107 protein-coding genes and 2 pseudogenes (2 of these 109 cut by a window edge) are annotated in these 115,343 nt (G+C 51.3%); 51 read left to right on the top strand and 58 right to left on the bottom strand.

What is annotated here, in order from left to right:
- Positions 1-1,725, bottom strand: partial view of a polyribonucleotide nucleotidyltransferase gene (gene pnp, locus L2Y54_RS17010; RefSeq protein ID WP_236497814.1) — the 5' portion only. 369 nt of this gene lie to the left of the window's left edge; only the first 1,725 of its 2,094 coding nucleotides appear in the window; the start codon lies at positions 1,723-1,725; its stop codon lies beyond the left edge, outside the window.
- A 192-nt stretch (positions 1,726-1,917) separates the two neighbouring features.
- Positions 1,918-2,187 carry a 30S ribosomal protein S15 gene (rpsO, locus tag L2Y54_RS17015; RefSeq protein WP_236497815.1) on the bottom strand — a complete coding sequence of 90 codons (270 nt, stop codon included), beginning with the start codon at positions 2,185-2,187 and terminating at the stop codon, positions 1,918-1,920.
- Between the two features lie 105 nt (positions 2,188-2,292).
- On the opposite strand from rpsO, the gene L2Y54_RS17020 reads away from it, so the two are divergent.
- Positions 2,293-3,048: a GNAT family N-acetyltransferase gene (locus tag L2Y54_RS17020; RefSeq protein ID WP_236497816.1), complete on the top strand. Its 756-nt coding sequence runs from the start codon at positions 2,293-2,295 to the stop codon at positions 3,046-3,048.
- 42 nt (positions 3,049-3,090) lie between these two features.
- A complete protein-coding gene (locus tag L2Y54_RS17025; RefSeq protein WP_236497817.1) occupies positions 3,091-3,558 on the top strand; it encodes a c-type cytochrome in 468 nt (155 codons plus the stop codon).
- Between the two features lie 65 nt (positions 3,559-3,623).
- On the opposite strand, the gene L2Y54_RS17030 is transcribed toward L2Y54_RS17025, so the two are convergent.
- The 11 genes from L2Y54_RS17030 to L2Y54_RS17080 form a co-directional block, all read right to left on the bottom strand.
- A complete protein-coding gene (locus L2Y54_RS17030; RefSeq protein ID WP_236497818.1) occupies positions 3,624-4,754 on the bottom strand; it encodes a YeeE/YedE family protein in 1,131 nt (376 codons plus the stop codon).
- Between the two features lie 124 nt (positions 4,755-4,878).
- The gene (locus tag L2Y54_RS17035) at positions 4,879-5,556 is read right to left on the bottom strand and encodes a cytochrome b/b6 domain-containing protein (RefSeq protein WP_236497819.1); all 678 of its coding nucleotides are present in this window, start codon (positions 5,554-5,556) and stop codon (positions 4,879-4,881) included.
- Positions 5,556-6,359: a 4-hydroxy-tetrahydrodipicolinate reductase gene (dapB, locus tag L2Y54_RS17040; protein WP_236497820.1), complete on the bottom strand. Its 804-nt coding sequence runs from the start codon at positions 6,357-6,359 to the stop codon at positions 5,556-5,558. The genes L2Y54_RS17035 and dapB overlap by 1 nt, the downstream gene beginning before the upstream one ends.
- Positions 6,359-7,522 carry a molecular chaperone DnaJ gene (gene dnaJ / locus L2Y54_RS17045; protein WP_236497821.1) on the bottom strand — a complete coding sequence of 388 codons (1,164 nt, stop codon included), beginning with the start codon at positions 7,520-7,522 and terminating at the stop codon, positions 6,359-6,361. The genes dapB and dnaJ overlap by 1 nt, the downstream gene beginning before the upstream one ends.
- Positions 7,523-7,603: 81 nt before the next feature.
- The gene (gene dnaK, locus L2Y54_RS17050; RefSeq protein ID WP_236497822.1) at positions 7,604-9,520 is read right to left on the bottom strand and encodes a molecular chaperone DnaK; all 1,917 of its coding nucleotides are present in this window, start codon (positions 9,518-9,520) and stop codon (positions 7,604-7,606) included.
- 110 nt (positions 9,521-9,630) lie between these two features.
- Positions 9,631-10,179 carry a nucleotide exchange factor GrpE gene (gene grpE, locus L2Y54_RS17055; RefSeq protein WP_236497823.1) on the bottom strand — a complete coding sequence of 183 codons (549 nt, stop codon included), beginning with the start codon at positions 10,177-10,179 and terminating at the stop codon, positions 9,631-9,633.
- 106 nt (positions 10,180-10,285) lie between these two features.
- Positions 10,286-11,161 (bottom strand): thioredoxin, encoded by an 876-nt coding sequence (gene trxA / locus L2Y54_RS17060; RefSeq protein ID WP_236497824.1) that lies wholly within the window; start codon positions 11,159-11,161, stop codon positions 10,286-10,288.
- A 6-nt stretch (positions 11,162-11,167) separates the two neighbouring features.
- A complete protein-coding gene (locus tag L2Y54_RS17065; RefSeq protein ID WP_236497825.1) occupies positions 11,168-12,814 on the bottom strand; it encodes a DUF945 family protein in 1,647 nt (548 codons plus the stop codon).
- Between the two features lie 59 nt (positions 12,815-12,873).
- A complete protein-coding gene (gene murJ / locus L2Y54_RS17070; RefSeq protein ID WP_236497826.1) occupies positions 12,874-14,430 on the bottom strand; it encodes a murein biosynthesis integral membrane protein MurJ in 1,557 nt (518 codons plus the stop codon).
- A gap of 83 nt (positions 14,431-14,513) precedes the next feature.
- Positions 14,514-15,344: an SGNH hydrolase domain-containing protein gene (locus L2Y54_RS17075; RefSeq protein WP_236497827.1), complete on the bottom strand. Its 831-nt coding sequence runs from the start codon at positions 15,342-15,344 to the stop codon at positions 14,514-14,516.
- A gap of 64 nt (positions 15,345-15,408) precedes the next feature.
- Positions 15,409-16,035 (bottom strand): TRADD-N-associated membrane domain-containing protein, encoded by a 627-nt coding sequence (locus L2Y54_RS17080; RefSeq protein WP_236497828.1) that lies wholly within the window; start codon positions 16,033-16,035, stop codon positions 15,409-15,411.
- Between the two features lie 58 nt (positions 16,036-16,093).
- Between L2Y54_RS17080 and L2Y54_RS17085 the strand changes: the two genes are divergently transcribed.
- Positions 16,094-16,873 carry an ATP-binding cassette domain-containing protein gene (locus L2Y54_RS17085; protein WP_236497829.1) on the top strand — a complete coding sequence of 260 codons (780 nt, stop codon included), beginning with the start codon at positions 16,094-16,096 and terminating at the stop codon, positions 16,871-16,873.
- Positions 16,874-16,938: 65 nt separating this feature from the next.
- Complete coding sequence (locus L2Y54_RS17090) at positions 16,939-17,715, top strand: hypothetical protein (protein WP_236497830.1); 777 nt, start codon at positions 16,939-16,941, stop codon at positions 17,713-17,715.
- A 2-nt stretch (positions 17,716-17,717) separates the two neighbouring features.
- On the opposite strand, the gene L2Y54_RS17095 is transcribed toward L2Y54_RS17090, so the two are convergent.
- The 5 genes and pseudogenes from L2Y54_RS17095 to L2Y54_RS17115 all read right to left on the bottom strand — a co-directional run bounded on the left by L2Y54_RS17095 (position 17,718) and on the right by L2Y54_RS17115 (position 24,246).
- Complete coding sequence (locus L2Y54_RS17095) at positions 17,718-19,274, bottom strand: methyltransferase regulatory domain-containing protein (protein WP_236497831.1); 1,557 nt, start codon at positions 19,272-19,274, stop codon at positions 17,718-17,720.
- Positions 19,275-19,302: 28 nt separating this feature from the next.
- Positions 19,303-19,791 carry a hypothetical protein gene (locus L2Y54_RS17100; protein ID WP_236497832.1) on the bottom strand — a complete coding sequence of 163 codons (489 nt, stop codon included), beginning with the start codon at positions 19,789-19,791 and terminating at the stop codon, positions 19,303-19,305.
- Positions 19,792-19,884: 93 nt separating this feature from the next.
- Complete coding sequence (locus L2Y54_RS17105; RefSeq protein ID WP_236497833.1) at positions 19,885-21,255, bottom strand: leucyl aminopeptidase family protein; 1,371 nt, start codon at positions 21,253-21,255, stop codon at positions 19,885-19,887.
- Positions 21,256-21,550: 295 nt separating this feature from the next.
- Positions 21,551-22,590 (bottom strand): annotated as a pseudogene (locus L2Y54_RS17110) (IS5 family transposase).
- A 54-nt stretch (positions 22,591-22,644) separates the two neighbouring features.
- Entirely contained in the window at positions 22,645-24,246 is a 1,602-nt protein-coding gene (locus tag L2Y54_RS17115; protein ID WP_236497834.1) for a hypothetical protein, read from the bottom strand.
- 161 nt (positions 24,247-24,407) lie between these two features.
- Between L2Y54_RS17115 and ndk the strand changes: the two genes are divergently transcribed.
- From ndk to bamB, 7 genes are read left to right on the top strand one after another with little or no spacing between them, the layout of a single operon-like run.
- Positions 24,408-24,839, top strand: coding sequence for a nucleoside-diphosphate kinase (gene ndk, locus L2Y54_RS17120; protein ID WP_236497835.1), 432 nt, complete (start codon positions 24,408-24,410; stop codon positions 24,837-24,839).
- A gap of 48 nt (positions 24,840-24,887) precedes the next feature.
- Positions 24,888-26,003 carry a dual-specificity RNA methyltransferase RlmN gene (gene rlmN / locus L2Y54_RS17125; protein ID WP_236497836.1) on the top strand — a complete coding sequence of 372 codons (1,116 nt, stop codon included), beginning with the start codon at positions 24,888-24,890 and terminating at the stop codon, positions 26,001-26,003.
- Between the two features lie 8 nt (positions 26,004-26,011).
- Positions 26,012-26,743 carry a type IV pilus biogenesis/stability protein PilW gene (gene pilW / locus L2Y54_RS17130; RefSeq protein WP_236497837.1) on the top strand — a complete coding sequence of 244 codons (732 nt, stop codon included), beginning with the start codon at positions 26,012-26,014 and terminating at the stop codon, positions 26,741-26,743.
- Positions 26,744-26,759: 16 nt separating this feature from the next.
- Positions 26,760-27,920, top strand: a complete 1,161-nt coding sequence (locus tag L2Y54_RS17135) for a helix-turn-helix domain-containing protein (protein WP_236497838.1) — start codon at positions 26,760-26,762, stop codon at positions 27,918-27,920.
- Between the two features lie 2 nt (positions 27,921-27,922).
- Entirely contained in the window at positions 27,923-29,203 is a 1,281-nt protein-coding gene (gene hisS / locus L2Y54_RS17140; protein WP_236497839.1) for a histidine--tRNA ligase, read from the top strand.
- A 35-nt stretch (positions 29,204-29,238) separates the two neighbouring features.
- Positions 29,239-29,865 carry a YfgM family protein gene (locus L2Y54_RS17145; protein WP_236497840.1) on the top strand — a complete coding sequence of 209 codons (627 nt, stop codon included), beginning with the start codon at positions 29,239-29,241 and terminating at the stop codon, positions 29,863-29,865.
- A gap of 10 nt (positions 29,866-29,875) precedes the next feature.
- Positions 29,876-31,036 carry an outer membrane protein assembly factor BamB gene (gene bamB, locus L2Y54_RS17150; protein ID WP_236497841.1) on the top strand — a complete coding sequence of 387 codons (1,161 nt, stop codon included), beginning with the start codon at positions 29,876-29,878 and terminating at the stop codon, positions 31,034-31,036.
- Position 31,037: 1 nt separating this feature from the next.
- On the opposite strand, the gene L2Y54_RS17155 is transcribed toward bamB, so the two are convergent.
- From L2Y54_RS17155 to aceE, 4 genes are all read right to left on the bottom strand, one after another.
- Complete coding sequence (locus tag L2Y54_RS17155; RefSeq protein WP_236497842.1) at positions 31,038-32,240, bottom strand: iron-containing alcohol dehydrogenase; 1,203 nt, start codon at positions 32,238-32,240, stop codon at positions 31,038-31,040.
- A gap of 200 nt (positions 32,241-32,440) precedes the next feature.
- The gene (lpdA, locus tag L2Y54_RS17160) at positions 32,441-34,207 is read right to left on the bottom strand and encodes a dihydrolipoyl dehydrogenase (RefSeq protein WP_236497843.1); all 1,767 of its coding nucleotides are present in this window, start codon (positions 34,205-34,207) and stop codon (positions 32,441-32,443) included.
- Positions 34,204-35,553 carry a dihydrolipoyllysine-residue acetyltransferase gene (gene aceF / locus L2Y54_RS17165; RefSeq protein ID WP_236497844.1) on the bottom strand — a complete coding sequence of 450 codons (1,350 nt, stop codon included), beginning with the start codon at positions 35,551-35,553 and terminating at the stop codon, positions 34,204-34,206. The genes lpdA and aceF overlap by 4 nt, the downstream gene beginning before the upstream one ends.
- Positions 35,554-35,564: 11 nt before the next feature.
- Positions 35,565-38,222 (bottom strand): pyruvate dehydrogenase (acetyl-transferring), homodimeric type, encoded by a 2,658-nt coding sequence (aceE, locus tag L2Y54_RS17170; RefSeq protein WP_236497845.1) that lies wholly within the window; start codon positions 38,220-38,222, stop codon positions 35,565-35,567.
- A gap of 208 nt (positions 38,223-38,430) precedes the next feature.
- Here aceE and rnt point away from each other — a divergent pair, with 208 nt between their 5' ends.
- Entirely contained in the window at positions 38,431-39,072 is a 642-nt protein-coding gene (gene rnt, locus L2Y54_RS17175; protein WP_236497846.1) for a ribonuclease T, read from the top strand.
- Positions 39,073-39,180: 108 nt separating this feature from the next.
- Here rnt and L2Y54_RS17180 read toward each other — a convergent pair whose 3' ends face one another.
- The 6 genes from L2Y54_RS17180 to potA all read right to left on the bottom strand — a co-directional run bounded on the left by L2Y54_RS17180 (position 39,181) and on the right by potA (position 45,905).
- Positions 39,181-40,212, bottom strand: coding sequence for an extracellular solute-binding protein (locus L2Y54_RS17180; RefSeq protein ID WP_236497847.1), 1,032 nt, complete (start codon positions 40,210-40,212; stop codon positions 39,181-39,183).
- Position 40,213: 1 nt separating this feature from the next.
- On the bottom strand, positions 40,214-40,978 hold the full coding sequence (gene potC, locus L2Y54_RS17185; protein ID WP_236497848.1) for a spermidine/putrescine ABC transporter permease PotC: 765 nt from the start codon (positions 40,976-40,978) through the stop codon (positions 40,214-40,216).
- Entirely contained in the window at positions 40,975-41,406 is a 432-nt protein-coding gene (locus L2Y54_RS17190; protein WP_236497849.1) for an endonuclease domain-containing protein, read from the bottom strand. The genes potC and L2Y54_RS17190 overlap by 4 nt, the downstream gene beginning before the upstream one ends.
- A 205-nt stretch (positions 41,407-41,611) precedes the next feature.
- A complete protein-coding gene (locus tag L2Y54_RS17195) occupies positions 41,612-43,840 on the bottom strand; it encodes a GmrSD restriction endonuclease domain-containing protein (protein ID WP_236497850.1) in 2,229 nt (742 codons plus the stop codon).
- A 92-nt stretch (positions 43,841-43,932) separates the two neighbouring features.
- A complete protein-coding gene (gene potB, locus L2Y54_RS17200) occupies positions 43,933-44,799 on the bottom strand; it encodes a spermidine/putrescine ABC transporter permease PotB (RefSeq protein WP_236497851.1) in 867 nt (288 codons plus the stop codon).
- A complete protein-coding gene (gene potA / locus L2Y54_RS17205; RefSeq protein WP_311196204.1) occupies positions 44,796-45,905 on the bottom strand; it encodes a spermidine/putrescine ABC transporter ATP-binding protein PotA in 1,110 nt (369 codons plus the stop codon). The genes potB and potA overlap by 4 nt, the downstream gene beginning before the upstream one ends.
- A 121-nt stretch (positions 45,906-46,026) precedes the next feature.
- Between potA and L2Y54_RS17210 the strand changes: the two genes are divergently transcribed.
- Complete coding sequence (locus L2Y54_RS17210) at positions 46,027-47,547, top strand: GTPase (protein WP_236497852.1); 1,521 nt, start codon at positions 46,027-46,029, stop codon at positions 47,545-47,547.
- Complete coding sequence (locus L2Y54_RS17215; RefSeq protein ID WP_236497853.1) at positions 47,480-48,892, top strand: GTP-binding protein; 1,413 nt, start codon at positions 47,480-47,482, stop codon at positions 48,890-48,892. Before L2Y54_RS17210 ends, L2Y54_RS17215 begins: the two co-directional genes overlap by 68 nt.
- Before the next feature lie 53 nt (positions 48,893-48,945).
- Here L2Y54_RS17215 and L2Y54_RS17220 read toward each other — a convergent pair whose 3' ends face one another.
- The 6 genes from L2Y54_RS17220 to rluD all read right to left on the bottom strand — a co-directional run bounded on the left by L2Y54_RS17220 (position 48,946) and on the right by rluD (position 54,186).
- Positions 48,946-49,629, bottom strand: coding sequence for a polysaccharide biosynthesis/export family protein (locus L2Y54_RS17220; RefSeq protein WP_236497854.1), 684 nt, complete (start codon positions 49,627-49,629; stop codon positions 48,946-48,948).
- A 193-nt stretch (positions 49,630-49,822) separates the two neighbouring features.
- Positions 49,823-50,848 (bottom strand): UDP-glucose 4-epimerase GalE, encoded by a 1,026-nt coding sequence (galE, locus tag L2Y54_RS17225; RefSeq protein WP_236502059.1) that lies wholly within the window; start codon positions 50,846-50,848, stop codon positions 49,823-49,825.
- Between the two features lie 75 nt (positions 50,849-50,923).
- On the bottom strand, positions 50,924-51,379 hold the full coding sequence (locus L2Y54_RS17230; RefSeq protein WP_236497855.1) for a ComEA family DNA-binding protein: 456 nt from the start codon (positions 51,377-51,379) through the stop codon (positions 50,924-50,926).
- A gap of 114 nt (positions 51,380-51,493) precedes the next feature.
- Complete coding sequence (locus L2Y54_RS17235) at positions 51,494-52,462, bottom strand: ABC transporter ATP-binding protein (protein WP_422664550.1); 969 nt, start codon at positions 52,460-52,462, stop codon at positions 51,494-51,496.
- Between the two features lie 6 nt (positions 52,463-52,468).
- On the bottom strand, positions 52,469-53,233 hold the full coding sequence (gene pgeF, locus L2Y54_RS17240) for a peptidoglycan editing factor PgeF (protein WP_236497857.1): 765 nt from the start codon (positions 53,231-53,233) through the stop codon (positions 52,469-52,471).
- Complete coding sequence (rluD, locus tag L2Y54_RS17245; RefSeq protein WP_236497858.1) at positions 53,230-54,186, bottom strand: 23S rRNA pseudouridine(1911/1915/1917) synthase RluD; 957 nt, start codon at positions 54,184-54,186, stop codon at positions 53,230-53,232. Before rluD ends, pgeF begins: the two co-directional genes overlap by 4 nt.
- Before the next feature lie 63 nt (positions 54,187-54,249).
- Here rluD and L2Y54_RS17250 point away from each other — a divergent pair, with 63 nt between their 5' ends.
- From L2Y54_RS17250 to L2Y54_RS17275, 6 genes are all read left to right on the top strand, one after another.
- Positions 54,250-55,047: an outer membrane protein assembly factor BamD gene (locus L2Y54_RS17250; protein WP_236497859.1), complete on the top strand. Its 798-nt coding sequence runs from the start codon at positions 54,250-54,252 to the stop codon at positions 55,045-55,047.
- A 103-nt stretch (positions 55,048-55,150) separates the two neighbouring features.
- Positions 55,151-55,774, top strand: a complete 624-nt coding sequence (locus L2Y54_RS17255) for an outer membrane beta-barrel protein (protein WP_236497860.1) — start codon at positions 55,151-55,153, stop codon at positions 55,772-55,774.
- A 39-nt stretch (positions 55,775-55,813) separates the two neighbouring features.
- A complete protein-coding gene (locus L2Y54_RS17260; protein WP_236497862.1) occupies positions 55,814-56,506 on the top strand; it encodes an outer membrane beta-barrel protein in 693 nt (230 codons plus the stop codon).
- Between the two features lie 15 nt (positions 56,507-56,521).
- A complete protein-coding gene (locus L2Y54_RS17265; protein WP_236497863.1) occupies positions 56,522-57,136 on the top strand; it encodes an outer membrane beta-barrel protein in 615 nt (204 codons plus the stop codon).
- A 97-nt stretch (positions 57,137-57,233) separates the two neighbouring features.
- Positions 57,234-57,932: a ribulose-phosphate 3-epimerase gene (gene rpe / locus L2Y54_RS17270; RefSeq protein WP_236497864.1), complete on the top strand. Its 699-nt coding sequence runs from the start codon at positions 57,234-57,236 to the stop codon at positions 57,930-57,932.
- Between the two features lie 75 nt (positions 57,933-58,007).
- On the top strand, positions 58,008-58,679 hold the full coding sequence (locus L2Y54_RS17275; protein WP_236497865.1) for a phosphoglycolate phosphatase: 672 nt from the start codon (positions 58,008-58,010) through the stop codon (positions 58,677-58,679).
- Between the two features lie 60 nt (positions 58,680-58,739).
- On the opposite strand, the gene lysS is transcribed toward L2Y54_RS17275, so the two are convergent.
- Both lysS and prfB read right to left on the bottom strand, forming a co-directional pair.
- On the bottom strand, positions 58,740-60,245 hold the full coding sequence (lysS, locus tag L2Y54_RS17280; protein WP_236497866.1) for a lysine--tRNA ligase: 1,506 nt from the start codon (positions 60,243-60,245) through the stop codon (positions 58,740-58,742).
- A 2-nt stretch (positions 60,246-60,247) separates the two neighbouring features.
- A protein-coding gene (prfB, locus tag L2Y54_RS17285) for a peptide chain release factor 2 (RefSeq protein WP_236497867.1) occupies positions 60,248-61,343 on the bottom strand; the annotation gives its coding sequence in 2 pieces (ribosomal slippage) (positions 60,248-61,270 and positions 61,272-61,343; 1,095 coding nt in all).
- A gap of 163 nt (positions 61,344-61,506) precedes the next feature.
- Between prfB and L2Y54_RS17290 the strand changes: the two genes are divergently transcribed.
- Positions 61,507-62,592, top strand: coding sequence for an efflux RND transporter periplasmic adaptor subunit (locus L2Y54_RS17290; RefSeq protein WP_236497868.1), 1,086 nt, complete (start codon positions 61,507-61,509; stop codon positions 62,590-62,592).
- Positions 62,589-65,684, top strand: coding sequence for an efflux RND transporter permease subunit (locus tag L2Y54_RS17295; RefSeq protein WP_236497869.1), 3,096 nt, complete (start codon positions 62,589-62,591; stop codon positions 65,682-65,684). The genes L2Y54_RS17290 and L2Y54_RS17295 overlap by 4 nt, the downstream gene beginning before the upstream one ends.
- On the opposite strand, the gene L2Y54_RS17300 is transcribed toward L2Y54_RS17295, so the two are convergent.
- Positions 65,676-66,014, bottom strand: a complete 339-nt coding sequence (locus tag L2Y54_RS17300) for a hypothetical protein (protein WP_236497870.1) — start codon at positions 66,012-66,014, stop codon at positions 65,676-65,678. The genes L2Y54_RS17295 and L2Y54_RS17300 overlap by 9 nt on opposite strands.
- Positions 66,015-66,029: 15 nt before the next feature.
- Positions 66,030-66,464, bottom strand: coding sequence for a thioredoxin TrxC (gene trxC, locus L2Y54_RS17305; RefSeq protein WP_236497871.1), 435 nt, complete (start codon positions 66,462-66,464; stop codon positions 66,030-66,032).
- Between the two features lie 169 nt (positions 66,465-66,633).
- On the opposite strand from trxC, the gene L2Y54_RS17310 reads away from it, so the two are divergent.
- Positions 66,634-67,083: a c-type cytochrome gene (locus L2Y54_RS17310; RefSeq protein WP_236497873.1), complete on the top strand. Its 450-nt coding sequence runs from the start codon at positions 66,634-66,636 to the stop codon at positions 67,081-67,083.
- Positions 67,084-67,128: 45 nt separating this feature from the next.
- On the opposite strand, the gene L2Y54_RS17315 is transcribed toward L2Y54_RS17310, so the two are convergent.
- From L2Y54_RS17315 to L2Y54_RS17325, 3 genes are all read right to left on the bottom strand, one after another.
- The gene (locus L2Y54_RS17315; RefSeq protein ID WP_236497875.1) at positions 67,129-67,539 is read right to left on the bottom strand and encodes a type II toxin-antitoxin system VapC family toxin; all 411 of its coding nucleotides are present in this window, start codon (positions 67,537-67,539) and stop codon (positions 67,129-67,131) included.
- Positions 67,520-67,771 carry a DUF6290 family protein gene (locus tag L2Y54_RS17320; protein ID WP_236497876.1) on the bottom strand — a complete coding sequence of 84 codons (252 nt, stop codon included), beginning with the start codon at positions 67,769-67,771 and terminating at the stop codon, positions 67,520-67,522. Before L2Y54_RS17320 ends, L2Y54_RS17315 begins: the two co-directional genes overlap by 20 nt.
- 61 nt (positions 67,772-67,832) lie before the next feature.
- The gene (locus L2Y54_RS17325; RefSeq protein ID WP_236497877.1) at positions 67,833-69,425 is read right to left on the bottom strand and encodes a peptide chain release factor 3; all 1,593 of its coding nucleotides are present in this window, start codon (positions 69,423-69,425) and stop codon (positions 67,833-67,835) included.
- 197 nt (positions 69,426-69,622) lie between these two features.
- Here L2Y54_RS17325 and L2Y54_RS17330 point away from each other — a divergent pair, with 197 nt between their 5' ends.
- Together L2Y54_RS17330 and L2Y54_RS17335 are read left to right on the top strand one after the other, a co-directional pair.
- Entirely contained in the window at positions 69,623-69,967 is a 345-nt protein-coding gene (locus L2Y54_RS17330) for a YkvA family protein (protein WP_236497878.1), read from the top strand.
- An 82-nt stretch (positions 69,968-70,049) separates the two neighbouring features.
- Positions 70,050-70,565: a lecithin retinol acyltransferase family protein gene (locus L2Y54_RS17335; RefSeq protein WP_236497879.1), complete on the top strand. Its 516-nt coding sequence runs from the start codon at positions 70,050-70,052 to the stop codon at positions 70,563-70,565.
- A gap of 31 nt (positions 70,566-70,596) precedes the next feature.
- On the opposite strand, the gene L2Y54_RS17340 is transcribed toward L2Y54_RS17335, so the two are convergent.
- The 6 genes from L2Y54_RS17340 to L2Y54_RS17365 form a co-directional block, all read right to left on the bottom strand.
- On the bottom strand, positions 70,597-70,794 hold the full coding sequence (locus tag L2Y54_RS17340) for a hypothetical protein (RefSeq protein ID WP_236497880.1): 198 nt from the start codon (positions 70,792-70,794) through the stop codon (positions 70,597-70,599).
- Entirely contained in the window at positions 70,794-72,518 is a 1,725-nt protein-coding gene (locus L2Y54_RS17345; RefSeq protein ID WP_236497881.1) for a transglycosylase SLT domain-containing protein, read from the bottom strand. The genes L2Y54_RS17340 and L2Y54_RS17345 overlap by 1 nt, the downstream gene beginning before the upstream one ends.
- Positions 72,519-72,645: 127 nt before the next feature.
- Entirely contained in the window at positions 72,646-73,461 is an 816-nt protein-coding gene (locus tag L2Y54_RS17350; protein WP_236497882.1) for a ferritin-like domain-containing protein, read from the bottom strand.
- Positions 73,425-74,591 (bottom strand): glycerate kinase type-2 family protein, encoded by a 1,167-nt coding sequence (locus L2Y54_RS17355; RefSeq protein ID WP_236497883.1) that lies wholly within the window; start codon positions 74,589-74,591, stop codon positions 73,425-73,427. Before L2Y54_RS17355 ends, L2Y54_RS17350 begins: the two co-directional genes overlap by 37 nt.
- A complete protein-coding gene (locus tag L2Y54_RS17360; RefSeq protein ID WP_236497884.1) occupies positions 74,588-75,190 on the bottom strand; it encodes a hypothetical protein in 603 nt (200 codons plus the stop codon). Before L2Y54_RS17360 ends, L2Y54_RS17355 begins: the two co-directional genes overlap by 4 nt.
- Positions 75,190-77,679: a penicillin-binding protein 1A gene (locus L2Y54_RS17365; RefSeq protein WP_236497885.1), complete on the bottom strand. Its 2,490-nt coding sequence runs from the start codon at positions 77,677-77,679 to the stop codon at positions 75,190-75,192. Before L2Y54_RS17365 ends, L2Y54_RS17360 begins: the two co-directional genes overlap by 1 nt.
- A gap of 245 nt (positions 77,680-77,924) precedes the next feature.
- Between L2Y54_RS17365 and L2Y54_RS17370 the strand changes: the two genes are divergently transcribed.
- Genes L2Y54_RS17370 through aroB form a run of 7 tightly spaced genes read left to right on the top strand, consistent with a single transcriptional unit; the run spans position 77,925 to position 84,928 of the window.
- A complete protein-coding gene (locus L2Y54_RS17370; protein WP_236497886.1) occupies positions 77,925-78,977 on the top strand; it encodes a pilus assembly protein PilM in 1,053 nt (350 codons plus the stop codon).
- Positions 78,977-79,600, top strand: coding sequence for a PilN domain-containing protein (locus L2Y54_RS17375; RefSeq protein ID WP_236497887.1), 624 nt, complete (start codon positions 78,977-78,979; stop codon positions 79,598-79,600). Before L2Y54_RS17370 ends, L2Y54_RS17375 begins: the two co-directional genes overlap by 1 nt.
- Positions 79,597-80,241 carry a type IV pilus inner membrane component PilO gene (locus L2Y54_RS17380; RefSeq protein ID WP_236497888.1) on the top strand — a complete coding sequence of 215 codons (645 nt, stop codon included), beginning with the start codon at positions 79,597-79,599 and terminating at the stop codon, positions 80,239-80,241. Before L2Y54_RS17375 ends, L2Y54_RS17380 begins: the two co-directional genes overlap by 4 nt.
- Positions 80,238-80,795 carry a pilus assembly protein PilP gene (locus L2Y54_RS17385; protein ID WP_236497889.1) on the top strand — a complete coding sequence of 186 codons (558 nt, stop codon included), beginning with the start codon at positions 80,238-80,240 and terminating at the stop codon, positions 80,793-80,795. The genes L2Y54_RS17380 and L2Y54_RS17385 overlap by 4 nt, the downstream gene beginning before the upstream one ends.
- Positions 80,796-80,815: 20 nt before the next feature.
- Positions 80,816-83,275 carry a type IV pilus secretin PilQ gene (locus L2Y54_RS17390; protein ID WP_236497890.1) on the top strand — a complete coding sequence of 820 codons (2,460 nt, stop codon included), beginning with the start codon at positions 80,816-80,818 and terminating at the stop codon, positions 83,273-83,275.
- A gap of 53 nt (positions 83,276-83,328) precedes the next feature.
- On the top strand, positions 83,329-83,871 hold the full coding sequence (locus L2Y54_RS17395; protein WP_236497891.1) for a shikimate kinase: 543 nt from the start codon (positions 83,329-83,331) through the stop codon (positions 83,869-83,871).
- Positions 83,852-84,928 (top strand): 3-dehydroquinate synthase, encoded by a 1,077-nt coding sequence (aroB, locus tag L2Y54_RS17400; protein ID WP_236497892.1) that lies wholly within the window; start codon positions 83,852-83,854, stop codon positions 84,926-84,928. Before L2Y54_RS17395 ends, aroB begins: the two co-directional genes overlap by 20 nt.
- A gap of 49 nt (positions 84,929-84,977) precedes the next feature.
- On the opposite strand, the gene L2Y54_RS17405 is transcribed toward aroB, so the two are convergent.
- From L2Y54_RS17405 to L2Y54_RS17430, 6 genes are all read right to left on the bottom strand, one after another.
- Positions 84,978-86,294 carry a DUF3131 domain-containing protein gene (locus tag L2Y54_RS17405; protein WP_236497893.1) on the bottom strand — a complete coding sequence of 439 codons (1,317 nt, stop codon included), beginning with the start codon at positions 86,292-86,294 and terminating at the stop codon, positions 84,978-84,980.
- A gap of 79 nt (positions 86,295-86,373) precedes the next feature.
- Positions 86,374-88,248 carry a glycosyltransferase family 2 protein gene (locus L2Y54_RS17410; RefSeq protein WP_236497894.1) on the bottom strand — a complete coding sequence of 625 codons (1,875 nt, stop codon included), beginning with the start codon at positions 88,246-88,248 and terminating at the stop codon, positions 86,374-86,376.
- A 14-nt stretch (positions 88,249-88,262) separates the two neighbouring features.
- Positions 88,263-90,410 carry a glycoside hydrolase family 2 protein gene (locus L2Y54_RS17415; protein WP_236497895.1) on the bottom strand — a complete coding sequence of 716 codons (2,148 nt, stop codon included), beginning with the start codon at positions 90,408-90,410 and terminating at the stop codon, positions 88,263-88,265.
- Position 90,411: 1 nt separating this feature from the next.
- The gene (locus L2Y54_RS17420) at positions 90,412-90,843 is read right to left on the bottom strand and encodes an ATP-binding protein (RefSeq protein WP_236502060.1); all 432 of its coding nucleotides are present in this window, start codon (positions 90,841-90,843) and stop codon (positions 90,412-90,414) included.
- A complete protein-coding gene (locus L2Y54_RS17425; protein WP_236497896.1) occupies positions 90,843-92,033 on the bottom strand; it encodes a nucleotidyltransferase family protein in 1,191 nt (396 codons plus the stop codon). The genes L2Y54_RS17420 and L2Y54_RS17425 overlap by 1 nt, the downstream gene beginning before the upstream one ends.
- 35 nt (positions 92,034-92,068) lie before the next feature.
- A complete protein-coding gene (locus L2Y54_RS17430; RefSeq protein ID WP_236497897.1) occupies positions 92,069-92,407 on the bottom strand; it encodes an STAS domain-containing protein in 339 nt (112 codons plus the stop codon).
- Between the two features lie 211 nt (positions 92,408-92,618).
- Between L2Y54_RS17430 and L2Y54_RS17435 the strand changes: the two genes are divergently transcribed.
- Together L2Y54_RS17435 and L2Y54_RS17440 are read left to right on the top strand one after the other, a co-directional pair.
- Complete coding sequence (locus L2Y54_RS17435) at positions 92,619-93,767, top strand: FIST signal transduction protein (RefSeq protein ID WP_236497898.1); 1,149 nt, start codon at positions 92,619-92,621, stop codon at positions 93,765-93,767.
- Complete coding sequence (locus L2Y54_RS17440; protein WP_236497899.1) at positions 93,764-95,431, top strand: response regulator; 1,668 nt, start codon at positions 93,764-93,766, stop codon at positions 95,429-95,431. The genes L2Y54_RS17435 and L2Y54_RS17440 overlap by 4 nt, the downstream gene beginning before the upstream one ends.
- On the opposite strand, the gene L2Y54_RS17445 is transcribed toward L2Y54_RS17440, so the two are convergent.
- Positions 95,390-96,607, bottom strand: coding sequence for a PP2C family protein-serine/threonine phosphatase (locus L2Y54_RS17445; protein WP_236497901.1), 1,218 nt, complete (start codon positions 96,605-96,607; stop codon positions 95,390-95,392). The two genes, L2Y54_RS17440 and L2Y54_RS17445, sit on opposite strands and share 42 nt — an antisense overlap.
- Before the next feature lie 163 nt (positions 96,608-96,770).
- Here L2Y54_RS17445 and L2Y54_RS17450 point away from each other — a divergent pair, with 163 nt between their 5' ends.
- From L2Y54_RS17450 to L2Y54_RS17480, 7 genes and pseudogenes are all read left to right on the top strand, one after another.
- Positions 96,771-97,121, top strand: coding sequence for an Hpt domain-containing protein (locus tag L2Y54_RS17450; protein WP_236497902.1), 351 nt, complete (start codon positions 96,771-96,773; stop codon positions 97,119-97,121).
- 48 nt (positions 97,122-97,169) lie between these two features.
- Positions 97,170-97,718 carry a heme NO-binding domain-containing protein gene (locus L2Y54_RS17455; RefSeq protein ID WP_236497903.1) on the top strand — a complete coding sequence of 183 codons (549 nt, stop codon included), beginning with the start codon at positions 97,170-97,172 and terminating at the stop codon, positions 97,716-97,718.
- The gene (locus tag L2Y54_RS17460; RefSeq protein ID WP_236497904.1) at positions 97,718-99,463 is read left to right on the top strand and encodes a response regulator; all 1,746 of its coding nucleotides are present in this window, start codon (positions 97,718-97,720) and stop codon (positions 99,461-99,463) included. Before L2Y54_RS17455 ends, L2Y54_RS17460 begins: the two co-directional genes overlap by 1 nt.
- Before the next feature lie 40 nt (positions 99,464-99,503).
- Positions 99,504-100,031 (top strand): hypothetical protein, encoded by a 528-nt coding sequence (locus tag L2Y54_RS17465; RefSeq protein ID WP_236497905.1) that lies wholly within the window; start codon positions 99,504-99,506, stop codon positions 100,029-100,031.
- Positions 100,018-101,475 (top strand): DUF3131 domain-containing protein, encoded by a 1,458-nt coding sequence (locus L2Y54_RS17470; protein WP_236497906.1) that lies wholly within the window; start codon positions 100,018-100,020, stop codon positions 101,473-101,475. Before L2Y54_RS17465 ends, L2Y54_RS17470 begins: the two co-directional genes overlap by 14 nt.
- Positions 101,456-103,267 (top strand): DUF3131 domain-containing protein, encoded by a 1,812-nt coding sequence (locus tag L2Y54_RS17475; protein WP_236497907.1) that lies wholly within the window; start codon positions 101,456-101,458, stop codon positions 103,265-103,267. Before L2Y54_RS17470 ends, L2Y54_RS17475 begins: the two co-directional genes overlap by 20 nt.
- A 276-nt stretch (positions 103,268-103,543) precedes the next feature.
- Positions 103,544-104,411, top strand: a pseudogene (locus L2Y54_RS17480) (IS982 family transposase).
- A 232-nt stretch (positions 104,412-104,643) separates the two neighbouring features.
- On the opposite strand, the gene L2Y54_RS17485 reads toward L2Y54_RS17480, so the two are convergent.
- Positions 104,644-105,018, bottom strand: coding sequence for a hypothetical protein (locus tag L2Y54_RS17485; protein WP_236497908.1), 375 nt, complete (start codon positions 105,016-105,018; stop codon positions 104,644-104,646).
- 36 nt (positions 105,019-105,054) lie between these two features.
- A complete protein-coding gene (locus tag L2Y54_RS17490; protein WP_236497909.1) occupies positions 105,055-105,756 on the bottom strand; it encodes a hypothetical protein in 702 nt (233 codons plus the stop codon).
- Positions 105,757-105,887: 131 nt separating this feature from the next.
- On the opposite strand from L2Y54_RS17490, the gene L2Y54_RS17495 reads away from it, so the two are divergent.
- Entirely contained in the window at positions 105,888-106,172 is a 285-nt protein-coding gene (locus L2Y54_RS17495) for a BrnT family toxin (RefSeq protein ID WP_236497910.1), read from the top strand.
- Positions 106,169-106,426: a BrnA antitoxin family protein gene (locus L2Y54_RS17500; RefSeq protein WP_236497911.1), complete on the top strand. Its 258-nt coding sequence runs from the start codon at positions 106,169-106,171 to the stop codon at positions 106,424-106,426. Before L2Y54_RS17495 ends, L2Y54_RS17500 begins: the two co-directional genes overlap by 4 nt.
- A gap of 4 nt (positions 106,427-106,430) precedes the next feature.
- Here L2Y54_RS17500 and L2Y54_RS17505 read toward each other — a convergent pair whose 3' ends face one another.
- Positions 106,431-106,760: a XisI protein gene (locus L2Y54_RS17505; protein ID WP_236497912.1), complete on the bottom strand. Its 330-nt coding sequence runs from the start codon at positions 106,758-106,760 to the stop codon at positions 106,431-106,433.
- 49 nt (positions 106,761-106,809) lie between these two features.
- Between L2Y54_RS17505 and L2Y54_RS17510 the strand changes: the two genes are divergently transcribed.
- From L2Y54_RS17510 to L2Y54_RS17520, 3 genes are all read left to right on the top strand, one after another.
- The gene (locus L2Y54_RS17510; RefSeq protein ID WP_236497913.1) at positions 106,810-107,142 is read left to right on the top strand and encodes a type II toxin-antitoxin system prevent-host-death family antitoxin; all 333 of its coding nucleotides are present in this window, start codon (positions 106,810-106,812) and stop codon (positions 107,140-107,142) included.
- Positions 107,139-107,639, top strand: coding sequence for a PIN domain-containing protein (locus L2Y54_RS17515; protein ID WP_236497915.1), 501 nt, complete (start codon positions 107,139-107,141; stop codon positions 107,637-107,639). Before L2Y54_RS17510 ends, L2Y54_RS17515 begins: the two co-directional genes overlap by 4 nt.
- A 145-nt stretch (positions 107,640-107,784) precedes the next feature.
- Positions 107,785-108,039 carry a type II toxin-antitoxin system Phd/YefM family antitoxin gene (locus L2Y54_RS17520; protein ID WP_236497917.1) on the top strand — a complete coding sequence of 85 codons (255 nt, stop codon included), beginning with the start codon at positions 107,785-107,787 and terminating at the stop codon, positions 108,037-108,039.
- 78 nt (positions 108,040-108,117) lie between these two features.
- Here the strand turns inward: L2Y54_RS17520 and L2Y54_RS17525 are convergent, their stop codons facing one another.
- On the bottom strand, positions 108,118-109,476 hold the full coding sequence (locus L2Y54_RS17525) for a DUF3131 domain-containing protein (protein ID WP_236497918.1): 1,359 nt from the start codon (positions 109,474-109,476) through the stop codon (positions 108,118-108,120).
- A gap of 125 nt (positions 109,477-109,601) precedes the next feature.
- Between L2Y54_RS17525 and L2Y54_RS17530 the strand changes: the two genes are divergently transcribed.
- From L2Y54_RS17530 to L2Y54_RS17550, 5 genes are all read left to right on the top strand, one after another.
- Positions 109,602-110,744: an OmpA family protein gene (locus L2Y54_RS17530; RefSeq protein WP_236497920.1), complete on the top strand. Its 1,143-nt coding sequence runs from the start codon at positions 109,602-109,604 to the stop codon at positions 110,742-110,744.
- Between the two features lie 137 nt (positions 110,745-110,881).
- Positions 110,882-112,390, top strand: coding sequence for an ArnT family glycosyltransferase (locus L2Y54_RS17535; protein ID WP_236497922.1), 1,509 nt, complete (start codon positions 110,882-110,884; stop codon positions 112,388-112,390).
- A gap of 5 nt (positions 112,391-112,395) precedes the next feature.
- Positions 112,396-114,918, top strand: coding sequence for a TIM-barrel domain-containing protein (locus L2Y54_RS17540; protein ID WP_236497924.1), 2,523 nt, complete (start codon positions 112,396-112,398; stop codon positions 114,916-114,918).
- A complete protein-coding gene (locus tag L2Y54_RS17545) occupies positions 114,918-115,283 on the top strand; it encodes a DMT family transporter (protein ID WP_202718581.1) in 366 nt (121 codons plus the stop codon). The genes L2Y54_RS17540 and L2Y54_RS17545 overlap by 1 nt, the downstream gene beginning before the upstream one ends.
- Positions 115,280-115,343, top strand: the 5' end (the start) of a protein-coding gene (locus tag L2Y54_RS17550) for a DMT family transporter (protein ID WP_236497925.1). 335 nt of this gene lie beyond the right edge of the window; 64 of the gene's 399 nt are visible here — the first part of the coding sequence; the start codon lies at positions 115,280-115,282; its stop codon lies beyond the right edge, outside the window. Before L2Y54_RS17545 ends, L2Y54_RS17550 begins: the two co-directional genes overlap by 4 nt.

The raw sequence follows: 115,343 nt of genomic DNA on the forward strand, positions 1-115,343 counted from the left end.
TTCACCACCTTTACCGATAACTTCGCGGATTTTGTCCGGGTTGATTTTCATGGTGACATAACGTGGCGCGTATTCGGACACTTCATCACGCGGTGCTTCCAGACCTTTTGCCATTTCACCCAAGATGTACAAACGACCCGCTTTGGCTTGTACCAACGCTTGTTGCATAATTTCTTTGGTAATACCGGTGATCTTGATGTCCATTTGCAGCGCAGTGATGCCGTCAGAAGAACCCGCTACTTTAAAGTCCATATCGCCGAGGTGATCTTCGTCACCGAGGATGTCAGACAATACCGCGAAACGCTCGCCTTCCTTGATCAAACCCATTGCGATACCCGCAACCGGCGCTTTTAACGGTACGCCCGCGTCCATCATCGCCAAGGAACTGCCGCACACGCTCGCCATTGAGCTAGAGCCGTTGGATTCCGTGATTTCAGATACGCAACGGATGGTGTAAGGGAAATCGTCAGTGCTTGGCACCATCGCTTTCACGCCGCGCTTTGCCAAACGTCCGTGACCGATTTCACGACGCTTAGGAGAGCCGAAACGCCCAGTTTCACCGACGCTGTACGGCGGGAAGTTGTAGTTAAACAGGAAGTTATCTTTGTATTCGCCGGTAATCGCATCAATTACCTGTGCATCGCGCTCAGTACCCAGTGTGGTGACAACCAATGCCTGTGTTTCGCCACGGGTGAACAGTGCAGAGCCGTGAGTACGTGGCAATACACCGACGCGCACGGTAATTTTACGCACCGCATCCAGTGCACGACCGTCGATACGTGGCTTGCCATCGAGGATACTGCCACGCACGACTTTTTTCTCAGCGTTTTTGAATTCGCCTTTGATTTCGTCAGCGCTGAAGCCTGTTTCGCCTTCTTTCGCTGCCAGCTTTTCAACCAAGGCATTTTGCACTTCATGGATGCGGCCATAACGCGCTTGCTTGTCAGCAATCTGGAAGGCTTCAACCAAATCAGCCGAGCAAGCCACTTCTACCGCGTCTGCCAACGCTGTGTTGGCTACCGGTGCAGACCAATCCCATGCAGGGGTTGCAACTTCTGCTGCCAATTCTTTGATGGCAGTAATAGCAACTTGCATTTGTTCGTGACCGAACATCACCGCGCCCAACATAACTTCTTCACTGAGTTCTTTTGCTTCAGATTCAACCATCAGCACTGCACAGTCAGTACCCGCAATCACCAGATCCAAATCCGACGTGAGCAAGTCTTCTTTGGAAGGGTTCAGTAAATAGCCGCCGTCACGGTAGCCCACGCGAGCTGCACCGATAGGACCTTGGAATGGCATACCGGAAAGTGCCATTACCGCTGAAGCACCCAGCAATGCTGGAATGTCCGCACTGACGGATGGGTTCATGGAAACCACGGTAGCAATCAATTGCACTTCGTGCGTGAAACCTTCCGGGAACAGTGGGCGCAATGGGCGGTCGATCAAACGTGCAACCAGCGTTTCTTCTTCGGTAGCACGCGCTTCACGCTTGAAGAAACCACCGGGAATGCGACCGGCTGCGTAGAACTTTTCCTGATAATCAACCGTCATCGGGAAAAAGTCGCGCCCCGGAACGGTTTCTTTGCTGCCAACCACTGTAACCAACACGCTGGTGTCGTCCATCGTGATCATGACGGCTGCGGTGGCTTGTTTGGCGATTTCGCCCGTTTCGATAGTGACGGTGTTATTGCCGTATTGGAAAGTCTTGGTAATTTTTGCCATGACGTTGGATGTTCCTTTAAGAAATTTTATTAAGCGAGAGGGGTCACGGGCAGGCTGTTGAAAAAGATTCGGAAGTCAACGTGATACAAACCTTTATCAACAACCTTCCTGCGTGACGAACGATAGTAAACGATCAATCCTTACATAACAAAACACCGCACAAAGGCGGTGTTTTGGAGTGGTTGCCCCGACTTAGCGGCGCAGACCCAAGCTGGAAATCAACGCTTGATAGCGGTTCAGATCCTTACGCTTCAGATAGTCCAGCAGCTTACGGCGCTGGCTGACCATTGACAACAATCCGCGACGGGAATGATGGTCATGCTTATGGGTTGCAAAATGGTCCGTCAGATGCTGAATCCGCGCTGTTAACAACGCAACTTGCACTTCCGGGGACCCGGTATCTGTGTCTGATTGGCGGTATTGTGCAACAACACTCGCCTTAACTTCTGCACTCAGAGACATATTCGCCTAGGCTCCAGATTAATGGTTGGTAAAAAGGCGCAGATTATACACATGAAGGCAAATGTAGTATAGTTCTGCCTAACATTAAAATAATTATCGGCTAGTATGATGCACGTCCAACATTACCATTATGGTATTCCCATACAAAAATACTATTTTGCACACACGACCCAACCCACATGGCGTGATGTCTTGCTGCCCACCGCGTATATGGATTGTTATGCGGCAGACAAACCAGCGCTATTTTTCACTGAATACCGGCATACACTGCTCACTGATTTAACGGTGGATGAGACGGTTATTTTCCAGAATTTTTCCAAAGATGCCCGCAATCAAATTCGGCGTTGCGAACAGGAACAGTGTTTTAGCCTTAATCTCGATACTGCACTGACCGACTTTATTCCTCTTTACAATGCCTTTGCCACAGCACGCGGCTTATCTTTATTTACTGACCAAGATGCCAGCGCTATCGGCAGTGACAATTACCGTATTTTCAGTGTTGAGCATGAAGGTCGTCCGGTTATTTGCCATTTTTACCTGCTATCCCCGCAACAGCGTGCCACCAATCTGCTGATTTCAGCCAGCTCCCAAGCCTACAACCACGACCCTGATATGCGGCGTTCAATGGGGTTTGCCAACCGTTGCCTGCACTGGCAAGGAATGCGGCATTTCAAAGCGGCTGGATTCCACACTTACGATTGGGGTGGCTATACCCTGAATACCACCGACCCGGTGATGCAGGGCATTAACCGTTTCAAACGCACTTTCAATGGGCAACTCACGCCGATTTACAATTACTACTCACCTTTTTACGCTTTTATTGAAAAGCTACGCAATACCCTGCGAAAATTACGGTCTTAGGCATAACGATGTATACCCTCACTAACATTCAGGAGCTAACAGATGAATATGTTTACCAAAACCTTAGCTATCGCCGTCGCCGCCATGAGCGTTGCCGCTATTTCCACCGTCACTGCTGATGAGCAAAAATCACCGGAAGAAGCCGCGATTGACTACCGCAAAGCCGGTTTCACCATGATCAAGCACCATTTCGGCCCAATGGGTGCAATGGTTAAAGGCGAAAAAGAGTTCAATGCCGAAGAGTTTGCAAAAAATGCTGAAGCGGTAGCCGCATTAAGCAAATTCCCCATGAATGGCTTCATCCCCGGCAGCGACATGGGCGAAACCGAAGCGAAAGACAATATCTGGGCAAACATGGATGATTTCAAAAAGAAAATGGAAACCTTCCAAGTAGAAGCAGCATCACTGGCTGAAATTGCGAAAGGCGGTGATATGGCGGCAATCAAGCCACAATTTGGCAAGGTTGGTGAGTCTTGCAAGGCTTGCCACAAGGAATATAAGAAAGATTAAGGGGAATTTCCCCACCACTAACCCTTCCCCCGCAAGGGGTGAAGGGTGCTAATACCATGCATTTATCAGTTTATGCGAACCATGCCGGGGGCTTTAGCATATTCAGGCAAGTTTTTAGCAGATTGCCGTGTGGCTTCCGCTGCTGCTTTGAGTTCATCGGCTTTGCGATCCACGATCCAATCCATGACACCCGCGCCAATCCACATGCTAAACAATGCAACCCATGCGGTAATGACCAAGATAACCCCGCCAGTGACACCTGCACCCACGGCACAACCACCCGCCAGCATCCCACCAAACCCCATGAATGCCGCACCGATAAAGAAGCGCGTAAAGCCACTGTCTTGCGTAAACTGCTGCCATTTAAACTCATGTGTCACCAATGCAGCCAGCAAGGAACCCAGAAATACACCCGGTACCAGACCAACATTGAAACTGAGCGACAAATAAGGCTGATTAATCAAACCCATCAAGGTATCCGCAGAAGGACCAGTGAAACTAACACTCTGCACCTGCACAATGTCGAAAGAGCTGCTGGCTTGCCAACTCGTCAACAACCACCCCAAAGCTACGGATAAGCCTGTGACCACTGCGGCAATGCTCCACCACTTACTCACGTAATGACGCTTAGCCAACCACAATCCGCCCGCCAAGAATGCCGCTCCCAACATAATCCCACCGTAAGGCGGCAACCATCCGGCAAAACTGCGCGAACTTCCGTCTACCAACCACCAAGAAGACATTTTTTCGCGTAAGGGTGATAAGCCGCCAGTCAATGACGCTTGTGCCACAATCGTCACTACCAGCCCCGCCACCATCGTGCGCATATTACCGGTCGCCGACAACACCAGCAAACGGCTAGCACAACCGCCCGCCAACACCATGCCGCCACCGAACAGCAAGCCACCGATAATGGCACCCGACATAGACCCCGCATTATTCAACTGCCGAATTTGCCCAGTATCAATTGCCCCTGTTGTAATAAAGTACTGAGTCGCCACCATCGCTGCACCAAACGCCAGCAACCAAATCGCAAACTTTTTACCTGTCTGACCACGCCAGAATTCCACACACGCAGCACGCAAACAGAAGCGGCTTTGCTGGGCAAAAATACCAAAGATAAGTCCGACTACCCCACCAATAACGGCGGAAATTTCTTCGGTACTCAAATACGCTGCTAGGATTTCGTAATTCATCTCACTCTCCCTTCACCGCGAGGAGGTCACGCTGAAGTTATGCCATAATTAATAGAGAGCATGATAGTTAAGTATATTATGAATTGCTAATGATCTATGTCAAAAAAATGCATTATGCTTGCAATCAACCTGACAGAAAAGCGATCCCATACGTGACACCCGCGTAGACAAGCGCAAACACCAATACACCCAACCAAGCAGGCTTAAATGCCAGCGGCTTAGGGAGAGATTGTTGCGCTGGCCAGTCCGCTTTACCCACAACCATTGCCTTAATCAGGTTCGTGCGCTTATAAAAACGGTAAAATAAGATGGCAACGATATGCAACCCTGCCAATAACAAGATGATATTAAAGTTAAAATGATGAACAGATGTCAGTAATTCCGCCGTACCGCCCGACACCAAACCTATCAATGGACCTTCGGTCATAATATCATCGGTAGCAAATAAACCCGTCGTTGCTTGCGTCAATACTGCCAGCAGCAATGCCATCACCATCCACGCCCCCAGCGGATTATGCCCGGCATGAAACGCCGTTGCCCTGCTCCGTAACTCACGCAAATGTACCCAAGCCTGTGCAGGCGACTTCAGAAATTGCCGAAACCGTGCAGTATCACTGCCGATAAAACCCCAAACGAACCGAAACAGCACCAACGCCAGCAGAAAAATGCCGCTGCGCTCGTGCCACACCATCCAGTTACCGCCTGTTTCTGCACAAAACCACGAGAAACCAATGCCAATCACCAGCATCCAATGGAACAAACGTGTCGGCAAATCCCAGAGTTTCACAGGGTTCGTTTGCATCACTTCAGCCCTAACACATCCTGCATATCAAACAAGCCAGACTGCTTGTCATTGAGCCAACCAGCAGCACGTACCGCACCTTTTGCAAACGTCATCCGGCTAGAAGCTTTATGGGTAATTTCCACCCGCTCACCCACATCAGCAAACAGCACCGTGTGATCACCCACCACATCACCGGCTCGCACCGTCGCAAATCCGATCGTTTGGCGTTCACGTTCGCCGGTCACGCCTTCGCGTCCGTAAACCGCGCATTCTTTCAAATCACGTCCCAGTGCATTCGCCACCACTTCGCCCATGCGTAATGCCGTGCCGGAAGGCGCATCGACTTTATGGCGATGGTGTGCTTCCATAATTTCAATATCGACTGTATCGCCCAGCACCCGCGCTGCCATATCCAGCAGTTTCAAGCACAAATTAACCCCCACGCTCATATTGGGGGCAAACACCACTGCTGTTTGCTCAGCAGCTTTGGCGATAACCGCTTTGCCATTGTCATCAAAACCCGTCGTGCCAATGACAATTTTTTTGCCTTTGGCAACACACCAGTTCAGATGCAGCAAACACGGCTCTGGGCGGGTAAAGTCGATCAATACATCGAAATCGTTCACCGCATCATCCAGTGTTGGAGCAATGATCACGCCATTTTTGCCAATGCCAGCGACTTCACCCGCATCCGCACCAATCAGCGAACTGGCGGGTTGTTCGGTAGCAACGCTCAGCTCCAAGCCTTCAGTTTGCGCACAGGCTTCGATCAACGCCTTGCCCATACGCCCGCCCGCGCCCACAATGGCAATCTTCGTCATTATTTATCACCTTCAAACAAGTCTTTGACGAAACCCTTGGCTTTATCCAACCAGCCGTGTTCTTGCGGGCTGTGTTTTTTACCGCCATGCACAAAGGTAGCATCCAATTCTTCCAACAACTCACGTTGCCTCTTGGTCAAGTTCACCGGGGTTTCGACCACCACACGGCAAATCAAATCACCGACAGCCGCACTGCGCACCGATTTCACGCCCTTATTACGCAAGCGGAACTGTTTGCCGGTTTGCGTTTCCGCCGGAACCTTAAGGCTGACGCGATTACCGTCTAACGTCGGCACTTCAAATTCGCCACCAATGGCAGCGGTGGTAAAGCGAATCGGTACTTCGCAATGCAGATTATCACCATCGCGTTGGAATAAGTCGTGAGTTTTGACAAAGACTTGTACGTACAAATCACCAGCTGGCCCACCGTTGACACCGGCTTCGCCCTCGCCTGCCAAACGTACCCGATCACCATTATCCACCCCGGCAGGAATCCGTACTGACAGGGTTTTCTGCTTTTCTTTACGCCCTTGACCGTGACAGTCAGGGCAAGGGTCTGCAATGATTTTGCCTTTGCCGTGACAATGCGGGCAAGTCTGCTGGATAGCGAAGAAACCTTGCTGAATCCGTACCTGACCACTGCCATGACAGGTCGGGCAGGTTTGCGGATGCGTACCCGGTTTCGCTCCACTGCCATTACAAGTGTCACAATTTTGCAAGGAAGGCACACGAATATCGGTAGTGGTGCCGAATACGGCTTCTTCCAAGGTTAATTCAAGGTTGTATTGCAGGTCGCTGCCACGGTAAGCACGGTTGGCACCACCACCGCCTCTGCCGCCGCGTCCGCCCCCGAAGATGTCGCCGAAAATATCCTCGAACACATCGCCGAAACCACCCTGAGCACCGCCGCGCCCACCGCCGCCAAAACCACCGGACTGATCCACGCCCGCATGACCAAACTGATCATAAGCGGCCCGCTTTTGTGGGTCGTTCAGCACTTCGTAAGCTTCTTTGGCTTCTTTGAATTTGGCTTCTGATTCGGCATTGTCAGGATTGCGGTCGGGATGATGCTTCATCGCCAAGCGCCGAAATGCCTTTTTCAAGTCATCTTCGCTGACATTCTTTTGTACACCAAGGACTTCGTAATAATCCCGCTTGGACATAAATTCGATCCCCACTTAAACGAAATCAGGCACAGCAAGACATTCCTGCTGCGCCTGTGTATTTAGAAGATGGCTAGTGTATTACTTCTTGCCATCGACTTCTTCAAATTCAGCATCAACGATGTCGTCATCGCCCGCTTTGCCACCCGCTTGTTGAGCGCCTGCACCCGGTGCGCCACCTTCTGCGCCACCCGCCATTTGCTGCATCAACTTGCCAGAAGCCTCCATCAACGCTTCGGACTTGCGCTCAATCACGTCTTTGTTGTCGCCTTTGACAGCATCACGCAATTCACTGATCAGGGATTCGATATTAGCACGCTCAGCACCCGGTACTTTTTCACCGTATTCTTTCAGTGACTTTTCCGTGCCGTGAATCATACTGTCGGCTTGGTTACGCGCATCCACCAGTTCGCGCTGCTTGCGGTCTTCTTCCGCGTGCGCTTCCGCATCTTTCACCATTTGCTCAACTTCTGCGTCAGACAAGCCGGAAGAAGCTTTGATGACGATGGTTTGCTGCTTGCCAGTCGCTTTGTCTTTCGCGCCAACGTTGAGGATACCATTAGCGTCAATATCAAAAGTCACTTCGATTTGTGGCATACCGCGTGGTGCTGGCGGAATGTCTTGCAGGTCGAAACGGCCCAGTGACTTGTTGTCACGCGCCATTTCACGTTCACCTTGCAATACATGCACGGTAACAGCGGTTTGGTTGTCATCTGCTGTGGAGAACACTTGTGATGCCTTGGTAGGGATGGTGGTGTTCTTTTGGATCAGCTTGGTCAGGACACCGCCAAGGGTTTCAATACCCAATGACAGTGGCGTAACGTCCAACAACAGGATGTCCTTAACGCCGCCGCCCAATACGCCGCCTTGAATCGCTGCACCAACGGCAACCGCTTCATCAGGGTTCACGTCTTTGCGTGGCTCTTTGCCGAAGAAGTTTTTCACCGCTTCTTGGACTTTAGGCATACGGGTTTGACCGCCAACCATGATGACATCATTGATTTGTGCGGCTGACAAACCGGCGTCTTTCAGGGCAATTTTGCACGGAGCCATCGTGCGCTCGATCAAATCGTCTACCAAAGATTCCAGCTTGGCACGACTCACCTTAATATTTAAGTGCTTCGGACCAGTCGCATCAGCGGTAATGTACGGCAAGTTCACATCAGACTGCTGGCTGGTGGACAGCTCGATTTTGGCTTTTTCTGCCGCATCTTTCAGACGTTGCATCGCCAGTGCATCGCCTTTGAGGTCAATGCCGCTGGTTTTGCGGAATTCGTCTGCCAGATAGTCGATCAGGCGCATATCGAAGTCTTCACCACCGAGGAAGGTGTCACCGTTGGTGGACAGTACTTCAAACTGCATTTCGCCATCAACGTCAGCAATTTCGATGATGGATACGTCGAATGTACCACCACCCAAGTCGTAGACCGCGATTTTGCTGTCACCTTTGGATTTATCCATCCCGTAAGCCAATGCCGCAGCAGTAGGCTCATTGATAATACGCTTAACTTCCAAACCGGCAATTCTGCCCGCGTCTTTAGTCGCTTGACGTTGTGAATCGTTGAAATAAGCCGGAACGGTAATGACCGCTTCAGTCACGGGTTCACCGAGATAATCTTCCGCAGTCTTTTTCATTTTCATCAATACGCGGGCAGAAATTTCCGGCGGTGCCATTTTCTTACCGCGCACATCTACCCAGGCATCGCCATTATCGGCTTTGATGATTTTGTAGGGTACGAGTTTAATGTCTTTTTGCACCGCATCTTCTTGGAAACGGCGACCAATCAAACGCTTGATGGCGTACAAGGTGTTTTCAGGGTTGGTAACAGCTTGGCGCTTGGCGGTTTGCCCGACCAACACTTCGTCGTCCATGAACGCGATAATCGACGGCGTGGTGCGGTCGCCTTCCGCATTTTCGATAACCCGTGGTTTGTCACCATCCATAACCGCTACGCAAGAGTTGGTGGTGCCAAGGTCAATACCAATAATTTTTCCCATAATCTTATCTCCAGAATTCTTTTCTTAAGGTTTTCACGATTGGCTTGTTTATGTGGGGTTATCTGCCCGTTTTCAAGAGCCAAGGTGATAGAATTTTTACTTTTGCAAACTTACTTTTTACAAACCATAACCATTGCAGGGCGTACTACCCGCCCATTCAGCAAGTAACCCTTTTGCATGACCAGTGACAGGGTGTTGTTGTCGAAGTCGGGGTGAGGCTGCATCGACATGGCTTGATGATGTTCAGGGTTGAAGGTATCACCCGGTTTGCCAACGGAAGTAATGTTGAATTTTTCCATGACGGTTTCAAACTGCTTGAGGGTAAGCGCCATGCCTTCGCGGATTTGCTCAATATCGCCCTGCGCCTGCATCCCCATTTCCAAACTGTCGATCACCGGAATGATGGATTCTAGGAACTTTTGGGCAGCGTATTTATGCGCATCTTCAATTTGTTTTTCCGAACGGCGGCGTTGATTTGCCAGTTCTGCTTGCGCCCGCAGCAATTGTTCGTAGTTATCAGCAGCTTCAGCTTTGGCTTTATCGAGTTCGGTTTGCAAGGCATCGGTATCTAATGGCTCAATATCCATCACTTCAACCACAGCGTCTTCCATACCGTTTGTCGCTGCGTCTTGCAGGTTATTGTCTTTGGGATCATTCATTGTGCTACTCCACGGCGATAAAAATCATTTCGCCGTGGAAAGTAGGGTTTAGTTTGGGAATTTCAAGGGCGACACCCGAAAAATGCCAGCAATACGGCAAGAAATATCAGTACAACAACGCAAATAACTTATTGCGATATTTTTTAACCAATGGATTCGCGCTGCCGATCAGTTCAAACGTATTGAACAGACCTTGCTTGCCAGCACCATCCTGAAACTTGCTGTCTTTTTTATGCACGGTGAAATACAGCTCCAGACCAGCTTCAATCTCATCCATCGCAATACGGATTTTGGCCAATTCCAACATGGTGGCAAGGTCGTCGGGGTTTGCGGCTAATTGCTGTTCGAGTGCCGACGTATCCACACCAACCACTTGCGCCTGCAACTTGGCACGTTTCACATCCGCCAACAGTTGGCTGAGAATCTGGTTGTCGATCGCATCCGGCGGAATGCCTTGCAACAACACTTCGGCTTCGTCAGCACGTTCTTGCTGAATCAGCATTCCGGCAAGTTCCACCACGGCTTCGTAGAAATCCGGCTCGTGCTGTACCACTTGTTCCATCAATTGGGTCGCGCCCGGCAAATCACCGTTGTTGTACATTTCCAGCGCTTGCTGACGGTACGGCTCGGTCTTGCGGGTGCGATGACGGTCAATCAGTTTGCGGATTTCGGCTTCTGGCTGTACCCCCGTGAATTCATCCACAATCCTGCCATCCTTGATGACTTTAACCGTTGGTATACTGCGCACGCCAAACTGGGCTGCCAATTGTTGTTGCTGGTCACTGTTGACCTTCACCAACAAAAAGCCACCTTGGTATTCATTCACCAACTTGGTCAAAATCGGCATCAGCATTTTGCATGGTTGACACCAATCCGCCCAGAAATCTACCAAGATGGGAACTTGGTAGGAACTTTCCATGATTTGCTGGAAATTCTGCGGGGTTGCTTCAAAAATGTAGGGGGAAGTTGCATTTTCCGCCATTATCCTTTACTCCTTGTTATCATCTGCCTTAGCTGCTGGGTCAGTCGCTGGCGCTTCCCCGGCTCCCATTTGCTCCTGCATTTGCTGCAATTGTTTCATAATCTCGATGGTTTCTTTCGGAACATCATCACTTTCTTCCAGTAACTGGATGATTTCCGGGGTCAAGCCTTCTGCTTCGATTTTTTTCATCAAATCTTCGGGAATCCCCATATTCGGGTCGCCGCCCTCTTCCATCATGCCCTGATCCATGCCCGGCGGTGCCAGCATATTGACAAAATCAGCAAAACTCATCTGCTGACCATTCAGGGTAACATTTTCGCCCGCCAGCTCGATGGCACTGGTAATTTTCTCGCCTTCCAACTTCAGCAAACCCTGCTCACTGAGTGGCGTCAGCATCATCTCAGAACCGGGTGGCAGCAAAGCTTTATCCGCATCCAATGTCATCTTGCCCTTCATCAGGGTTGCCCACTCATTGGGGCCATAACTGGCAAGCGCCATCATATCGGGGGCTGTTTTACCCGTGTAGGTCAGATCCACATCGGCATTCAGCTTACCTTTGGGGCTTTCAGCCAAGAGCGTGGTATGCAAACGGCTTTTGTCGGTTTTCAGCACTTTAGCAAACAAGGTTTCAACAACTTTGCCGGTGGTATCGGTCAATTGCGTCATCAATTCCTGTTGTTTTTGCTGACCCTCAGGGGTTTCCATTGCTTCGGCACTCCACAGCATCTGGTTCTGGACGCTTTGCAATTCGGCTTGTAACTTGCCTAGTTCTTGCACGCCCGCCACATCCAGACCACTGACATCGAGTTTGAAATCAAGCTTGCTGAGCGTATCGTCTGCGCCCTGAATATTGGTCGCTTGCATGGCGACTTTACCCGCCAGTTCATTGTCGGTAATGCCGCTATCGCTCTGCATCGCTAGGTCGAAGCTGACGGGTACGGTTGTCTCTTCCGCTAAAATGCTCACGCCCGGCATTTTGAGATCAAACGTGCCCAAAGCTTGCCCGCCGATCATACCGGTCATGTCACCCTCTAATTGCATGGAAGGCAGGGTGAATTGCGCCGTGGCATCTTTAATTTCAATTTTGCCCGCTTGCATGGAAATCTTACCCGTCATATCCGGCGCAGAAGTACCGGACAGGGTTATGCTATCCATCTGCGCGGTTGTGCCATCCTGATCCACTTGCAACGGATTCGTGGTGAAGTTGTAAACCGTATTACCGCCAAAACCAATCACCGTATGACCTTCCAACGGTGCTTTGCCCGCAAATGCTGTGGTTAACCATTCACGCTGCTCAGCATCCAACGCTGCCATATCCAATTGAGTGTGAATTCGTGCCGTGCCAAACTGCACCGGGCTGCCGCCGCCAAGGAATACCGGACCATTGCTAATTTCATTAACGAATTGAATTTCACCCAAATCACTCAACGGTGGCAAATCCATCGTCAACTTGGTAATCGCAGTAGCACCCAAGGCGCTTTTTTCGTAGCTGACCAGCTCTTGTTTAATGCCACTTTGTGCAGAGGCTTGATTTTGTTGCTCGATAAACTGTTTCAACGTGGTTTCAGTCTGCTGACCGATGTACCAGCTTGTACCGCCCCAAGCAACCAGCAAAACGACTGGAACGGACAGCAGTGTAACTAATTTTTTCATTATAGATTCCTATAGGATGTATTCTGACACTGGTGCGCAGTGTAACAGAGAAAAAAGTTTCAGCGCCCCAACATTTGCCTAAACGGCATTCCCAATAGTCGCAGCGCCATAAAATAACTGGTTAATGCCAGCACCATCAGACCTGTTAACCAGCCAATTCGTGCCCATGTGGAAGCCGTTTGCCACCAAGCATCCGCCGGAGATACCAGCCAAACCAGTGCCGTCATCACCACTGAAGCCACCCCGATTTTCAGCAAAAAGCCCATCCAGCCTTTGCTAGGTTGAAAAATCTGCTGCTTACGCAAGTGATAAAACAACAGCCCCGCATTCACATAGCCCGCCAATGCAGTTGCCAAGGCCAACCCGGCGTGCGCCCCTTCGATGCCCGAAAAGTACCAAGGCAACACAATCAAGACATTCAGTGCCATATTCGCCCCGATCGCGATCATGCCGATTTTAACGGGCGTTTTGGTATCCTGACGCGAATAAAAACCGGGTGCTAATACTTTAACCAGAATAAAGCCGCTTAAGCCAACCGCATACGTCATCAGGCTCAAGGATGACATTTGCACATCACGCCAGGCAAATTCACCGTGCATCATTACCGTCGCCAAAATTGGCTTTGCCAACAAAACCAAGCCCAACGTAGCAGGCAGTGAAATCAACACTCCCAGACGTAACGCCCAATCCATCGTCTGCTGAAATTGCGTAGCATCCGCCTTAGCATGGTCACTGGATAATTTGGGCAGAATGACCGTCCCCAACGCTACACCCACAATCGCGAGCGGCAATTCCACAAAACGGTCGGAATAATACAACCACGAAATACTGCCCACCGCCAGAAACGAAGCCAATAAGGTATTAATCAACAAATTTAACTGCGCCACTGACGAACCAAACAAGGTCGGAATCATCAGTTTCATAATCCGGCTGACACCCTCGTGCGCCTTACGCAAACGCAAGCGTGGCAATAACCCCAAGCGCGTCAAGGTCGGCAACTGAAACACCAACTGCGCCAACCCCGCAAAGAACACCCCCCACGCCAATGCCAAAATCGGCTCATCGAAGTAAGGCGCACCCCACACCGCCGCTGCAATCATCACCACATTCAACAACGCAGGCGTTAAGGCTGGAATCGCAAATTTATGAAACGTATTCAAAATCCCACTGACAAACGCCGTCAGCGAAATAAACAAAATATAGGGAAAGGTAATCCGCAACATTTCCACGGCTAAATCCGGGCGGGCATTCGGCTTACTCTCGAATCCGGGCGCAAATATCCACATCACCACCGGCGCGGCAACCACGCCAATGACCGTAATCACCAGCAAAATCAGCGCCAGATAACCCGCCACATGATCAATCAAATCCTTGAGTTCTGCCTGACCGCGCTGCTCTTTGTATTCCGACAACACCGGCACAAAGGCTAAGGAAAATGCCCCTTCCGCAAACAAACGCCGCAACAAATTAGGGATGCGGAATGCCACATAAAATGCATCGGTTGCGCCATCCACCGGAAAATACCGCGCAACAATCATATCGCGCAGCAAGCCCAACACGCGGGAAATCATGGTCATGGCACTAATCACAGCACCGGAACGCAACAAACGGCTCATGGTTTAAAGTGGTTTCCACAAAGAGAAGCGGCGATTCTGCCCGAATCACGTGCAAAGGTCATGCAGGAAATGTGGATTTAGCGTCACATTTTCCCCAACGCCGAACGCTGGAACAACACCCTGCCCACGTAACGCGCCCCTTCCTTGGTCAAATGCCGACCGTCATATGAAATCAAATTCACATCGTCGGTAAACAAGGGGCAACTCGTATCATCACCACACAACAAACTATGCGGGTCAACAAAGAGCACCTCCTTACCCAAGCCTTTAGCCAAGACCGCATTGATCGTTTTGGCCTCCTCAGGATCAACCTCATTTTCCAACGCTTTCAAATCATTCGCAGGCATTTTCAAATATTTTCTCACTGAAATTTGGCCGAAAAACTTGTTTCCCACCACCACTACCCGTTGCTTGGGTGAAAACGCCAAGGTACGCAGTGTCTGTGGTAATGCTGCCGCAATATCAGGCTTCCAACGGAACGCAAAAATCACCAAATCGGCTTCCTGCATCTGCGCTTTGGCACGTTCCAAGCTATCTGCCCGCTCTGGCGTAGCGCAAAAACTACGGTCTTTCGCCGCAATATGCTTGGGGGCATCGTCACCTGCCACCGTCTGGCAGTCATACGGAATAAAACGCAGCGCAAGCTGGTAATCACCCAAATAACCGTTTTCCTGCACACTATTCAGAAAATCGCAGGCGTAACTATCGCCCACAATCAACGCTTTCTTCTTCTGACTAGCCGCATCAAACACCTGCCCCGTTAACGCACGGCACTGAGAAAACGCATATTCGCCACTGGCTTTGGTATCAGCAGCCGTCAGCAAATTTTGCTTCAGCGAAGAATCAGCCGCGATAACCGCCGACATTGACCACAAAACCACGCCAACCAGCAACCCTGTTACTTTGCGGAACATGTAAACCTCCTTCAAACAAGCACAGACCCGATACTATAGGACAAGTTCACTGTTCAAGCCTTGGCTACAACGGACGCGCTGCCATATCATGCTGAAAATCCGGCTCCACTGGCGGTTCAAATACTGGGGGCTGACCTGCACCCACATCCTGCCCCGGAGCCACATCCACCAAATCTTTTGCCAAATCACTACCACTCACGCCCGCCAGTGCACCAATCAGCCGCGCACGGGTATAGTGCTTCACTTTACCCTCCAAACTTTCGCACAGGCTATTGGCAAGTAAAAAACGTTGAGTCACTTCCAAACGCCCTTGAAACAAGGTGAGTTGCGACAAGGTTTTGCCATACAAGAAAAAATTCACCCCAGCAATGAATTGCACCATTGCCCCGCCAATGACACTGATGATGGCAACTTCCATGCTCTGGCTCAGCATAAAGCCAATCGCAGCAAGGAAAAACAACAAGCCCACCACACTGGCAATTAATGCCCAGCGAAAACTACGCCCCGCTTGCGACAACGACAAATCGTAAAAACGCGACAGCAGCTCAATTTGTGACGCAGCAATTTCTTTCACGTCGCCGCTGGCAGCTTCGGTCAAGCGTTTCAACGCGGGTTCGGTTACGCCGGAAATAGCCTCTTGGCGGACATTGAGAAAACCGCCCAACATACCATCACGATGACTGGTGTTCATTTTACTACTGCCCACAGGTTATGATGCTTCGATTATAGCGCAATGGAAACCCAATGCCGTGATACCTCTGTTATCCATCCAACAATTGCAGCTTTGTTTCAACACCCCCGACGGCGTAGTGGAAGCCGTGCGCGGCGTGGATTTGCAACTTGCTGCTGGCGAAACCCTCGCGGTAGTCGGCGAATCCGGCGCGGGCAAAAGCCAACTGTTCCATGCGGTCATGGGTTTGCTGCCACGCAATGCCCAAACCCGTGGGAGTGTGCAATTTTCGGGTACAGAATTGTTAAATCAGCCACCTCGCGTGCTCAATCAATACCGGGGAAAACGCATGGCGATGATTTTTCAAGACCCTATGACGGCGTTAAATCCGCTACTGACCATTGGGCGGCAACTCACCGAAGTACTGGAAGTGCATCAGGGTATGGGTGCTAAAGCGGCGCAACAACAAGCATTGACCATGCTCGAACAGGTACGTATCCCCGATGCTAGCCGCCGTTTGCACAGTTACCCGCACGAACTCTCCGGCGGAATGCGCCAACGGGTAATGATAGCGATGGCTTTGCTATGCGAACCCGACTTGCTGATTGCGGATGAACCCACTACCGCCTTGGATGTCACGGTACAATCCGAAATTCTGGCACTGTTGCGAGACATTCGCGCCCAACGGCAAATGGCGATGGTATTGATTACGCATGATTTACCCTTGGCGGGCGGTGTATGTGACCGCATCGCGGTGATGCGCCACGGTCAAGTGGTGGAGACCGGCACAGTAAACACCCTATTTCACCAACCGCAACACGTTTATACCCGTGAATTGCTGCTTGCTTCCCGATACTGAACATTTCTTTATTCTGGCAGTCTGAAGCAGTAGACTGAGCATCAGGGGCAAACAAGGGATATATTATGCACACCACATTACACACCGTGTTAGCCGGGCTATTGCTAATCACCGGTTTATTCCCCATCAGCGGCTGTGCTGCGGGAACAACCCCGATGCAGCAACAACCGTTAACCAAACCCACGAATGAATTTGCGTCATTATGGCAACCGGGGTGGCAATGCGGGCAAGCCAGCCCCGTCAGTCGTGCTTTCCTCAATTCATTGATTAAGAAAAATGCATTACACGGTTATGCGTTAAAGGGTGTGACCCTGCCGTTATTGATCGGGCAAAATCCGCTGGAGTCTGGCGCTATTTTGTTCGCTAAACGGGATAATACTTGGCAAGCCTACCCTATTGCTGATGGCAGTGCGGTACTCGCGACTTACAGCACACCCGCGTTCAACCGTTTGACGTTATTTGCCACGTGGGGGCGCGAAGGCCCTGGCAACGATTACATCGTCTTGCAAGGCAAAAACCAGTTACGCGAATTTAGTTGCACTACTGTGCACTTACCCGCCGAGTTAAATCGCCCGGATTGGGGCAACCGTTACCCTGGTTTGCACGATTTCAATATGGATACCCAAGGGCGTGGCACACTGATCACCGCCGCCTACTTGCCTGACGGTGCTAATGAGCGCAAGCAGTGGTATCAATACAGCAGTAATAACTGGGGCAACCAGTGGAGCGATGCCCGCAAAGTCCCAGCTATGCCTGCAAAACTTGACGGTATTTTTCAGCCGATTACGGATATTCCCGCCCCCACATGGCTGGTGAATAGCCTACTGGCGAGCACGCCGTAACGTCAAACCAACAGACCATGCCGGGCAAATACAGTCAGCAGGTGCTTAACATTCGACGCAATTTCTTTTTCCAAGCCTTTGCCGCTGGTTTGTGCCTGTTTACCGCCGGGAATTTGTAGCGCCCCCGCCATTACTTCCTCACACAAACGCTGGGTAATTTCGGGAACCGTGTGCGTACCATCCAATACTTGCAATAAACGGCTGGAAAAATCATCAAGGCTCAGGGCTTGGTGGCGAATACTCGCCACACTTTGCCAACCTTCAGCGGCTTGCAAGCGTGCCAAGGCACTGACTTCGGGATGTTCCGACCATTCGGGCTTGATTAAACAGGGGTATAAATGCCCATACACTGCGCGGTAGCTGTACAAGCTGAACCATTCACTCACCAATTCGCTGCGGGCGTTGGCAAATTGTTTACCGCCCGCATCACGCACCCGTTCGGCAGCGCGAGCGTATAATTCGGTGAAATCCGGTGTGTAAGGGTGTACTTCCTGCAAATACAGCAAGGCGGCTTTGCTCAACGGGTGCGTCACCGTCAGTTCGGTATTATCCGGGGTCATGAATGCCACCGGCTTGGTATTACTGAGATTTGCCTTACCCTTAAGTCGCAAATCCGCACTGTAAAAAAATCCGGTGAACACATCCACGTCCACAGCACGTTCCAATGCTACATCGGCGCGGCATAACACACTTTTGCGGAAAGCCCGCATTCGCACAAAATCCATCCATTGCTCGTGCTGCAACGGGTCTTCAATATCCCCCAAGGCGGCTTGCGCGGCTCCGCTCAGCGTAGTATCGAACAAGGTGTGCAAATCGGTTTCACACACGTATTGCAATTCATGCCGCTCGGCATCAGCCAAAAACTCGCTAAACAAAAAAGCGTTGTTTTCGCCCGCCAAATACTCGTGCAATAAATAACTGGGGTGTGAACCGAGCAGGTAGGTGATTTCTTTTTGCACATAACGTTGGCTATCGGCTTCCGCCCCCACCAAAGCACGTTGCAAACGCTCTAAAGCAGCAATCGCGGCATGGTATTTAGCCGCAGCACCTGTTACCTCGCGGGTCGCGTGCAATAACAAATCACGCAAACTGCCACGCATCCGCCAGCCGGGAAGTAAGTTGTAACTGATGTAAGCCAGCCCGTGCGGTGTCAGGCATTCCCGTGCCACCGCCAAGATTTTTTCACGGACTACCGCAGGAACCCACGAATACACGCCATGCGCAATAATGTAATCAAATCTCCCCAACGCGGCAGGGTCAATTTCCAGAATATCGCCCACTTCCAAACGAATATTTTGCAGCGGTAATTGCTCGACAATGCGCTGCCCGATCGCCACTTGCGCCCCCGATAACTCCACTCCCACGAATTCGCTGGCTGGTAAATGCCAAGCCATCGGGAGCAGATTACCACCGGTTGCCGAACCCAATTCCAATACGCGGCATTGTTGCGGCGAAGCGGTTGGAATCCCGAACAAACGCCCTAGGGTCGCTAGATTACCGGGGTGTGTTTCAGGGAAGGGATTGGTTTCGTAAGCAAGTTCGTCGTAAAAATCGACCATAACAACAGGCTTCCTGCACTAAGCTAAGTCAATGAACCGGTAATGCTACCACCATCCTGAATTCCAGACGGGTATTACCTGCCGTTTTTAACCAAAAATTTTGCACCGCCAACTGATGCGTGGCGGTTTGCTTGAATTGCATGGTGTAAGTATCATCCACCGCCACACCACCCAATACCAAACGTAAAGGGGCTGACTGCCAAGCCAAGGTGCCTTCCGCCACATTCAGAATATACGCCACGCCCTCACGCCCATTCAAACGCTTTTGGGTTATTAGCGTTTTTAAATTCTGTTGCATCACGGGGTCATCAACCGAGCTGAAATGCCCGGCGTCGCGGTATTCCAAATTTCCCAGCAAATCATACAGCAGCTCACCCGACACCTCAGGGTTCGCTGCCAGCTTGTAAGGGAACACCAACAGGGCTGCTGCTAAAAACGTCAGCATCAACCCTGTTAAAGCAATTCCTAACGCAAAATGACGGGTAATATTACGCTGCGCCGCGTACCCTCGTTGCATAGTATTTCCAACCTAATCTAACACTCGAATATTTTGATTATAGACCATAATAAGAAAAATGAATTGAAACTGAATCAAAGAACGCAATAAAGTTCACTCACCGCGATAAGTGGTCTCCAAGTAGTGATAGACGGCGAATAAACCCATCGCCTCCCCCCCCACCGGACGACCAGCACGCTCACGGATATTCCAAGCCATCACATCAAAATGCACCCAATGCGTCGATTCCGGCACAAACTCATTCAGGAATAATGCCGCCGTGATTGCGCCACCGTAACTCCCACCGCTATTGGTGAAATCGGCGCACCCACTTTTCAACTGATCGAAATACGGGCGATGTAACGGCAGATTCCAAATCAACTCATCCGCCGCCGCCGATACCGTCTGAAGTTTAGCCGCCAATGCCTTGTTATTGCTAAAAAACACTGGAATTTCCGTCCCCAGCGCCACCCGTGCCGCACCGGTTAAGGTAGCAAAATCCAGCAGCAAATCCGGTTTGTGACTAACCGCATCCGCCAGCGCATCGCACAATACCAAACGCCCTTCAGCATCCGTGTTATCCACTTCCACTGACTTGCCCGCACGGGTTGCCAGAATATCACCGGGGCGGAACGCATCCCCGCCAATCGCATTATCCACCGCCGGAATCAGCACCCGTAACTGCACCGGAAGCTGCAATTGCATAATCAATCGTGCCAAACCCAGCACATGCGCAGCACCGCCCATGTCTTTTTTCATCAAGCGCATGTATTGCGACGGCTTAATGTCCAAGCCGCCGGTATCAAAACACACGCCCTTACCCACCAAGGTCACTGCCGGGTGCTCCGGTTGACCCCATTGCAACTTCAGCAAACGCGGTGCATGAGCGCTGGTACGCCCCACTGCGTGGATAGCGGGGTAATTCTGCTTCAGCAAATCATCACCAACAATCTCACTGAAATCCGCCTCAAAGGTACGTGCCAATTGCGCGACAGCAGCGGACAAATGCTCTGGCATCATGTGATTCGCGGGTTGATTCACCAAATCACGCACCAACGCCACCGCTTGCACAAAGGCTTTGGCACGCGCTTGCTGATCTTCCACGAATAATACCGGGCGGGCTTTATTATCCGGTTTAGTGTAATACTCAAAGCGGTAATAGCCCAAACCCCAACCAATGCTGGCTTGCAAGCGTTCTTCTTCCGACCAGTCGCACACCAGATGGTAATGACCGCGTGGCAATTTGTTAGGCAATGCCGCAAGCGCCCAACGTACCCCCTCATCAGCGTTATAACCCACCAGCACCTTACTGATACCGCCCTGCCCATCCGGGATCAAGCAAATCTGCCCAGATTTAGCCTTAAAATCGTGCAATTGCGCCCATTGCCGTTCAGCCGCAGGCAAAGCGGTACCAAACGCCTCCCACGCTGTTAGCAATAACGGATGAATCGCCACCGAATGCGCCGGTTTTTCGTGTGTAAACATCAACTTTCCCCTGATTCCTAACGCTTACAGCCATCCCACCAGCACGGCGTACTGTTGATAAAGTTCAGTAATGCCTGGTATTTCGGTGTCTGACTGGTCGGTTGGGTGATGTATTCTTTCGTGCCCCACGGACCGTGCTTATTGGGAACCTCTAAAAACCCGGCGTATTGCAACGGTTAGCGTTGGTCTATCGACATTTTGTTAAAAAAACACCAACCCATCTCAATTTTTAGCACACCAAGCCACAATCAGGTGGTTTTTCCGCATTTTTGCTGTTTTTTCGGGAATTTCTCCATCAAATGGGCACAACTCCGCCCTCTTTGAGTGAACAAAGCCGCCGCAAGTTATACACGGTTGCCTTAATGCTGAGGCCGAATACTGCCCGTGCCAACCCGATGCTGCGGATGGCTTTGCCTCCCATCGCACAGATTGACCCAAACACATGCTCAACCCGTGCGCGGGGTCTGGCGATGCGGGTGTTGCGGCGCTTCTGGCAGTCGGATTGCGGCTTGCCTTTCTTGGCTTTGTGCTGGATGTGTAACCGCCAGCTACCTTGGTTGAGGCGTTGTTCACGGGATTGGTCTTCGTAACCTTTGTCCGCCATACGTCACGGCTGGTGTTGGCTCGGTCAAGCACCGCTTCAAAATGGTTGGTGTCATGTTCTTTGGCGGTGCTGATGTGGTGTTTGCGGATGAGTTTGTATTTCCGATCGGCACTGATACTGAGTTTGTAGCCGTGGTAACTTTTACCGTGTTTTTTCGTCCAGCTTGCTTCCGTATCCTTTTGGCGACGTTGGGCAGGTGTCCAGTCAGCAGGTGTTGCCGCTTGTTCCAACAGCGCTTTTTCTTCTTTGTGGAAATGTTGTTTAGGGGCTTCCACCAGCGTGGCATCAACGATTTGACCACCACGGGCAATAAAACCGTGTTGTTGTAATTGCCGTTGGACGGCATCAAACAGGGCATCCGCACCACCTGCCGCGCTGATCCGTTCACGGAATACCCACAAGGTATTGGCATCCGGGATCGTGCTGGAATGACGCAGGCCACAAAACCGTTGGAACGACAGCCGGTCAAGCAATTGGTATTCCAATGCCTCGTCCGACAGGTTGTACAGGTGTTGCAACACCAAGACCCGTACCATCAGTTCCGTTGGGTAGGGTGGACGGCCTCCTCGCTTGTCACTTGGGCGTGGGGCGATGTGGTCGATTTCTGCTGCCAAGGCGACAAAGTTGACGTGCTGGTTCAGCGTGGACAGCAGGTCGCCCTTGCGGTCGAGTTTCTGTTCACGCTCTTCGGCGGCAAACAGACTGGTTTTGATGGCACTTTTCTTGGGCATGGCTAGTAACGGGGCGGTGGCTCAGATGAGCATTTTCTCACATTTGTGTGGGTATCAGTGGGTTTTTAGAGGTTCCCTATTGAAAGTACGTGGCGCAGTGTAATGCATCATCAACGTGCCGCCTTCAGTTTTCCAGCCATTTAAGAATTGATCATAAATGCCACGCATCCGAGGATCACGATTGGCTGCAAACAACAGCGGATTAGGGAACTCATCATCCGTTTTGGTATGGAAATCTGCCAAACCTTGCCCGGCTTCATACGCCATTAATTCAAGCCCGTATTTATCGGTAATGGCTTTTTGCATCCGAATATAGCCCATCACTTTATCGTGTGAATAACGGTATACCGGGTTAGTAATCAAACCGAGCGCATCATCCACACTTTTAATGGTACGCACTTCGGCGTGTCCGCCAAAGACATACGGGCCAATCGCGAACGCATCCGCGTGTTTGTAAGCATCCTTGTGGCTCAAGACAATTTCAGTCAGCTTATCGTTCACTGTCCAACCTGACAGAATCCGAACCAAACGCTGCGAACCACCAAAAACGCTTTCCCAGATATTGAAAATTTCTACCGAACGCTGTGAATAATACCGCCAGCCAGCGCGGTGAGCGTGCGAATCCAGTCCCAGTTTCAACCCCATATCAATCATGTGGTTGCCTTGGGTGAAAATGGTATTCCAGGTTTCGTTGCTGTATTCGATGTGTGGCTTCAAATTGCCATTTAAGTGTTGTTTCACATAAGTGGCAAATTCGCGCACATAATTATCATCAGCGGCATGTGGCAAGGTAAACCACGGGTCAGCATTTAAACGATTGGCAAGTTCAACCTGAATTTCCAACGGCGCACCGCGTGAACCCTCTTTGCCACCCCACGTGGCTTTGCCCAAGGTATTGCGATCTGACCAACTGCGGTCGGTGCTACGAGTAACGCCACTCATGTTCATGAAGCGGATCGAGCGGAAATCCCTCATGAATGCCATAAAATCGGGGTTAAAAATAATGCTGTCTGCATGTTCCACAAACGCTTTGAAATCCCCACACGCAGCAGCGGAAGCCACGCGCTGGAACGGATTACTCGCACAAATCCCACCCGGTGGCAGAATACGGATATTGCGTAAATAATTCTGTGGATTGCTACGCAAAATCAATAACGAAGCGTTCAACATGCCATCATTACCGGCAGCAATCGTGATAGTGTCGTAACCCGCATTGCGTTGCAGCAAGGTGGCATCATTCATGTACTGAATTTCGCCTTCGCCGTCATATAGCACGGTATACGTGCCTTCAGGAATAACCGCCGCTGGTAAATTGGAGAGAAAACGTGTCCCCGCTTGCCCACCATTCAGATTGGCAGGCCAACCGTTCGCATCATAAGTAATATTGCCTTTGGTCAACCACGGGCTGGCTTCAGGGAAAGGCATTGCCGCCCGCATAAGGTCGATAAAAGGCAGACTGGCATCACTTTCCATAATCTCATTGGTATTTGTACCCAATGGAGAAGCCGAGTTACTTGTGGAAAATGCGCTTTTCGCCGCAGACAAAGCGGTAGCATTCGTTGTCATCGCGTTACCGCCAGTGGTCGCGCCACAGCCAGTTATTCCCAGTGACAACACGCCACCCATAATCACCAATCGGGTCAGTTTCGCCAGCATATTGAGTCCTTTTCGTCGATTATTGCTTGTGATTTACCGTTTGCAACGAAGTCTAGCACGGGGTTTGCACTCGATGCGACGAATATGCTTTGCCTGCATGATGCACACCCATTACAATTGCGCCCTCATTATAGCTTTAACTTTTTATTGGAGTACCCCGCATGGCAATCGAGCAAACCATTTCCATTATCAAACCTGACGCAGTAGCTAAAAACGTCATCGGTCAGATCTACAGCCGTTTTGAAAACGCTGGTCTGAAAATCGTGGCAGCGAAAATGGTTCACCTGAGCCAAGAACGCGCTGAAGGTTTCTACGCGGTACACAAAGAGCGCCCTTTCTTTGGTGATCTGGTCGCGTTCATGACATCTGGTCCGGTAATGGTACAAGTATTGGAAGGCGAAAACGCTGTCACTAAAAACCGCGAATTGATGGGTGCAACTAACCCTAAGAATGCAGACGCTGGTACAATCCGTGCAGACTTCGCTGATTCCATTGACGAAAATGCCGTACACGGCTCTGACAGCGCAGAAAATGCCGCGATCGAAATCGCTTACTTCTTCGGGACAGACGGTCTGTGCCCACGCACTCGTTAATTTGTCTCTTTGCCCTCACCCCTTGCGGGGGAGGGTTGGGAGGGGGGAATGATCACATTGTCTGACACTGTTAAAAAAGTCAATCTGCTGGATTTTAGCCATGAAGGGCTGAAAGCGTATTTCACCTCCATCGGTGAAAAGCCGTTTCGTGCCACCCAAATCATCAAATGGCTGCACCAGCTCAATGTCGACAGTGTTGACCAGATGACCAATATCAGCAAACCGTTGCGCCAATTCTTAACGGATAATGCCGTGATTCGTGCCCCGGAAATCGTGATGGATCAACAATCCGCCGATGGCACCCACAAATGGTTGCTGCGGCTGGAAGATGGCAATGCCATTGAAACCGTATTCATCCCCGAAGACGACCGGGGAACGCTGTGCATTTCCTCGCAAGTCGGTTGTGCGCTGGATTGCACCTTCTGTTCCACCGCCCGCCAAGGTTTCAACCGCAATTTAACGACGGCGGAAATCATCGGGCAATTGTGGGTCGCCAAACGTACCCTGCAAGCTGACCCCAAAGGCGCTCGTGTCGTCAGCAATGTGGTGATGATGGGCATGGGCGAACCCTTGCTGAATTTCGATAACGTCATCAATGCCTTGCGCCTGATGATGGATGATAATGCTTACGGTCTAAGCAAACGCCGCGTTACCCTCAGCACCTCTGGCGTATTACCTGCGTTGGATCGCTTAGCCGATACGCTGGATGTTTCACTGGCGGTATCCCTGCACGCACCGAATGACGAATTGCGTGACCAATTGGTTCCGTTGAACCGCAAATACCCGATCAAGGACTTGCTCGCCATGTGCCGCCAGTTCTTGGGGAAAAAGACCACCGAACGCAATCACATTACGTGGGAATACGTGATGCTGGATGGCATCAACGACCGTGACGAACATGCCATGCAACTGGCAAAAATACTCAAGGGCATTCCCTCGAAAATCAACCTGATTCCGTTCAACCCGTTCCCCGAAACGCGCTATAAACGGTCTAGTAACAATCGCATACACCGTTTCCGTGATATTCTGACCGAAGCAGGTTATACTGTGATCACCAGAAAAACACGGGGTGATGACATTGACGCCGCTTGCGGGCAACTTGCAGGTCAGGTCAATGACAAAAGCCGCCGAGAGATACATTTCGCACGCATCGAACGGTCATAAAAATAGCAATGAAAATAATAAAGTACGCATTGTTTGCAATGTTGATTAGCAGCATGAGCGCCTGCTCCAATACAACATCCAGCACAGACGAAAAAGCCGGTAGTTATTACACCCAACTAGGTGTTGGTTACTTACAGAAGGGGCGTCTGGATTTAGCCAGCCTGAATCTGGAAAAGGCTGTAGCGCAAGATTCCGATTCGGCACCGGCTCATCATTATTACGCCCTGCTTCAAGAACGCTTAAAAGATGATGCCAAGGCAAATAAGCATTTCCGTAAAGCTCTCAGCATTACGCCCAACGATCCTGACCTGCTGAATAACTATGGCTCACACTTGTGCCACACGCAACAGTATGCCGCTGCGGAAACAGCTTTTCTCAAAGCGCTCAGTGATCCGCTCTATAAAACCCCGGAGTTTGCCTATACTAATGCGGGCATCTGCACCAAAAAAGCAGGCAATGGAGCACAAGCGGAAACGTATTTCCGTCAGGCGCTGGAAAAAAACCACCGTTTCTCGGAAGCACTCTACCAGATGGCTAGGTTGCACCATGAAAAAGGTGAACCAGCCAAGGCAGAAGCATTTATTTACCGCTATAATGAAGTGGCACCGGCAACGCCGGATAGTTTGCTGCTGTGTTATCAAGTGCAAACAAATTTAAATGAACCAGACAAAGCGGAAGCCTGTGCCACCACATTGCGGGGAAAATTCCCCGATAGCAGCGCTGCCAGCCAAATTGATTGATTAAACTGGAGGACACGTGACAGAGACAGCCCACTCAGTCGAAGAAAGGACATCTTCTGCGGTGCAACCCGGCGACCTGACCGCTATGTTGGTAGAATGCCGTGCAAAAGCGGGGCTTGACCGCGAACAGGCAGCGGAAGAATTGCACCTGTCCTCTCATATTATTAAAGCATTGGAACAGGAAGACTTTGCCCACTTACCCGAACCGCCTTATGTCCGGGGTTATTTGCGTGGCTATTCCAAACTGGCGGATATTGACGCCAAGGAACTGATTCGCACTTATGAAGCCCTGCGTGGTGCTAAACCTGATGAAATTGCCCATCATTTCGCACCCGCCAGACCGCTCAATAAAGTGGCTCAGCCCGTGATGTCAAACTCCACCCTGAAATTCATCGGGTTTGGAGCATTGGTACTATTATTGGGGCTATTTTCCATGATTCCGGGTGTGCGCGATTGGGCAAACCATACTTGGTCATCGTTCTCGGCACAGACCGACCAAACCGATGTACAACAACGCCCTCCGTCTGCGATGGAAGCTTACGTTGCACAAAAAGAAGCGTTGGAGCGTGAAAAAGCTGCTGCCGAACAGCAAGCTCAGCAAACGGCAACACCGGCATCCAGCACACCAGCACCTGAACCAGCACCTGAAGTGGTAGCAACCGCGCCAAGCGATCAAACCAGTCAGAACACTGCTACGCCCGCAACACCTACACCTGAAGCCGCAGCCACTAGCACCCAAGATACCGCAGCGCCAACCAATACTACAGCGACTGAAACAACCACAGTAACGCCCGCTCCGGCAACAGCCCCTGTAGCACCAGCGCCAAACACCACAGAAACGCCCACGGTTGCCACGTCAGAAACACCCGTTACGCCGCCAGCAACACCAACCGATACCGCAGCGACCCCAGCGGATGCCACTACGCCGCCTATCGCTGGTGAAATCAGCATCAAAATGGAGTTCGCCGAAGAAGTCTGGATGCAAATTAAAGGTGATGACAAAAAGACCCTGTTCGAATCCCTCAACACCGCTGGCAATATCAAAGAGTTCAAAGCAACACCGCCACTGAATGTCAAAGTCGGTAATGCGCCGGGCGTTAAAATTTTCGTTAATGGTCAGCCGTTTGATTTGACTGCACACACCAAAGGCAGTGTTGCCCGTTTCCGAGTCGAGTAAGCATGAGCAAAAATATCCAATCTATCCGGGGGATGAATGACATTCTGCCGGATGCTACCCCCGCATGGCAGTACCTTGAAAACACCGCCCGCACCTTGCTGAATCGCTATGGCTACAGCGAAATCCGTATGCCTATCGTCGAGCAAACTGACTTATTTTCGCGTGCCGTTGGCGAAGTGACTGATATTGTCGAAAAGGAAATGTATACCTTTAACGACCGTAATGATGACAGCCTAAGCTTACGCCCTGAAGGCACGGCTGGCTGTATTCGCGCCGGAATCCAACACGGGCTGCTGCATAATCAGCAACAACGCCTGTGGTATACCGGCCCGATGTTCCGTCACGAACGCCCTCAAAAAGGTCGTTACCGTCAATTTCATCAAATTGGCGTGGAAGCTTTCGGAATGCTTGGGCCGGACATTGACGCTGAACTCATCGCCATCACCGCACGGCTATGGAAAACCCTTGGCTTACGTAACCTGCGTCTGGAATTGAATACGTTGGGTACACCCGAATGCCGTCACATCTACCGCGAGTTACTGGTGGAGTATTTCACCGCGCATCACGATGTACTTGATGAGGATTCCAAACGCCGCCTGCACACCAACCCGTTGCGGATTTTGGATACCAAAAATCCTGACCTGAAGGAAATCGTAGCCGCAGCACCCAGCTTACACGATCATCTGGATGCGGTTTCGCGCGAACACTTTGCGACCCTGCGCTCCTTGCTGGATAGCATGGGCATTGCCTACGAAGTCAACCCACGCTTGGTGCGCGGGCTGGATTACTACACCCACATGGTATTTGAATGGGTGACAGATGATCTCGGCGCACAAAGCACGGTCTGTGCCGGTGGGCGTTACGACGGCTTGGTGGAACAATTAGGCGGCAAACCCACCCCCGGCGTGGGCTTCGGCATGGGCTTGGAACGCCTGATTCTCTTGCTGGAAACTCAAGGCATTGCCCCACCCGTCACCACCCCCGATGTTTATTTGATCATGGCAGGCACGGCCGCGATTCAAACTGGGTTGACACTGGCAGAAACCTTGCGTGATGCCCTGCCCGATTTGCGTCTGATCAGCAATGGTGGCGAAGGCAGTTTCAAAACCCAAATGAAGCGGGCTGACAAATCTTCCGCCAGTTTTGCCCTGATTCTGGGGGAAAATGAGGTGGAACGTGGCGAAATCGGTCTCAAACCCTTGCGTGACGGCGGTGAGCAGATTACGCTCCCGCTCAGCCAAGTGGCACAACACCTTGCCGTTTTGCTTGAAAAAACACAATAAATGTTAACTTAACTCAATAATTCAGGGGCAAACTGATGTCTGATTACAAAACCGATGATGAAAAAGTTGAAGAACTCAAAGCCTGGTGGAAAGACAATGGCACATCCATCATAGCCGGTATCGCACTGGCAATTGGCGGTTTATTCGGCTGGCAGTATTGGAAAGACTACCAAGAAACCACGGCGGCGGAAGCATCGGCGCTGTACGCCAAAGTCGAAAAAGCCAGTGAAACTTCATTGGAACAAGCGCAGCCAGACATCCAAACCTTACAAAGCGGCTATGCCTCCACTCCGTATGCCGCGATTGCCAGCATGAAAGCCGCACAGCAATACGCTGAAAAAGGCGAGTACGAACCGGCAGCCACCGCATTACGCTGGGTCGTCGACAATAGCAAGGAAGCGGACTTCAAGCATCTTGCCAATATCCGCCTCGCCCGCGTCTTGCTTGCCATGAAAAAAGTGGACGAAGCGCAAACACTCATTACTCAAACCTACCCTGAGGCGTATCAGGCACTGATCGAAGAGCTGAAAGGCGATATTTACGTTGCCCAAAACAAACTCACCGAAGCACGGGCGGCTTATGACAAAGCCATGCTCGGCGCGGCAGGCGGTTCCGGCGAATTCATCAAGCTGAAACGTGACAACCTCGGTGAGGGAACATAACAAGGATCTTATGAAACACATTACCGTCGCCCTGCTCGTTGCTGCTGCCTTATCAGGTTGTGGCACCTTATCGCAAATGACGACAGCGGTTATTCCTGCCAAAACGGAAAACCCGCCCAAGGCATTAAAGGAAATCAAAGCCAGTGCCACCGTGCGCACCTTATGGCAAGTCAGTACAGGTAGTGGCAGCGGCAAAGACTATGTGCGCATCCATCCCTCGGTAGATGATAGCGCGGTATTAGTGGCGGGCGGACGTTCGGCAAGTGCCTGGAGCAAAGCCAACGGCGGGCGCATCTGGCAAACCACGCTTGATGGTGATGTAACCGGCGGGGTCAGCGGCGGCGCAGGCGGCGCATTCCTCGGCACGGGGAATGGCAATGCCATTGCCTTAGAGCGGCAGACCGGCAAAATTCTCTGGTCCACGCCCTTGGGCAGCGAAGTATTGGCAGCATCAGCGCCTAATAACGGTGTCGTGGTATTCCGCACCAGCAATGGCGGTTTGCACGGTCTTTCCACGCAAAGCGGGCAAATTCTCTGGCAAGAGGGGCGTAAAAGCCCGACGCTTTCCCTACGTGGTGCCAGCACTCCGATTGTCGTGGGCGGCATGGTCATCGCCGGTTTTGACAATGGCGTAGTCACGGCTTTCGACATGCAAAGCGGCAAAGGGCTGTGGGAAGTTACCCTGTCCGTGCCACGCGGCAGCAGCGATCTTGACCGCATGACCGACGTGGATGGCGAAATGAAAGCCTTGGGCGAAGCGCTGTTTGCCGCGAGTTACAACGGGCGGATTGCAGGCATCAATATGCGTGACGGCAGTGTCGCTTGGGCAGCACCCTACTCCAGCTATACCGGCGTGGATGCTGACCCGAATGGCTTGTATACCAGCAGTGACGCGGGCGATCTGTGGAAACTGGAACCGCTTTCTGGCAACCCGGTGTGGAAAATGGATGACCTGCAACGTCGCCAACCCACTGCGCCAGCGCTACTTGGTCAATACCTCGTCATCGGCGATTACCAAGGCTACTTGCATTGGATCAATACCAGCAACGGGCAAGTAGCTGCCCGCACCCAAGGCGACAAAACCGGCTACACCGTCGCCCCCGTCAAAGATGGCAATACCGTTTATACCTTAGGGAAAAGTGGCTTACTCTCGGCTTTCAGCATCCAATAAGCTACAGACAAACCCGAATCAGGTGCGCAATATCGGTATCGGTCAGCACAATCGGGTTGGTTTTCATGCTGGAACCGCGTGAATGGGCGACGATTTTCGGAATATCGGCTTCCGTGACCCCAAAATCAGCCAAGCGCGGCAAGTGCAGTTTATGCGCCCAGGTGCTCAGGGTATGCACCAAAAATACCCGCGCCCCAACCGGATCAACATGGTGGCTACGCCCCCGGAATAATTTGCCGATCGTGGTGTACTTGTCCAGTGCGGGATTATCGGGTTCGTTGGCTTCCATCAGGTCAATGTTTAAGCGCGTGGCTTCAGCAACCAACATGCCACAGCCAACCCCGTGACCAATCGGGTGAAACGCGCCTAGCGGAGCCACCACGCCATGCACCGACCCCAGCCCCGTTTGTGCCAAACAAATACCCGATAGCAGCGAAGCGTAAGCCATTTTGCCGCGAGCCACGCTATCGCTTGGGTCATTATAAAAAGCCAGCAAGCTATCGCGTACCGCTTCCATGCCCGACAAAGCTAACGCATCGGTCAACGGATTTGCGCGGGTAGACACATAAGCTTCCATCAACTGGGTGAACGCATCCATGCCATTGGCAGCAATTTGTGCGAGTGGGCAGCTTGCCAGCAGATCGGGATCAATGATGGCATATTCGGCGACTAAGCGATCATCCCGAAACGATTTCTTGAAACCGTGTTCGCCCTGTACCGACAGTACCGCGTTTTTAGTGGCTTCTGAACCCGTACCAGCCGTGGTAGGCACAGCGATGAACGGCGTGGCAGGGCCTTGATAAGGCAATTCCGGGCCAACACCTTCGAGATGATCCATCACCAAATTGCCCGGTTTGAGCAGCCCCGCCACCGCTTTGGCAGCATCCAAAGGGCTACCACCACCAATCCCAATGACCGCATCAAAACTCATATCCGGCAAGGCATTGCAGGCAGCGACGGTGGCATCCACCCATTGCGGGGAGGGTTCTTGTGTCACCCGCCGAATTTCCCAGCTAAAACCAGCCGTTTGCAAGTCGTGAAACAACATCCCAGCAGCAACAGAATCCGTGAAGGAACCAGCCCCGGTGATAATCAGCAAGCGTTTACCGTATTGCGCGGCAATGGCAGGCAGCTTACGGATAGCACCCGCGCCGAATTCAATACGCGGCAGGCGGGCGATGGCAAAAGGGACGACAGTTAGCATCAGGCAACTCCGATTTGAATGGGCTTAGCGCCTAACAAGCATGACGCATCCAACTAACTTAAGCAAAAAAAAGCGGCTCGTCGTTCACGCGAGCCGCCAACCGGTTTCTCACTTAACGTGAGGAGTCAAACTCAAAATCTCTCTCCCTCTTGCTCCCTTCCCCCCTTGCGGGGGTAAGGGCTGGGGATGGGGGGTAATCTTTATTTCTTCGGCGCGTAAATATCCGTGCAAGTCCCCTCTGCGACTTCCGAAGCAAAGTTCAGCGTCTCAGAAAGCGTCGGATGCGGGTGAATCGTCAAACTCATGTCGTGCATATCCGCCCCCATTTCCAACGCCAGCACCGCCTCGGCAATCAGCTCACCAGCGTTTTTGCCCGCAATACCCGCGCCAATCAGTTGCCCAGTTGCCTTATCAAACAGCACCTTAGTCATGCCGTTGCTGGCATCCATCGCCAACGCCCGCCCACTCGCTGCCCAAGGGAACGCGCCTTTTTCATACGCAATCCCTTCCGCCTTGCACTGCTCTTCGGTCTTGCCCATCCACGCCACTTCTGGGTTGGTGTAAGCAACCGACGGAATGGTTTTCGCATCGAAATAGGCTTTATGCCCCGCAATCACCTCCGCTGCGACTTTGCCCTCGTGCGTGGCTTTGTGCGCCAGCATCGGCTGCCCCACGATGTCGCCAATCGCAAAAATGTGCGGCACATTGGTACGCATCTGATTATCCACCGGAATAAAGCCGCGTGTATCCGCAAACACCCCCGCCTTACCCGCGTCAATCAACCCACCATTTGGCGAACGCCCAATCGCCACCAACACCCGATCAAACGTATCCGTCGCAGGCGCACCTTTGCCCTCAAACGCACACACCAAACCCTCTGCCGTCGGCGTAATCGCGGTGACTTTGGTATTCAGGTAGATGTTCTCGTACATCCCCTTAATCTGGTTGTGCAAGGGCTTCACAATGTCACGATCCGCACCGGGCATCAGTCCGGGTGAAAGTTCCACCACGGTAATGCTTGCACCAAGCGCATGATAAACCGTCGCCATTTCCAACCCGATAATCCCGCCACCGACCACTAGCATCCGCTTGGGGATTTCCGGCAATTCCAGCGCATCGGTGGAATCCATCACCCGTGGATCGTCCCACGGAATAAACGGCAATTTCGTGACTCGCGAACCGGCTGCAATGATGCAATTCGCAAACTTGATGGTTTGCTTGCTGCCATCATCCGCCGTCACCTCAACGGTATGCGCCGACGTGAAACGCCCGTAACCTTGCACGATTTGCACTTTGCGCTGCTTCGCCAAGCCTTTCAGCCCCACGGTCAGCTTACCAACCACATCGCTTTTATGCGCCCGCACGGCATCAAGGTCGATGTCCGGCTCGCCGAATTTCACACCGTGCTTGGCAAACTCCTTCGCCTCGTTGATCACTTCTGCCGTGTGCAATAACGCTTTGGAAGGGATGCAACCGACGTTGAGGCATACGCCACCGATATTGGGGTAACGCTCGATCAGCACCACTTTTTTGCCAAGGTCAGCAGCACGAAACGCAGCGGTATAACCACCGGGGCCCGAGCCTAGAACGACGAGTTCGGTTTCAAGATCAGGAGAAAGACCCTCACCCCCCGCCCCCCTCTCCCGCGAAGCGGTAGAGGGGGAGGAAGAAGGTTCTTCACTTTTTAGCCCCTCTACCTCTGGGAGAGGGGTTGGGGTGAGGGTCTCTTCAATTTCCAACATCAGCAACGCCGACCCTTCCGACACCCGATCCCCCACCTTCACCAGCATCTGCTTAACCGTGCCAGCAACAGGGCTTGGAATTTCCATCGACGATTTATCAGACTCAATCGTAATCAGCGAATCTTCCACCTCAATCTGGAAACCAGCATCAACCAACACTTCAATGATTTCAACGTCTTTGAAGCTGCCAATGTCAGGGACTTTGACTTCGATAATCTTGCTCATACCAGCAACCTCCGAATATCACCCAGCATTTTGGCAAGGTAAGTGGTGAAACGTGCGCCATCCGCGCCATCAATCACGCGATGGTCATACGACAGCGACAGCGGCAACATCAAGCGCGGCGCGAATTCCTTACCGTTCCAGATTGGTTGCATATCGGATTTGGATACGCCCAAAATCGCCACTTCCGGCGCATTCACAATCGGGGTAAATTTCGTACCACCAATTCCGCCAAGGCTGGAAATCGAGAAGCAACCGCCCTGCATATCCGCCGGTTTCAGCTTCTTGTCACGCGCCTTCGCCGACATTTCTTTCAGCTCTTCGGAAAGCTGCATAATCGACTTTTTGTCCACATCACGGAACACGGGCACAACCAGTCCATCCGGCGTATCCACCGCCACTCCGACATTGTAATAGCTTTTACGGATCAGGTTTTCGCCCTTCGCATCCAGCGAGGAATTGAAACGTGGGTAAGCCTTCAGACCCGCCACCACCGCTTTCATAATGAATACCAGCGGGGTAATCTTCATTCCAGACTTGGCATTTTCCTCATTCAACTGCTTGCGGAAAGCCTCCAGATCGGTGATGTCGGCTTGATCGAACTGCGTGACGTGCGGAATGTGTACCCAGTTGCGGTGCAAGAATTCGCCGGTCAGCTTATTGATGCGCGACAACGGCACGGTTTCGATTGCACCCCATTGGCTGAAATCAATATCCGGCATGGGTGCAACGCCCAATGTATTACCGGCAGCCGCACTTCTGCCCGGCACGCCGCCCATACTCATCACATCTTTGATGTACGCTTTCACGTCTTCTTGGGTAATGCGCCCCTTGCGGCCAGAGCCTTTGACTTTGTTCAGGTCAGCACCAAGTTCGCGGGCAAACTTGCGCACGGACGGGGTGGCGTAAGCTTTGCTGAAGTCGAGTTTTGAAGAGGAAGAAGCCCCCTTCCCTAACCCTTCCCCCGCAAGGGGTGAAGGGGACAAGACGGGTACAACAACTGGCTTAGGTTCGGAGGCTGTCTTCGCCCCTTCCCCCCTTGCGGGGGAAGGCTGGGATGGGGGGACTTGCGAAGCAACAGCCGCGCCAGCGGCTGCCTCTTCCACCTCCATCACCACCTCCATCATCACCACCAAACTCCCTTCCGAAATCCGATCCCCCACCTTCACCTTCAGCTCTTTAATCACGCCCGCGACCGGCGATGGAATTTCCATCGACGATTTGTCGGATTCAATCGTGATCAACGAGTCTTCAACAGCGATGGTGTCGCCAACGTTCACCAATACTTCAATGATTTCAACATCTTTAAAGCTGCCAATGTCTGGCACTAAAACTTCTTGGATTGCCATGATTGCGCTCCTTATGCCAGACGTGGGTTAGGTTTTTCGGGGTTGATGCCGTATTTTTCCATCACTTTGACCAAATCAGCGGCTGGCAGGGATTTTTCATCCACCAACGCTTTTAGTGCAGCAATTACGATGTAATGACGGTTCACCTCGAAATGTTTACGCAATTGCGCACGGGTATCGCTACGCCCGAAACCGTCTGTCCCCAGCACCGTGAACGGCATCGGCAGCCACGCACGGATTTGGTCAGGGTATTGGCGGATGTAGTCAGTCGCCGCAATTGCAGGCCCGCGTTGGCCTTTCATCGCTTGCGTCACATACGGCACTTTCGCGTCTTCCAGCGGGTGCAACATATTCCAGCGGTCACAATCACGGGCTTCGCGGGCAATTTCGTTGAAGCTGGTCACGCTCCACACATTCGCATCCACGCCCCATTCCTTGTCGAGCATTTCTGCGGCGGCGATCACTTCGCGTAAGATCGTGCCGGAACCCATCAGTTGTACTTTCTTACGCTTCTTGCCGCCACCACTAAACAAATACATGCCTTTGACAATGCCGTCTTCACAACCGGCAGGCATGGCTGGGTGTATGTAGTTTTCGTTCATTGTGGTGATGTAGTAATACACATCCTCCTGATCCTGATACATGCGTTTCAGGCCATTCTGGATAATCACCGCGAGTTCATAGGAGAAAGTTGGGTCGTAAGACAAGCAGTTGGGAATCAAGCCCGCCTGAATCAGGCCATGCCCATCCTGATGCTGCAAGCCTTCACCCGCGAGTGTGGTTCTACCAGCAGTGCCACCAATCAGGAAGCCCCGTGCACGGCAATCACCCGCAGCCCAAGCCAAATCGCCAATGCGCTGGAAGCCGAACATGGAGTAGTAAATGTAGAACGGCACCATATTTACGCCGTGGGTGCTGTACGCCGTTGCCGCTGCAATCCATGAAGAGAACGCGCCCGCTTCGTTGATGCCCTCTTCCAAAATCTGCCCGGATTTGTCCTCTTTGTAGAACATGACCTGATCTTTATCCTGCGGCTCGTACAACTGCCCGACCGAAGAATAAATGCCCATTTGACGGAACATGCCTTCCATACCGAAAGTACGCGCCTCATCCGGCACGATGGGTACAACGTTTTTACCCATGTTCTTGTCACGTGCTAACAAGGTCAGCAAGCGCACGAACACCATTGTTGTGGACATTTCGCGGTCGCCCGTGCTTTCCAGCAACGGTTGGAAAATGGAAATATCCGGTACTTTCAACGGGGTGGCGTGCGTTTGGCGTTGCGGCAAAAAACCGCCGAGCGCTTTGCGACGCTCCAGCATGTACTGCATTTCTTCGCCATTCGGATCGGGGCGGAAGTATTTGGCCGCCGCCGCATCTTCATCACTCAACGGAATGTTGAAGCGGTTTTTGTACGCAATCATTTCCTCGCCAGACAATTTCTTCTGCGAGTGAGTACGGTTCTGGCCTTCACCGGCGGAACCCATCCCGTAACCTTTCACGGTGTGCGCAAGGATAACGGTCGGCTGACCGGTGTGATTCACGGCTGCGTGATACGCGGCATAAACCTTGTGCGGATCGTGACCACCCCGGTTCAGACGCCAGATATCGGCATCGCTCATCTTGGCAACCATTTCCTTCAATTCAGGGTATTTGCCAAAGAAGTTTTCACGGACAAACTTGCCGTCTTTGGATTTGTAGTTTTGGTATTCGCCGTCAACGGCTTCCATCATGCGCTGCTTGAGCAAGCCATCTTTATCCATTGACAGCAGAGGATCCCAATAGGAACCCCACAGCACCTTAATGACATTCCAGCCAGCCCCCCGGAACACCGCTTCGAGTTCCTGCACAATCTTGCCGTTGCCACGCACGGGGCCATCAAGACGTTGCAGGTTGCAGTTCACCACCCACACGAGGTTATCGAGTTTTTCGCGCCCACCGAGAGAAATCGCGCCAAGGGTTTCCGGCTCATCGGTTTCACCGTCGCCAACGAACGCCCACACCTTGCGGTTAGCCGTTTCAGCCAACTTGCGGTCTTGCAGGTATTTCATGAAACGCGCTTGGTAGATCGACTTGATCGGTCCCAAGCCCATTGAAACCGTGGGGAATTGCCAGTAATCCGGCATCAACCACGGGTGCGGATACGACGATAAACCACCACCATCGACTTCCTGACGGAAATTGTCCAATTCAGCTTCGGTAAAACGCCCTTCGAGGAAGGAACGCGCATACATCCCCGGCGCAGCGTGACCTTGGATATACAGCAAGTCGCCGCCGTGTTGCGGAGAAGGCGCGTGCCAGAAATGGTTCATGCCCACGTCATACAGCGTGGCAGCCGAAGCGAAGGTAGCAATATGCCCGCCCAGTTCTGGGCTTTCGCGGTTAGCACGCACTACCATCGCGGCAGCATTCCAACGGATATAAGAGCGTAAGCGGGCCTCAATCGCCGGTTTGCCGGGGGTATAGGTTTCTTTATGCGGGGGAATCGTATTGATATAGGCGGTGTTAGCCGAGTATGGCAGGTTGGCTCCGTTTTGACGGGCAGTGGCAATCAGTTCTTCCAATAGAAAGTGAGCGCGTTCCACACCTTCGGCTTCAATGACAGCTTCCAATGATTCAATCCATTCACTGGTTTCTTGAAAATCAACATCTTGTGGCGATTTATTCATTATGATTCCTCTCTCTCTTTGCGATAAAGCTGGCATACTAAATGACTCCAGCAGTCTAGATGCACAAAAACAATAACATACCCCAATACCATTTTGAAGAAAAAGTTAAACCATAAAATAAAAACTTATTTTTCATAAGCTTAAAATCGAAAAATAATTTTTAAATTCTTTTGTAGGCATTTTCTATCAGTTCCGTTAAGCTCTCGTTATGACAGATGATATAGATATAATTCCCATTGCCGGACGTTTCCGGGGCTTCCTCCCTGTAGTCGTGGATGTAGAAACGGGTGGCTTTGATTGCCGCAAGGATGCGTTGCTAGAATTGGCAGCCGTGGTGTTGCGCATCGACGAAAAAGGTGAGCTATCCCGCCACCGCACGTTCAATTGGCACATCGAACCCTTTCCCAATGCCAATATGGATCCCAAATCGCTGGAAGTGAATGGTATCAAACCGTTCAGCCCACTGCGCATGGCAGTGCCAGAACCAAAAGCGATGGAAGAATTCTTTAAGGTAATCCGCAAAGAAGTGAAGCTCAACCGCTGCAACCGCGCCATTCTGGTCGGGCATAATGCGCCGTTTGACTTGAACTTTGTCCATGCCGCTTCTGACCGCATTAAAGCCACGCGCAATCCGTTCCACCCGTTTAGCACGCTGGATACGGTTTCATTGGGGGCAGTGATGTATGGGCAGACGGTATTAGCACGCTTGGCGCAAGCCGCAGGCATGGGGTGGGATGCCGATTGTGCGCATTCAGCCGTGTATGATGCTGAAAAGACAGCGGATTTATTTTGCCATTTCGTGAATACTTGGCAAACGCTAGATGCGGCGTTTAAAGCGGTCGAGAATTAAATAACCGAGAAGAGACCCCACCCCAGCCCTCCCCTTGCCAGGGGAGGGAGTTAAGACAGCAGAACGCTGTTGTTCCTCCACTGGTAAGGGGAGGTTAGGAGGGGTCTCTTACTTCCCGGTCTTCAATTTTTCCCAGTACCCGTCATACAGCTTCATAGCGTCACCGATGTCGTTTTGGAATTCGCCTTTGGCAACGTCTGCTGCTGAGGGGAAAATCACCGGGTTGTTACGGGTGTCTTCATCCAACAACTCTTTGACCGCTGCATTCGGGGTGCTATAGCCCAGTTCTTCCACGACTTGCTGCCCGACTTCGGGGCGTAACATGTAGTCGATAAATTTGTGGGCATTATCAACATTGCTTGCCCCTGCCGGAATCACAAAGCTATCCACCCAAAAACCCGCGCCTTCCTTGGGAAAAATGTATTCAATGTCGGGGTTTTCCTGCTGCGCCATTTTGACTTCGCCGCTCCAGATCATGCCGAGATTCACATCGCCCGCCAAAAACGGCTCGCGGGGTGCATCCGCATTGAAGACCAACACATTCGGCATCAGCTTTTGCAGGTCTTCGTAAGCGATTTTGATTTCATCGGGGTTAGTGGAATTGGTAGAAAAGCCATTCTTTTTTAGCGCCATGTGGAAAACTTCCCGTACATCGTCGGTCAGCAATAGCTTGCCCTTCCACTTTTCGTCCCACAAATCGGCCCAGGAGGTGATGGTTGAGGAGTCGATTTCTTTGCCATTCACACCAATACCGGTGCTGCCCCACAGGTAAGGAATGCTGTATTTATTGCCGGGGTCATACGGCTTATCCAATAAATCCGCTGACAAATTTTTTAGGTTGGTCAGTTTGGTCTTGTCGAGTTCTTGCAACAAACCTTCGTGGCTCATCTTCGCCACCAAATAACTGGACGGCACCACGATGTCGTAACCCACGCCTTTTTGCAGCTTGAGTTTGGAATACATCACCTCGTTGTTTTCATAGGTGGAATACTCGACCTTAATGCCGGTTTCTTTCTCAAATTCTTCCAGTGCCGCTTCGGGGATGTATTCTGCCCAATTATAAACCACGAGTTTTTCTTCAGCGTGCAGCGCACTCGCCGTCAACAGCAACAAGGTTGCGAACAGGGAGGTTGATTTCATGTCAGTGCTTTCTCCTGAGCAATAAGGTCGATAGGGTGACTAAGACCAGCGAAATCGCCAGTAATAAGGTCGCTAATACGTTCACTTCGGGCGACACGCCAACTTTTACCATTGAAAACACCCGAATCGGCAAGATTTCAAAGCTCGGCCCCGTCACGAATGAGCTGATGATTACATCATCAAGCGACAGGGTAAAGCTTAATAACCAGCCAGCCACAATCGCCGGGAATACCAGCGGCAAAATGATCAGCCGAAAAATACGCCCCTCGCTTGCGCCCAAGTCTTGCGCGGCTTCCAGCAAATATTTATCAAAGCCTTTGAGCTGCGCATACACCGTAATCACCACAAACGGCAAGCAAAACGTAATGTGCGCAATCAGCAACGACCAGAACCCCAGTTGAATCCCCAGCGCAATAAAAATCACCAAAAAAGTAATCGCCAATACAATGTCCGGCGACATCATCACAATAAATAATAAGCCACTGGCAGTTGCTTTCAGGGGAAAGCGGTAGCGGTACAACGCCAGTGCCATTAGCGTTCCGATAAGCGTGGCAGCGGTTGCCGCCAGACTTGCCACTAACAAGGAATTCAAAAATGCTTGGATAAGTGCATCATTATTAAATAGTTTCTCGTACCACTTCCAGGTAAAGCCTTGCCACTCGTAGCCGTATTTGGAGGCGTTGAAGGAGTTGATGACCAGAATCGCAATCGGTAGATAGAGATAAGCGAAGATCGAGGTAATGAAGCCCCATTTTAGTAGTTTCATTGCATTTGCTCCTGCGGAGTTCCCCTCACCCCTAACCCCTCTCCCTCAAGGGGAGAGGGGGACAAGAGGAGGTGGGTTTGGATGGTGGAGGTGACGGCAGAGAGGTTTTGTTCTACTTGGGTGGCGGTGAAGCGGAGAACGGTGTAGCCGCAGGCTTCTAGGAGGTGTTGGCGTTCTTGGTCGCGTTCTACTTGGGTGGCGTGGATTGAGCCATCTACTTCAACGATTAGGTTTTTTTCGGCACAGAAGAAATCCGCGACGAAACAGCCGATGGGTTGTTGGCGACGGAATTTGAATCTGGCGATTTGGCGATTGCGGAGGGCTTGCCAAAGGATGCCTTCGCTGGGCGTTGGGGTTTTACGAAAGTCGCGGGCGCAGGCGTGCATTTGGGTGTTGAGTTCGGGGGAAATGATTAGGCGTTCGTTCATGGGGGGAACCCCTCACCCCAACCTCGCACCCAGCCGCTTGCAGCACCGTCCCTCAAGGGGAGAGGGGCTAAAAAGACTTTAGAATAGGTGATATTGATGAATGAGCTTCTGCTTTGGTAACATCCATGATTAAGGCTTTCACATTTACTAGCTGCTAAGAAAGCATTAAGTGGTGATATATAAATAACTATTTTTTTATACATCATTATTTTCCACCTTTACGTAGAGTGCCAATGACTTGCCAAGTAGAATTCCACGGAAATCTACATTCCCAGAACTTCCAACCATTCACTTCAGTTTTTGTAATATGTGTAGCAGCAGATGAAGGTGAAGAAAACTCTGCTCCATCAAACAGAGTTAATACACCATTTTTAACAACTCCTCGATACACTTGACCTTTATGGTTAGCTCTAAATTCTGTATTAAGAGGAAATGTGATGTTTTTATAAACCCATGGTTCATCCAAGTCAGTTATAGTCTTCATGGGTATGGTGTTTTCAACATCACTTAAATTTTGCCTTTTACCATGCAACGAATTAGTCAATACTGTTTCAATAAACCAAGATTTTTCACTATTACCTTCAGGGCCTTCCCATATTTTCCTAGCAAAATCAAACAACTTTTGTCCACGTTGCTCAATCTTGTTTTCATTCCAACAATCAGCCATCATCAAATCACGATTGAGATGTAAGTTAGATTCTGCGAAAAAAGTTTCTCTCTTCTGTTTGAAAGAATAATTTTGCAAACTTCGATTCACACTACTATGTAATAATGTTAGATTTCCGATTGTATTTTTAATTTTCTCTCTTTTAAGAATTATTGCTGAACGAGGTGAGCTTAGATCAATATTATTTATTTCATCTTCTTTTGCATTCGTACCATCAGTAAGTGGCCAATGATTAAACCAACTAACAGGTAATATATGTTCAATATCAAGTTGATCTACCTTTAACGAATTAAAATCCTCCGCTCTACTTGAACGCATCGCCATTTCAAGTTCAATAAAAATCGATTTAATCTTCCCTGGCTCATTAATACGTACTTTATAGACTTCGGCCTCAATCCACTCTTTCTGAAATTCATCATCACGAGGCCAGCGAGCGGATTTACCTTCCAGTGCGGAAAGATCAGAATAAATTGACTCAATAGTAACACGAGAGACCGAAAGACGCTTAACCTGTTGATTAAAAACTCTATTATAATTTTTTGCGGTTAAGCCACAAACTGCTCGTCTTACAAAATAAGACACTATCCAATCAAATATTTGATTTTTTTCATCATCCGAAAGCTCTGACATTGAAACTATTAAAGCCATCGCATGTGTGGTAGACGCATCCCAGCTTTTAATGCGAACTCCAAATCTCCCAATAGATTTAGATTCAACACCCAAAATCATGGATTTATAATGATCCGCATAAGCATTAAGTGTCTTGAGTTGATCAACAGCACTTTTTGTTTTAGCGAATTTTTGATAGCCAATATATAATCGACCTATATCAATTTCTTCACGAAGCTCTACTTGTAAAACAGTTTGCACAAACCAATCTAACCTAGGGCGTTTTAGTCGTCCTCTTGTTTGTTCTTCTTTCCAAAAATCATCTTCAAACGAAAACCATAGTGAATCATATAACCTCTTGGGATTATCAACCTCTTTATCCGCCTGCATAAAAATGTAATTTCGAATCAAATCAGTTGCATGAAGTTGCGCACCACGACCATTTAGTGTTTCAAAAATAACTTGCGCATCGTCCTGCTCTTCTAATGTTATAGATACGATCTTAAAGTCATATAATACTGAATTTGCAATAGCCATTAGAATAGCTTCTGATTGACTGAAATTTTCTTCCGCAACCCAATCAGTAATTTTTTTATAGAAAAAACAAATTGCCTTTCTATGGTGATTAATGATTTTGTTTGGTTCTGCTAGATTATTCTTCTTACTCACATGGGTGAATTGGCAGTTTTCATGTTCGCTAATTTTTATTGCCAATATATAATCGTTTCGATCCATCAATGTTGGCCATAACTTAAAAATTTCTTTTTCAGGATTCCGCATAACTGCTGGATTTATATTCCAACGAAAGCTGTCAATCCATGCTCGTAATTCTGGCATCCGATATGCCTCAAATGCCATTGAAATTGCAGTGATAATATATTGAAGCGTGGTAAGACGTTGTTGACCATCTATTATAAAAACTTCTTCGACTCCCATCTGATGCTTTCGTGTTCGGGGTTCAAGCACAACAGCACCTAAAAAGTGTGATACTGGCTCAGTAGCTTCACTTAATCGGTCATTTGCTTTAGCCTGAATATCAACCCATAACGGATCCCATTGCTCAGTCATTTTCCAAACATAAGCACGCTGATAAAAAGGTACACAATATTGCCGCTGAGACTGAAAAATTTGCTGGATAGTCATTGTTTCGGACTTCATTAAAACTCCTTTGTAAATTAATAAATTTATTGTAAATCTTTCTCTTGTCCCCCTCTCCCCTTGAGGGAGAGGGGTTAGGGGTGAGGGGTTCTTCAAAGACCTTCATCATCCAACCCCCCTTGCCGATTAATGCGCCGATTTGCCAACACATACAACCACAACAAACCCGCCATAAGCACAATCAACGCCACACTAAACGCCGCCCCAAACGGCCAATCACGCACCACCAAAAACTGATTTTTAATGATATTCCCCAGCAATAAGTTTTTCGCGCCCCCCAGCAAATCCGCCACGTAGAACATGCCCATCGCCGGTAAAAACACCATCAAACTGCCCGCAATAATCCCCGGCATGGTCAGCGGCACAATAATCAACCGAAACCGCGCCCAAAAACTCGCGCCCAAATCTTGCGCCGCTTCCAACAAGGTTCCATCCAACTTGCCGAAACTCGACACCAACGGCAACACCATAAACGGCAGCAACACGTACACCAAACCAAACACCACCGCAAACGGCGTGTATAACAATTGCAACGGCTCATCAATCAGCCCCATGCTCATCAACGTGCTGTTCACAATGCCTTTATTGCCTAAAATCAATTTGATAGCGTAAGTCCGAATCAGGCTATTCGTCCAAAACGGCACAATCATCAAAAACAGTAACACCCCACGCCACACCGTCGGCAATTTCGCCAATAAATACGCAAACGGATACCCCACCACCAAGCAAATCAGCGTAGTCAGTGCAGACAGCCACAAACTGCGCCAAAACACTTCCGCATACACCGGCTCAAATAGCCGTTCCCACGAATTCAAGGTCAGCGGCCACACCGCCAAATGTTGCGCATCCGGCGACATCACACTGGTCAATAACACCAATACGTGCGGAACCAGCACAAACAAACCCAGCCACACCAGCGTCAGCACAATGGCAAAACGCCGGAAATTCAACAGATTCATGCTTTACCCACCCCTTCCGCAGGGATCACATGCTCCCAGCCCGGAACCCAGTCGACACCGACTTTTTGATTAATGCTGTAATCAAAATCGGGGTCATCTTCGTCGAAAAACTCATGCGCCATGACGGTTTGCCCATTTTCCAGCCGAATATGCGAATTCAGGGTTTGCCCAGTGTAATTGCGCTCCAGCACCACGCCGGGGAAACCTTTGCGTTCCTTCACGTCCGGGCGGCAGTCGATACGCAAATCTTCCGGGCGCAACATCACATGCACCTTATCGCCCACCGCAAAACGGTGATCACACCGAATTTCGCGTTCCACACCATTAATCATGGCTTGGTACTGGTATTCGCCTAGTGCATGAGTAATTGCGCCGTCAAACACATTGATTTCCCCGATGAATTGCGCCACGAACAAATTACGCGGCGCTTCGTAGATTTCGCGGGGTGTGCCGACTTGCTGCGCTTGCCCGTTGTGCATGACTAAAATCCGATCAGACATCGACAAGGCTTCTTCCTGATCGTGGGTGACGTACACAAAGGTAATCCCCAACTGGCGTTGTAATTGCTTGAGTTCCAACTGCATTTGTTGGCGCAATTTGTAATCGAGTGCACTAAGTGATTCATCCAATAACAAAATTTTCGGGCGATTCACCACCGCTCGCGCAATTGCCACACGCTGCTTTTGCCCGCCGGAAAGCTGATGCGGTTTGCGCGTCGCAAAATCGGACAAGCGCACAATCGCCAGCGCATCTGCCACCCGTACCGCCATATCCTGCGGATTCACCCCCGCCATTTTCAACCCAAATGCCACATTATCGAACACGCTTAAATGCGGAAATAGCGCGTAACTCTGGAAAACGGTATTCACTGGGCGCTTTTCCGCTGGCATTCCGGCAATATCATCATCATTCAGCAGAATTTGCCCCTCATTTGGCTGCTCAAAACCCGCAATCAGGCGCAATACCGTGGTTTTACCGCAACCCGACGGCCCTAAAATCGTGAAAAATTCGCCGTCGTGGATAGTGAGGTTAAATTCAGACAGCACTTCCTGAGCGGCAAAGCGTTTGCTGACATTGCTCAGAGTGAGGATCGGCGGTCGGTTCAATGGCTACTCCTAGCGTAAATTGCCTAGCGTGGCGGGGTGTCATCCATTATATTTCCCACACGCACAGATTCAATGGATAATATCCTCGCTAACTGAAGGAATTGGAAGAACTCGACCACCCATGAAAATTACCCGACGCTTACGCTGGCTACTGGCAGGCGGCATCTTATTAATGACGCTGCTGTTTTTGCTGTTCCTGTTTTTTGCCACCAAAAATTTCCTCGATTTATGGGACAGGCTGCAATTACTCCCCACATGGCTGTTCTATACCTACAGCACGCTAATTGTCGCGGTTGTATTGTTCAGCGGCTGGCTCATCGTAAAACTGGTATCGGGCGGGCGTTCCACCACAGCCATCAAGCGCCCTGCCCCCAAACCCGTCATCGAAGCCTCGCTGACCCAAGAAATTGCGCAAATCAAAGCAGCGGGCATGGATACAGCACCGTTGGAAGTCGAAATAGCCGAATTAAATGAACGTAGGACGGCTGGAAACGCCCACATTGCCTTTTTCGGGGATATTAGCACCGGCAAATCGTCCATTATCAAAGCCCTGTTGCCGGAAGCCGGGGTGGAAATCAACCTGCGCGGCGGTTCAACCCGTGAGATTCGCGAATACACTTGGCAAACCCTGGCAGGCGACCACCTATTGCTCACCGATTTACCGGGAAGAAATGAAGCCGAAGGCACACTCGATGCCGCCGCTCGCGATGAAGCAATTCGGGCGCACATTGTGGTGTACGTGACTGATTCCGATCTGAGTCGCACCCAATTTGAAGACTTGCAAGAATTAGCCGCTTTCGGCAAACCCTTGCTGATTGCCATCAATAAGCGCGACCAATACACCGCCGAAGAACAAGCGCAACTTGCCCAACGCATCCGCAGCCGCTTCGACTCCGCTCAGCGGACGGGAACAAACGAACGGTCGGTGAGAGTCGAACCGCCAGAAGTGCTATTCATCCAATCCGGCGGCACGGAAGAAATTGTGCGCGTCTACCCCGATGGACGCGAAGAAACGGTACAACGCCCCCGCAAAACCGATATTTCCGCCCTCGCGACTCACTTGCAAACCGAAATCGACCAACGTCTGGAAAGCCTGACACAACAACGCGACACCAGCGTCTTGAATCTCGTGCAGGAAAAACTCGACACCACCCGTGAAGATTACCGGCGCACCCAAGCGGAAAAAATCGTGCGCAGCTACACCCACAAAGCCATACTGGGCGCATTGGCTTCCGTCAGCCCCGGCACGGATCTGGTGATTCAGGGTGTAATCGGCACACGCATGGTACAAGAACTCTGTAAACTGTATGACAGCCCAGTCAGCCAACTCGACATCGACCAATTCCTAAATTTCACGCAAGGGAAGTTGGGGAAAAGCATCCCGCTACTGCTCGCCGTTGCAGGAAATGGCTTGAAAGCTTTCCCCGGTGTTGGCACGGTCGCGGGCGGTTTGGTACATGCCGTGGCTTACGGGCTAATTTTTGACGCGCTCGGCAAATCCGTCGCGCACACCCTCGAACAACGTGGCGCACTCAAAGCAGCACCCGCCGCCGCAACATTTCAGGAGATGCTCAGTGGAAATCTGGAAGAACGTACAAAAACATTTGCCAGATTGGTTATTGAACAATATCGGGGCAAGTAAGGAAGAAGCGACCAGCACCGCAGTCGTAGTAGCCGCACCAGCACAGAGTAGCGGCGACACCCACTTGCAACTGGCCACCGAAAGCCTACGGCAATTGCTCGACGATTCCCGCATCCCCGATGATGTGCGCGAAAGCTTGCGTAATGACTACACCCAAGTACGCGGAATGCTCGACAAGCTGGAACACGGACATGTTCACATTGCCGTCTTTGGGCGGGTCAGTGTAGGGAAATCCTCCTTGCTGAATGCCTTACTGGGGCAACCAGTGTTTAGCGTCAGCGTGCTGCATGGCGAAACCCGCAGCGTCAATATGCAGCAATGGCAGGAATACAGCGACAACGGTATTTTCCTCATCGACACCCCCGGCATTAATGAAATCGACGGCGAATCCCGCGAAAAAATAGCGCATGAAGTCGCCAGCCGTGCGGATTTAGTGTTATTCGTGGTCGACGGCGATTTAACCGATGTGGAATTCCAAGCACTCAAAACCGTGACCAGTTCGCATCGCCCTACTCTGCTAGTCGTGAACAAAGCCGACCGTTACACCGAAAAAGAGCAGCAGCAATTGCGCAGCATTATGCGCACCCGCACGCAAGGCGTGATTGCCCCGGAAAACCTGATTTTCACCACCGCACAAGCCAGCCGCCAAACCATTATTTACGTGAATGAACACGGCGAAGAAATCGAAGGCATTCGCGAACGCCCGGTGAATATCAGCGCTCTTAAAACCCGTCTGTGGGACATTATCGAAGCCGAAGGCAAAACCCTTGCTGCCCTCAATGCCACTTTATTTGCCGGACACCTCAGCAAAGAAGTCGGGCAACGCATTCTTGCCATTAAACGCGAACTCGGCGAAAAAACCATCCGCCTGTATTGCATCGGCAAAGGCGTTGCCGTGGCATTCAACCCAATTCCGGTGGCGGACTTGCTGGCGGCTGCCGCGATTGATGCCAGTATGATTATTCACTTATCAAAATTGTACGGCTTACCCATTTCCCGCAATGAAGCCAGCGACTTGATCCGTACCATACTGGGGCAAATGTTATTACTGGCGGGAACTGTCTGGGCAGTGCATCTGGTTTCTTCCGCCATGAAATTAGGCACGGGAGGCATTTCCACGATTATCACTGGCGCAGCGCAAGGCGCAGTAGCGTGGTACAGCACTTTGGTCGTGGGGCGGGTTGCCGAAGAATGGCTGGCAAATGGCAAATCATGGGGCGAAGTTGGCCCCAAGCTCACCGTCGAACGCATTCTGGAATCGTTGGATCGGGATTCGGTATTAACCGAAGCGCGGGAAGAAATCCTGACGTATTTACACAAAACGGTTAAAAACCCGCAAAACTAATAGCAAACAAAAGGCGACCCGATCGTCGCCTTTTTTCGCACAATCAGCACAAATTAACGCAACAAACCGAAAGGTGACAGCAAACCACCCACGCCGCCGTAATCAGCAATTGCTTCTTTCGTGCTGGAAGTGTGCACTTCGATCCTATCGCCCGCCATCACCATAGGGTCTGGCACTTTACCCAACGCCACGTCTGCCAAGGGCACGGTGTAAGGTTTACCATTGCGGAAAACCGTTACCTTATCTTTGGTCGCCAACCGGCTAACACCTTCCGCCAAGGCAATGGCTTGCGTTACTGTCGTGTCACCAGCCAGTGGGTACACACCAGGACGATTAACCGCACCGGAAACCGTGACGCGACTGGCGGTAGACTCCCGCACAATCACATTCACTTGCGGGTTATGCATGTAATCTTTTTCCAAACGTGTTGCAATTTGCTTTTCCAACTGGCTGGCTGACAAACCTTGGGCACGTACCGTGCCAATCAGCGCCAGCGTGATGTTGCCATTGTCATCGACGCGCACTTCTTTGGACAAATCGGGTACTTTGAATACATCAATTTCCAGCAAATCTTGTGGTGCAATGCGATCACTGCCCGACGTGCCGGTTGGCAAACTAGCTGCTGCCATACTTACCGTAGAACCCGGTAACGCGGTGTGTTGCGGCGCATTGCTAGAACAAGCAGCAAGCGTCACCGCTGCGAACAAAGGAAATAATAACTTCCAAGTCATTTTCATGGGGAATCTCCCTGATAATATTTTTAACAATTAAGTGGGATAAGGGGTTAGCCTTTCTAATTAGCATCGAATCGAACAATAAATTCCCTGCGGCGCTTACGCTAACCCGTTCTGACTGAACGTAAGCAATCCACAGACAATAGGAATATAGCCCAAATTAGCGCTGACCATAACAACTTATGACACACAAGATTTAATTATAGCCCTGTGGGTTAGTACTTTGCCAGTACCATGTATCCCGACACATATCTGTCAGATCTTTTTCAGCCTTCCAGTGAATTAATTGCTCTGCTAATGCGGGGTCAGCATAGCAACACGCAATATCACCTGCTCGCCGCGCTACAATGCGATACGGCACATCACGCCCGCTGGCAGCGCTGAAAGCTTTGACCATATCCAACACCGAATAGCCTTGCCCGGTACCAAGATTTACCACCAGTAAGTTAGGCACATCGCCACGCTGGAACGCTTCCAAGGCTTTCACATGCCCTTTCGCCAAATCCACCACATGGATGTAATCGCGCACTCCCGTACCGTCATGCGTCGAATAATCGCCACCAAATACCGATAAGTATTCGTACTGACCGACTGCTACTCGTGCAATATAAGGCATCAAATTATTGGGAACACCTTGCGGGTCTTCGCCAATTTGCCCGCTGCTGTGCGCTCCAACCGGATTAAAATAACGCAGCAAGCCAATTTTCCATTCGGGATCGGCTTTGTAAAGATCACCCAAGATTTCCTCAATCATCAACTTAGAACGCCCATAAGGGTTGGTCGCGGATAACGGAAAATGTTCCTGAATCGGCGTGGTATGCGGGTCGCCATACACCGTGGCGGAAGAGCTGAACACAATGTTTTTCACACCGTGTTGTTGCATGGCTTGCAACAGTGTCACCGTGCCTGCGACGTTATTGTCGTAGTAAGCCAGCGGCTTTTCGACTGATTCCCCCACCGCTTTCAATCCGGCGAAGTGAATCACGCTGTCAATCGGATACTCGTTAAAAATACGCCCAAGCAGGGTTGCATCGCGAATATCCCCCTCAAAAAATGGAATATGGTCAACACCAGCCAGTGCTGCGGCACGGCGTAACGCTTCGGGGGAGCTATTACACAGATTATCCAGCACTACCACCTGAAAACCGGCGGCAAGCAGTTCAATACAGGTATGTGAACCAATATAACCCGCGCCGCCCGTCACCAAAATATGTTTAGTCATTTGTTGCATGTTTGCCCTCATTAATCGACAAGCGTAAATAACATTTACGCCTGCCGTAGGGTAACAAAAAATCGCTTACGATTTATCGGCTTTTACAGCAGCTTTATCGGAAACTTTATCAGCAGCTTCGGCTTTTTCGTCTTTAACAGCGGTTTTATCCGCTTTAGCATCGGTTTTTTCGGCAGCCGTTTCAGCTTTGTCAGCTTTTGGCGCATCGGTTTTGGCTGCATCCGTGGTTTTTGCAGTTTTGTCGGTTGCAGCGGCATCTGCATCCGACAACGCAACCTGATCCTTGATTTTGTCGAAGAGTTTGTCACCAATGCCGGAAACTTCTTTCAGGTCTTCCAAGGTCTTGAATTCACCGTGTTCAGTGCGGTATGCCACAATCGCTTCAGCCTTTTTTTCACCAATACCATCCAGTGAGTCCAGCGCTGCCACATCAGCAGTATTGATGTTAATGGTTTCCGCCAGCACCACAGGGGATACGAACAGGGAAAGCAGCAAAGATGTAATGGCTAGTGTTTTTTTCATAGTTGGTCTCTTTTTATTGATCAATTGTTGTAAGTTATTGTGTTGATAAGCTCAACCAGTACACTTTGCCACAGCGCATTTACTGAGACAGCCAACTTCTGACGAGTGACTATGCTATTGGTCGGAATCCTGAAAATGACACGCCACCCATCTGCCTTGCGCCACCTCCCGCAAGGCAGGCACTTGCGCCCGACACTTTGCCTCTGCCTGTGGGCAGCGCGTATGAAACACACACCCTGATGGCGGATTCAGTGGCGAAGGCAACTCCCCCGCCCCCACGCGAATCTGCGCTAACCGCTCTCGCTCCTGCTGCGGGTCGGTCAACGGAATGGCTGCCAGCAATAGGCGCGTATACGGGTGTAACGGTTCGGCATACAAACGTGCTGTATCCGCGATTTCCATGATTCGCCCCAAATACAACACCAGCACCCGCTGACTCAGGTTTCTTACCACCCGCAAATCGTGCGAAATAAACAGCAAGGTCAAGTGATGATCACGCTGCAAAGCCGCCAACAACTTCACGACTTGCCCTTGAATCGACACATCCAATGCACTCACTGGTTCATCGCACACAATCACTTGCGGCTCGACACTCAAGGCTCGCGCAATCCCAATCCGCTGGCATTGCCCGCCGGAAAATTCGTGTGGATAACGGTTGTGCATTCCGCTCTCCAAACCCACCGCTTGTAGCAAATCAGCGGCACGTTGGCGAATCGCCGCTTTACCCAATTCTGGGCGCAACGCGAGGAGCGGTTCTTGCACAATATCGCCCACTGTCATGCGCGGGTTCAGCGCATCCAAGGGGTCTTGAAAAATGCATTGCACCGCACGGCGATAGGCTTTCATGCTGGCTTTATCGTGCGGATTCAGCGTGTTGCCTTGCCACTCGACCGTGCCTTGTGTGGGTGTCACCAATTGCAAAATGGCGCGGGCAAGCGTGGATTTGCCACAACCCGATTCGCCGACAATCCCCAAGGTTTCCCCTGCTGGCACGCTAAATGAAACGTCGGTGAGCGCCTGTAACGCCTGCCCGGTTTTAAGCCGGAAACGCACGCTGAGGTTGCACACTGCCAGTTGTGGCACGGTCATTCAGTCAGCCATCCAAATCAGAGAAGCCATGCGCCCGGTTTGCCCGTCGCGACGGTAGGAGAAAAAGCGTTCCGCATCCGTGTATGTGCAGAGGTCGCCGCCATAAATGGCGTGAACCCCGACGGCATTCAAACGTTGTCGCGCCAACAGGTAGATGTCTGCCAACCACTTGCCGTCATTGCCGGACGGTTGGAAAGCGTTGGCGGCAGCGGGGTCGCGTTGCATGAAAGCCTCACGGACTTCCGCGCCGACTTCAAACGCCGTCGGCCCGATCGCAGGCCCTAGCCATGCCAGCACATCGGCAGGGGGGCATTGCAGGGATTCGACCGTGCGTTCCAATACACCGGCTTCCAGCCCGCGCCATCCGGCATGAGCGGCGGCTACTCGCGTCCCTGCTTTGTCGCAAAACAGCACGGGCAAGCAATCGGCAGTCATGATGACGCACACTTGCCCCTTGCCGAACGCGGTGGAGGCATCGCCGGTTGGGTAGCATTCACCCACATCCATGCCGCATACGTCGACGCCGTGGACTTGCTTGAGCCACAAGGGTTCGGAGGGCAGTTGCAGGGTATCGCCGACAATCATGCGATTGCGGGCAACGGCGTAGGGGTTGTCGCCGACGTGATCGCCGAGGTTGAGGGTGTCGAATGGTGCTGCGCTTACGCCGCCGTGACGGGTGGTGCAAACGGCGCGGATATTGGCGGGGGCAGGCCAAGCGGGGGTAAGCCACCCTTCGGCTGCGCTCAGGGTACGATTCGGGTTCATGCGGGAATTACCGATGCGCGAAACAGCTCCAACAGCTCCGCCATATCCTCCGGCACCGGCACTTCCCACACCATCGCCTCACCCGTTGCCGGATGCGTCAACCCCAAACGGGTCGCGTGCAAGGCTTGACGCGGGAACGTCTGAATCGCCGTGCGCAATTCCTCCTTCACCCCCGCAGGCACACGCGGACGACCGCCATAGGTTTGATCGCCCACAATAGGCATGTGCTTCCAGCTCAGATGCACGCGGATTTGGTGAGTGCGCCCCGTTTCCAGCGACACACGCAACAACGTATGGTGTGGGAAACGCTCTTCCACCCGGTAATGCGTAATCGCTTCCTTGCCACCATCGTGAACCGCTTGGCGCTTGCGGTCGATGTGATGCCGCCCGATATTGCCTTCAATCGTTGTCCCCGCCACCACTTGCGCGGAAACCAGCGCGAGGTATTCGCGGCTGACATCCCGTTCTTGCAACTGTTCGACGAGTTTGCCGTGCGCTTCCAAGGTTTTGGCGACGACCATCAAGCCCGTGGTGTCTTTGTCGAGGCGATGCACGATCCCCGCACGCGGCAACATTTCCAGCGAACGGTCATGGTGCAACAAGCCGTTGACCAGTGTGCCTGACCAATTGCCAGCACCGGGGTGAACCACTAACCCGGCAGGTTTGTTGATAATGATAATGTCATCATCTTCGTAGATAATATTGAGCGGAATATCCTCCGGCTCAAATTCGGTTTGTGGCTCGTGAACAGCCTCTATGGAAATTTCCTCACCGCCTATTAAGCGCTCCTTGGGTTTGAGGATTTTATCATCGACGCGCACGCAACCGGCTTTGATCCATTTCTGAATCTGGCTGCGCGAATATTGGGGGCATAAAGTAGCAAGAGCCTGATCCAGGCGCTGACCTTCCATATTGAGTGGAACTATGCTGACGATCTGTTGATTTAGGGGCATTCTTAATCCGGTTGAATACGCTATACTTGCAAACTCATTCTATCATCATGTGTTGTTAAGCAAATGTCGATAAATACAAAAAGACTACGTGCCAGCGTTTATCTGGCAAGTGTATTGGTTATGTCGGCGGCGACTAGCGGCTGCTCGATCTTTTCCCAGACTGAAAAAGACCTGACAGAAGGTTGGTCAGCCAATAAAATTTATACCACGGCACGCGAAGCCGCCAACGCAGGCGACTACGAACGCGCTATTGGCTTGTACGAGTCGCTCGAAGCACGTTACCCCTTGGGGCGTTTCGCGCAACAAGCGCAACTGGAAACCGCTTACGCGTACTACAAGTTCGATGAGCCGGATTCCGCTTTGGATGCGATTGATCGCTTCCTGCGCATGAACCCTAGCAGCGAAGATGCGGATTATGCCCTGTATTTGCGCGGCTTGGTAAACTTTAACCGTGGGCACAGCATCGTGGATAAATTATTTCCACGTAGCATTGCCGATTTGGACACAGTACGGCAGAAAGAGTCGTTCCAAGACTTTTCACACCTGCTGACCCGCCACCCCGGCAGCAAATACGCCCCGGATGCGCAAGAACGCATCAAGCACTTGCGCAATAGTTTGGCACAATCCGAGTTAAATGTGGCGCAATACTACATGACACGCGGCGCATGGCTGGCGGCATTCAACCGTGCGGAATACGCGGTGAAACATTACCAAGGCTCACCCGCAATTGCGGATGCGTTGGAAATCAAGGTCAAAGCCGCTCACAAGCTCGGCAAACCGGATTTAGCCGCCGACAACCTGCGGGTGCTAGAACTGAACTTCCCGGAACGTGCGGCTGCCCTCAAAGCCCAGTTACGCTAATCCCCAAACGCCGATTATCGGTTAATGCTGGCAGCTTGCCTGCCAGTCATTTAGAGTCGTGATAAAAGCTACCCAGCAAAATAATAATATCGGGGCTACACACATGACGATTTCCAAAACTGCCGCGCTTGCCGTGTGCCTATTCAGTGTACTTAGCAACACTGCGATGGCAGACAACAGTTCACCTTTTTCCAAAATCAAACCGATGTCACCCATTGGCATGAATTCCAACGCCAAAGCACCCAACTATTTGGGGGCAAGTATCGGTACGACCACTACCGATGGGTTTTGCGATCCACTTAGCGACTGTGACAACAGCGACAAAAGCTGGAAAGCCTTCGCCGGGGTGCGCATGAATGACAATATTGTGCTGGAAGCGGGCTATGTCGACTTTGGCAAACAAAGCGGCATGGCTACCGGGGGTGAAGTTAGCCAACAGGCAACCGCTTTCACCACCGCCGCCGTCGCTGGCATCCCCATGACCGACCAAATCGAACTGTTTGGCAAAGCGGGCGTAGCACGCTGGACACTGGAACAAACCGATAGCAGCGGCACGGTAGAAAATACCGGCACCGATGTCTTGGTCGGCGTGGGCGCTGACTATAACCTCGGTGACAATATGGGCGTGCGTGCCGAGTGGGAACGCTTTAAAGATGTGGGCAGCACCGCTGCTCATGCCAATGACATTGACTTGCTGAGTCTTGGCTTTATTTTCTCATCGTTATAATAAATTCCCTCGTTAGAGGGCATACAGAAAGGGGCTTGTATGAAAATTTTACTTTCCTGCTCAATAGCAGGCTTGGCGCTATTGGCTAATAGTGTCTATGCGGGCGGTATGGAAGGCTATGGTGTGCCTTCTAATATTTCTTTGTATGGCGGTCTGAGTGCGGGCATGAGCAACCATGATGGTGCTTGTGACGCCACCACGACAGATTGCGAAGACAGTGATAGCGGGCATAAAGCCTTTGTCGGCTTACGCGCTGACCCCAGTCGTAACCCGAACGAATTTTGGGCAACACCAGCGGGTGTCATGCCTGCTACCGCCCTGCCCACGATGGGCGTAGAACTCGGCTACATGGAACTGGGTGAAAATACGGCGCAAGGTAAAGCAGGTCGGGCGGGCATTTACGACAGCGAACTCCAAAGCGAACTCTCTGCCAGTTATGTCGCGGGCGTAGGTTACGTTCCGGTTGCCCCTCGCACTGAATTAATCGGCAAAGTTGGCGCAGCCTTTTGGAAACAAAATGGTAGCAAAACCGTAGCCGAAGATTCTGAGCTGGATACCACCAGCACTAACAGTGGCGTAAGCATGTTATTGGGCGCTGGCGCACAAGTGAAGCTTAACCCCAACCTATCGTTACGGGGCGAGTATGAACACATTATGGGTACAGCAGCAGACACCGATTACGAAGCCGACGCGGGTTTATTGAGTGTCGGCGCGGTTTTTTCCACCTTTTAAACACGGGGCAGCAGGATGAAACGAAAACTGGCAGGGTGCTTGCTCATCGGTTTACTAAGCAACGCGCACGCGGGGGAGTCCATCATGGGCAGTGATTTCAGCAACGGCCCCAAACTGTATGTCGGCGCGAGTGCTGGCAGCGCTAAACAGGGGGATACCTGCAATGACCCGTTTTTCAGCGGCGAATGCGATAACCAAGATTTTGCTTGGAAAGCCTTCGGTGGTGCACGTTTCAACCCCATGTTAGGGGTCGAAATCGGTTATTACGACCTCGGCGAGAGCAATATGAATGGCTCGACCGGGGGCAGTACCGCCAAATTAAGCAACAACACGACCGGCAGTGTCGTGACTGGGGTCGGTTACGTACCACTTTCGCCGCAGCTAGAAGCGTTTGGCAAAGCTGGGGCAATGGCTTGGGAAAGCAAGACCAATAAGACCTCCGGCAGTCAAAGCGAACAAACGGACAATAGCGGTACGAGCATTCTCGTTGGCGGCGGCGCACAATTCCAACTGAACAGCAATCTACACCTGCGCGGGGAATGGGAACATATGCTGAATATTGGCTCTGATTCCGCTTACGAAACCGATGCTGACCTGTATTCACTGGGTTTGAGTTATTCCACACTCTGAAAATCTATCTCCCACGGAAGGGCTGTATTAGCACAGCCTTTCCGGTAAAGTGGCTGCACTTTTGCCTTTTGATCGCCACGTTTTGAGGAGAATGTTTATGGCACGTCAAGCCGATTTCATCGCACCATCCATTTTGTCTGCTGACTTTGCCCGTCTGGGTGAGGAAGTGGTTAACGTCTTAGCTTCCGGTGCGGACATTGTGCATTTCGACGTAATGGATAACCATTATGTTCCTAACCTGACCATTGGCCCTTTGGTATGCGAAGCCCTGCGCAAGCACGGCGTAACTGCACCGATTGATGTGCATTTGATGGTTAAGCCGGTTGACCGCATTATTCCTGACTTCGCCAAAGCGGGCGCGTCTTACATCACCTTCCACCCGGAAGCGTCTGAACACGTTGACCGCACCTTGCAACTGATCCGCAACGAAGGTTGCAAGGCTGGCTTGGTATTCAACCCGGCTACGCCACTGAATATCTTGGAATATTTGATGGACAAGGTGGACATGATCCTGCTGATGTCGGTCAACCCCGGCTTTGGTGGGCAAAGCTTCATCCCATCAACGCTGACCAAATTGCGTCAAGTACGCAAGATGATTGACGATTCCGGTCTGGATATTCGTTTGGAAGTCGATGGCGGTGTCAAACCGGGCAATATCCGCGAAATCAAAGAAGCGGGTGCGGATGCATTTGTGGCCGGTTCTGCGATCTTCAACGTTGCCAACAAAGCTGACCCGAACCATTACAACACCGTTCTGGCTGAATTCCGTAAGGAATTGGCAGCGGCACAAATCTAAAATGAATCGTCGGACTAAAGTCCGACCTACACATTTTCTGTAGGTCGGGCTTCAGCCCGACATCAAGGATTGATTATGTTCAAACCGAAAATGGTATTGATTGACGTGGATGGAACGCTGGTTGACAGCGTTCCCGACCTGACGTTTTGCGTCGATGAAATGCTGAAACAACTGGATATGCCAGTACGCGGCGAAGCAGCCGTGCGCCAGTGGGTCGGCAATGGCGTGCAGCGTTTGACCGAACGCGCCTTGACCAATGACCTCGATGGCTATCCCGATGCGGAGTTGTTTGCGCGTGCCATGCCGATTTTCATGGAACTGTACGCGGAAAACACCTCGAAACGCAGCCGTTTGTACGATGGCGTGTTAGAAGGCTTGGATTTTCTGCAAAGCTGTGAAGGTTTGAAGATTGGCTGTGTCACCAATAAAGCGGAGCAGTTCACCCTGCCCTTGCTGACCGATTTGGGTATTGTTGACCGCTTTGAAATCATTATCAGCGGTGATTCTTTGCCGGAAAAGAAACCGCATCCACTACCCTTGTTACACGCGGCTGAAAAGCTAGGTGTACAACCAGAAGATTCGGTAATGATCGGCGATTCCAAGTCTGACGTGAAAGCAGCACGAGCGGCAGGCTTCCAAATCATTTGCATGACCTACGGCTACAATCACGGCGAAGACATTCGTAACTATTCGCCAGATGCGGTCATTGATTCCATGACCGAACTCGCCAACTTGATTAGCGCCTAAACACTGAAATCCCTCTCTCAATTCCTCCCCTGATAAGGGGAGGTTAGGAGGGGTTTCTTCCTATTCCGGTCTCATGTGCGGAAAAAGTATCACGTCTCTTATCGACGGCGCATCCGTAAACAACATCACCAACCGATCAATCCCAATCCCTTCACCTGCCGTCGGCGGCATCCCGTATTCCAACGCACGGATATAATCCGCATCAAAATGCATCGCTTCATCATCGCCCGCGTCTTTATCCGCGACTTGCTGCATAAAGCGTTCCGCCTGATCTTCCGCGTCATTCAACTCGGAGAAACCATTGCCGATTTCACGCCCACCGACAAAGAACTCGAAACGGTCAGTGATGAAAGGGTTAGCATCATTGCGCCGCGCCAATGGCGACACTTCCGCCGGGTATTCGGTAATAAAGGTCGGTTGCAGCAAACGGTGTTCGACGGTTTTCTCGAAAATCTCAATTTGCACTTTGCCCAAGCCGTAGCCATCTTTGAGCGGAATGCCCAGTTTCCGCGCCACTTCCCGTGCACCTTCCAGCGTATCAAGCTGTTCGGCAGACAATTCCGGGTTGAAGTGCAGGATGGAACTGCGCACACTCATCCGCGCAAACGGCTTGTCGAAATCGAAAACCTCACCCTGATAAGTAATCTCATTGCTACCAACGACATCATTGGCAATGCCACGTATCAGACTTTCGGTCAAATCCATCAAATCGTGGTAAGTCGCATACGCCTGATAAAATTCGATCATGGTGAATTCAGGGTTATGCCGGGTGGAAAGCCCTTCGTTGCGGAAATTGCGGTTGATTTCAAACACCCGTTCAAACCCACCGACCACTAGCCGCTTGAGGAATAATTCCGGCGCAATCCGCAAATACATCGGCAAATCCAGCGCATTGTGGTGCGTCACGAACGGACGTGCTGTCGCCCCACCAGGAATAATTTGCAACATTGGCGTTTCGACTTCCAGAAAATCGCGCTGCATGAAAAAGTTGCGGATATAGCTCACGATTTTGGAACGCATCATGAACGCATCGCGCGACTCGTGATTCATAATCAAGTCGATATAACGCTGGCGGTAACGTTGTTCGTGATCGGTCAAGCCGTGGAACTTTTCTGGCAACGGGCGCAACGATTTAGTCAGCAAACGGATTTCATGTACCTTCACCGACAACTCGCCGGTTTTGGTTTTGAACAACATCCCGGAAGCCCAGATAATGTCGCCCAAATCCCAATGGCAATAGTCATCGAAAATCTCATCACCCAGCACGTTTTTCTGTGCGTATAACTGAATGCGCCCGGATACATCCGAAATCGTCGCAAAACTCGCCTTGCCCATGATGCGCTGGAGCATCATGCGCCCCGCTACCGTCACGGGGATGGCGTGTTCTTCAAACCATTCCTTGTCGTGTGCGCCGTATGCTTGCTGCAAATCAGCAGCTTTGTGTTCACGCACCACGTCATTGGGAAACGCTTTGCCCTGTTCGCGCAGTTTTGCCAGCTTGTCGCGACGTTGCGTGATCAGTTTGTTTTCATCATGCTGGTCGTGATGGTTGTCGTGTTCGCTCATGATTACAGTCCGCTTTTTAAGCTTGCTTCAATAAATTTGTCCAGATCGCCGTCCAATACTGCTTGAGTATTCGCCGTTTCTACACCCGTGCGCAAATCCTTGATGCGCGACTGGTCGAGAACATAGGAGCGAATCTGACTGCCCCAACCAATGTCGGATTTGCTGTCTTCCAATGCCTGCTTATCCGCATTGCGCTTGAGCATTTCCTGCTCATAGAGTTTGGCACGCAATTGCTTCATGGCGTTGTCTTTGTTCTGGTGCTGGGAACGCCCGCTCTGGCATTGCACGACCGTATTGGTGGGCGTATGGGTAATCCGCACCGCCGATTCGGTTTTGTTGATGTGCTGACCGCCCGCCCCGGAAGCGCGGTAAACGTCAATGCGCAAATCGGCTGGGTTAATGTCGATTTCGATATTGTCATCGACTTCTGGCGACACGAAAACGCCGCTGAACGAGGTGTGGCGGCGGTTGCCGGAGTCGAATGGCGATTTGCGTACCAGTCGGTGTACACCCGTTTCGGTGCGCAACCAGCCGAAAGCGTAAGGGCCTTCAAAGCTGATACTCGCGCCTTTGATGCCTGCCACGTCGCCGGGGCTGGCTTCGAGCAATTCGACTTTGAAACCTTTGGCTTCACCCCAACGCAAGTACATGCGCAACAGGATTTCCGCCCAATCTTGCGCTTCTGTACCACCCGACCCGGCTTGGATGTCGAGGAAGGCGTTATTGCGATCCATCGGCCCGGAGAACATGCGTTCAAATTCGAGCTGGGCAACGTGCTTTTCGATGCTCTCGACATCGGCGATAACGGCTTCGGCGCTGTCTTCGTCGTCTTCCATTTCGGCGAGTTCGAGCAGCTCTTTGGCGTCAGCAAGGCCGGAACTGATTTTATCAATGCCGCCGACAATGCCTTCGAGAATAGCGCGTTCTTTGCCAAGGTCTTGCGCCCGCTGCGGATTATCCCAGACCTTGGGGTCTTCGAGTTCGCGGCTGACTTCTTCTAAACGTTCGCTTTTAACGTCGTAGTCAAAGATACCCCCTAAGAGCGTCCACGCGCCCTTGGAGATCTTTGATTTTGGTATAGGTGGGGTTGAGTTCCATGATATTTCGCTAATACGAGGGAAAACGGGGGATGATAGCAATCATGGGGAATATATTCAAAGCGGTTAAATGGCGTTCTCACCTAATCGGGGTAATTCCATCTCGACAACTGACTATCGGTCATTTAAGATTCCCCTCAATCAATTGACCGGCAGTCATTAATATGAAGTTCACATTCGCCCTTTCCTCCCGTTTAGCTCCCACATTATTGCTGGCAAGCAGCTTGGCATTGTTACCGTTGCCATCGGTATTCGCCGAAGACACCGCGCCTGCGCCCGCTGCTAACCCCGCCCTTGCCGTCAGCGTAACCAACCCAATGGCGCAAGACTGGGGCACGACCATTATGGCTAACGGCGCGATCAGCCCTTGGCAAGAAGCCATTATTGCATCCGAAATCAGCGGTTTGCGCATCACTGACGTGCTGGCAGATGTCGGCGATGAAGTCAAAAAAGGTCAAGAATTGGTGAAATTATCGCAAGCCGCCGTGCAAGCCGATGTCGCCCAAAAACAAGCCAGCCTCGCCGAAGCCCGTGCCAATGCCGACCGCGCCCGTCGTTTAAAAAGCAGCGGTGCAATCCCCGCGCAACAAATTGACCAATACCTAACCGGTGAAGCGATTGCGCAAGCCGCGCTCGATGCCCAACAAATCCGCCTCGCACAAACCCGCATCCTTGCCCCGGATGATGGCATTATCACCACTCGCACTGCCACGCTCGGCGCAGTCGTGCAAACCGGCACCGAATTATTCCGCATGGTGCGCCAACACAAACTCGAATGGCGGGCGGAAGTCTCCGGGCGCGATGCCAGCACCATTCAAAGCGGACAAGCCGCCCGCCTCACTCTTCCCAACGGCGAAAGCGTCACTGGCACGGTGCGCCTAGTTGCCCCCACGCTCGACCCCAATACCCGCAACGCCACGGTATACATCAGCCTGCCCAACGGTAGCCCAGCCAAAACCGGCATGTTTGCCGAAGGTGAAATTCTCACAGGCGCAACCAAAGCCATGACCTTACCCCAAGCCGCCGTAATCTTGCGCGATGGCAATCACTACGTGTTTGAAGTCAGCAACGATAACCGCGTGCAACAACGCCTCGTCAAAATTGGCAGAACCGCACAAGGTCAAACCGAAATCCGCGAGGGTATCAACGCCAGCGCTCGCGTGGTCATGACGGGCGGCGGCTTCCTGAATGACGGCGACACCGTGCAAATCGTCGACAAACCCGTCAGCAGCACTGGGGATAAACCATGAACGTTTCCGCTTGGTCAATCCGCAACCCCGTTCCAGCGGTATTGCTGTTTGCGCTGCTGAGCTTTTTGGGCATCAAAGGGTTTCAGGCGCTGGGCATTCAAAACTTCCCCGATATTGAATTACCCACCATTATTGTGAATGCCTCGCTTGAAGGCGCTGACCCCGAACAGCTTGAAAGCGAAGTCGCCCGCAAGATCGAAAACCAGCTTGCCACCATTAACGGCGTTAAGCATTTACGCACCACCTTGACGGACAGTTCCGCCAGCATTGCTGCCGAATTCGACATCGACAAAGAGACCGAAATCGCGCTCAACGAAGTGCGCAATGCCATCGACACCATCCGCGCCAACTTGCCCTCGCAAATGAATGACCCGGTGGTTTCAAAAGTGACCACTTCCGGTAGCCCGTTAGTGACATTCACCGTTGCCGCGCCCAATATGGACGAAGAAGCACTATCCTGGTTTGTCGACAATGAGATTACCCGCGAGTTAATGGCGGTCAAAGGTGTCGGTAAAGTATCACGGGTCGGCGGCGTTAACCGCGAAGTGCGCATCGACCTAAACCCCGCACTCATGGCAGGTTTGGGAGTTACGGCTGCCGATATTTCCAACCGCTTGGGGCAAATGCAGCAAGATGCCCCCGGTGGACGCGGTGATGTGGGCGGCGGTATTCAATCCGTGCGTACTTTAGGGCGGGTCGGCACGGCTGCCGAACTCGGTGCTATCGAAATTCCGCTCTCAAACGGGCGGCATGTGCGTTTGGATCAGCTTGCCACCATCCGCGATACCGTGGCGGAACGTTCCACCCACGCCTTGCTGGATGGCAAATCCGTGGTCGGTTTCCAAGTCACGCGAGTACGCGGCGCGAGTGAAATCGACGTGGTGGAAGGCGTGCGGGCGACACTGACGCAATTCGCCACTTCTCACCCGCAAGTGCAACTGGCGGAAGCTTACGACACCATTGAGCGCATTCAAGCCAACTACACCGGCTCAATGCACTTATTGTACGAAGGTGCTGCCTTAGCCATTTTGGTGGTCTTGCTATTTTTGCGGGATATACGTGCCACCTTGGTATCCGCAGCCGCCTTGCCGTTGGCGATTATTCCCACGTTTGCGGCGATGCATTACTTTGGGTTCTCACTGAATATCCTCACCTTGCTCGCGCTTGCCTTGGTGGTTGGGGTGTTGGTCGATGACGCGATTGTGGAAGTGGAAAACATTGAACGCCATTTGCGCATGGGTAAAACGCCCAAACAAGCCGCCATCGAAGCCGCCGATGAAATCGGGTTGGCAGTCATTGCGACTACCTTTACGCTGATTGCGGTGTTTTTACCGACGGCGTTTATGGGCGGAGTACCGGGTAAATTTTTTGAATCGTTTGGGATTACCGCAGCGGTTGCGGTGTTCTTCTCGCTGGCGGTAGCGCGTTTGCTCACGCCAATGATGGCGGCGTATTTCCTGAAACCGCATTCCACCCAAAAAGCCAAGCAGCCAGAGCGCGATGGCTGGTTTATGCGCCATTACATGACAGCGGCGGGCTGGTGTTTAAAACACCGTTTCATCACACTGGTAGCAGCGATTGCGATTTTCGTGGCATCCCTGCAAATTGTACCCTTGTTGCCGAAAGGCTTTGTGCCGCCTGCCGATACCGCGCTGACCTCGGTAACGTTGGAAATGCAACCGGGCAGTACGCTGGAAGAATCTTATGCCATTGCCGAACAAGCGCGGCGTTTGCTGCAACCCTTAGCCGATGTAAAACAAGTGTTTACGCTGGTGGGAGCAGCCAGTGGCGTGAGCAGTGGCCCGATTGCCGAAGGCGGCGGTGCGGATGTACGCAAAGCCACGCTGACGGTGAGCCTCACCACCCGCGAAGAGCGTTCGCGCTCGCAAACCGCTGTCGAAGCTGAGATTCGCCAAACCCTGAAACCCTTACCCGGCGTGCGTTACACCGTGGGTTCGGGCGGGTCTGGCGACAAAATGCAAGTCGTGTTAGCCAGTGATGACGGCAAGCTGTTGCTAACAGCAGCGCAACGCGCGGAACGTGATTTACGCACCCTGCAAGGCATTGGCAATGTGGTATCCGGCGCAAGCCTGCAACGCCCTGAAATCCACATTACCCCCAACTACGCACGGGCGGCAGAATTGGGCGTGAGCACCGAAGCCTTGGGGCAAGTGGTGCGGGTGGCAACCAGCGGGGATTTTTCCACCCGCTTACCCAAGCTCAATTTACCCCAGCGGCAAATCCCGATTCGGGTGCAATTTGATGAAAGTGTGCGCAATGACCTCGATACGATTCGCCAATTACGAATTCCGGGGCGTAATGGCGCTGTGCCATTGGCAGCGGTGGCGGATGTGCAATTGGGTAGCGGCCCGGCGCGTTTGGATCGTTTCGATAGGATGCGCAATGTCAGCATTGATGTGGAATTGAACGGCTTACCCGTCGGGCAAGTCACCGTCATGGTGGATAAATTGCCGAGTTTGGCAACCCTACCCCCCGGCGTGATTCGGCAAAGTTCGGGGGATGCGGAGCGCATGGCGGAACTCTTCGGCGGGTTCGGCGGTGCCATGTTGATCGGGGTATTGTTGATTTACATTGTGTTGGTGCTGCTGTTCCACGACTTTTTGCAACCGATTACGATTCTGGCGGCATTGCCCTTGTCAATCGGCGGGGCGCTGTTGGCATTGTTGCTGACGGGCAGTAGTTTCTCGATGCCTGCGGTCATTGGTTTACTAATGCTGATGGGAATTGTCACCAAAAACTCGATCTTGTTGGTGGATTATGCGGTGATGGCGCGGGAACGTGATCAGAAAAACCGCGTGGATGCACTGCTGGATGCCTGCCACAAACGCGCCCGCCCGATTGTGATGACCACGATTGCGATGAGTGCGGGGATGATGCCGACCGCGTTGGGGTTGGCGGCTGACCCCAGCTTCCGCCAACCGATGGCGATTGTGGTTATCGGCGGCTTGCTGGCGTCAACGGTGCTGAGTCTGCTGGTGATTCCGGTGGTGTTTACGTTTATTGACGATATTTTGGTAGGGTTTAGAAAGCTCAGCGGTAAGTTTAAACACGCTGAGCCGACCTTACCCTAATAATGTCACGTGAGTAGCGGCAGTGCTGCGCTCAAGCGTAAACAACAGCTCGCAATATTCGGGCTGTTCGCACAGGGGCGTGGGGTCGTCGGCACAACAACTGCCGACAATGACCCCGGCGTAGAAAATCCCCGTGCGGATTTGCAGGTGAGTCGCAGTAGCACTGCTTTCCAACACCATCACACTGAAAGTGTCACCGCTGACTTGGCTGCTGTGTGTTAAACCTGCTTGCAAGGGTAAGGCATTCGCGCCTAACCCTTGCACTTCCGCGCTGAACACGGCTGGAAAATCGGGTTTTCCCCATGCTGCCACTGTTTGACCTAAGATCATGCTGCTTTCACCTGTTTAAAGCTGGCTACGCACCCAACGCTCAATATCCGCAGCCCCCATTGCGCCGGATTGACGTGCAATTTCTTGCCCGCCTTTGAATAGCACCATCGTCGGAATGCTGCGAATACTGTAATGCGCCCCCACCATTTGGTGATCTTCGGTATTCAGTTTTGCAAAACGCACGTTGGGTTCCAGTTGCGCAGCAGCTTTCTCAAAAGCAGGTGCCATTTGACGGCAAGGGCCACACCACGGTGCCCAAAAGTCAACCAAGACGGGAATATCATTACGGCTGATGTGTTTGGCAAAATTCTCAGCACTTAGCTCGGTCGGGTGTCCAGTAAACAAATCGCTGCCACACTTGCCGCACTTGGCGTGCTCGCCCAGCCGTTCCGCCGGAATGCGATTGGTGACACTGCACGCGGGGCAGACGATATTCATCGGGTTACTCATGCTTAATTCCTCAAAGACGATTACTTCAATGTGCCTATTATGGGTTTACTCTGCTCGATTTAAAGGAAAAAGTCGCAATAACAGGCAGAATGGCATTGCGACTTTTTAAAGAATCCGTAGAATCGAACCGTTTTAACACGACAAACCATAATCGCTAGGAGAAGTAGTCATGAAAGCACTAAGCCTATTGGGCATCACACTAATCGCACTCGCTCAAGCCACTGCACCTGCATTTGCCGAAGAAAAAGCCGCCGATGCTGCCAAACCGGAAGCGGCTGCCGAAGCCCCTAAAGCCGATGACAAAGCAGCCGATGCTGCTAAACCAGAAGCGGCGGCTGAAGCCCCTAAAGCCGATGACAAAGCAGCCGATGCTGTTAAAATCGACGGTGAAAAAATTTACAAAGGTCTGTGCATGAGCTGCCATGATGCAGGTATTGCTGGTTCCCCTAAACTGGGTGACAAAGCCGCATGGGAACCGCGTATTGCAACCGGTGTGGACGCTCTTTACAAAACCAGTCTGGAAGGTAAAGGCGCTATGCCTGCGAAAGGCGGCAACCCAGCGCTGTCTGACGATGAAGTCAAAGCAGCCGTTGATTACATGGTTGCACAAGTCAAGTAATTGATAGTAAAAGGCTACCAGCACTGGCTGCGTAGCCTTTTTTATTTATCCCCAAAACAGATTGGTGAAATGATTGCGGGCGTAATCGCGATAAACGGTGAAATCGCTATCGACGCTGGCGACGAAACGGGTGTTGAGGCGTTCACACAAAACGATCAGGGAGGCATCCGCAAAATCGGCGGGTAGGTCGGAATATTTTTCCAGCAAGTTCAGAATCCGAGGCCAATCACCCACGGTATTTTCATCAATCAGCGCGGCGTTTTGCACCCAAAATAGAAAATCCTGCTGCGTCTGTTGCGAGAAATCCAGCATGTGTACGACTTCGCCGATCACCACCAGATTGGTGTGCAACTTGCCCTGTAGCCCATTGATGAAGGCTTTCGCTTGTGAGTGGTAACGGTCACTGCGGTCAAACAATGCGATCAACGGGCCACTATCAATGACGATGTTTCGCATTCAGCTTCTCCCGCAAAATGGCTTTACGGTTAATGCTTAAATCATCACGCCCACTGCCATTGCGACCAAACAAATGCTTGCCTAACTCGTAGGGGCTGGGTTTGTCCACTTCTTTATCCAGTTTCTCGCGGATAGCTTCGCGCACAAATTCCGACAAGGGAATGCCGCTGAGCTGCAAGCGCTGTCGCAGGGCTTCTTCAATGGATTTGTCTAGGCGGATTGAAATGGTCATGGTTTGCCTCCTGTACTACAGATGTATTACAAGTGTAGCACAAGCATCAAACCACATACTATCAACCTGTTGCCACGCCATGTTCGCGGGTGGAATGGAACTTAATGTCCGGCCATTTTTCCTGCGCCATTTGCAGGTTGATGCGGGTTGGGGCGATGTAGACCAGCTCGCCCGCATGGTCGTAAGCTAAATTCTGCGCCGCTTTAGTCTTGAATTCATCGAACTTCTTCTCGTTGGTGGACGTGACCCAACGCGCGGTTTGCACGTTCACACCTTCAAACATCGCATCGACTTTGTATTCGTCTTTGAGCCGTTGCGCCACCACGTCGAACTGCAACACACCGACCGCGCCAAGAATCAGGTCGTTGTTATTGATCGGCTTGAAAAGCTGGGTTGCACCCTCTTCGCACAATTGCTCCAAGCCTTTTTGGAGCTGCTTCATTTTCAGCGGGTCGCGAAGTTGCGCACGGCGAAACAGTTCCGGTGCGAAGTTGGGAATGCCGGTGAATTGCAGGTTTTCGCCCATTGTGAAGGTGTCGCCGATGCGGATGCTGCCGTGGTTGTGCAAGCCGATAATGTCGCCGGGGTAAGCGTCTTCGACGTGTTCGCGGTCGGATGCCATGAAGGTGAGCGCGTCGGGGATTTTCACATCCTTGCCGATGCGGACGTGTTTGACCTTCATGCCCTTTTCAAACTTGCCGGAACAAATGCGCATGAACGCCATACGGTCGCGGTGTTGCGGATCCATATTCGCTTGGATTTTGAAGACGAAGCCGGTGAACGGCTCTTCGGCTGCTTCGACTTTGCGGGTGGTGGTCGGGCGGGCTTGCGGGGCGGGGGCGTTTTCCACGAAACCGTCCAGCAATTCGCGGATGCCGAAGCTGTTTAAGGCCGTGCCGAAATACACGGGTGTGAGCTTGCCATCGAGGTAGGCTTGCAGGTCAAATTCATGGCTTGCGCCTTTCACCAGCTCGATTTCTTCGCGTAATTCGTCGGCTTGTGTGCCGAGCAATGTGTCGAGTTCGGGGTTGTCCAGCCCTTGAATTTCGTCGTAATCCTGACGGCGTTCGGTGCTGGGTTTGTAGAGGATTACTTTGTCGGCGTAAAGGTGGTAAATCCCTTTGAGGCGTTTGCCCATGCCGATAGGCCAGGTAATCGGGGCGCATTGGATATTGAGGACGGTTTCGACTTCATCCAGCAATTCAATCGGCTCTTTGCCTTCGCGGTCGAGCTTGTTGATGAAGGTCATAATTGGCGTATCGCGCAGGCGGCAGACTTCCATGAGCTTAATAGTGCGTTCTTCGACACCTTTTGCGACGTCGATGACCATGAGCGCGGAATCGACAGCGGTTAACACGCGGTAGGTGTCTTCCGAGAAGTCTTCATGCCCCGGCGTGTCGAGCAGGTTGACGATGCGCCCGTCGTAGGGGAACTGCATCACCGATGAGGTGACGGAAATGCCGCGTTCTTTTTCCATCGTCATCCAGTCGGAGGTGGCGTGGCGACCGGCTTTGCGCCCTTTGATCGTGCCTGCAAGCTGGATTGCGCCCCCGAATAGCAGCACCTTTTCGGTCATGGTGGTTTTACCCGCATCCGGGTGGGAAATGATGGCGAAGGTGCGGCGGCGGGCGGTTTCGGTTAGGCGGTCGGTCATGGTGTCCACGGGGTTGGGCTGTTGGAAAGGGGGGGATTATAGCGGAAAGCACAGAAAGGCGTAAGCAAGCCATTGACAAACTACCGCCCGACGGATGGCAGTAGCAAGCAGACAATCCAGCAAGCTATTATGTGTCATCTGTTCGCCACACATGAGCAAACAGCTACCTAAACCCCAAATCACAATAAAGGAAAATAATGAAAATGTCCGAAAATCAACTTAGCGACCAATATTCCGACGAAGGATTTTGGGGGAAAGTCAAAAACTATGCCAAAGCAGCCGGTGAACGCGTATTAGAACCCGCCCTCAAGCTTTATTACGCTGCTAATGATGGTGATACTCCAGCTTGGGCTAAAACTACAATTTTTGGAGCACTGGGGTACTTTATTTTTCCGATTGATGTGATTCCTGATATAGCGCCAGTGGTTGGATACACCGATGATTTGGGAGTTTTGGCAGCAGCTATAGCTGCTACTGCTGTTCATATCAAGAATGAGCACACCGAAAAAGCCAAGGCAATTCTTACTCAATGGTTCTCCTAAGACATAACGATCTGATCCAGCAAATAGTCAACTGGTTTTGTTGCCTACGTGTCAGCAATTCCCGTTCAATAAGGGTAAATACATGAGCGTACCGCAACCTTCCATAAAATTAGAAATACTAGAAAAACCTAATATTGGCGACCATTTGATTTCCTCACGTTTAGGTTACACCCATCATGGTATCTATATCGGTAATGGCAAAGTCATTCATTATTCTGGGCTGGCAGATGGATTAACATTAACATCAGGCGTTATTGAAGAAGCAACGCTTGAAGCATTCCACAATGGACGCGGATACAGCGTAAAAACCTACGCCAACCCACACTTTACAGGATTAGTCGTTGCCCAACGCGCCAAATCCAGACTAGGAGAAGACCAATACAATGTTTTTTCCAACAACTGTGAGCACTTCTGCGAATGGTGTATCAACGACGAACACCATAGCGAACAAATTAAGCAAGCTAAAACTGCATCGACAAAAGGGCTGATGGCTTTTACCCTATTAAGGACAATCGTGCCACCACAAGTGTCTATACCCCTCAGTCTTTGCTACGGTGCATATTGCTTACTACAAAAAAACCAAAATCCTCAGGGCTAAATCTTTTTAACAAACCAAAATTCTCCGGTAATCATGCCGGAAGCATCAATGCAACACGCGGAAAAGAACGAACCGGAGTCTGTAAATCAACTCCCCCCGTCAACGCAATGACTCGCTGGTGTACTCGTGTTCCAAAACCTTTCTGTGGCGTTGGTGACGACAAGACTTGCAGCTCTTCCATCGAATCATTTTGCACAGCACTGATAGGCACGACCACGACAATATCCATTACAACCCCCGCGCACACTCCGCAACCTTCAATTGCACCCCTGTTCGCAATGGCTGATCCCACGCAACATTGTTAATCTGCATGATCACGTCGGCATTAACACCAAGCTTTTGCGCCACCTGTTCCAAAGTATCACCCGCTTGGACAGCGTAGAAAAAAGCACCATAACGCCCGCTGCCGCGCTGTTCCGTTTGCGTAAGCAAAGCCGCTGGCACAGCCTCACAAGTTTGCAAACCCGGTGGCTCTGGTTGTTCTGATGCGATGGGGGCAATGGCAGGCATTACCGCCGATTCAGGCTCAGCCATCGCTTCAGCAGGAACCAATTCAGTGGTTTTAATATGCTTTACCCGCACAATCCCCTGATCAATCGCTGAAATCAGGTGTACATTCGGTGGAATCTCCGCATCTGCCGCCGTCGGCAAAACCTTTTCAGTACGGATAAATGCCAAGGTTATTCCAGGGTTAGGCGCGGTGATTTCTTCCGCAACGGGGGCAACTTCCGGCTCAGCCACCGCCAGCGTTTCACCACGTAACGCCGCTTGGTATTCCAATTCAGTCTGTTCCCACCCTGCTAATAGCAAATGCGCCTGCTCAACGGACTTTTTACCCTGTTCCAGCTTGGTCAGGTTAGTCAGCACGTTATGGATATAACCACGGGTTTCGGTAAACGTAATCGTAATGGGTTCACCCGGCGTTATCCTGCCCGGCCCCGCATTGTATGCCGCAATCGCATGAGGCACACTGCCGTCATAACGCCGCACTAACCAACTGAGATAGCGTGTGCCACCGTTAATATTTTCCTGTGGATCAAAAATATCGAGCACCCCCAACTCTGCCGCCGTTTCCGGCATCAATTGCATCAGACCCGACGCGCCTTTGTACGACACCACCATTTCCCGGTAACAACTCTCGGCGGCAATCACCGCTTTCACAAGTGCAGGGTTCACCCCATGACGCTTGGCGGACTCTTTAATCATGTCTTCATACGGCGCAGCTTTTGTTTGCAAGGTTTTAGCACTAAAACCACCACAACCTCTCGCTTCGGGTGTGCGCGGGTAATGCACCTTGGTTAAACGCGACTGAAACCATGTTTTGGCGGCTTTCATATCAGGTTGTGGGAGTGCAGCTAAAGCGGTGTGGTAAACCTTGGTGGAACTTACCCATTTTTTCAATAATGCCACCGCTTGACGATTGGCTTTTTTATTACCATCGAGCTTAAGCAGAGTCGCCAAATGTTGCTTAACAGGTTCTTGAATCAGCTCAAGCGCTATCGGTAGCTCCGGCTCATGCCAAAGCGTGCCACTGTTGGCGACATACGCTGCCAATACTTCTGCTTGGCTGCCTTGGTAACGTCGGAGCAAATAACTGAGGTAACGGGTTCCTGCGTCAATATTGGCTTCTGGGGTAAACACATCGAATGCACCAAAACGCTTGGCGGTGTCCATCTGCAATTGCATCAACCCCACCCGGCCATCAGGTGATACATAAGCATGATTAAAGCAACTACCCGTAGCCATCACTGCCTTGATCAACGATGGGTTCACGCTGTAACGGTTAGCTGCTTTTTTAATATCTGCTTGATACGCGCTGGCGTGCTGATTGAGCGTTTTCGCACTGAAACCCACACAACTGGCAGGTTCTTCTGCGGCGGACACGCTGAGCGACCAACCCAAAAAAACCACCGCCAGCCACACTGAACCCAGTTTTTCCACTATTTTTTTCATGACAATTAAGACACTCACTGAAAAGCCCGACTATTAATATAGTCTAATGACCACAATTTTGCCGGAAAATTCCAGAAAATACCCGTAATGATTCAGGTAGTGGTCAGTTAAGCCGATAAGTGGTGTGTTAAAGCCAATTTTTTTCCATGTCTACCAACTGCTCCAACTCTTCAGCACTAAAACCCGCCTGCAACCGTGCCTCGGTATAAAACGGTCCCCGCAAAGGCGCGGGCAAAGTATCACGAAGTAATTGCCGGAAAGTGGCATCCGGTTCCAAGCCACGTTGCCCACAGCAGTAATGAAACCAATACGAGCCAATCCGCACATGCCCGATTTCATCCCGCAAAATAATTGTTAATATTTCAACGGTTTCAGCATCATCGACTTCGCGTAAGCGCTGCATCATACCGGGGGTAACATCCAGCCCACGTGCTTCGAGCACTCTTGGCACCAACGCCATGCGCACCAGCACATCATGGTCGGTCTTACAGGCTTGTTCCCAAAGGCCATTGTGCGCGGGCAAGTCACCATAAACACAGGAAAAATCCTGCATCCGAGCGCGTAACAAACTGAAGTGGTAAGCCTCTTCCGCAGCCACTTGTAGCCAATCACCGTAGTAAGCATCCGGTAATTCGCGAAAACGGTAGACCGCATCCAACGCCAAATTAATCGCATTAAATTCAATATGAGCAACTGCATGTAATAATGCCCGCCGCCCTTCTGGGGTGCTGAGTTTACGTTGTTTCACATATTTAGGGTGCACCAATTCCGGCTTGGCAGGTCGACCCGGCACTGCAATGGTTTGCACCGGAAAGTCCGGCTCATTATCGCGCCATAAGTCACCTTGTTGCCAAGCGGCGTAGAGTTGCTGCGCACCGACCAACTTCTGGTCAATGTCAGATTGCATTAAGCAGGCGTGTGCTGCTCGGTAGAGGTTTTGCATGGTAGTTTTAAGCCGATAATGACATCCATCACGTTCGTACCCGTCGGCCCTGTATGGATCAGGTCGCCGCTGGCTTCAAGGAATGTACCGGCATCAGCAGCACGTAAACAAGCCCAAGGGTCAAGATTTTGGTCGTTACCACGCGAAACAGTGCCACTATCGACCAACGCCCCGGTGTCGGCTGTCACCCCATCCGTGCCATCCGTACCGGCTGCCAATAGGTAAATAGCATCGTCTGGGTTCAGGTAAAGTGCCGCTGCCAAGGCAAAATGCTGATTGCGCCCCCCACGACCGGGGTTCAACGGCAATTGCACCGTGGTTTCTGCCCCCCACAAGTAAAGACCGGGAGCACTCTCATGCAACTGATCCACACACCATTGCGCGTTTACTTCTGCATCACCTTCGATGAAATCAGGCATCAAATGCACAGGCAAATCGGCAGGCGCGGCGGCAGCCATTGCCGCCAACATTTGGCGATTGCTGGCAACAATTTGCCAATCAAACGTGTCATGCGGCGCTGGAAACAATAATCCCGAACCAATCACCGCAGGGTCATCGCCGGGTACATCAGAAATCAGCAAACAAGAGACCGGGCGTTCGCCCAAATATCCCCACAATTTGCCGCCTTTAATGAGGGATAGCGCCCGCCGCATTGCATTAATGTCACTGATAACTGCTCCATTTGCCAACATTGCCTGAGTAGCCTGTTGCAAGCGCGGCAAGCTCCAGCCCGCATCCAACACTTCAACCAAGCTGGATGCACCGCCTGAAATCAGAAACAACACCGGCTCATTGGCAGGCAATGCTTGCAGATACGTCAGCAACTGCTTACCCGCCGCCAATGACGATTCATCAGGAACCGGATGCGCCGCTTCGACGACTTGCACATAAGGCGGCAGTGGAACGCTAACGTGACCGTGTTTGGTAATCAGCAAAGCACTGGTGATCTGTGTCGTTAGGTAACGGCTTGCCCCCATGAACATCGCTTCAGCCGCTTTGCCAATCGCCACCACATGGCACGCCCCACGATTACCCTTGGCAAGCAATGCTTGGTAAACAGCCATTTCGCCATTGACGGCGGCTAAGCCAGCGGCATAGATTTCTAATAGCAGGGTGCGATGGTCGGTCATTTTATCAACAACGCCGCAACTTTCTTCCGATCCGCCCGCTTCATCGCCTTGCCTGTGATCGGGCTAATCGGCGCACTCGCAAAGCGATCATCGTGGGGAAATACCATCAACTCCACTTCCACATCATCCACATAAAAGCGCAATAGCGGAAAATATTCCTGCTTTTTGTTACCCAAACGGGTACGGCGCTCATGCACCTGAAACGGAATGTGTTGATCTTCCAGAAAAAACATCACTTCTTCCACCCCATCGGCTGACAAATACAGCGTCACCGCCGAATGCGGGCTGGAGGTTCCCTCCAACGCTGCACCTGTCAAATAAGGGTTGTAGGCTTGCAAAAACTCCATCGCTTCCAACGCCACTTCGCGATGCTCCCGCAGCAACGCAGGTTGCGTTTCCGCATCGAACAATTGAATGCGCTGATGAATCGCCGCCTCAATCTCTTCATTGGTCGGCTGGGAACTGCCGTGCGCGGAAACGCCCAATTGTTCGGCTGCCCGTAACTTAGCCAAACGGTAATCACGCATCCCCTCTTCGTAAATCAGGCGGGCGGCTTCTTCCGCCACCAAATGGCGGGTTTCTTCACGAGAATTACGCATCAGAAAAGTTGTTCGGGAATTTCTACCCGTTCCGGTGTACGTTGCGGCGCGGGGGCACGCGGTGCTCCACCGTTTTGAGCGGGCTGACGCGGGGCAATATCACGCTCGCTTTTGTACTGGAAGCCTGCGCCCGAATCCTGCGTATTTTCAGCACGCCGCCGGGGTTTATCTTCTTCAATCCCCAAGTCCAAATCCGCCTCTTTAAGATCAATCGGCTTTTCCCATTCTTTAGAGGGTTCCCCCTTGAGAACACGGTGCATGAAATCAATCCACATCGGCAGCGCCACATTGGTCGCCGTTTCACCCTCACCTAACTTCGCCATATCATCGAAACCCACCCACGCGACCGTCACAACGCTGGGCGTGAACCCGCAAAACCAAGCATCTTTTTGGTCATTGGTAGTGCCAGTTTTACCCGCAATGTCTTTACGGTTCAAACTACGCCCTGCACGCGCCGCCGTCCCTGACTGGGTAACATCCTGCATCATGCTCACAATCTGGTAGTGTGCCCTATTATTCAAAATGCGTTTAGCCGCCGGATAAACCCCATTTTCACCTACTTTAGGGCGTTCAACCGCAGCCGTTTCCCAAATGGGTTTGGCGTCATCGGTCGCTTCAGCAGGCACTGCCGCCTTGCCATCCTTACCCTCATAATCCTTTGCTGCCGGTTCTGTTGATTTGTCTACCTTCTTTTCGACAACACAAACATCCGTTTCACCGGCACAAATTCTGGGGGAGGTTTCTTCAAACAACACCTGATGGTGACGATCTTCAATCTTGGTAATAAAGTAACTATTGACCTTGTAACCACCGTTCGCAAATACCGCGTAAGCCGTTGCCATTTCCATCGGTGTGGTCATTGCCGTGCCTAACGCTAGTGTCAAATTAGGCGGCAAGTTTTCTTTGGGAAAGCCAAACTCGTGTGCAAAATCAATGGCATAATTGATGCCGATACTACGCAATAACCGGATAGACACCAGATTGCGTGATTTTGCTAATGCTTCGCGCAAGGTAGTCGGACCAATGTATCTGCCACCGAAGTTTTCAGGTTTCCAAGTACTCCCCGGAATTTCAATCGGGGCATCATTCACAATACTGGCAGGCGTAAAACCTTTCGACAAGGCGGCAGCATACACAATCGGCTTAAAACTGGAACCGGGCTGGCGCATGGCCTGCGTCGCCCGATTAAACTTGGAATGCTGAAAATCAAAGCCCCCCATAACGGCACGTACTGCGCCATCATTAGGGTCAAGTGACACCAAAGCCCCGCCAACGGTCGGCACTTGGGAAAGCACCCAAGTATTCTTTTCCTTATCTGTCTGGCGCAAGCGTACAATATCGCCCGGACTCAACACATCACTCACCCGCTTAGGGGAAGCGCCACGGCGATCTTCGGTTTTAAATTCACGCGCCCACTTAACCGCATCTAAGGTAAGCGTCACACGGGTTTCACCCAGCAATAATTCCGCACTACTGGCTCCGGCTTGCAGTACCAACGCGGGGTGCAAGTCTCCAAAAACGGGGTAAGACGAGAGCTTGTCACGCATCTCGTCCTCATTTTTCAATTCACTCAATGCCAATTTATCTTCAGCACCCCGATAGCCATGCCGTTGGTCATACGCCAACAACGATTTGCGCAATGACTCAGCAGCTTCTTTTTGAATAGCAGAATCCAACGTGGTATACACATGATAGCCTTGGGTATACGCATTTGCCTCACCGTAGCGCTTCACAATATCCGCACGTACCATTTCAGCGAGATACGGCGCATCCGCATCAATCTCGGTTTTTTTATGGCGTTGCGCAGTATTGGGTTCGTTGATGGCAGTTTGGTATTCATCTGGGGAAATATGCTTAAATTCCAACATCCGTTTGAGGATGTAATCCCGGCGGATCATCGCGCGTTCAGCGTTAGCCAGCGGGTTATAACGCGAAGGCGCTTTGGGCAAACCCGCAATCATGGCACTCTGTGCCAAGGTCAGTTCTGCCAACGTCTTGCCGTAGTAAATTTCCGCAGCAGAAGCAATCCCATACGCACGATTGCCTAAGTAAATTTTGTTGAGGTACAGCTCCAGAATCTGGTTTTTCTCCAGCGTCTGCTCTATTTTAATGGCTAATAAGGTTTCTTTGAGCTTGCGCTCGAAATTTTTTCCCGAATCCAAGAAGGAATTTCGTGCCAACTGCATGGTAATGGTACTAGCACCCTGACTGGCAGAACCTGTTGACACCACACTACGCAATGCCCGCAGCACCCCTTTTAGATCAACCCCTTGATGCTCATAAAACCGGGCGTCTTCAATATCCAAGAATGCATACTTCAGCTTTTCAGGCACATCTTCCAGTTTAACCGGGCGGCTACGGTGTTCGCCGTATTCCGCCAGCAAGGCACCATCACGGGTATAGATACGCAATGGCACTTGAATATCGATTTTACGTAACTCTGCCTCATCAGGTAACTGGGGGGAATAGTGGGAATAAAGCGCAAACAATCCAATCGCCCCTAACGTGAGGAGCGCAAAAAAAGCGCCTAAAACAAGCTGAAAGAATTTATAGATGAACCGCATGACTACATTAGACTTTTATTCATTTACGCACGGCTCCCGTTTATCTGAAAGCACGCCACCCAAGACGAGCAGAGTAGACTATTTTGGGATTCGACGCTACCATTGACTCGAAAATAATTAAAAGATACACCCCATAACGTTTAATAATAACAATAACCTCGGAATTGCCTGTGTTTTCAATATATCCCCGTAAAGAAAGCTTACTCGGTCTGGACATTAGCTCTTCCGCCATCAAACTGGTGGAAATGACCCGCAAGGGACGCGACTACCGGATTGAAAGTTACGCCGTTGCCCCGCTACCGGAGGGCGTTGCCAATGAAAAAGACATTGTGGAACCGGAACCGGTGGGCGAAGCCATCCGTAAAGCCTTGCGGGATAGCCGCTCCAAGCTAAAACATTGTGCCTTGGCGATTCCGACGTCGATGGCCATTAGCAAAATTATTCCCATGCCCGCCTCCATCCCTCAAGCAGAGCTGGAAGCACAAATGTCGATGGAAGCCGAGCAACACATCCCCTACCCCATGAACGAGGTCAATTACGACTTTGAAATTCTAGGACCGTCCGCCAACTCACCGGAAACCGTGGATGTGTTACTGGCTGCCACCCGCTCAGAAAACGTCGAAGTCCGGGTAGCCGCTGCCGAAATGGCTGGCTTAACCGTGGATATTGTCGATACCGAAACCCATGCACTGGAAAAAGTCCTGCGCCATCTGACCAATGAATTGGATCAAAACGATTCGCTGGCAATCGTCGACTTTGGCGCGACCATGACCGGCATTAGCGTGTTCGAGCGCAGCCGCCTCACGTTTTCCCGCGAACAAGCCTTCGGCGGTCGCCAACTCACCGAAGAAATCATGCACCGCTATGGGCTGACTTGGCAGGAAGCGGGCTTGGCCAAAAAAGAAGGCAATTTACCGGAAAACTATGTATCCGAAGTGCTAGAACCGTTTAAAGACAATATGGTGCGTCAACTGCACCGTTTCCTTCAGTTTTACTACGCCTCCAGCCAGAAAGACAGTGTGTCACAAATTCTGATTTGCGGCGGTTGCGCCCGTATCCCCGGCGTGGACGAACAAATTCAATCCACCATCGGCATTCCGGTCAGGGTCATTAATCCCTTCACGCGGGTTGCCTTGGGGTCGCGTGTCAGCCCGGTACGTTTCACCAATGACATGCAAGCCTTGCTGATTGCAGCAGGTCTATCACTGCGAGGGCTGGAATAATGGCGGGTCTAAATCTCCTTCCTTGGCGTGAAAAAGCCCGTGAGGAAAAGAAAAAGCAGTTTTTCTCCCTCGTCGGCGGTAGTGCCGCGTTAGCTGCTGCTGCGGTGTTTGGTGCACACCAATACATGCAATACGCTATCGAACACCAAGAACAGCGCAACCAGTATTTAAGCACGCAAATTGCCGAACTGGATAAGCAAATCAAAGAAATTGAACAACTCGATGCCACGCGCCAAGCCTTGCTGGACAGGATGCAAGTGATCGAAGATTTGCAAAGCACCCGCCCGGCCATCGTGCACTTGTTTGATGAAATGGTGAATGCACTTCCCAAAGGCATGTACCTGCTTTACCTGAAACAAGATGGAACCAAGGTACAACTCGAAGGCAAAGCCGAATCCTACGCACGGGTTTCCAGTTACATGAATCGTCTGGATGCCTCACCTTGGCTGAGTTCATCCAACTTAAATGTCATTTCCACCAAAAAAGAAGGCGACAATGAGGAATTGGTACTCAGGGATTTCAAACTGGATGTGACCCAATTGCTGCGTCAAACCCAAGACGATGCTGCCAACACACCTCCCGATACCAAAAAACCGGAGAAAAAACAGGAGGGTGGTAAATGAACCTGCATGAACTCAACAATCTGGCAGACGATCCCGGTAGCGTCTCTTGGTCAATCAAGTCACTGGCACTAGGGTTCATCATGATCATTATTTTGCTGTTGGGCTACCAACTCATTATTGTGGATGAATTGGAAGCACTCGCCAACGTCGAATCAAAAGAACAGCAATTGCGCACTGATCTGGAAACCAAGCAAAAACGTGCCAGCCAACTGCCGCAATACCAAGCCCAAATGGAGGAAATGCAACGTTCTTTCAGCGTATTGTTACGCCAATTACCGAGCGACACCGAGATTCCGGGATTAATTCTGGATATTTCCGAAAAAGGCTTATCCAACGGCTTGGAATTAGAACTCTTTGAGCCACAAAATGAAGTACACATGGAGTTTTACGCCGAAAAGCCCATCAAAATCATTGCAAAAGGCTCATACCGCGAACTCGCAACCTTCGTCAGCGATATTTCCGGGTTATCACGCATTGTGACCATTAACAATATCGACCTCAAACCCGAAGAAAAAAGTGGGCGCTTACGTTTGGAAGCGACCTTAAAAACTTACCGCTACTTGGAAGACGGTACCGAGGGTGACACCCCTGCCAAACCGAATAATAAGGTTGCCAGCAGTACCAAGGGGAATAAAGGATGAAAATACCAGCAGCCACCCCACTCGTCACCTCCATTAAATTATTGGCAGGTTTTAGCGTAGTATTATCACTAACGGCCTGTAATAGTGACATGAGTGATTTGGAACAATACGTACAAAGCGTTAAGGCGAAACCAGCCGCGCCTATTGACCCGATCCCTGAAATCAAACCCTATGTACGGTTCATTTACCCTGGACACGAACTGAATCCGTTTGATGCCAAAATTCTCGCACCTGATACTGTGGCAGACCCCGGCAGTGCCATTATGCCAGACCCGAATCGTGTGCCTGAATTTCTGGAAGGTTTTCCGCTGGACAGCCTACGCATGGTTGGCACGCTCAACCAGAATGGCGCATTGTGGGCACTTATCCGTATCCCGGATGGTGCCATTCACCGCGCTCGCGCAGGCAATTACCTCGGTAAAAATCATGGCAAGATCAACAAAGTTGAAGAAACCAAAGTGACGGTTCAGGAAGTGGTAGAAAATGGTTTTGGTGGTTTCAAAGAACGGGAAAATGCCATTGCCCTCTCTGACCTTAAAGATGTAAAAAAATAATAAACAGGACTAGCAACAAAATGAAAACAATAAAGCAAAGTGTTGCTTTGGCAATTCTCATGGCCTGCACCCCTGCCAGCAGCTTGGTTTTTGCAGCCGACAAGCAACTGCAAAATATCACGGCACAAGCAGCGGGTAATAAAACGGAAGTCCAATTGCAATTCAGCTCCCCAGTGCAATTGCCCCAAGGTTTTCTCATGGAAAACCCTTCTCGGCTAGTCTTTGACTTTCCCGCTACCGAAGTTTCGCCCAATACCCGCAGCAAAGCGATTAACTTAGGTCAAGTGCAAACCATTGATGCTGCCAATAATAAAGGCAAGGCACGGGTAGTGGTACACCTTAACGGCTTGGTTAACCACACTCTAGAATCCCGTGGCAACACCGTTGTCATGTTGTTTGACAATAATGGCAAACCACAAACGTCACCCAATGTCCAACGCAGCGGCAAAGCAAGCGCTGATAATTTTACGCCTGCACCAAAAGCCACCCCTGTAGAGACGCAAAATATTGCGCCTCTACCCCCCACGTTTGTGATCCCACCACAACCACAAACGACAGAAAAAGCACCTATACCGACGCAAAACAAACCCTTGCCGTTACCGGAATTACCCGTTCCGGCAGCATTACCCAAGGATTACGCTTGGTATACGCCACCTGATGCTGCTGCGCCACCAGCACCGGCTACTACACCCGCACCTGTTAAGCCAGAACCCGCTGCCCCTAAACCGGTAGTTGCCCCACCGGTTGCGGCAAAACCTGCGCCGTTAGCAACGGTTGCTACGCCAGCACCGCAACCCGTCGTCGCCCCCGTAAACAATGGTTCGCAATTACAAGGTGTCGATTTCCGCCGTGAACCGGATGGCAGCGGGCGTGTGATCATTAATCTGCCATCAGCCGATGCTAATGTTAGCGATAGCAAAAGTGGTAACACCATTACCGTCAATTTGGCGGATGTGGATGTACCTGCCAATTTGCAAAAACGCATGGATGTCATGGATTTCGGCACGCCCGTCAGCAGCATTGACGTAGCACAACGCAATGACGGCGCACGGATCCGCATTTCCAGCCATGAAGGTTTTGAGCACCGCACCAAGCGCAACGGCAACGAATACACCGTTTACATCGACAAACTCAAAGTCTCAGCAGAAGAAAAACTCGCCAGCGAACAGAAAAAGAAAACCTTTACCGGCGAAAAACTCTCGCTCAACTTCCAAGACATCGAAGTACGGGCGGTGCTGCAATTGCTGGCCGATTTCACCGACAAAAATATCGTCGTTAGTGATACCGTAAGCGGCAATATTACCGTGCGCCTCAAAGACGTACCGTGGGATCAAGCCCTCGACATCGTGCTCGAATCCAAAAACTTGGCGATGCGTGAAAATGGCAACGTCATCTGGGTCGCGCCTGCTGCCGAATTGACCGCAAAGGAACAGCAAGAACTGCAATCCATCAAAGCCAAGCAAGAACTGGAACCCTTGGTAACAGAATACATTGCCATCAACTTTGCCAAAGCCAGCGAACTATCGGCATTGATTGAAAAGTCCAAAGGCGAAGACAAACAATCCCTGCTCTCCCCACGCGGCAAGGTATCGGTAGACGAACGCACCAATACCCTGCTGGTGCAAGACACGGCGACGCAAGTCAAAGCCATTCGCGATTTAGTGAAAGCACTGGACGTTCCGGTCGAACAAGTCCTAATCGAATCACGCATCGTCATTGCCAACGACACCTTCGGCAAAGAACTCGGTGCACGTTTCGGCGTCACGCCCATGTGGATCAATCAAGACAGCATCGGCATGGGAACCGGACATCTTGGCGCTGGCACTGACAAGTACTGGGAAAGTGCCACCAAAGCCCTTGCTGACCCAACGGGTAAAAGCACAGTCACTATTCCCGGTCTCAGTGACCGCCTCAGCGTCAACTTACCTGTCACTGGCGCAATTGGCAGTTACGGCTTCTCTATTTTGAGTAAAGACTTCTTGGTCGATCTCGAACTCTCTGCCTCACAAGCCGAAAGCAAGAGCGAAACCATTTCCAGTCCACGGGTGATCACCTCCAACCAAACCAAGGCCATCATCGAACAAGGTGTGGAAATTCCTTACTTGCAAGCGTCTTCCAGCGGTGCTGCGAACGTGGCCTTCAAAAAAGCGGTGCTCAGTCTTGAAGTCACGCCACAAATCACCCCGGACGAACACATTTCAATGGATTTGAAAGTGAATCAGGACACAGTAGGACAAATCTACGCTGGCGTACCCAGCATCAACACCCGTGAAGTCCAGACCAAAGTATTAGTGGAAAATGGTCAAACGGTAGTACTTGGTGGCGTGCATGAGGAAGAAAACCTCAGTGGCACAACCAAAGTTCCAGTATTGGGTGATGTGCCGGTATTAGGCAGACTGTTCCGCACCGACAACAACAGCAACAAGAATCGTGAGCTACTGATCTTCGTTACCCCGAAAATTGTGGACGGTAAATCTTAATTCAATCCGACAAGCTGCTTGATTCCCGCGCCCAGTGCTGGCATAAATCCCCCATGCAAAACAGTATCATTCTGGTGGGATTGATGGGCGCGGGAAAATCCACCATAGGCCGACAACTTGCGCGAAAACTGAACCTAACCTTCTACGATTCCGACAAGGTGATCGAAGAGCGCACGGGTGTCAGCATTCCCACCATCTTTGAGCTTGAAGGAGAAGCTGGCTTTCGTGAGCGCGAAGAACAAATCATCGCCGAACTCACCGCTATGCCGAATATCTTACTTGCCACGGGCGGCGGCAGTATTTTGCGCGAAACCAACCGCCAACATATCAAAACTGGCGGCTGTGTCGTCTACTTGAAAGCCTCTGCCGACCAACTCTTTCAACGCATCAAACATGACCGCAGCCGCCCCTTGATGCAAACGGATAATCCCTTGCAAACCCTGCGCAACTTATTGAAAACCCGCGAACCGTATTATCTGGAAGTCGCTGATTTAGTCGTGCCGACTGGCAAACAAAAAGTGAACGTCATCCTGCGCGACATTCACAACAAACTCAAACAATTACAGGATGTATCCCATGCAAACGCTCAACCTTGATCTTGGCGACCGCAGTTACCCGATTCACATTGGGCAGGGCTTGCTGCAACAGACCGAATTAGTCACCCCACACATTCGCGGCAAAAGTGCGGTCGTCGTGTCCAACACCACCGTTGCGCCACTGTATCTGGAAGCCACCCAGCGTTTACTGAGCGGCTTGAAACATTCTGCGGTGATTTTGCCTGACGGTGAAGAATACAAAAATCTCGACGTACTCAACCAGATTTACACCCACTTGCTGGAACACAAAGCTGACCGCAAAACCACCCTGATCGCACTCGGTGGCGGGGTAGTCGGTGATATGACGGGTTATGCGGCAGCGAGCTATCAACGCGGGATCAATTTCATCCAAATTCCCACCACCTTGCTGGCAATGGTCGATTCCTCAGTGGGTGGCAAAACCGGCGTGAATCATCCACTCGGCAAGAACATGATCGGTGCCTTCCACCAACCGCAATGCGTGCTGATCGACACCGATAGCCTGAATACGTTGGCAGACCGCGAACTGAGTGCCGGGATTGCGGAAGTGGTGAAATACGGTCTGATCCGTGATCCTGCCTTCCTGCAATGGCTGGATGCCAATATGGATAAGCTGCTGGCACGTGACCCGGAAGCATTGACCTATGCGATTTTCCGTTCCTGTGAACACAAAGCGGAAGTGGTAGCGGCAGATGAACGCGAATCCGGGCAACGCGCCTTGCTAAATCTGGGGCATACCTTTGGGCACGCAATTGAAGCGGCAATGGGTTACGGCAACTGGCTGCACGGCGAAGCAGTCGCCACTGGCATGGTGATGGCTGCGGAACTGTCGCAGCAAATGGGCTGGTTGTCGACCGATGACGTGGCTTACACCCGCCACATCCTGCAACGTGCCAAGCTTCCGGTAGACCCGCCAGCACAAATGACGGGCGACGACTTCACCCGTTATATGTCCGTGGATAAAAAAGTGCTGGATGGCACCTTGCGCCTCGTTTTGATGAAATCATTGGGCGAATCCATCGTAACGGCGGAATTTGATCCCGACGCCCTCAAGCGGGTGTTAAACCGAACCCTGTAGGTCGGGCTTCAGCCCGACAAGTCGGACTAAAGTCCGACCTACCAAGGCATTATTTTCCCAGTTTCATCAATTGCCCGGTCTGCTTATACGCCAACGCCTCCAAGACAATGCCGTTGGTGTTGGCAGTAATTGCCTTATTTGGCTGACCACTCACCTCGTACACGCCGGAATACCAACCGCGTTCTGGGTCAGCCAGAATCGCAGCTTTTTCCACCAATTTTTGAGTGTAAGCCGTTTCGTACAACATGTGCCAACCAATGGCAGCTTTGGTACTCAGCGTTTTAAACTGGCTGGCATCCTCACCCTTTTCAGTAATCGCATTCCAAGGCTTGCCACTGGTAAACACGGTGTTGTAAACGAAATAAGGTGCTTGGTCGATATTGTCTTCCGACACAGCGGTCAGGATGCCAGTGCTGGCAAACCGTTTTTCTTGCGCTTGATAAACCCGCCATGCCAGTTCCTGCGACAAGTGATCCCAGCCAAATTCAATACCATCGAGGATATACGGTTCACTGACCACGTAGTTGTGTGCGCCGTATTGCAGCGGGTCACGGCTATCGGTGGCGACTGAAATGCCTTCAATCTCCACAAACTTGAGAAAATCGGTATAACGCAAGGCGGTGGAAACATCCGCCCCCATCAGGTTAAAGGATTTGGCAGCGTATTCCTCATAGCCCAAACGCCCCTCCTGTGGGTATTCGGTTTTGCCTTTGTTATCAAGCGCTGCCCCGTACATCGTACCCGCCACCAGCATCGGCGAAGTATCCCAGCTTGTGATGACTTGTTTGACCGATTGCGTGTGTTGCGGGTAATGCCAAGCCAATATATTAAACGGCACGAGCACCCGCCCAATGTCGATGGCTGACCAACCAATACCCTGTTCACTGGGCTGGTTGTTGTAATCCACCATTTGCAGGGAAATGGTGTTGTAGGATTTGTTGGGCAACTTGCCTTCAAACAAGGGCAGTTTTGCCAGCGAATCCAGTGCCCTGAAAATACGGGCATCGAATTCGTTCTGATCAATGATCCCCAGCCGTTGTGCCGCAATCACCGCCATCAGGTAGGATGAGGTATCCCACAAGGTGGACGCATTGTACTTGTCCACGGAATTGACCAACCCGGTTTCAGTCACGGTATTGTTCTGGAAATACTTCCAAGCGGTTTTTGCCCATTCCATTTCCTGCGCGGTTAGCGGACGAGTTGGGGCAATATTGATACCTGAACTGGTTTCAATGACCGCTTCGGGCGTATTAGCACTCCCCATACTGATACCCTCCAGCCAGCCGACCAACCCGAAAGCCGTGACCAGCCCGGTCAGAAAAATGATGTGGCTGCGGGCGCGAACCAGATTCTGTTTGAAACTCATGCAATAACCTCATTATTGTTATGCTCTAAAGACCCTCACCCCAACCCCTCTCCCGCAGAGCGGTAGAGGGGCTTCAAGATCAGGGTGATGCTGTTGCCATCTTGCTCCCCTCTACCGCTTCGCGGGAGAGGGGCTGGGGGTGAGGGTCTTCATCCGGCTGCCAGAACGCTGCCATCACAATACCGCTCAACGCGATAATATTGTTCAACCCCCAGAACACATTGACCAGAATCCCGCCCAGTGAATAGTCGTTGTTGCCAAGCGTGAAATACTGCACCGTGGCATACACCAGCCCCACCAAAGTCAGCACAATCACCGCAAGCTGTGGCAGTACCAGATGGAAGAAATTACCTTCCTGTCGGTCTTTGGGTGTCACCGGGAATTTGATCTGCTCGCCCTTCAACACCGTCCAGATTGCCCGCAAGTTGACTGGGAAGAAAGACAGGTAACTGGCTTTGGAACGGTAGCCTGCAATTCCCCACGTCCCCACCATAAACGCCAGTTCCATTGCAATCAGGAACGGTAAAATGTGCAGGAAAAAGTCGCCAGTATACGCACTCACCGGGGCAATACCGCTAAACAAGTAAACCAGCGGTGCCGCCAAAAAGATCAAGTTCCAGATACCGCCGAGGTATGACCATGCGGTTGCCCCGTACATCAGGCGTTGCGCTAGGCTCATGCCCTTGCGGGTCATGGGGCTGTCATTCGCGACAATATCCAGCGTGCCGCCTGCGTATTTAAAACGTTGCACTGTCCAGCTCAGCAAGTCTTGCGGGGAAAGCATCTTGGATTCAACGGTCGGGTGCAGCACCGATTTCCAGTGACGGTCTTCATCCGAATGCAACACAATGGAGGTGTAAATGTCTTCGGAAACGTGGAAACGGTACGGGGTAAACTCCTCTTCCCCTGCCACCTGATGACGCATTTCCTGCACCAGACCGCTGTCGAGTGCTTGCCCACCCATCAGTTTCTGCAACTGTTTGGACTGTTTGCCAACCTGCTTTTCGATAGTATCAGCGTAGCATTTGAGGGCGGCTTCCATCACGGCTTCACGGCGGTGGATCGAACCAGCCCCGCAACAGAATGAGGCATTCGCCCAGTTGCGACGACGCTGAATCACGTCGTAAAACATTTTCGGCTCATTCACGAAGGGGTCTTCGCCGACACGTATTTCGCCGAATATCGCTTCCACACCTTTACCGAGCCAACGCCCCGGCGCTTTTAAATAGTTGCCCCAAACATCCGGCAGGCGTTTGCCTTCGGGCAAATCAAAGAACCATTGCGGGGTTTGCACCCATGCCACATCCGGGTCACGAAAATAGCCCAGCGTGTGTTCGAGTATCGTCGGAAACGGGCGCGTGTCTGCGTCACATATGACGATGAAATCACCGTGAGTTTGCTCCATCGCATTGCGCAAATTGCCTGCCTTGAAACCGATATTGCTGCTGCGGGTGATGTAACCCACGCCTTCTTCTTCGGCAACTTGACGCATCGCGGGGCGTTTGCCGTCATCCAGCACGAAGATTTTCAGCTCAATTGGGTAGGGGTAGGTGACTTTTTTTGCATCAATGATACTCAGGCGTACCAACTCCACTTCTTCGTTGTAGGTGGGGAAAAACACATCCACCTTGATCGGGCGATCGTCGGCGTGTTCCGGGCGCACCACATCATCGAATTTGGCAGGCGGCGGCAATTGTTCGTAGTCTTTCACCTTCCACAGGTTGAACACGAACAAACCCAGCCCGAAATAGGAGGCAGTTTCTGCCACCAGCAGCGGAATGGCGTACCACAAGGCATCCGGGTTAAGCGATTCTGTCCAACGCCACCACAAATACCATGCACCCAAGGTCATGGCGATGACCGCGAGGAATTGCCAGATGCCCTCCGTCACTGCCGAATATTCAAGCGGCGGTTCCGGCTGACGGTCTTCAAACTTGTCGAAATAGAATCCCATAACAGTGCATCTTATTATTGTGATTGGATGGTAAAGCGGTATTCGTTACGGCTAATGACTTTACCTTGCGCATCGGTAATCTCGGCTGCAAGGCGATACTTGCCCGGCTGCTGCACAGGCACGGTGTAATCACGCAAATGCCGGTGGCTATCGGGTGCAAGCTCAAATGACCAGCTTTGGGTATCGCGCTGTTGCCTGCCCTGCCAGAGCGTGAGCCGGTACTGGGCATTCGGCAAGTGCGCAAGGCTGTCATTCAACGCCCATGCACCGACCGTAACAGGTTCGCCAGCCGCGTAATTCACCTTGTTCCAAGCAAGGCTGGGCAGAACCGGCTGGTAGGCTCGTTGCAAAGCGTAATAAGCCGGTTTAGGTTTACGCCAGAAATCGACCACTGCCCAATTCATGGAAGGCCAGTTTTCCACCAGCATGAACTGGAACAGCGAGCCGACAGGCTGATACGCCTGCCGCCGGTAGGATTCGGCTGCCAGTTGTGTCAGTTGCGCCTGATAGTGCTGAGTGTTGCTAATGAATTGTTCCAGCGTTTTGCCTTGTGGCACTTTGGCAATTTCCAAGGTCTCCTTACGCTGAAAATTGTGGTATTCCCACAGCTTCCAATCGGCTTTGCTGATGGGCAATTCTGGCTCTTCACCAAGGATTTTTGCCAGCGTGAAGCGATCCGGTAAGGCTTGCGCTCCGAATTCGGCAATGGTGTGCAGCTTGGTTGGCTTGGCGTAATCCAGCCAGTGACCGGAATACCAGCCTAACCAAGGGTGTTCCTTGGTGGCAGAAATCGCGGTAATCGGGCGAGTGTTATCCAATGCCTTGGCTGTCTGGTAAAGCTTGTCATCCAGCCGCTTGTTTTGCTGCGGGTCGTAATCCTTGTATTTCCACTTCATCCAGTCCGCATCCCACGGCGGTTCATTGTGCAACGTCCAGTGGATGATGGAGGGGTGATGCCCGAACTGGCGAATCATGTCACCCACTTGGGAAACGGCTTGCTGATGGAATTCGGCGGTATCCTGATAGCCCCATTGCAGCGGGAAATCCTGCCAAACCATCAGCCCGGTTTCATCGCACAGGCGGTAAAACTCCGGCGCGGTAATATGGGCGTGGACACGCACGGTGTTGATGTGGGCATCCTGCATCAATTGGATGTCGCGGCGGAAATCGTCCGTTTTCATCTCGCTCAGCCACTGGTGGGCGATGTAATTCGTGCCTTTGAGCAGGATGCGCTGGTGATTGACCTTCCAGATGCCTTGCGAGGAACGCTCGACCTTGCGGAAGGCGATGCTGCGCTGGAAGCTGTCTAGCACCTTGCCATTGTGTACCGCGCTGACAGTGAGGGTGTAAAGGTTGGGGTCGCCATAACCTTTGGGATTCCAGAGTTTGGGGTGGGTGATGGGGATGGTAAGCGCGGAACGGACTGGGCTTATGCCTTGCCACTCACCGACTGACCACTGCAACTGCGCCCCCGCTGGCAATTTACCCAGCACAGCCAGATCGACCTTGACCCGCCATTGCTCCAATCCCTTGACGGCTTGCACCTGCACTTGCTGTGGCTGCAATTGCACCTGCGCTGACTGCTGCAAGCGCACCTCACCCCAGATGCCGCCGGTATTCTTTTCCTGCCCACGTTCCGACCATGCACCACCGGGGCGGGTATCGTGATGCGCAAAAATGCCTTTGATCAGCCGTTTGCGCAGTGAGAAATCTTCGGGCTTTTCCAACGGACTGTTAACCCGCACCAGCAGGGTGTTTTGCCCTGCCTTGAGGTGTGGGGTCACGTCGAAGGAAAAGGTTTGGAAATAGCCTTCGTGTGCACCGAGTTTCTGCCCGTTCAGCCACACATCGGCGAAGTAATCGACTCCGCCAAAATGCAGGCTGGAAAGGGTTTCAGGCTCAACTTCAGCATGGAAATTGAGGCGATACCACGCCATGCCGTGATGGTCGAAACCCTGCGTAGACCAATTGCCGGGAACACGGATACGCTGCCAGCGGGCGTTGTTCGCTGGCATCTCTGCGCTACCGGAAGGCAGGAACTCCCAAGTGCCATTGAGTGAACCCGCGACGTTTGCCGTATCCGGCGGTGTTGTTGGTAACACGCTGCACCCCTGAATCGACAGGAATACCGCCAGCAGCAAGGCACGGGATAGCCAGTTCATATCACACCAACTGCTTGCTAACGTGCAGGTGGTTGCCCTTGGCATCACTGCTGTAACGAATGGAATCCGCCAGCAAGTGAATCAGCCCCATACCCCAGCCACCTTCCGGCAAGTCTTCCGGGTTAGGCATATCGCGAGCCGTACTATGCAGTTCATCCGGCATGGTGTGACCACGGTCAGAAATCACCAAATGCACTTCCTGCGGGCTATATTCCACCCGCACCTGTACGTCATTACCGCCCTGCATCTGGTAAGCATGTTCGATCACATTGTTGACGGCTTCCACCATCATCAGTTCGAGTTGCCCCAATTGTTCTGCGGACAATGACAACTCTTGCCCGATGCCACGCAATGCGCCGGAAAGCACCCGCACCTGTTCCAGACGGCTGTCGATGGAAAGGCGGATGTTGTACTCCTGATATTGCATGTCCATCACGCTGCCTCCTTTTCCCACGCTTGGACTTCATGGAAAATCAGCATATTGCTGAACAACAGCATGTCGTGGATGTCACTAGGATTCAGTGCCCGGCGCATGTCATCGACCAGCCAGCGGATTTGGGTTTCGCCCAGATTCAACACATTGCCATCCGGTGAAATGCAGTCGCCGCCGAAAACCAGCTTGTTGTCCAGCGATGCCATCCCACCAATACGGGTGTAATCGCTAATCAAGCATTCGCTGATTTCCGCGCCGGATTCGATCACGCAGTTCGCACCGATCATGCAAGGTCCGGTAATTTCCGCACCCGCTTCGATTTTGCTGCTGCTGCCGATGTAAACCGGCGGTTTGATCTTAACCCGATCCCAGTTGATGCTCACATTGATGCCTGTCCAGACACCCGGTTTCACCTGTTTGCCGGGCATACGGAAACCCTTGATCTTGCCTTGTAGTGCCATGCGGGTTGCTGCCCACACATCAGGGACAGAGCCGATGTCGACCCACTGGAAATCCATGGGCAAGCCGTAGAATTCCTCACCGGCTGCGACCAGCGCGGGGAACAGTTGACCACCGATGTCGTATTCAATCCCGGCGGGGATGTACTGGAAAATATCCGGCTCGAAAATGTAAATACCGGTATTGATGGTGTTAGACACCGCTTCTTCCGACTTGGGCTTTTCCTGAAATTGCACAATGCGCTGGTGCTCGTCGAGTTTGACCACGCCGTATTTGTGAACTTCCTCGTGCGGCACTTCTTGCAGGATAATGGTGGCAATACCGCCCTTTTCTTTGTGCCAGCGCAGAGCAGCACTGATGTCGAGGTCAATCCACGCATCGCCGCACAGCACGATGAAGGTTTCATCAAAGAAACCGGAAAACTCCTGAATGCGCTTCATGCCGCCTGCCGAGCCGAGGGCTTTGCCTTCCAGCCCGTCTTCGGTCATGTAACCTTCGTAGGAATAGGCAATGTGCACACCCAATTGGTTGCCATCGCGGAAATAGTTTTCGATCACTGGTGCAAGATGACTGGTATTGACCACAATCTCACGCACACTGTGGGCGCGTAACAGCTCCACTATGGATTCCATCACCGGCTTGCGCAGGATCGGGATCATCGGTTTCGGCATTTCGTTGGTAATAGGACGCACCCGCGTCCCTTTACCGGCTGCCAGAATCATCGCTTTCATGAAAGCCCCTCCTCAGTTGAGTGATACGCAATCAATTAGGCAGCAACAGCACTTAATGCTGCTTCAACACTGTCAGCCATACGGAACACGCGATTCATGCGGGTCAACGTAAACAGATCAGCGACAATGCCCTTAGCACCGACAACAATCAGATCGCCACGATTACCCACTTCTTTCAACAGGCTGACCAGTGCGCCGAGGCTACTACTGTCCATAAATTCCACTTGGCTAAGATCCAACACAATACGGGTAGCACCATCTTTCAATAGTTGGCTAATTTGAAGTCTGAATTCGGGAGCAATGGCAGCATCCATACGAGCTTCGCCAATGGTTGCAATGGTAAAATCGCCTTGAACATGCGTAGAAAGTTTCATTCTTGTTGTCCTCATTGTTAGGGGAAATAGTGTCGGCTTATTATTTTTCTATATAATCATTCTATACACTAATCAGAAAAAACAGCAACAAAAGTTACTTAAACGGTTAGATGCCATTAGCAAAGATAGAACTTTCTTATGGATAGATGATTATCTATAATGAGTCGCTAATCTCATGAAAATAATAAACTAACAACAGGAACGCTCACCCATGCACATGACACCTGCTCAAATCTTTGTCGATCACAGTGGTACTTGCGAGGGCTTGCTGCAATTGCTGGATAACGCCGTCACGGCTGGGGCAAAAAGTATCTTAGTACTCGCCGCCGATGCCAACGGCTTTACCCCGGCACAACTCGACACTCATTTACAGGCACTGCCCATCCCCATCTTTGGCGGTATCTTTCCTGAAATCATTGCCAATGGGCAAAGCCTGCAACAAGGCAGTGTGGTCTGCGCCTTACCGCTTGCCAGTCAGGTGTACCATGTCGAACAGCTATCTGACCCTAATGCGGACTATTTCTCCGCCATAGAAGCCCTGTCCGCGCAAACACCCGCCAATTCCACACTAGTGACCCTGGTTGATGGTCTGAGCAAACGCATAGGAACGCTGCTAGAAAGCCTGTATGAAGTCTTTGGCGGACACTATCAGTATATCGGCGGTGGGGCTGGCTCCCTCAGTTTTGTACAAAAGCCCTGCCTGTTCAGCAACCAAGGCTTGCGGATGGATTGCGCCCAACTCACCTGCATCGAGTTGCCGCTCAGTATCGGTATCGAACACGGTTGGCACAAATTCGCCGGACCATTCTTTGTAACCGGCGCATACAACAACACCATTACCACGCTCGATTACCAACCCGCCTTTGAAGTGTATCGACAAGTTGTCGAAGCTGACAGCGGCAAACGCTTTGCAGATGGTGAGTTTTTTGACATCGCCAAAGCTTACCCCTTTGGCTTAGAACGCCTAAGCAGCGATGTTGTGGTACGTGACCCACTCTTTGTCGACGGTAATAAATTAATCTGTGTGGGCGAAGTACCCGCCAATCACATCATTTACATTCTCAAAGGTGAGCCAGATGACCTGCTGGCGGCATCACACGCTTGCGCCAACACCGCCATCCAGACGCAAAACCCGCCCGTATTGGCATTATTATTTGACTGCATCAGCCGTACCCTATTTTTACAAGAACGCTTTGCGGAAGAAGTCGATAATATTTGCTCCAAATTACCCGCAAACACGCCGTTGATAGGGGTTTTATCGTTGGGGGAAATCGCGGATGCAGGTAACACCTGCTTGGAATTTTTCAACAAAACCATCGTGTTGGGCATCCTCACTGAAACCGGAGAATCAGCGGCATGAATCCGACGCTGGAACTGGTTTCGGTTCAATACGCACTCGCGTTATTGATTGGGCAAGACCTCGATTTGCACACCATGTTACGCAAATTTCTGCCACCAGCCTTAAAGTTGCTGAATTGCCGCAGCGGTTACATCTGGTTACACAAAGGCGTCAAACAGGATAATGCCACACAAGCCCCGCCACCTTGTTACAGCTACCCTGCCTTGCGCGGTACACTCGAAGCAAATCAACCACAGTTAGCCGCACAGATCCAGCAATGCGCCAACCAAGGCTGGCTGATTAAAAAGCCGGGGGAAATAATCCCCATAGGGGACATGTATTACCATTTCATGCCACTTGGCGATAACGGTTTATTGGTGGTCGTGCGTGATCCACCTTTGCCGGAAGCCCATATACTCGCCTTAGGTTTGGTGCTTAAACGTCTGGAAACCGCCTGTTTAGCCTGTTTACAACACGCCTATCTGGAAGAAGCCCGTACAGAAGCCTTGCAAGCCAAGGAAATGGCAGAAAAAGCCAGCAAAGCTAAAAGCGAATTTCTGGCGATGATCAGCCATGAAATCCGCACCCCCATGAACGGCATTATCGGCTTAACGGATTTAATGTTGTACAGCGAGGTGTCTGAGTCGCAACGCGAACACTTGGGCATGATCAAATCCTCATCGAATGCCCTGCTGGATATTATCAATGAGATTCTCGATTTCTCACGCATTGAAGCCGGAACACTGACACTCAACATCGCCCCCTTCCAATTACGCGCCTTATTACAAGATACCTTTACGCCACTCGCCTTACGCGCCCGTGCCAAGCAATTGCAGTTTCAGTGGGACATTCATGCCAACGTGCCGGATGCCTTAGCCGGTGACATCGGGCGTTTACGCCAAGTCATGATCAATTTAGTTGGCAATGCTATTAAATTCACCGAACAAGGGGAAGTCAGCGTCACCATCAGCCTGCAAAGCGGTGCTCCCAGCGGGCAAGCGTGTGTGATGTTTGCAGTACGTGATACCGGCATTGGCATTCCCCGCGCCAAACAAGCCAGTATTTTTCAGCCGTTTCAGCAGGCGGACAGCTCCATCACCCGGCGCTATGGCGGCACGGGTTTAGGCTTAACCATTTCCTCACAATTGATCGCCATGATGGGCGGCACCTTGCGGGTAGACAGTGATGTGGGCGAAGGCAGCATTTTCCACTTCAGCGCCCCCTTCGCAGTCGTCACTCACGTTAAACCCACTGCACCAACAGCGGCGCAGACGCTGGCGCGTGCCGAGCGGGTTTTATCCATTCTGTTGGCAGAAGACAATGCCGTCAACCGGATGCTGGCAGTGCGCCTGTTAAACAAAGCCGGGCATCACGTCAAAGTCGCCGAAAATGGGCGCGATGCCGTGCAGGAATGGCAGAACAATCGCCCCGATGTGATTCTCATGGATGTGCAAATGCCCATTATGGATGGCTTGGAGGCCACCACCCTGATTCGCACCGAAGAGCACGCCCAACAATTGCCACATACCCCGATTATTGCCCTAACCGCCAATGCCATGAGCAGCGACCGCGAACAATGCCTCAACAGCGGCATGGACGATTTCCTCAGCAAACCCTTTAACATACAAGATTTACTGGAAGTGTTAATGCGCGTTTGTCCCGTCACAGAAATCAAGGATAAGTAGCGAAATATCATCGGGTTTTTCCTTGGCATCATCATCCAACCCCAAAGTTACGGCTAATTGCTGAATGAGCTGCTGGGCAGGTTGCCGCCGCAAAGGCTGCAAATGGTTTTTTAAGGCAAGTTCGGTCATCATTGCACCGTTTGCCTCGTGCAACTCCAGCAAACCGTCTGAATACAAAATCAACCGGCTCCCGCTTGGAAACGGTAGGCGTATCGTCTCGTACTCCATATCCGGCAATAAGCCAATCGGAAAGCCGGTGCAATCCAGTTGCTCCCACTTATCGCTGATTGGGCTATACAAAAACGGTTGCGGATGACCAGCTTGCACAAAATACAACTGTTCTTGACGGGTATCGACCACGCCCATAATCAGCGTCAGGTAATGATCCCCCGTGTCCAATTGGTAATGCAGATGATGATTCAGACGTTCCGCCAAGCGTGACGGCAAGGTAGCAACCGCATGAGGTGACAAATCATCCAAACAATGTAACTCGCTGGTAGCGCTCAGCAAGGTTTGCAAACACATCGACAACAACGCCGACGCAATCCCGTGACCGGACACATCAATCGAATAAAAGAACAATAAATCATCATCAATGGAAAAATAGTTAAAGGTATCGCCGCCGATATATTGAGCAGGTTGGAAAAACCAATCCACACGAATACGCCCGAATATTTTTTGGTTAGGCAGCACCCCGGCTTGTAACACCGCTGCACGTTGCAGATCATTTTTTATCAATTGTTGGGCAGCCGAGAGCGAGTCATTGACACTTTCCAGATGGCGGTTTTTGTCTTCCAAAGTATGTTCCAGATCCAAGACACGTTGGGCAGCACGCAGGCGCACCTCCAGCTCTTCACGCACAATCGGTTTGGTCGCAAAATCATCCGCACCGGCTTCCATTCCTTGAATCAGGTTTTGCTTACCTGACATGCCGGTTAGCAAAATAATGTAAACGTAGTAAGGTAATTCTGCCGCACGTACCGTGCGGCACAACGTTGGCCCATCCATGACTGGCATTACCCAATCACTGATAACCACTTGAAAATGGTGTTGTCGGATCAATTCCCACGCTTCCTGACCGTGGTCAGCCAGCATCACCTGATGACCCATCAGGGTAAGAATACGGCGCAGAATCAATTGCATATCTCTGGCATCGTCAACGACTAGAATATTCATTGGCTATATCTTATTTTTATGATGTTATTAACACTCGGATAGAGATATGCTACCATCAAATTATAAATTGTCTATATAGATAAAAATGATAAAAATACAATTCCGGTAAGTGGTGCATTCTGCCACTACCGGCTTAGCACAACCTAGCGGTTGAGGTACAAACATGACTACACATAGCCCTATTGATGCGGCAACCTACGCAGAACTTCAAGAAATCATGGCGGATGAATTCGGGGAAATAGTTGAATTTTTCATCTCGGATACCGAGAGTGCGCTAGAGATCCTACAGCAATGCGTTGACACCCAAGACAGCGCACAAGTCGGCACAATCTGCCACAAACTCAAATCCAGCAGCAAGATTCTGGGTGCTTTTACCTTAGCGGAACTCACCCGCTTACTGGAAGAATACAAAGATCATCAGGATCAACCAAGCGCGTCTGCACACCTCATCCAACTCCGTGAAGAATTTGCCCAGGTACTGGATTGGCTCAAGCAACAAGCTGCCATTGCTTAAATACACCACACAACCAAACTGACGGCCCAATAACAATAGGAATAACGCATGAAAGGTTTAGTGTTTACCGAGTTTCTGGAAATGGTTGAACAAACTTTTTCCGCTGATACGGTGGATGATATTATTGACGCAGCCGACCTGCCCTCTGGTGGTGCGTACACCGCTGTCGGGACTTACCCGCATTCTGAAATAGTTACCCTAGTGCAACAGCTTTCCATAAAAACAGGAATGCCGATACCTGAATTGGTCAAAGCATTTGGACGTTATTTATTCGGGCGTTTTGTGGTGCTCTACCCCAGCTTTTTTGCTGCCGCTCCCGATGCATTCGACTTTCTCGATTCCATCGAAAACCACGTGCACGTTGAAGTACGCAAACTCTACCCCGATGCAGAATTACCCACCTTTGAAACCGTGCGCGAAGGTGAACACAAACTAATCATGATTTACCGCTCGAAACACCCCTTTGCAACCTTAGCAGCAGGATTAATTGAGGGCTGTCTCAGCCATTATCAAGTGAAGGCACAAACGGAAATGGTCGATTGCTCTGCTGGGCAAGGCACGCACGTTGAATTCCATATCACGCGAATGACTGCCTAATGAGCGACGAAGTGGCTCGCCTGCAACGCCGTCTGGAACGCGAGCGATCCGCCCGCAAACAGGCTGAACAATTGCTGGAAAGCAAAAGTCTGGCGTTATATCAGGCTAATTTGGAATTGCGAGCGCAAGCGGAGTCCCTAGAACACACCATTGCCGAGCGCACCCGTGAACTCGTGGAAGCACGCGATCAGGCGCTCTCCGCCAGCCGTTCCAAAAGCGCGTTTCTGGCTGCCATGAGCCATGAAATTCGCACGCCGATGAATGGCATTATCGGCATGACAACCTTGCTACAAGACACCGAATTGGATCAAAACCAGCGGCGTCAGGTCGAAATGACCTTGCATTCTGCTCAATCCCTGTTGGGGATTATTAATGACATCCTCGATATTTCCCGGCTCGATGCAGGCAAGCTGGAATTATTGGAAGAGGACTTCAAACTCAGCGAAACCTTGCCCAGTGTCATTGAAACACTCGGCGTTATCGCCAATCAGAAACAACTCGAACTGTTCAGCATTGTCGACAAGCGGGTCGCCAACTGTTTACGCGGTGATGCCTTACGCTTGCGGCAGATTTTGATGAATCTGCTGGGTAATGCAATCAAATTTACCCAACACGGGCAAATTGTGTTACGCATCTTACCTGCTACGCAAATGGCGGAAGGTATCCGCGTCGAAGTACAAGATTCCGGGGTCGGTATTCCGCCCGATAAACAACACTCGCTGTTTCATGCCTTCAGTCAAATTAACCGTTATGACCAACACAATGGCAGCGGTACAGGCTTAGGGTTGGCAATCAGCCGCAAACTGGTTCACCTCATGGAAGGCGTTATCGGGGTCACTAGCCAACCGGATGCTGGCAGTACCTTTTGGTTTGAAGTCCCCTTCAAAACCACGGATGCGCAAACACGCTGCTCCACACGTTTAAGCAGCCGGTGTTTAGTCATGCACCACAATGCCTTACATGCACAGTTAATTGCAGAACAATTGAGCAACCTTGGTGCGGATTGCCAAGTAATCAGTGATATAAGCAACGCCAATAATCTGCCGGATGCTCAACCCTTTGACTGGTTAGTCATTGACTACAACAGTTACCCAGTAGCACAACGGGCATTACTAAACCAATTATTTGAGCATATCAACGCCTTAAAACCTCCGGTACACCTATGCAATATTTCATCGCAAACCAAGAATTGCGTGCAATGCAGCGGCTCGAACTCGCCTAAATATCGCCATTGTTTAGTAAAACCTATTACCCAAAGCAAACTTCTGGGTTTGTTAGCTGCCCCTGAAACCTCCACAGAGACGCTTACATTACTCAATGAGCCATCCCCCATTATGCTGGCACGCCAAGCACAGGCGGACGTTCTACACAGGGGTACGCACATACTGGTGGTAGAAGATCACAAAGTTAATCAACTGGTGGCGAAAGGGATGCTGGCAAAATTAGGCTATCGCGTCACCTTAGCCGAAGACGGCTTTCAGGCACTCGATAAAGTCCGTACTCAAGCGTTTGACTTGATATTGATGGACATTCAAATGCCCGGCATGAGTGGCGTCGAAACCACTCGGCATATCCGCGCAGAATTTCCTGACAATACAATTCCTATCATCGCACTCACTGCTAATGCCATGAAGGGCGATGAAGTGGAATACCTGCAAGCCGGTATGAATGCTTGCCTGACTAAACCCATTCAAATGGATGTGCTGGCAAGCACGTTGAAGGAATGGTGCCCAGCCACAGCCTGACACCCACCAATAATAAAAATAATCAGGGAGAATCCCACCGATGAATATCATCTCACACGTTCTGCTCAGTATGTTGCTGGTGCTGGTTGCTTACTTGGGCATTCAAAATCAGCAAATCCGTGCAGAACTTACTGTGCTTAACGCCTCACAGCAAAGCGCCTCAAACGTATTAGCCGAAACACTCGCGCCCTTAAGCACCAAAATTGATGCCATCAATAGCGTCACCAGTAAGATCGGCAAAGAAGCGGATGATGCCGCCAATCAGAAACTGGCTGCCCTGCAAAAACGCCTGGATCTCTACAAACTCATCGGCACACTCAACCAAGCTAACCAATTACGCGCCGAAGGCAAAGGTGCGGAAGCCGCAGAAAAACTCGCCAGTACCAAAAAACCGATCTGGCAAGCCGGTGAAACCTTCGCCGCCCACAAAGCCAAATTGCAAGGGCTAATGGGACCAATCGACAAACTGACAGGCGCATGGAAAAGCGGTGATACCAGCGCCAATGTGGATGCAGTACGCAAAGAACTCGAAGCAGTCTTAGGAGCACTGGGCAATGAACAAAAATAATCTCAAAATAGCGCTTGCCTGGTTAACAGGCTTAGGCATTGCAGGCATTCTCATTCTGTTCATCAACAACAGCGCCCCGTCAGTGGCTGAACCTGCTGCCGCGAACGATTCCCCCAGCTTATTACAAATGCTAAAAACCGGCTCCACCTCTGGGCGTAACGACACGTTTTGCGCCCTCACCACCGGTCCCGACAACAGTTGTTTAGGCTCACCCCAAGCCTTGTGCAGCAAAGATCTGGAAATGGCAAAAATTGCTTGGAAATACTTTGAAAACAACTACAACCCGACCACGGGTTTGTATAACGCAGCGGATAAATACCAGTCCACCACCATGTGGGATACCGGCTCGGCACTGGCGGCAACCATTACCGCGCACGATCTTGGCTTAATTGACGAGAAAACCTTTGATGAGCGCATCCAAGCCATGTTCAAAATATTGACGACGATGGAGTTGTTCAACAAGGAAGCACCCAACAAGGTATACCACACCGGCACAGGGGCAATGGTGGACTACCGTAACCAGCCAGCCCCGGATGGTATCGGCGTTTCCATCCTCGATCTGGCACGGATTGTTTCCTGGCTGAATACGTTGAGTTGTATGCACCCTAAATACGCTTACCCGTCGAAAAAAGTGCTTGAACGCTGGGACATGACCCGCCTGATCAAAGACGGGCAAATGTTTGGTTTATACCGTGACCCCGCTTCCAAGGAAAAAGCCATTGTGGTGGCGCAAGAGGGGCGACTGGGGTATGAACAGTATGCGGGCAAGATTTTCCGCGAACTGGGTTATGACCAGCAGATTTCGGCGACCTACAACAATAAATTCCGCGCTGTGACCAACATTTATGACGTACCGATTGCCTATGACAGCCGTGACCCGCGTGATTTGGGGGCATACAACTACGTGGTAACAGAATCGTATGCGATGGATGTGGTGGAAAACGGTCTGGATGCTGAAAACCAGCCACTGCTGGCAAACATCTATGAGGTGCAAAAACGGCGTTGGCAAGACACCGGCATTGTCACTGCGGTGTCGGAAGACAATCTCGATCAGAAACCGTACTTCCTCTACAACACCATTTTCACGGCAGGGTTGCCTTGGAACGCCACCACAGACAAGGGGGTGCGTTACGACAACCTCAGAACCGTTTCGGTGAAAGCGGCATTGTCCTTGGCGATTTTGTTCCCGGAAGATCCTTACAGCAAGGAGCTGGCATACACCGTCGGCACTGCGTATGACCCGGAACGCGGCTGGTATTCCGGCATTTATGAAAACGGTGGTGGTTACAACAAGGCGATTACTGCCAATACCAATGGCATCATCATGAGCTTGCTGCTGTACAAAAAGTACGGTGAGTTTTATCCGGTATGCAAACGCTGTGAACGCGGTATCAAATCCCAAGTGATTGCGGCTAAAACGTGCGATGCCTGCGCCACTGAATAAATTTTTACTGCTCTCACTGGGCGGGGGGGCATTAATTGCGCCGGTGATGGCGAACGACCTTCCGCCCCCCTTGCAGCAAAAACTGGAAGCCTTGCACTGCGCCACCGATGCCAAGGTTGCCAAAACCATCCTGCGCGAACTTAACAACATCAACGCGCCCGGTCAGCAATGGCCGGATGAATGGCTAGGGCAAAAACCAGAGGCATCCCTGCACGCCGCCTTACTGGATATTGCTTTACATACCCTGAAAACCACTGCGGAACGCTTCCCCAACCTACGCGAAGAAGCCGAGCGCATTGCCTTGCAATGGGATTACTGTGAGATCATGGAAAATCAGGATTTTCATGACCTTATCCTGCGGCAAAAAAAACTGCACAAGCTGCTAAGCGACGGTAACGCCCCGTTAAAATGGCGTGGATTTCGGGAATGGGGATTTCTGAGCCCTGATCCTGCTGACCGTTTCGTCCCCAAATTACTGGATGAAATTCGCCTTGCACCGAATGCGTATCATCTGGTGTTGCATCAGGCATACCGCGAACGTTGCTTTCCCCACCCCGAAACCGGCTTATCGGTACGTGAAGCAGAAACGCCACCTGCCACCGTTGGTAATAATGCCCTGCCCTTCCAGATAGTCACGGAAGCCAAAGCGCAACCCTACCCGTTCAAATGGAAGCCTTCGTGTGAAATTACCCACCAAGTTGCTGCCAAAGTGGTCGAAAGAGCCGTCAACATTCCAAAGACAAATACGCCTCAAACCAATCAGGCAACCTCAAAGACCAAACCGACTGTCGCACAAAAAACCCGTAAATCCACGCCAGCAAACAACAAGACCGAGCGTAAAAAACAGCGTGATTTACGCCAAACCACACGGCAACAACGCCAGCAACAACGCACACCTGCCCCACTTCCACAAGGCGTTCGCGGCTCAATCGGCAATAGCGCTGCCCCCCCTTCCACGGCAGTACCACCAACTAAGCCCGACACATCCCCAACAACCGTTACGACCAAAACGCCCAAGGTTACGGTCAACAAGCCGACGACTCCACCCAAACTAGCGCCTCAACCCACCACCCCAAAAGTGTATACAACGGCTAAAGGCGAAGTGATTCTGCCCACGATTGTAAGCACCACCGCTGGCGGTGATATTCCGATTTACTTTGAGGATGCACCCAGACCGCAAGCCCACAGCACTACCGGCATTGTCGATGCTAAAAAGAAAAAACGCCGGGTTGCGATTACGGTAGCCGATACCGTATCCCTCAAAGATGGCAGCAATAATGTCGCGGTCAGCGCCACTTGGTCGCCGAAAAAAGACTGGTTCGTTAACGGCAGTGCATCAGTGAAAGACGGCGAACCCGGTTACGCTTGGAATGTTGGCTATGCCAATCCCAAACCGGGTACGGTATCGGTACAAGTGGGGCATAACGGCCCCATCAAGCCTGGGCAAGGGCTGGATGTAAAAAATGCCAGTGCCAGCATTGGTTACAAAGTGAAATCAGAAGCCCTCAGCAAGCGCAAACTCAGCGCATCCGGCAGCGTCAACATTTCCGCTAAGGGCAAAGCCAAAGCAAGCGCCACGATGCAATGGAATCCCAAGCCCAATGTGAATGTGCGCACCACTGCCACCGTACCGGTTGACGGCGGCAAACCCAGTTGGAGCTATTCCGCAGGCTATTCCAGCCCCAAACCGGGCAAATTGCGCGTGGAATATTCCAACTACGGCAACAACGACTTTCCCGGCGATAATCTGAAAGATGGCGCGATTACGGTGAGCAAAAGCTGGCAGTTTTGAAGGGCATGAGGATAGCACAGGTGGTTATGCACCTTGGCGCGGATGTGTTCCGGCCGGTGGTTTAGTTGGTAAACAGTCAGTTCCATGCGTATTCTCCGTGACGTAGGGATTTCATGAGGGTGTTTGCATGGGTAGGTCAATTTGCGCGCCAAGTGGCGGTTATCGGTGATTTTTCTTTTATTTAACCTGAGTTCGGGATAAGGTAAGGCGCAGCCTTTCATGGGAGAATGTGAGTAACCACACACAACATTGACCCCACCAAAGGCTGCTACTGAGATGCTAACACGGTTATTCTGTGCCATTGACGATTTTTGTCAGGACTTTCATCCCGAATGGAACAAAACGTTATTGACCCCGAAAGGCGGGCATCGTCGTCGCCACAGTGGTCTTGGCGATAGTGAAATCATGACGATTTTGGTGCATTACCACCAAGTGGGGTATCGTACTTTCAAGTGGTATTATGAGCGTCATGTCAAAGTATTTCTTAAGGGTCATTTCCCGCAACTCCCTAGTTATCAACGTTTTATTGAGTTAATGCCGCGTGTTCTTTTGCCACTAACCCTGTTTATGCAGCAACGCTGTGAAACGGGGCGAGGTATTGCCTTCATAGACTCTACCCCCTTGAAAGTCTGTGAAAATTTGCGTATTCCACGTCATCACACCTTTCGCAAAGACGCAGGCGGGGTAAATCGTCAACAGGCTGGTTTTATGGGTTCAAACTTCATTTGGTCGTGGATGACTGCGGCAATATTTTATCGTTTGCCATTACTTCGGGTAATACCGATGACCGTAAGCCCGTTCCCACGTTGCTGAAAAAAGTGGTCGGCAAAGTCTTTGGTGATCGTGGCTACATTTCCAAGGCATTGACAGAATCGTTGGCAGAGCAAGGGTTGAATGGATTACCTCGCTGAAGAAAAACATGAAACCCGTGGCGCGTGACACGTTCGATACACTGATGTTGCGTAAACGGAGCATCATCGAAACCATCAATGATCAGTTGAAAAATATTTCACAAATTGAGCATTCACGCCACCGTTCACTCACTAACTATATGATTAACATCATTGCTGGCTTGGTGTCATATGCCTATCAAGATAAAAAACCAGCACTGGATTTAAAAACATCAGCATTGGTTGTGATCTAAATTGAGGGATGGCTTATCCCGAACTCAGGTTATTTACAGTTGATTGGGGTTTTATTGTTGGGTGTGCGACAAAGGGGTTTGCGAAGGAATGTCGGGAATGTGATGTAGGGAAGATGACAGGGTTAGGATACGCATCGAATTCATCGGCGATTGTGTTGTGAAACGAAGTGTCGTTTGTTCGCTGGAAACATCTTGAAAATCCAATTTTTATAAGTTAAATCAATAATTCAACTTAATTTTCGCAGGTGGTTTTCTGTTTGCTACGATTGATCAACCATACGGCAAGGAAAATAATAAGAGCAACGATCTGAATCATTATCAAAACACCCCAAATACTTTGGCTTTGCTGAGCATGAGCCACTATCGCTGGATCGTTGTAAATTTTTCCAGTCAATGGGTTTTTAGGCTGCGTTGACAAAATCAAAGAGGGAGAAAGAAGTATCACATTGATTATGTTAACGATAACAGCAGTCAGCCCCCATGTATTGCCTTTGCCTGCGGCGAAGAAAGCCAGTACACCAGAAAGGCCAGAAATGAATGGGCCGACAATTGGGATGATAACGCCAAATACAGAAAAAATGAGGGCAGCGAGTCCAAATGGTTTCATGATTTTATCCTTATAATTCAAGTTAGTTGATAATTTTCAGTTCAAATGAGCAGCTTTTTTATAGGCTTGGCAAACTTGATCCCGTGCTTTTTCATCCTTAACATCTTCTGAAATCTTTGCTTTAAAAATCAGGTCATTGCAATTCTTTCGTAAGGTTTGAAGCTTATCGTCACCTTGTGGCTCACTACGGGAAATTTGTGCTACGGTTGGTTTGAAATCAACAGCCGCTTGGCAATACATGCGCTGTAGCTGTTGATTTCGCGGGTGAACATGTTGTTTTTCTTGCTGTAGTTCACCGCACATGGATTGAAAGAGCTGTTTAGCTGCTTGCGTACATTCTGAAAATTGCATGGCATTTTGTTGTGCATGGCTGCACACCGATGGTTTTTGAATTTTCCATACCTGATATTGGAAAGTGATACGCTGTCCGTTGAAAGTTGTATCAACACTTTGCAAATCAGTCCCCATAATCGCTAACAAATCTTGTTGTATTGGGACCGCGATAGCTTTGATACCTTGATCTACTGCGAGTTGCACACTGTTGTGCGGGTATACCGACGTATTTTCCTGCATGTGCTGGTTCAGCAGTGGCGGATTGTTAGGAATGACTTGTGGAGGTGCGGAGGTTGTACTCACAGGATATTTTTGAACAGTGACTTGTCCTTGTTGTGCTGAAGCCAGATTCTTATCTTCACAACCAGCTAATAGTAGTAATGTGGCGAACCAGTAGTTTTTCATGGGTGATATTGTCGTTATTGCCATGAGGACTGATGTTATCAGAAGTTACATTGGTATAAGCGGTGTTAGGTATAAACGGTAGTTCCCACCATGCTTGACACATCTTATATTTGTATGTACAAAAGCCATATATGGAAGAATTCTACTTTGTATGGGATGAACGTAAGCGGCAAGCCAACATCAAGAAGCATGGCGTGGATTTCGCTGATGTCACCGGGATTTTCTACGACGATGACACCATCATCATTGAAGACCCGGAACTGCACGACGAACAGCGTTACATTGCCCTTGGGCTGGATGTCAAAAGTCGCGTAGTCGTGGTGATTCATGTCTACCGCGATGTTGATGTTATCCGCATTATTTCTGCTCGCAAGGCAGACCCCAAAGAACGCACGCAATTTGCAGGTGGCACATGAAAGAACAGTACGATTTTAGCGGCGGCAAACGCGGCGCGGTCATCAAGGCCAACAAGGAAAAGATCACCATCCGGCTTGATCCTGACGTGGTTGACTGGTTTCGGAAACAGGTAGAAGGCGGTGGCAATTACCAAAGCCTGATCAATGAAGCATTGAAGGCACACATCAAGCAGCAGGGCGAATCACTGGAAACCACCTTGCGCCGTGTCATCCGTGAAGAAATAAAGGCTGAACAGCAGCAAGTAGCTGCCTGATCACTCACGCCACCGCCAGCCCACTATATTTCCGCTCGCTGGGATGCCTAAATCCCAGCACGATATGCGCTTTCGGCACACCCGCTTCCAGCAATTCGGTAGCAACGCCTTCTTCCGTGCCGTCATACTGAATCCAGATTTTGCCGTCGATCAAACGAATATGGACAATCGCGCCATGCAGGTAATCATCCCCATCCCAGCCTGATTGCAACAAAGCGTAGTTGGCATGTTCGTCATCAAAGCTGACGGTGGTTTCGATGTCGCCATACACCGGCTTGTATTGGGTGTGTAATACGCACAGACCCCGTATCCAGCAACAATTGATCCGCTTCAAAACAAGTTATGCTACACTTTGTGTACATAACCATTCCGGGGAACACACCATGCAAGCTGTCGAAGTCTTTTCTGCTCGCGATTTGCGCAACCGTTCCGGCGAGTTGATCAAGCACGCCGAACAGGGACACATGACCATCATCACCAAGCACGGCAAGCCTTCCATGCTGGCGATTCCTTTTGACGAAAATCTGCTGCGCCACGGCATACAGCGGACAATGGCATTACATTTCGTACAATCCCGCCAGATGACGCTTGCCCAAGCCGCCCGTTTCGCTGGTATTGATCTGGAAGCATTCATCGAGTTGCTAGGCTCAAGCGGCATTGATGCAGTGGATTACCCGCCTGAAGAACTAGAGGCGGAACTGGAGCACGCACTTTGAGCGGTATTGTCATTGCTGATTCCAGCCCGTTAATTGGGTTGGCACGCATCAATCAACTTGAGTTGTTGCATCTGCTTTATACCGAAATCTGGATTCCACCCGCTGTCTACGCCGAGCTGAAACCTGATGCCCAACGTCCGGGTAGTCAAAAGCTGAAAGCAGCCTTGGAAGCTGGTTGGCTACATATCGCCAACAGTGAGCAGTTTTCTGCCGAAACATACGCCGAACTACGCCAGACACTGGATATGGGCGAGTCTGAAGCCATTGCATTGGCAGAAGCCATGAACGCCCGTTTCCTGTTGATTGATGAACGCAAAGGGCGGGAGGTAGCGATCCGGCGCGGCGTACCCATTGCAGGCATCGGAGCGGTTTTATTGGCAGCCAAACGCCACGGGTACATTCTCAGTGTTGCAGTTGAGTTAGGGGCGCTAAAAAAAGCAGGCTATCGCTTATCCGCCGCTTTGATCAGAAAACTGCTCGAACTGGCGGGAGAATAAGGCATTCACGCCATCGCCTTCTTTCGTGCCGTCATACTGAATCCAGATTTTACCGTCAATCAAACGGATATGCCGTCAATTACCGCAGAATCTTACCCCTGAAACAGCTATAATAGGCGTATTACCTGTTTGGCAGGAGCAAAACATGCCTACGATAACCTCACTTGAAGCCCAAAACCAGTTTGGCAAGCTGATTGATACAGCCCAGCGCGAACCCGTCACCATCACCCGCCGTGGTCGCCCGGTGGCGATGGTTATTTCAATCGAAGACATGCAGGAATTGCTGGGCAAGAATGCCGCCGCTTGGTATGAAAACTACTGCAAGCGTCATGCAAACAACCCGCGTACTGCCGATTTGACCGACGAAGACGTAAACAGGTTGGTGCATGAGCTTCGTTAAATCGATTGTTTTTGATACCAGCACCTTAATCAGTGCGGCTATTCGTACCGCATCTGTGCCAGCACAGGCGTATCAAGCTTAAAACTTCCCCGCCGCCAAACACTGCTTCTTATTCTGATTAAACGCCAGAAACTCCGGTGTCAGCGTCACCCCTTTGCCGCACTGCTTGCATTGCTGATTCAGCGCCCCGTACATCTTATGCAGCAACACTGACAAAATCACCCCGTTGGTATTCGCGGTAGTTGCCTTGTTCAAACCGAGTTCGGGGTTTTCGTAAATGCCGGAATACCAGCCACCTTTGGGATTTTTAGCAGCTTGCACCGTTCCCAGCAACACCTTGCTGTATTCACGTTCTGGGAACAAATACGCCATCGAAATCGCCGCCTTCACCGAAACCGTGCGCAACGCCGACATGTCTTCGCCCTTATCGGTAATCGCTGCCCAAGGGATGTCATCGCTGAAAATGGTGTTGTAAACAAAGTAAGGTTTACGGTCGATATTGTCTTCGGAAACTGCCGTGACAGTGCCTGTCTGTTCCCAGCGGCGTTGCTGCACCTGATAAATGGTTTCCAACAGCGGTTTGTTTTCGCTATCCACCCCGTGTTCCATTGCATCCATCGCGTAAGATTCGGACACCACGTAATTGTGCGCCCCCAAGGTCGACGCATCACGTGAATCTACCAGCAATTTCACCCCGGAAACAGTAGCATCAGTGGCATACTGATTGTGGTAACGCGCCGATAGGCTCAGATCGAAACCCAACTGGCGGAAGGCTTTGGCGGCGTATTGCTCGTAACCGAGACGACCTTCCTGCTGCACTTCCACCGAGCCATCCTCGTCTTTGAAAGCCAAACCGTACATTTGCCCGTGTTCCAGCAAGCGGCAAAAATTCCAGCTTTCTAGCACTTTGCGGGCTTTGTCAGCGTGTTGCGGGTGCAGACAAGCGAGGATATTCAGCCAGGACACCAACCGCCCCAAGTCCAGCGTGGAAATCCCGATACCGGTTTGCGAGGGTTGATTACGGTAATCCACTTTTTGCGCGGTTTTGGTGTTGTATACCTTATTCGGGGCTTCGCCATTGAACAGGTCAAGGTTACGCAGCGTGTAAAGCATTTGCCCAATGTCTTTATCGAAACGTTCGCGCTCAATCAGCCCCAGCTTTTCAGCGGCGATAAAGGCTGCCAGCGTTGAGCCAACATCCCACAGTGTGGTGGAAGGGTAATTATCCGCTGCATTCACCAGCCCGGTTTCCGGCTGGCGGTTGTTCTCGAAATATTGCCATGCCAGCTTTGCCATTGCCCGATCACGTTCATCCAGTTGCCCAATGCGGGCGGGGCAATGCTGAGGGGCAGCTTTGGGCGCTTCGGCAGCATGGGCGATATTCAGCCATACGCTGCAACACAGGATCACGGGTAAGGTCAGGGTAAAGCGCAGCATGATTGTTGTTATTCCGGCTGTGGGGAAGTGCTGATTCTTACCCTCTCAATCGTCGGGTGTCAATTGCAGTCGGATAAACGCACCTGTACTATACAAGGCATCATAACAATAATGGATAACAAGCTATGTTATTGAAATACCCGCTGGCAATGCTGTTTTCCACACTTTGCATCAGCAGCGTCTATGCCAATGAAGTCAAACCTGAACCTTATCCCGCCTGCCCTGATACGCCAGTGCCGGTAGGCAAGGAAGATTACCAACCCAGCAACTTGTCCTTGCAAGGCTTAACTGGGCTATACATCAATCTCGACGATGTAATCAACAGTGCCAAACCCAAAAACGTCAAGTTGCAAGCTGACCTGAAAGACGCGGTGGTCAAGCGGCTGGAAAAAGCCGGAATGCGCTTACTCAGCAAGGAAGCGCTGGAGAAAACGCCCGGTCAACCGGAAATGAGCATGTTTCCCAGCTACCCCAAACATCTGGGGCCATTCAAGCCGGGCGAACCACGCATTGAATACAACGCCCAATGTTGCACCGCTGGCATCTGGACATCCTTCACCCAAGGCGGAAGCACGCTGCGCCATCCGTTGCTCAATCACAAATTAGCGACTTGGGGTGAAGGTCACAACACCACCGATTGCAGCGACACTGGCAAATGGCTCAGCGAAGTCGTGCTGAAAACCGTCGATAATTTCATTGCTGCCAAGCAAAAAGCGGATAAAGATTACCAAGAATGGCAGAAAAAATCGGCGAAAACGCCAGCAAAACCCAAGGCAGATACTCCGCCCGCCAGCACTGACAAACCCAAAAAAGATACCCCACCCGTCAGTGACAAACCCGCAACAGATACCCCCCCCGTCGCCAGCACTGATAAACCCGTCGAATTGCGTGAAACCACGGATGCCGAAGCACTCGCCTGCGATACCGCCATTTTGCTGTACGCGGAAATTTTCCCGACCGCCGCCGCCAGCATCAGTGACACCAAGGGCGGCATTTTAGAAAAAATCGCCGACAATATGAAAGCCTGCCCACAATACCGTTACCGCATCGAAACCCACGCCGACCAGCGTTCCAGCCATGAATACAATGATGTGCTTTCAGCCCGGCGAGCAGTGGCTATCCGCAATTATCTGGTCGATAACGGGGTGGATGAAGAACAATTTGACCTGCGCTTTTACGGCAAGCGCAAGCCGTTGGTGGAAGGTGATAATGAAACCGCTTGGGCAGCCAATCGGCGTGTCATGATCACGCCGATCAAGCCAAAATAACCCCACACCACCGCCATTTATCAGTTTTTATGTCGAGTTCATCAATTTATTCATTAATATGACGGTAAGCAAGCGTGTACCGCCATAGGGTATGCCTACCCCCTAATGCCTTATAACAAATCCAAGGGAGAATGCTTGTGGCAACCCTAACGCCCAGCAATAAGCCTTCTGTATTCCTCATCGCTATCGCGTGCGGTGTGTTGTTTTCGATCGCCATGCGTTTGATGCTCAATTTTAACGGCGGGCATATCGACGAATACGATTATTTGTTTGTCGGCAAGCAATTGCTGGCGGGTAAGGATTGGGGGACGTATTTCTATATTTTTGGCTCGAATTTGAATTGGTACATCCTCGGTATCGGTGAGTTTCTTGGTGGATTAAGCGGAGCGCGAGCCGTCGCCGGGTTGTTCGGTTTGTTGTCACTGGTGGGGATGTATCAGTTTGCCCGTCAGTTGTTCGATAGTGTCGCGGTAGCGTGGCTGAGTGTGGCGTTGTTAGCGATGCAAGCAGCGCATATTTTCATCAGTAAATTTGCCACCTACGACATTATTGCCTTGGCGTTTTTCAGCCTGTCACTTGCCCCGTTGTTACTGGCGTGCCGTCAGGCGGGCAAAGCGCGTTATCTGGCGTTGTTGGCAGCGGTGGTGCTGTGTGCGTTAGCTGTTACCAGTAAATACATTGTGGTGGTGTATGTGCCACTGCTGACCTTGGTGGCGTTGTGGCTATCCCCGGTGGTAGGCGTTTTGTTTGGCTTAGGCATGAGCGTGGTGTTGGGCGCGTATGTGGGCTGGCATTGGCAGGATTTACAGGGCCTTTACACTGTTCAGATCAAAGGAACGCACGGGATCAATGCCGATTATGCTTTTATTTTGCGTATGGAAATGATGTATTTGGCGTTGCCCCTATTATTGTGGTTAGGAGCATTGGGATGGCAGGTGTGGCGGTGGCGCGGGCAAGCATTGCGTGAACGTAATACACTCATTTTATTGGTGTTGCTGGCGTTGGCGTTACCCTTAGCGGCTTACCATTTGCACGGGCAAAACATGATTTCCCTGTTTAAGCATCTGGTGTACGGGCTATTTTTCCTCGTACCGGTGATGGCGTGGTTGCTGTGGCAAGGCTTGCAACATTTCCAGTTCAAACCGCTGGCGCAAGCGGTAGCGGCAGTTCTGGTATTGGGGATGGCGTGGCTGAATCATGGATTTTTGCGTGAGATGGAAATCGCTTACCCAGATGTCCGCCCTATCATCACGACAATAGCGGCGTTGCCATTGGATGAAAATGTCACCATTGCCAGCGAAGATCCGTATTTGATGCGTTACCTAGCGTTTGGTCAATTGCCGCAGAATCACATTAAAGAATTGGGTTGGATCGACAACAATCGGGATGGCAAATACGAGAAAAAAGATGCGATCGAAGCGGTTTGGGACAGCAAGTTTACCTATGTTTTCCTCAATAACCTGATTCAACCCAAAGCCAATCATGATCTACGCGGGGTTATGCTCAGCCGGGGTTATGAAAAGCTTGTGGAAATCCCTTGGCAGACTGCGCCCGTGATGAGTAGTCGGAACAGCGGGGTATTAGAGCTGTACAAAAGTACCCGACCGCCACGCATTCCGACCAATGCCGATGCGATGTTTAAGTGATGGGCATGAAAATTTATTGGATAGCACCACTCTTGCTGTTATGGGCGGGGACAGCGGCAGCGTCGCCGTTGTCGGCGCGTCACGGCGCGGAATGTTTGACGGCAGAACTGTTGGAATCCGGCTGGTTGCGAGCCAGTTACCGCACGGGCGCAGCGTGTGAGCAAGCCGCCTTTCCCGCCAGCCCTTACGTGCTAGATGCCACCCAAAAACCGCTCAAAACAGAAAGCCGTCGCGAATCCGGCAAACAAATCAGCGAAAGCAAACGTCTGCGCATGACCTTGGATGAAGCGTCACTCTGCTTAACCCTGTATGACAAAGCCAAACAACACGAGGTAAGCCAGTTCTGCCCCGGCACGGGTGAACAGGGTTGGCTGACGCTGGCAATGGCAAAAGGCAACACCCAACAACTGTACGGTTTGGGGCAATCACACCCCGCACCGGGGATCAGCGATGGGGATTGGTTACAACGCGGCAAGCGGGTGGCTGGCAGCCAATACGGCAACCAAATGGTGGATGCGCCAGGCGGTTTGGTGGGCAATACCCAGTTTCCGATTCTGTATGCCTTGGGCAAGGATGCGACCCCCTGGGCGTTGTTTCTGGATAACAGTTACCCGCAAAATTGGGATTTCCAGCACGACCCGTTCAAAGTCGGGGTAAACGGTGGCGATGATTTGCGTTTTTACGTGCGGGTGGGGGATTCACTGGCGGATTTGCGGCGTGGCTACATGCAATTGGTGGGCAAGCCGCTGATTCCTAATCGCAAGCTGTTTGGGTTGTGGATGTCGGAATTTGGTTATGACGATTGGGCGGAACTGGATGGCGTGAGCCAATCCTTGCAGAAAAACGCTTTTCCGCTGGATGGCATGGTGATGGATTTGCAGTGGTTTGGCGGTATCCGCGACAATTCCGACAACAGCAGCATGGGTAAATTGGCGTGGGATGAAAGCCATTTCCCCGAACCTGCTGCCAAGCTCAAGCAACTGGCGCAAGAGCAGCACCTTGGGGTGATGTTGATTGAGGAATCCTACATCAGCAAAGGCTTGCCCGAACACCAAAAGCTGCACGACAAAGGTTTTCTGGTGAAACAGCCTGACGGTCAGCCGGTGTATCTGGCGAAAAAACCCTGGTGGGGCAAAGGCGGAATGCTGGATTGGAGCAATCCGGCAGCGGGCGCATTCTGGCATGACTGGAAACGCCAACCGCTGGTCGACATGGGGGTTATGGGGCATTGGACGGATTTGGGCGAACCAATGGATTTTGCCGCTGATGGGGTTTATCACGGTTTTAGCCCCGGCAAAACCCGCCATGCCGATGTGCATAACCTCTACAATTTACTGTGGCATCGCTCGATTTTCGACGGTTATCAACGTAATCACCACGAACAACGCCCGTTTATGTTGTCACGCGCAGGTGGCGCAGGGATGCAGCGTTACGGCGCGGGGATGTGGTCGGGGGATATTCCGGCACGCTTGAAAAACCTTGCGTCCCATTTGAATGCGCAGATGCACATGAGTTTATCCGGTGTCGATTATTTCGGGTCGGATACTGGCGGGTTTTACCGCAATTCGTTTGACGGGAAGCCGGAAGATTATGACCAACTGTACACGCGCTGGTTTGCGGTGTCGGCATTGATTGATCTGCCATTACGCCCGCACGCGGATAATGTGTGTAATTGCTACCAGACCGCACCCGACAAAGTGGGCGATATTGCCAGCAATCGTGCCAATACACGGCTGCGTTACGAGCTGATCCCTTACTACTATGCCTTGGCACACCGCGCTTACCGGCAGGGCGATCCGATTATTGCGCCGGTCATTTACGCGGATGAAGCCGACCCGACCTTGCGCGGCATGGGAGCACAAAAGCTGATTGGTGATAGCTTGTTGGCGGCATTGGAAACGCGCTCAGATAGCAAAACCATGCCGGTGTATTTACCCAAAGGCGAATGGTTTGATTACCACAGCCACGCATGGCAAAGCAGCAAAGGCGAGTGGCTGGAAGATGTGCCGCTGTTCCACGATAAGTTGTACCACTTGCCCTTGTATGCGCGTGCGGGGGCAATTATTCCACTGTTGGAGGTGGGTGACAGCAGCGTCGATGCTTTCGGGCGCAAGCCGGACAGCATGGAGAAACCCGCATTATTGAAGCTGAAAGTTTTCCCACACCACCAAGCCAGCGCATTCACGTTGTATGAAGACGATGGCGAAACCACCGCCTACACACAGGGCAAAGTCCGTACCACTCGCATCCGCCAACAGCGTGATGCTGACCTTCAGCATGTTTGGATCGAGGCGGCGCAAGGCGATTATCAAGGTGCGCCAGCGCAGCGTGAGGTACAGTTGGTGCTGGCAGAAATTGCTCAAGTTGCCGCCGTACTGGTGGATGGCAAGCCTGTGCCAGCAGCGGATAAATCCGGCTTCGGTTGGCAACGCAGCAATTCCAATACCTTGAGTGTGCGCTTGCCAGCGTTGGCAGCCAAACAAGCGCACCACATCGAGATTCGCTATGGAGCGCAGGAGAAAAAGTGATGGCTAACGTTCCCGCATGGGTTTACGTGTTGCTGGTCGTGTCGATTGGGTGCAGCAGTGCGGCGCAAATTTTCCAGAAACTCGCAGCACAGGATTTGGCAACACATCGCGGTTCGCCACTCCAACTGTTGTTGAAGCGTAACATTTTATTGAGCATTTTCTTTCTCGGCACGGGTTTGCTGCTGTGGCTGGTGGTGTTGGGCAAGCTGGAATTGAGTGTCGCTTACCCAATGTTGAGCATGGGTTACGTGGTGGTGATGCTGGCGGCGCGTTGGCTGTTTCACGAAACCATTCCGCCGCGTCGCTGGTTGGGAACGGCATTCATTATGGCGGGCATCTCGCTGCTGGTGGGGGGCGTGTTATGAAATGGTTACTAATGGCGACTTCCATTATTTGCGGCGCATTGGGGCAATTGTTCATGAAGG

The sequence above is a fragment of the Thiothrix winogradskyi genome, assembly GCF_021650935.1.
In the GTDB taxonomy this organism is placed as follows: domain Bacteria; phylum Pseudomonadota; class Gammaproteobacteria; order Thiotrichales; family Thiotrichaceae; genus Thiothrix; species Thiothrix winogradskyi.

Coding starts and splice junctions, on each gene's coding strand:
- L2Y54_RS17395 (WP_236497891.1), top strand. CDS start 83,329: ATGCAAAACAGTATCATTCTGGTGGGATTGATGGGCGCGGGAAAATCC.
- rluD (WP_236497858.1), bottom strand. CDS start 54,186: ATGCCCCTAAATCAACAGATCGTCAGCATAGTTCCACTCAATATGGAA.
- L2Y54_RS17155 (WP_236497842.1), bottom strand. CDS start 32,240: ATGCTAACTGTCGTCCCTTTTGCCATCGCCCGCCTGCCGCGTATTGAA.
- L2Y54_RS17275 (WP_236497865.1), top strand. CDS start 58,008: ATGTTCAAACCGAAAATGGTATTGATTGACGTGGATGGAACGCTGGTT.
- L2Y54_RS17525 (WP_236497918.1), bottom strand. CDS start 109,476: ATGCTGCGCTTTACCCTGACCTTACCCGTGATCCTGTGTTGCAGCGTA.
- L2Y54_RS17510 (WP_236497913.1), top strand. CDS start 106,810: ATGCAAGCTGTCGAAGTCTTTTCTGCTCGCGATTTGCGCAACCGTTCC.
- L2Y54_RS17220 (WP_236497854.1), bottom strand. CDS start 49,629: ATGAAAATGACTTGGAAGTTATTATTTCCTTTGTTCGCAGCGGTGACG.
- L2Y54_RS17035 (WP_236497819.1), bottom strand. CDS start 5,556: ATGCAAACGAACCCTGTGAAACTCTGGGATTTGCCGACACGTTTGTTC.
- L2Y54_RS17485 (WP_236497908.1), bottom strand. CDS start 105,018: ATGAAACCATTTGGACTCGCTGCCCTCATTTTTTCTGTATTTGGCGTT.
- dnaK (WP_236497822.1), bottom strand. CDS start 9,520: ATGGGAAAAATTATTGGTATTGACCTTGGCACCACCAACTCTTGCGTA.
- dnaJ (WP_236497821.1), bottom strand. CDS start 7,522: ATGTCCAAGCGGGATTATTACGAAGTCCTTGGTGTACAAAAGAATGTC.
- L2Y54_RS17230 (WP_236497855.1), bottom strand. CDS start 51,379: ATGAAAAAAACACTAGCCATTACATCTTTGCTGCTTTCCCTGTTCGTA.
- L2Y54_RS17490 (WP_236497909.1), bottom strand. CDS start 105,756: ATGAAAAACTACTGGTTCGCCACATTACTACTATTAGCTGGTTGTGAA.
- murJ (WP_236497826.1), bottom strand. CDS start 14,430: ATGAGCCGTTTGTTGCGTTCCGGTGCTGTGATTAGTGCCATGACCATG.
- L2Y54_RS17310 (WP_236497873.1), top strand. CDS start 66,634: ATGAAAGCACTAAGCCTATTGGGCATCACACTAATCGCACTCGCTCAA.
- L2Y54_RS17255 (WP_236497860.1), top strand. CDS start 55,151: ATGACGATTTCCAAAACTGCCGCGCTTGCCGTGTGCCTATTCAGTGTA.
- L2Y54_RS17075 (WP_236497827.1), bottom strand. CDS start 15,344: ATGTTCCGCAAAGTAACAGGGTTGCTGGTTGGCGTGGTTTTGTGGTCA.
- L2Y54_RS17405 (WP_236497893.1), bottom strand. CDS start 86,294: ATGAGTTTCAAACAGAATCTGGTTCGCGCCCGCAGCCACATCATTTTT.
- L2Y54_RS17030 (WP_236497818.1), bottom strand. CDS start 4,754: ATGAATTACGAAATCCTAGCAGCGTATTTGAGTACCGAAGAAATTTCC.
- pilW (WP_236497837.1), top strand. CDS start 26,012: ATGAAAATAATAAAGTACGCATTGTTTGCAATGTTGATTAGCAGCATG.
- L2Y54_RS17100 (WP_236497832.1), bottom strand. CDS start 19,791: ATGCAACGAGGGTACGCGGCGCAGCGTAATATTACCCGTCATTTTGCG.
- L2Y54_RS17195 (WP_236497850.1), bottom strand. CDS start 43,840: ATGAAGTCCGAAACAATGACTATCCAGCAAATTTTTCAGTCTCAGCGG.
- L2Y54_RS17470 (WP_236497906.1), top strand. CDS start 100,018: ATGAACAAAAATAATCTCAAAATAGCGCTTGCCTGGTTAACAGGCTTA.
- L2Y54_RS17420 (WP_236502060.1), bottom strand. CDS start 90,843: ATGGACATGCAATATCAGGAGTACAACATCCGCCTTTCCATCGACAGC.
- L2Y54_RS17065 (WP_236497825.1), bottom strand. CDS start 12,814: ATGAAAAAATTAGTTACACTGCTGTCCGTTCCAGTCGTTTTGCTGGTT.
- L2Y54_RS17540 (WP_236497924.1), top strand. CDS start 112,396: ATGAAAATTTATTGGATAGCACCACTCTTGCTGTTATGGGCGGGGACA.
- L2Y54_RS17260 (WP_236497862.1), top strand. CDS start 55,814: ATGAAAATTTTACTTTCCTGCTCAATAGCAGGCTTGGCGCTATTGGCT.
- potB (WP_236497851.1), bottom strand. CDS start 44,799: ATGAATCTGTTGAATTTCCGGCGTTTTGCCATTGTGCTGACGCTGGTG.
- hisS (WP_236497839.1), top strand. CDS start 27,923: ATGAGCAAAAATATCCAATCTATCCGGGGGATGAATGACATTCTGCCG.
- L2Y54_RS17290 (WP_236497868.1), top strand. CDS start 61,507: ATGAAGTTCACATTCGCCCTTTCCTCCCGTTTAGCTCCCACATTATTG.
- L2Y54_RS17145 (WP_236497840.1), top strand. CDS start 29,239: ATGTCTGATTACAAAACCGATGATGAAAAAGTTGAAGAACTCAAAGCC.
- rpsO (WP_236497815.1), bottom strand. CDS start 2,187: ATGTCTCTGAGTGCAGAAGTTAAGGCGAGTGTTGTTGCACAATACCGC.
- aceE (WP_236497845.1), bottom strand. CDS start 38,222: ATGAATAAATCGCCACAAGATGTTGATTTTCAAGAAACCAGTGAATGG.
- rnt (WP_236497846.1), top strand. CDS start 38,431: ATGACAGATGATATAGATATAATTCCCATTGCCGGACGTTTCCGGGGC.
- L2Y54_RS17080 (WP_236497828.1), bottom strand. CDS start 16,035: ATGAACACCAGTCATCGTGATGGTATGTTGGGCGGTTTTCTCAATGTC.
- L2Y54_RS17095 (WP_236497831.1), bottom strand. CDS start 19,274: ATGGTCGATTTTTACGACGAACTTGCTTACGAAACCAATCCCTTCCCT.
- L2Y54_RS17025 (WP_236497817.1), top strand. CDS start 3,091: ATGAATATGTTTACCAAAACCTTAGCTATCGCCGTCGCCGCCATGAGC.
- L2Y54_RS17455 (WP_236497903.1), top strand. CDS start 97,170: ATGAAAGGTTTAGTGTTTACCGAGTTTCTGGAAATGGTTGAACAAACT.
- L2Y54_RS17340 (WP_236497880.1), bottom strand. CDS start 70,794: ATGGATATTGTCGTGGTCGTGCCTATCAGTGCTGTGCAAAATGATTCG.
- L2Y54_RS17345 (WP_236497881.1), bottom strand. CDS start 72,518: ATGAAAAAAATAGTGGAAAAACTGGGTTCAGTGTGGCTGGCGGTGGTT.
- L2Y54_RS17105 (WP_236497833.1), bottom strand. CDS start 21,255: ATGTTTACACACGAAAAACCGGCGCATTCGGTGGCGATTCATCCGTTA.
- L2Y54_RS17325 (WP_236497877.1), bottom strand. CDS start 69,425: ATGACCGACCGCCTAACCGAAACCGCCCGCCGCCGCACCTTCGCCATC.
- L2Y54_RS17450 (WP_236497902.1), top strand. CDS start 96,771: ATGACTACACATAGCCCTATTGATGCGGCAACCTACGCAGAACTTCAA.
- bamB (WP_236497841.1), top strand. CDS start 29,876: ATGAAACACATTACCGTCGCCCTGCTCGTTGCTGCTGCCTTATCAGGT.
- L2Y54_RS17380 (WP_236497888.1), top strand. CDS start 79,597: ATGAACCTGCATGAACTCAACAATCTGGCAGACGATCCCGGTAGCGTC.
- dapB (WP_236497820.1), bottom strand. CDS start 6,359: ATGACGAAGATTGCCATTGTGGGCGCGGGCGGGCGTATGGGCAAGGCG.
- L2Y54_RS17210 (WP_236497852.1), top strand. CDS start 46,027: ATGAAAATTACCCGACGCTTACGCTGGCTACTGGCAGGCGGCATCTTA.
- L2Y54_RS17180 (WP_236497847.1), bottom strand. CDS start 40,212: ATGAAATCAACCTCCCTGTTCGCAACCTTGTTGCTGTTGACGGCGAGT.
- L2Y54_RS17320 (WP_236497876.1), bottom strand. CDS start 67,771: ATGACCATTTCAATCCGCCTAGACAAATCCATTGAAGAAGCCCTGCGA.
- L2Y54_RS17500 (WP_236497911.1), top strand. CDS start 106,169: ATGAAAGAACAGTACGATTTTAGCGGCGGCAAACGCGGCGCGGTCATC.
- L2Y54_RS17330 (WP_236497878.1), top strand. CDS start 69,623: ATGAAAATGTCCGAAAATCAACTTAGCGACCAATATTCCGACGAAGGA.
- L2Y54_RS17465 (WP_236497905.1), top strand. CDS start 99,504: ATGAATATCATCTCACACGTTCTGCTCAGTATGTTGCTGGTGCTGGTT.
- L2Y54_RS17355 (WP_236497883.1), bottom strand. CDS start 74,591: ATGACCGACCATCGCACCCTGCTATTAGAAATCTATGCCGCTGGCTTA.
- L2Y54_RS17415 (WP_236497895.1), bottom strand. CDS start 90,410: ATGAACTGGCTATCCCGTGCCTTGCTGCTGGCGGTATTCCTGTCGATT.
- L2Y54_RS17475 (WP_236497907.1), top strand. CDS start 101,456: ATGCCTGCGCCACTGAATAAATTTTTACTGCTCTCACTGGGCGGGGGG.
- L2Y54_RS17265 (WP_236497863.1), top strand. CDS start 56,522: ATGAAACGAAAACTGGCAGGGTGCTTGCTCATCGGTTTACTAAGCAAC.
- aroB (WP_236497892.1), top strand. CDS start 83,852: ATGCAAACGCTCAACCTTGATCTTGGCGACCGCAGTTACCCGATTCAC.
- rpe (WP_236497864.1), top strand. CDS start 57,234: ATGGCACGTCAAGCCGATTTCATCGCACCATCCATTTTGTCTGCTGAC.
- grpE (WP_236497823.1), bottom strand. CDS start 10,179: ATGAATGATCCCAAAGACAATAACCTGCAAGACGCAGCGACAAACGGT.
- L2Y54_RS17335 (WP_236497879.1), top strand. CDS start 70,050: ATGAGCGTACCGCAACCTTCCATAAAATTAGAAATACTAGAAAAACCT.
- L2Y54_RS17020 (WP_236497816.1), top strand. CDS start 2,293: ATGATGCACGTCCAACATTACCATTATGGTATTCCCATACAAAAATAC.
- L2Y54_RS17520 (WP_236497917.1), top strand. CDS start 107,785: ATGCCTACGATAACCTCACTTGAAGCCCAAAACCAGTTTGGCAAGCTG.
- L2Y54_RS17440 (WP_236497899.1), top strand. CDS start 93,764: ATGAATCCGACGCTGGAACTGGTTTCGGTTCAATACGCACTCGCGTTA.
- L2Y54_RS17250 (WP_236497859.1), top strand. CDS start 54,250: ATGTCGATAAATACAAAAAGACTACGTGCCAGCGTTTATCTGGCAAGT.
- L2Y54_RS17495 (WP_236497910.1), top strand. CDS start 105,888: ATGGAAGAATTCTACTTTGTATGGGATGAACGTAAGCGGCAAGCCAAC.
- lysS (WP_236497866.1), bottom strand. CDS start 60,245: ATGAGCGAACACGACAACCATCACGACCAGCATGATGAAAACAAACTG.
- aceF (WP_236497844.1), bottom strand. CDS start 35,553: ATGGCAATCCAAGAAGTTTTAGTGCCAGACATTGGCAGCTTTAAAGAT.
- L2Y54_RS17385 (WP_236497889.1), top strand. CDS start 80,238: ATGAAAATACCAGCAGCCACCCCACTCGTCACCTCCATTAAATTATTG.
- L2Y54_RS17530 (WP_236497920.1), top strand. CDS start 109,602: ATGTTATTGAAATACCCGCTGGCAATGCTGTTTTCCACACTTTGCATC.
- trxC (WP_236497871.1), bottom strand. CDS start 66,464: ATGAGTAACCCGATGAATATCGTCTGCCCCGCGTGCAGTGTCACCAAT.
- pgeF (WP_236497857.1), bottom strand. CDS start 53,233: ATGAACCCGAATCGTACCCTGAGCGCAGCCGAAGGGTGGCTTACCCCC.
- L2Y54_RS17115 (WP_236497834.1), bottom strand. CDS start 24,246: ATGCTGGCGAAACTGACCCGATTGGTGATTATGGGTGGCGTGTTGTCA.
- L2Y54_RS17430 (WP_236497897.1), bottom strand. CDS start 92,407: ATGAAACTTTCTACGCATGTTCAAGGCGATTTTACCATTGCAACCATT.
- trxA (WP_236497824.1), bottom strand. CDS start 11,161: ATGGCGGAAAATGCAACTTCCCCCTACATTTTTGAAGCAACCCCGCAG.
- L2Y54_RS17300 (WP_236497870.1), bottom strand. CDS start 66,014: ATGATCTTAGGTCAAACAGTGGCAGCATGGGGAAAACCCGATTTTCCA.
- L2Y54_RS17435 (WP_236497898.1), top strand. CDS start 92,619: ATGCACATGACACCTGCTCAAATCTTTGTCGATCACAGTGGTACTTGC.
- L2Y54_RS17445 (WP_236497901.1), bottom strand. CDS start 96,607: ATGAATATTCTAGTCGTTGACGATGCCAGAGATATGCAATTGATTCTG.
- L2Y54_RS17390 (WP_236497890.1), top strand. CDS start 80,816: ATGAAAACAATAAAGCAAAGTGTTGCTTTGGCAATTCTCATGGCCTGC.
- L2Y54_RS17295 (WP_236497869.1), top strand. CDS start 62,589: ATGAACGTTTCCGCTTGGTCAATCCGCAACCCCGTTCCAGCGGTATTG.
- potC (WP_236497848.1), bottom strand. CDS start 40,978: ATGAAACTACTAAAATGGGGCTTCATTACCTCGATCTTCGCTTATCTC.
- L2Y54_RS17360 (WP_236497884.1), bottom strand. CDS start 75,190: ATGCGTAATTCTCGTGAAGAAACCCGCCATTTGGTGGCGGAAGAAGCC.
- L2Y54_RS17425 (WP_236497896.1), bottom strand. CDS start 92,033: ATGAAAGCGATGATTCTGGCAGCCGGTAAAGGGACGCGGGTGCGTCCT.
- L2Y54_RS17190 (WP_236497849.1), bottom strand. CDS start 41,406: ATGAACGAACGCCTAATCATTTCCCCCGAACTCAACACCCAAATGCAC.
- L2Y54_RS17410 (WP_236497894.1), bottom strand. CDS start 88,248: ATGGGATTCTATTTCGACAAGTTTGAAGACCGTCAGCCGGAACCGCCG.
- L2Y54_RS17375 (WP_236497887.1), top strand. CDS start 78,977: ATGGCGGGTCTAAATCTCCTTCCTTGGCGTGAAAAAGCCCGTGAGGAA.
- rlmN (WP_236497836.1), top strand. CDS start 24,888: ATGATCACATTGTCTGACACTGTTAAAAAAGTCAATCTGCTGGATTTT.
- L2Y54_RS17315 (WP_236497875.1), bottom strand. CDS start 67,539: ATGCGAAACATCGTCATTGATAGTGGCCCGTTGATCGCATTGTTTGAC.
- L2Y54_RS17350 (WP_236497882.1), bottom strand. CDS start 73,461: ATGCAAAACCTCTACCGAGCAGCACACGCCTGCTTAATGCAATCTGAC.
- L2Y54_RS17460 (WP_236497904.1), top strand. CDS start 97,718: ATGAGCGACGAAGTGGCTCGCCTGCAACGCCGTCTGGAACGCGAGCGA.
- L2Y54_RS17090 (WP_236497830.1), top strand. CDS start 16,939: ATGCACACCACATTACACACCGTGTTAGCCGGGCTATTGCTAATCACC.
- L2Y54_RS17545 (WP_202718581.1), top strand. CDS start 114,918: ATGGCTAACGTTCCCGCATGGGTTTACGTGTTGCTGGTCGTGTCGATT.
- ndk (WP_236497835.1), top strand. CDS start 24,408: ATGGCAATCGAGCAAACCATTTCCATTATCAAACCTGACGCAGTAGCT.
- lpdA (WP_236497843.1), bottom strand. CDS start 34,207: ATGAGCAAGATTATCGAAGTCAAAGTCCCTGACATTGGCAGCTTCAAA.
- galE (WP_236502059.1), bottom strand. CDS start 50,848: ATGACTAAACATATTTTGGTGACGGGCGGCGCGGGTTATATTGGTTCA.